The sequence below is a fragment of the Streptococcus sanguinis SK1 = NCTC 7863 genome (assembly GCF_000194945.1).
GTDB lineage: Bacteria > Bacillota > Bacilli > Lactobacillales > Streptococcaceae > Streptococcus > Streptococcus sanguinis.
Map to the genome: position 1 here is coordinate 415,037 of NZ_GL878507.1, position 84,894 is coordinate 499,930.

General features: G+C 42.1%; 89 protein-coding genes and 1 pseudogene. 79 read left to right on the forward strand and 11 right to left on the reverse strand.

Going from position 1 to position 84,894, the window contains the following annotated elements:
* Positions 1–139: 139 nt before the first annotated feature.
* The 5 genes from HMPREF9378_RS08775 to HMPREF9378_RS08755 all read left to right on the forward strand — a co-directional run bounded on the left by HMPREF9378_RS08775 (position 140) and on the right by HMPREF9378_RS08755 (position 6,989).
* The gene (locus tag HMPREF9378_RS08775) at positions 140–331 is read left to right on the forward strand and encodes a hypothetical protein (protein ID WP_002900156.1); all 192 of its coding nucleotides are present in this window, start codon (positions 140–142) and stop codon (positions 329–331) included.
* Between the two features lie 113 nt (positions 332–444).
* Complete coding sequence (locus tag HMPREF9378_RS08770) at positions 445–2,229, forward strand: serine hydrolase domain-containing protein (RefSeq protein ID WP_002913477.1); 1,785 nt, start codon at positions 445–447, stop codon at positions 2,227–2,229.
* A gap of 220 nt (positions 2,230–2,449) precedes the next feature.
* Positions 2,450–3,262, forward strand: a complete 813-nt coding sequence (locus HMPREF9378_RS08765) for a CPBP family intramembrane glutamic endopeptidase (RefSeq protein ID WP_002900158.1) — start codon at positions 2,450–2,452, stop codon at positions 3,260–3,262.
* 102 nt (positions 3,263–3,364) lie between these two features.
* The gene (locus HMPREF9378_RS08760; protein WP_002900161.1) at positions 3,365–5,146 is read left to right on the forward strand and encodes a serine hydrolase domain-containing protein; all 1,782 of its coding nucleotides are present in this window, start codon (positions 3,365–3,367) and stop codon (positions 5,144–5,146) included.
* A 64-nt stretch (positions 5,147–5,210) separates the two neighbouring features.
* Positions 5,211–6,989, forward strand: coding sequence for a serine hydrolase domain-containing protein (locus HMPREF9378_RS08755; protein WP_002900162.1), 1,779 nt, complete (start codon positions 5,211–5,213; stop codon positions 6,987–6,989).
* 58 nt (positions 6,990–7,047) lie between these two features.
* Here the strand turns inward: HMPREF9378_RS08755 and HMPREF9378_RS08750 are convergent, their stop codons facing one another.
* Positions 7,048–7,788 carry an amino acid ABC transporter ATP-binding protein gene (locus tag HMPREF9378_RS08750; protein ID WP_002895249.1) on the reverse strand — a complete coding sequence of 247 codons (741 nt, stop codon included), beginning with the start codon at positions 7,786–7,788 and terminating at the stop codon, positions 7,048–7,050.
* Positions 7,788–9,956, reverse strand: a complete 2,169-nt coding sequence (locus HMPREF9378_RS08745; RefSeq protein WP_023916347.1) for an ABC transporter substrate-binding protein/permease — start codon at positions 9,954–9,956, stop codon at positions 7,788–7,790. The genes HMPREF9378_RS08750 and HMPREF9378_RS08745 overlap by 1 nt, the downstream gene beginning before the upstream one ends.
* A gap of 195 nt (positions 9,957–10,151) precedes the next feature.
* Between HMPREF9378_RS08745 and HMPREF9378_RS08740 the strand changes: the two genes are divergently transcribed.
* From HMPREF9378_RS08740 to HMPREF9378_RS08700, 9 genes are all read left to right on the forward strand, one after another.
* On the forward strand, positions 10,152–11,087 hold the full coding sequence (locus tag HMPREF9378_RS08740; RefSeq protein ID WP_002900165.1) for a CPBP family intramembrane glutamic endopeptidase: 936 nt from the start codon (positions 10,152–10,154) through the stop codon (positions 11,085–11,087).
* Between the two features lie 76 nt (positions 11,088–11,163).
* On the forward strand, positions 11,164–12,111 hold the full coding sequence (locus HMPREF9378_RS08735; protein ID WP_002900166.1) for a CPBP family intramembrane glutamic endopeptidase: 948 nt from the start codon (positions 11,164–11,166) through the stop codon (positions 12,109–12,111).
* Positions 12,112–12,272: 161 nt separating this feature from the next.
* Positions 12,273–14,261 carry an excinuclease ABC subunit UvrB gene (gene uvrB, locus HMPREF9378_RS08730; protein WP_002900167.1) on the forward strand — a complete coding sequence of 663 codons (1,989 nt, stop codon included), beginning with the start codon at positions 12,273–12,275 and terminating at the stop codon, positions 14,259–14,261.
* A gap of 22 nt (positions 14,262–14,283) precedes the next feature.
* The gene (locus HMPREF9378_RS08725; protein WP_002900168.1) at positions 14,284–14,781 is read left to right on the forward strand and encodes a GNAT family N-acetyltransferase; all 498 of its coding nucleotides are present in this window, start codon (positions 14,284–14,286) and stop codon (positions 14,779–14,781) included.
* 35 nt (positions 14,782–14,816) lie between these two features.
* Positions 14,817–15,362, forward strand: a complete 546-nt coding sequence (locus tag HMPREF9378_RS08720) for a DUF1697 domain-containing protein (RefSeq protein ID WP_002900169.1) — start codon at positions 14,817–14,819, stop codon at positions 15,360–15,362.
* Entirely contained in the window at positions 15,352–15,888 is a 537-nt protein-coding gene (locus tag HMPREF9378_RS08715; protein WP_002913478.1) for a hypothetical protein, read from the forward strand. The genes HMPREF9378_RS08720 and HMPREF9378_RS08715 overlap by 11 nt, the downstream gene beginning before the upstream one ends.
* On the forward strand, positions 15,866–16,309 hold the full coding sequence (locus HMPREF9378_RS08710; RefSeq protein WP_002903046.1) for a hypothetical protein: 444 nt from the start codon (positions 15,866–15,868) through the stop codon (positions 16,307–16,309). Before HMPREF9378_RS08715 ends, HMPREF9378_RS08710 begins: the two co-directional genes overlap by 23 nt.
* A 23-nt stretch (positions 16,310–16,332) precedes the next feature.
* A complete protein-coding gene (locus HMPREF9378_RS08705; RefSeq protein WP_002913479.1) occupies positions 16,333–16,800 on the forward strand; it encodes an 8-oxo-dGTP diphosphatase in 468 nt (155 codons plus the stop codon).
* A 44-nt stretch (positions 16,801–16,844) separates the two neighbouring features.
* Positions 16,845–17,141: a hypothetical protein gene (locus HMPREF9378_RS08700; RefSeq protein ID WP_002900174.1), complete on the forward strand. Its 297-nt coding sequence runs from the start codon at positions 16,845–16,847 to the stop codon at positions 17,139–17,141.
* 122 nt (positions 17,142–17,263) lie between these two features.
* Here HMPREF9378_RS08700 and HMPREF9378_RS08695 read toward each other — a convergent pair whose 3' ends face one another.
* Both HMPREF9378_RS08695 and HMPREF9378_RS08690 read right to left on the reverse strand, forming a co-directional pair.
* Complete coding sequence (locus tag HMPREF9378_RS08695; protein WP_002900176.1) at positions 17,264–17,794, reverse strand: transcription repressor NadR; 531 nt, start codon at positions 17,792–17,794, stop codon at positions 17,264–17,266.
* A 20-nt stretch (positions 17,795–17,814) separates the two neighbouring features.
* On the reverse strand, positions 17,815–18,339 hold the full coding sequence (locus HMPREF9378_RS08690; RefSeq protein WP_002900177.1) for an ECF transporter S component: 525 nt from the start codon (positions 18,337–18,339) through the stop codon (positions 17,815–17,817).
* Between the two features lie 274 nt (positions 18,340–18,613).
* Between HMPREF9378_RS08690 and HMPREF9378_RS08685 the strand changes: the two genes are divergently transcribed.
* The 30 genes and pseudogenes from HMPREF9378_RS08685 (at position 18,614) to HMPREF9378_RS0110855 (ending at position 44,074) form a co-directional block, all read left to right on the forward strand.
* Complete coding sequence (locus HMPREF9378_RS08685; RefSeq protein ID WP_002900178.1) at positions 18,614–18,952, forward strand: zinc ribbon domain-containing protein YjdM; 339 nt, start codon at positions 18,614–18,616, stop codon at positions 18,950–18,952.
* A gap of 7 nt (positions 18,953–18,959) precedes the next feature.
* Positions 18,960–19,592, forward strand: a complete 633-nt coding sequence (locus HMPREF9378_RS08680; protein WP_002900179.1) for a Pr6Pr family membrane protein — start codon at positions 18,960–18,962, stop codon at positions 19,590–19,592.
* A gap of 269 nt (positions 19,593–19,861) precedes the next feature.
* Entirely contained in the window at positions 19,862–20,380 is a 519-nt protein-coding gene (gene pyrR, locus HMPREF9378_RS08675) for a bifunctional pyr operon transcriptional regulator/uracil phosphoribosyltransferase PyrR (RefSeq protein WP_002900180.1), read from the forward strand.
* 8 nt (positions 20,381–20,388) lie between these two features.
* Positions 20,389–21,672, forward strand: a complete 1,284-nt coding sequence (locus tag HMPREF9378_RS08670; protein WP_002900181.1) for a uracil-xanthine permease family protein — start codon at positions 20,389–20,391, stop codon at positions 21,670–21,672.
* Positions 21,673–21,779: 107 nt separating this feature from the next.
* Positions 21,780–22,697: an aspartate carbamoyltransferase catalytic subunit gene (locus tag HMPREF9378_RS08665; RefSeq protein WP_002900182.1), complete on the forward strand. Its 918-nt coding sequence runs from the start codon at positions 21,780–21,782 to the stop codon at positions 22,695–22,697.
* 114 nt (positions 22,698–22,811) lie between these two features.
* Positions 22,812–23,888, forward strand: coding sequence for a carbamoyl phosphate synthase small subunit (locus tag HMPREF9378_RS08660; protein WP_032911135.1), 1,077 nt, complete (start codon positions 22,812–22,814; stop codon positions 23,886–23,888).
* Positions 23,889–23,911: 23 nt separating this feature from the next.
* Positions 23,912–27,091, forward strand: coding sequence for a carbamoyl-phosphate synthase large subunit (carB, locus tag HMPREF9378_RS08655; protein WP_002913482.1), 3,180 nt, complete (start codon positions 23,912–23,914; stop codon positions 27,089–27,091).
* A 273-nt stretch (positions 27,092–27,364) separates the two neighbouring features.
* On the forward strand, positions 27,365–28,303 hold the full coding sequence (locus HMPREF9378_RS08650; protein WP_002913483.1) for a metal ABC transporter solute-binding protein, Zn/Mn family: 939 nt from the start codon (positions 27,365–27,367) through the stop codon (positions 28,301–28,303).
* Between the two features lie 9 nt (positions 28,304–28,312).
* A complete protein-coding gene (locus HMPREF9378_RS08645; RefSeq protein ID WP_002913484.1) occupies positions 28,313–31,840 on the forward strand; it encodes a pneumococcal-type histidine triad protein in 3,528 nt (1,175 codons plus the stop codon).
* A 216-nt stretch (positions 31,841–32,056) separates the two neighbouring features.
* On the forward strand, positions 32,057–32,536 hold the full coding sequence (locus tag HMPREF9378_RS08640; RefSeq protein WP_002913485.1) for a hypothetical protein: 480 nt from the start codon (positions 32,057–32,059) through the stop codon (positions 32,534–32,536).
* Between the two features lie 37 nt (positions 32,537–32,573).
* Positions 32,574–32,780 (forward strand): hypothetical protein, encoded by a 207-nt coding sequence (locus tag HMPREF9378_RS08635; RefSeq protein WP_002913486.1) that lies wholly within the window; start codon positions 32,574–32,576, stop codon positions 32,778–32,780.
* Between the two features lie 80 nt (positions 32,781–32,860).
* On the forward strand, positions 32,861–33,070 hold the full coding sequence (locus HMPREF9378_RS08630) for a hypothetical protein (RefSeq protein ID WP_002913487.1): 210 nt from the start codon (positions 32,861–32,863) through the stop codon (positions 33,068–33,070).
* A gap of 180 nt (positions 33,071–33,250) precedes the next feature.
* Positions 33,251–33,373 (forward strand): GH-E family nuclease, encoded by a 123-nt coding sequence (locus tag HMPREF9378_RS11095; RefSeq protein ID WP_111680930.1) that lies wholly within the window; start codon positions 33,251–33,253, stop codon positions 33,371–33,373.
* 8 nt (positions 33,374–33,381) lie between these two features.
* Positions 33,382–33,927: an ankyrin repeat domain-containing protein gene (locus HMPREF9378_RS08625; protein ID WP_002913488.1), complete on the forward strand. Its 546-nt coding sequence runs from the start codon at positions 33,382–33,384 to the stop codon at positions 33,925–33,927.
* Positions 33,896–34,453, forward strand: coding sequence for an ankyrin repeat domain-containing protein (locus tag HMPREF9378_RS08620; RefSeq protein WP_002913489.1), 558 nt, complete (start codon positions 33,896–33,898; stop codon positions 34,451–34,453). Before HMPREF9378_RS08625 ends, HMPREF9378_RS08620 begins: the two co-directional genes overlap by 32 nt.
* A gap of 96 nt (positions 34,454–34,549) precedes the next feature.
* Entirely contained in the window at positions 34,550–35,026 is a 477-nt protein-coding gene (locus HMPREF9378_RS08615) for a hypothetical protein (protein WP_002913490.1), read from the forward strand.
* A gap of 42 nt (positions 35,027–35,068) precedes the next feature.
* Positions 35,069–35,815, forward strand: a complete 747-nt coding sequence (locus HMPREF9378_RS08610) for a PoNe immunity protein domain-containing protein (protein ID WP_002913491.1) — start codon at positions 35,069–35,071, stop codon at positions 35,813–35,815.
* Positions 35,816–35,862: 47 nt separating this feature from the next.
* The gene (locus HMPREF9378_RS08605; RefSeq protein WP_002913492.1) at positions 35,863–36,291 is read left to right on the forward strand and encodes a hypothetical protein; all 429 of its coding nucleotides are present in this window, start codon (positions 35,863–35,865) and stop codon (positions 36,289–36,291) included.
* A 119-nt stretch (positions 36,292–36,410) separates the two neighbouring features.
* Positions 36,411–37,070: a DUF6572 domain-containing protein gene (locus HMPREF9378_RS08600; protein WP_002913494.1), complete on the forward strand. Its 660-nt coding sequence runs from the start codon at positions 36,411–36,413 to the stop codon at positions 37,068–37,070.
* 155 nt (positions 37,071–37,225) lie between these two features.
* The gene (locus tag HMPREF9378_RS08595; protein ID WP_032908785.1) at positions 37,226–37,438 is read left to right on the forward strand and encodes a hypothetical protein; all 213 of its coding nucleotides are present in this window, start codon (positions 37,226–37,228) and stop codon (positions 37,436–37,438) included.
* A gap of 176 nt (positions 37,439–37,614) precedes the next feature.
* On the forward strand, positions 37,615–38,862 hold the full coding sequence (locus HMPREF9378_RS08590) for a TNT domain-containing protein (protein WP_002913499.1): 1,248 nt from the start codon (positions 37,615–37,617) through the stop codon (positions 38,860–38,862).
* Positions 38,855–39,256 carry an Imm63 family immunity protein gene (locus HMPREF9378_RS08585; RefSeq protein ID WP_002913501.1) on the forward strand — a complete coding sequence of 134 codons (402 nt, stop codon included), beginning with the start codon at positions 38,855–38,857 and terminating at the stop codon, positions 39,254–39,256. The genes HMPREF9378_RS08590 and HMPREF9378_RS08585 overlap by 8 nt, the downstream gene beginning before the upstream one ends.
* A gap of 75 nt (positions 39,257–39,331) precedes the next feature.
* On the forward strand, positions 39,332–39,487 hold the full coding sequence (locus HMPREF9378_RS11100; RefSeq protein ID WP_002913503.1) for an Imm59 family immunity protein: 156 nt from the start codon (positions 39,332–39,334) through the stop codon (positions 39,485–39,487).
* 109 nt (positions 39,488–39,596) lie between these two features.
* Positions 39,597–39,788, forward strand: coding sequence for a hypothetical protein (locus tag HMPREF9378_RS08580; RefSeq protein ID WP_002913504.1), 192 nt, complete (start codon positions 39,597–39,599; stop codon positions 39,786–39,788).
* Positions 39,789–40,053: 265 nt separating this feature from the next.
* Complete coding sequence (locus HMPREF9378_RS08575) at positions 40,054–40,932, forward strand: DUF4299 family protein (RefSeq protein WP_002913507.1); 879 nt, start codon at positions 40,054–40,056, stop codon at positions 40,930–40,932.
* A gap of 129 nt (positions 40,933–41,061) precedes the next feature.
* On the forward strand, positions 41,062–41,616 hold the full coding sequence (locus HMPREF9378_RS08570) for an NAD glycohydrolase inhibitor (protein ID WP_002913508.1): 555 nt from the start codon (positions 41,062–41,064) through the stop codon (positions 41,614–41,616).
* 40 nt (positions 41,617–41,656) lie between these two features.
* Positions 41,657–42,232, forward strand: a complete 576-nt coding sequence (locus tag HMPREF9378_RS08565; protein WP_002913509.1) for a DUF6572 domain-containing protein — start codon at positions 41,657–41,659, stop codon at positions 42,230–42,232.
* A 250-nt stretch (positions 42,233–42,482) separates the two neighbouring features.
* Complete coding sequence (locus tag HMPREF9378_RS08560) at positions 42,483–43,037, forward strand: NAD glycohydrolase inhibitor (RefSeq protein ID WP_002913510.1); 555 nt, start codon at positions 42,483–42,485, stop codon at positions 43,035–43,037.
* A gap of 40 nt (positions 43,038–43,077) precedes the next feature.
* Positions 43,078–43,365, forward strand: a complete 288-nt coding sequence (locus HMPREF9378_RS08555) for a hypothetical protein (protein WP_002913511.1) — start codon at positions 43,078–43,080, stop codon at positions 43,363–43,365.
* Between the two features lie 64 nt (positions 43,366–43,429).
* Positions 43,430–44,074, forward strand: a pseudogene (locus HMPREF9378_RS0110855) (DUF6572 domain-containing protein).
* Between the two features lie 44 nt (positions 44,075–44,118).
* On the opposite strand, the gene pepT reads toward HMPREF9378_RS0110855, so the two are convergent.
* Entirely contained in the window at positions 44,119–45,342 is a 1,224-nt protein-coding gene (gene pepT, locus HMPREF9378_RS08550; RefSeq protein ID WP_002913513.1) for a peptidase T, read from the reverse strand.
* A 138-nt stretch (positions 45,343–45,480) separates the two neighbouring features.
* Here pepT and HMPREF9378_RS08545 point away from each other — a divergent pair, with 138 nt between their 5' ends.
* The 6 genes from HMPREF9378_RS08545 to HMPREF9378_RS08520 all read left to right on the forward strand — a co-directional run bounded on the left by HMPREF9378_RS08545 (position 45,481) and on the right by HMPREF9378_RS08520 (position 50,993).
* Positions 45,481–46,251: an SDR family NAD(P)-dependent oxidoreductase gene (locus HMPREF9378_RS08545; protein WP_002904648.1), complete on the forward strand. Its 771-nt coding sequence runs from the start codon at positions 45,481–45,483 to the stop codon at positions 46,249–46,251.
* A gap of 2 nt (positions 46,252–46,253) precedes the next feature.
* Positions 46,254–47,396 (forward strand): glycosyltransferase, encoded by a 1,143-nt coding sequence (locus tag HMPREF9378_RS08540; RefSeq protein ID WP_002904645.1) that lies wholly within the window; start codon positions 46,254–46,256, stop codon positions 47,394–47,396.
* The gene (locus HMPREF9378_RS08535) at positions 47,389–48,036 is read left to right on the forward strand and encodes a hypothetical protein (protein ID WP_002913514.1); all 648 of its coding nucleotides are present in this window, start codon (positions 47,389–47,391) and stop codon (positions 48,034–48,036) included. Before HMPREF9378_RS08540 ends, HMPREF9378_RS08535 begins: the two co-directional genes overlap by 8 nt.
* On the forward strand, positions 48,005–49,288 hold the full coding sequence (locus tag HMPREF9378_RS08530; protein ID WP_002913515.1) for a glycosyltransferase: 1,284 nt from the start codon (positions 48,005–48,007) through the stop codon (positions 49,286–49,288). Before HMPREF9378_RS08535 ends, HMPREF9378_RS08530 begins: the two co-directional genes overlap by 32 nt.
* A 194-nt stretch (positions 49,289–49,482) precedes the next feature.
* Entirely contained in the window at positions 49,483–50,577 is a 1,095-nt protein-coding gene (gene hemH / locus HMPREF9378_RS08525) for a ferrochelatase (protein WP_032908791.1), read from the forward strand.
* A gap of 50 nt (positions 50,578–50,627) precedes the next feature.
* Entirely contained in the window at positions 50,628–50,993 is a 366-nt protein-coding gene (locus tag HMPREF9378_RS08520) for a TIGR02328 family protein (protein ID WP_002903035.1), read from the forward strand.
* 78 nt (positions 50,994–51,071) lie between these two features.
* On the opposite strand, the gene HMPREF9378_RS08515 is transcribed toward HMPREF9378_RS08520, so the two are convergent.
* Complete coding sequence (locus HMPREF9378_RS08515; protein WP_002903033.1) at positions 51,072–51,887, reverse strand: Cof-type HAD-IIB family hydrolase; 816 nt, start codon at positions 51,885–51,887, stop codon at positions 51,072–51,074.
* Between the two features lie 122 nt (positions 51,888–52,009).
* On the opposite strand from HMPREF9378_RS08515, the gene lepA reads away from it, so the two are divergent.
* The 14 genes from lepA to HMPREF9378_RS08445 all read left to right on the forward strand — a co-directional run bounded on the left by lepA (position 52,010) and on the right by HMPREF9378_RS08445 (position 63,886).
* Positions 52,010–53,833 carry a translation elongation factor 4 gene (gene lepA, locus HMPREF9378_RS08510; protein WP_032909558.1) on the forward strand — a complete coding sequence of 608 codons (1,824 nt, stop codon included), beginning with the start codon at positions 52,010–52,012 and terminating at the stop codon, positions 53,831–53,833.
* Between the two features lie 42 nt (positions 53,834–53,875).
* Positions 53,876–54,508, forward strand: coding sequence for a hypothetical protein (locus tag HMPREF9378_RS08505; RefSeq protein ID WP_002903031.1), 633 nt, complete (start codon positions 53,876–53,878; stop codon positions 54,506–54,508).
* Positions 54,509–54,838: 330 nt separating this feature from the next.
* Positions 54,839–55,630 carry a nicotinamide riboside transporter PnuC gene (gene pnuC, locus HMPREF9378_RS08500; protein ID WP_002895303.1) on the forward strand — a complete coding sequence of 264 codons (792 nt, stop codon included), beginning with the start codon at positions 54,839–54,841 and terminating at the stop codon, positions 55,628–55,630.
* A gap of 104 nt (positions 55,631–55,734) precedes the next feature.
* Positions 55,735–56,379 (forward strand): hypothetical protein, encoded by a 645-nt coding sequence (locus HMPREF9378_RS08495; RefSeq protein WP_002913517.1) that lies wholly within the window; start codon positions 55,735–55,737, stop codon positions 56,377–56,379.
* A 167-nt stretch (positions 56,380–56,546) separates the two neighbouring features.
* Positions 56,547–57,041, forward strand: coding sequence for a YkgJ family cysteine cluster protein (locus HMPREF9378_RS08490; RefSeq protein ID WP_002903029.1), 495 nt, complete (start codon positions 56,547–56,549; stop codon positions 57,039–57,041).
* A gap of 88 nt (positions 57,042–57,129) precedes the next feature.
* On the forward strand, positions 57,130–57,963 hold the full coding sequence (locus tag HMPREF9378_RS08485) for an AraC family transcriptional regulator (RefSeq protein ID WP_002903028.1): 834 nt from the start codon (positions 57,130–57,132) through the stop codon (positions 57,961–57,963).
* A 60-nt stretch (positions 57,964–58,023) separates the two neighbouring features.
* A complete protein-coding gene (locus HMPREF9378_RS08480) occupies positions 58,024–58,950 on the forward strand; it encodes a hypothetical protein (protein ID WP_002903027.1) in 927 nt (308 codons plus the stop codon).
* Positions 58,951–59,154: 204 nt separating this feature from the next.
* A complete protein-coding gene (pynA, locus tag HMPREF9378_RS08475) occupies positions 59,155–59,844 on the forward strand; it encodes a pyrimidine 5'-nucleotidase PynA (protein ID WP_023916324.1) in 690 nt (229 codons plus the stop codon).
* 11 nt (positions 59,845–59,855) lie between these two features.
* Complete coding sequence (locus HMPREF9378_RS08470) at positions 59,856–60,683, forward strand: hypothetical protein (protein WP_002903024.1); 828 nt, start codon at positions 59,856–59,858, stop codon at positions 60,681–60,683.
* Between the two features lie 128 nt (positions 60,684–60,811).
* Complete coding sequence (gene rpsP, locus HMPREF9378_RS08465; RefSeq protein ID WP_002903023.1) at positions 60,812–61,084, forward strand: 30S ribosomal protein S16; 273 nt, start codon at positions 60,812–60,814, stop codon at positions 61,082–61,084.
* Between the two features lie 19 nt (positions 61,085–61,103).
* Positions 61,104–61,343, forward strand: a complete 240-nt coding sequence (gene kphA, locus HMPREF9378_RS08460; protein ID WP_002895313.1) for an RNA-binding protein KphA — start codon at positions 61,104–61,106, stop codon at positions 61,341–61,343.
* Positions 61,344–61,582: 239 nt separating this feature from the next.
* Positions 61,583–62,131 carry a putative immunity protein gene (locus HMPREF9378_RS08455; RefSeq protein WP_032908949.1) on the forward strand — a complete coding sequence of 183 codons (549 nt, stop codon included), beginning with the start codon at positions 61,583–61,585 and terminating at the stop codon, positions 62,129–62,131.
* A gap of 15 nt (positions 62,132–62,146) precedes the next feature.
* Complete coding sequence (locus tag HMPREF9378_RS08450) at positions 62,147–62,938, forward strand: alpha/beta fold hydrolase (protein ID WP_002903021.1); 792 nt, start codon at positions 62,147–62,149, stop codon at positions 62,936–62,938.
* 162 nt (positions 62,939–63,100) lie between these two features.
* Positions 63,101–63,886 (forward strand): alpha/beta fold hydrolase, encoded by a 786-nt coding sequence (locus HMPREF9378_RS08445; RefSeq protein WP_002903020.1) that lies wholly within the window; start codon positions 63,101–63,103, stop codon positions 63,884–63,886.
* 108 nt (positions 63,887–63,994) lie between these two features.
* Here the strand turns inward: HMPREF9378_RS08445 and HMPREF9378_RS08440 are convergent, their stop codons facing one another.
* On the reverse strand, positions 63,995–64,453 hold the full coding sequence (locus HMPREF9378_RS08440; RefSeq protein ID WP_002903019.1) for a hypothetical protein: 459 nt from the start codon (positions 64,451–64,453) through the stop codon (positions 63,995–63,997).
* A 197-nt stretch (positions 64,454–64,650) separates the two neighbouring features.
* Here HMPREF9378_RS08440 and rimM point away from each other — a divergent pair, with 197 nt between their 5' ends.
* The 3 genes from rimM to HMPREF9378_RS08425 all read left to right on the forward strand — a co-directional run bounded on the left by rimM (position 64,651) and on the right by HMPREF9378_RS08425 (position 68,633).
* Complete coding sequence (gene rimM, locus HMPREF9378_RS08435; protein ID WP_002903018.1) at positions 64,651–65,169, forward strand: ribosome maturation factor RimM; 519 nt, start codon at positions 64,651–64,653, stop codon at positions 65,167–65,169.
* Complete coding sequence (gene trmD, locus HMPREF9378_RS08430) at positions 65,159–65,881, forward strand: tRNA (guanosine(37)-N1)-methyltransferase TrmD (protein WP_002903017.1); 723 nt, start codon at positions 65,159–65,161, stop codon at positions 65,879–65,881. The genes rimM and trmD overlap by 11 nt, the downstream gene beginning before the upstream one ends.
* Before the next feature lie 190 nt (positions 65,882–66,071).
* Positions 66,072–68,633, forward strand: coding sequence for a CAP domain-containing protein (locus HMPREF9378_RS08425; RefSeq protein WP_002900228.1), 2,562 nt, complete (start codon positions 66,072–66,074; stop codon positions 68,631–68,633).
* A 162-nt stretch (positions 68,634–68,795) separates the two neighbouring features.
* Here HMPREF9378_RS08425 and HMPREF9378_RS08420 read toward each other — a convergent pair whose 3' ends face one another.
* From HMPREF9378_RS08420 to HMPREF9378_RS08410, 3 genes are all read right to left on the reverse strand, one after another.
* Entirely contained in the window at positions 68,796–69,632 is an 837-nt protein-coding gene (locus tag HMPREF9378_RS08420; RefSeq protein ID WP_002900229.1) for a sugar ABC transporter permease, read from the reverse strand.
* Positions 69,632–70,990, reverse strand: a complete 1,359-nt coding sequence (locus HMPREF9378_RS08415; protein WP_002913518.1) for a carbohydrate ABC transporter permease — start codon at positions 70,988–70,990, stop codon at positions 69,632–69,634. Before HMPREF9378_RS08415 ends, HMPREF9378_RS08420 begins: the two co-directional genes overlap by 1 nt.
* Before the next feature lie 81 nt (positions 70,991–71,071).
* On the reverse strand, positions 71,072–72,328 hold the full coding sequence (locus HMPREF9378_RS08410) for an extracellular solute-binding protein (protein WP_002903015.1): 1,257 nt from the start codon (positions 72,326–72,328) through the stop codon (positions 71,072–71,074).
* Between the two features lie 364 nt (positions 72,329–72,692).
* Here HMPREF9378_RS08410 and uvrC point away from each other — a divergent pair, with 364 nt between their 5' ends.
* Positions 72,693–74,528 (forward strand): excinuclease ABC subunit UvrC, encoded by a 1,836-nt coding sequence (gene uvrC / locus HMPREF9378_RS08405; protein WP_002903014.1) that lies wholly within the window; start codon positions 72,693–72,695, stop codon positions 74,526–74,528.
* An 87-nt stretch (positions 74,529–74,615) separates the two neighbouring features.
* Complete coding sequence (locus HMPREF9378_RS08400; RefSeq protein WP_002903011.1) at positions 74,616–75,089, forward strand: DUF4274 domain-containing protein; 474 nt, start codon at positions 74,616–74,618, stop codon at positions 75,087–75,089.
* Between the two features lie 87 nt (positions 75,090–75,176).
* On the opposite strand, the gene HMPREF9378_RS08395 is transcribed toward HMPREF9378_RS08400, so the two are convergent.
* Positions 75,177–75,977, reverse strand: a complete 801-nt coding sequence (locus tag HMPREF9378_RS08395) for an amino acid ABC transporter substrate-binding protein (RefSeq protein ID WP_002903010.1) — start codon at positions 75,975–75,977, stop codon at positions 75,177–75,179.
* A 171-nt stretch (positions 75,978–76,148) separates the two neighbouring features.
* Between HMPREF9378_RS08395 and HMPREF9378_RS08390 the strand changes: the two genes are divergently transcribed.
* From HMPREF9378_RS08390 to HMPREF9378_RS08345, 10 genes are all read left to right on the forward strand, one after another.
* Entirely contained in the window at positions 76,149–76,754 is a 606-nt protein-coding gene (locus HMPREF9378_RS08390) for a nitroreductase family protein (RefSeq protein WP_002903006.1), read from the forward strand.
* A 69-nt stretch (positions 76,755–76,823) separates the two neighbouring features.
* A complete protein-coding gene (pepV, locus tag HMPREF9378_RS08385; RefSeq protein ID WP_002913520.1) occupies positions 76,824–78,230 on the forward strand; it encodes a dipeptidase PepV in 1,407 nt (468 codons plus the stop codon).
* Between the two features lie 53 nt (positions 78,231–78,283).
* Complete coding sequence (locus HMPREF9378_RS08380) at positions 78,284–78,865, forward strand: uracil-DNA glycosylase family protein (protein WP_002903002.1); 582 nt, start codon at positions 78,284–78,286, stop codon at positions 78,863–78,865.
* A 15-nt stretch (positions 78,866–78,880) separates the two neighbouring features.
* On the forward strand, positions 78,881–79,369 hold the full coding sequence (locus HMPREF9378_RS08375; protein WP_002913521.1) for a prolyl-tRNA synthetase associated domain-containing protein: 489 nt from the start codon (positions 78,881–78,883) through the stop codon (positions 79,367–79,369).
* A 248-nt stretch (positions 79,370–79,617) separates the two neighbouring features.
* Positions 79,618–80,580, forward strand: coding sequence for a zinc-binding alcohol dehydrogenase family protein (locus HMPREF9378_RS08370; RefSeq protein ID WP_002912592.1), 963 nt, complete (start codon positions 79,618–79,620; stop codon positions 80,578–80,580).
* On the forward strand, positions 80,573–80,887 hold the full coding sequence (locus tag HMPREF9378_RS08365) for a rhodanese-like domain-containing protein (protein WP_002902997.1): 315 nt from the start codon (positions 80,573–80,575) through the stop codon (positions 80,885–80,887). The genes HMPREF9378_RS08370 and HMPREF9378_RS08365 overlap by 8 nt, the downstream gene beginning before the upstream one ends.
* Before the next feature lie 98 nt (positions 80,888–80,985).
* Complete coding sequence (locus HMPREF9378_RS08360; RefSeq protein WP_002902995.1) at positions 80,986–82,023, forward strand: DUF6574 domain-containing protein; 1,038 nt, start codon at positions 80,986–80,988, stop codon at positions 82,021–82,023.
* A gap of 15 nt (positions 82,024–82,038) precedes the next feature.
* On the forward strand, positions 82,039–83,769 hold the full coding sequence (locus HMPREF9378_RS08355) for a TcaA second domain-containing protein (protein WP_002912591.1): 1,731 nt from the start codon (positions 82,039–82,041) through the stop codon (positions 83,767–83,769).
* A gap of 4 nt (positions 83,770–83,773) precedes the next feature.
* Positions 83,774–84,568, forward strand: coding sequence for an LD-carboxypeptidase LdcB/DacB (ldcB, locus tag HMPREF9378_RS08350; protein WP_373276228.1), 795 nt, complete (start codon positions 83,774–83,776; stop codon positions 84,566–84,568).
* A 29-nt stretch (positions 84,569–84,597) separates the two neighbouring features.
* Entirely contained in the window at positions 84,598–84,888 is a 291-nt protein-coding gene (locus HMPREF9378_RS08345; RefSeq protein WP_002895366.1) for a cupin domain-containing protein, read from the forward strand.
* The last annotated feature ends 6 nt before the right edge of the window (positions 84,889–84,894 follow it).

Genomic DNA, 84,894 nt, shown 5'->3' on the forward strand with positions numbered 1-84,894 from the left:
TATATAATCGTTTTGTATATAAAAATTATATATATAAAATGATTATACAAATAGGCCTCAAATTTGTAAAAGATAAGAAGAGCTGGGATGGGATAGATTCCAGTCGTCATTTTAAATTGTATCTAAGGAGTAAGAAACCATGCCAAAAACGTTATTTCTCTGGCTTTTGACAGTCCTAAGCTTAGGGCTAGTAAAAACGCCTCAAGCTAAGATGATGGAGCAATCTTTGAAGTCTAACACGGCGGCCATTCAGATTAGCCAAAAAATTCAGGACCATGTCAAGAAAGATGGAGCGACAAGGGTGGCTGTAGAAGCAGTGACTTTTGATTAGATGATGCAAATCATTGCGTAAGAAAGGAGAAAGCTATGTTAAGAATTTTTATCCGAATGGTATACAGAAGTATCGCCTATGCGATTGTTGAAGCTAAATAGAAAGGAAATATCATGAAAAAATCATTTATTCTAACACTTTTAACGATTATAATTCTAGGATTTTTCCGACCGGTTACAGCCTTGGCTGAGGAGCAGAAGTTGCCGTCTGGCACGGACCGCGACAAAATCGGTCAGAAAATTCAAGACTTTGTCAAGGAACATGAAAAGACAACGGCAGGTATGGAGACGGCGGTCTTTGATAAGGATGGCACCATCTACAAAGGAAACTTTGGCTATATGAACAAGGATAAAGGCCTCAAGGCCGATGATAGCAGCGTCTTTGACTGGGGTTCTGTTGGGAAACTAACAGTCTGGGTCTCTGTCATGCAGCTATACGAAGAGGGCAAAATCGATCTGAAGGAAGATATTCGTACCTATCTGCCAGAGGGATTTTTCAAGACTCTCCGATATGATAAGCCTATCACTATGCTAGATCTGATGAACCATCAGGCGGGATTTGGCGAGTCGACTCATGCTTATAAGGAGGATATTGGACTGACAATCGGTGAAATCGTAGCTACTAACCAGCCAGAACAGACATATGAACCTGGAACCATAACGAGTTATTCAAACTTCACTGCGGGGCTAGCAGGCTACATCGTAGAGCGAGTTTCTGGTCAAGATTTATCTGCTTATATTCATGAGCATATCTTTCAGCCTCTTGGGATGAATGACACAGCCATGTCTTCAGATTTGAAAGATAATCTAAAAGTTTATAAGAAGCGGATGGAGGCCTTGTCTTATCAAGCAGACGGTCAGACCTCGATGGGCAATGTTTACTTTCAAGTTGGGCTATATCCAGCTGGAAATACAGTCAGTACAATGGGCGATTTCCAGAAGTTTGCCCAAGCGCTTTTGAAGAGAGATAAACTCTTCAAAAAAGCAGAAACTTGGGAGACGCTTTTCACTGCTAGCTCTACCTATCCGGGAACAGATATGCCACTCAATATGCACGGCTTCTGGACTCAGGAATATGGTACGACGGTTGTCGGTCATGGTGGAAATTCCATAGGTTATTCCTCTTATCTGCTTATGGATTTGAAAAATGGCATTGGCATGACCGTTATGACCAATCAAGAACACGAGTCTGTTTATAACTTTGAGATGCCAGCCTTGGTCTTTGGACCTAAGAAAAAGACGAGTCAAGAGACCTTTGATGCATTTCAATCTGGCTATTACAGGCCAGCACGTCATTTTGCGACAGGACCTCTCTCCGTTACCAGAAGTTTGCTTTATACAAATTTTGTCAAGAAATCTGCGGACAACCAGCTTTTGACTAAGAACTATGCGGTTGTCAGCAATCAAGCTGGAACGGAAAAAGTAACAGCAGCTTATGGTGACAGCGTTAAGGTAAAGGATTCGGATGTGATGAGAGATTGGATCATCCTGATTTTAGCAGCGATTGGAATTGTCTTTAGTTTTATTGTCTTCTTGGTGCGGGGTGGACTTGATCTCTTCCGCCTGGTCTTCAAAAAAGATCCGTCCAAAACACCGAAACATCTTCGCATCTGGACTTATGTGACTTCCATAGCAGGAGTGGCTGTGGCTGTCAACTTCGCTCTCTTCTTTAGTGCTCTGGCTGTCAGCGATCTAAGCTTTCTGGCTAGCTGGCGTTTCATGACATTTGCCGGTCTAGGGTTAATCTTGGCAATTTGTGCGGTTTATCCACTTCTGGCTAAGGTTGGAAAAGGCATCGGAAAAGGTCGCCTCTTCCTGACGGTCATGACTAGCCTATCTGCGCTGGCCATCGTTGCCAATATCCTCTATTGGTCACTTTATCAGTGGTGGGCATTGTGATCATTCTTCCAATTTCTTTTGGGGAATGGACAATCTTGTGAAGGGGTATCTCATGAGGAAATTGATTTGACTGATTCTTTTATCAATCTTAAGGTCAAGGATTTTTCAACAAGAGCTGAAGTGCAAATGCCGGCTTTTGTACAGAGTACGGCTAAATGAAGCAAAAAATCGATGACCTTATCAGAGTGCAAAAATCAAACCATTTAAAGGAGAAAATTCTATGACCAATGAAACAAGAATAGAACCACAACCAAAACTAGTCTGGCCGTTCCTAGCCTGGAACTTCGGCTGGACTTGGGGATTTATGTTGCTAGCTATCATTCTCAAAAATCTCTGGCCGGAAAATCCACCTGTACTCTATCTGACTCTGGAAGGCCTCCTAACGAGTCTCAGTATGTTCGGACCGGTGATAGCAAGCCTAATAGTGCTGAAAATAAAAGGTTTCAAAGCCATCTGTTCCTTTATCTTCTCAAGCAAAAAAGGGACTTGGCTCTATCTCCTACTCTTCAGTGGAAGTCTGGCAGTGACTTTTGCATTAGCTTCAGGAGGCAAGCTAGTAGACGGAGCTCTGCTTTCATTTATTGGATCCTTTATCTACCTTATGACCTTGGCTGGTGGCATGGAAGAGCCTGGCTGGCGAGGCTTTCTGCAGCCGGCTTTGGAAAAGAAGTTCTCTATGTTTATCGCCTCCTCGATAACCGGACTAGCTTGGGCTTGCTGGCATATTCCTCTCTGGTTTTATGACCGCTTTTATAATCGAAGTCAGGATCCCTTTCTAGTCTTTATCATTGGATGTATCATCCAATCCATCTGGTTTGCTGCACTGCATAAGAAGACGAAGTCTGTCCTTGCCTGTATGATTTTCCACGCCCTGCTAGACATTCTGATAGAAACTTTTGTCGGCATCAACCAAGCTGATAAGTTTGATTTCTCTCAGGTTAATTCTCTCTTTTACCTTGGCGGCATGATCATTCTGACCCTTTACAGTATTTATCTCTGGTATCGGGCGGATAAGGAGGTGAAAAACGCATGATTAAAAAACAAGAATAAGCTGATTCTAAAATTGAAAGGAGACTGTACAAATTATCTGACCTTAGCTCATATGAATCTTTGAGTCGAACAGAAAGGAAATGCTATGAAAAAATCATTTATTCTGACACTTTTAACGATTATAACTCTAGGAATCTTCCGACCGAGCGCTGTCTTAGCTGACTCGCAGAAGCTGCCGTCTGGTACGGACCGCGACAAAATAGGTCAGAAAATCGAAAATTTTGTCAAGGAACATGAAAAGACAACGGCCGGCATGGCAACAGCAGTCTTTGATAAAAACGGAACCATCTACAAGGGAAATTTTGGCTATGTGGATAAGGAAAACAAAGTCAAAGTTGACGATGACAGTGTTTTTGAATGGGCTTCAATCACTAAACTGACGGTCTGGGTATCGGTCATGCAGCTCTGGGAAGAGGGCAAAATCGACCTGGAAGCAGACATCAAAACTTATCTGCCAGAAGGCTTTCTCCGCAATCTTCGCTACGATAAGCCTATCACCATGCTGGATCTGATGAATCATCAGGCTGGCTTTGATGAAATGCCACTCTATAAAAAGGGAGACAAGAGCGACTTGGAAGAGCAGTTCCGTGATTACCAGCCTATTCAGTCCTTTGAGCCGGGTACGACGACATCATACTCTAACTTCAGCACGGCTTTGGCATCTTATATCGTGGAGCGGATATCTGGGCAGAAGTATGCAGACTATGTCCATGAGCATGTTTTTGAGCCGCTGGACATGGATCGGACTGCTATCTTGCCTGACTTATCGGACAACGCTTATGTACAGGAAAAGCGCAAGGAAGACAAGGGCTATGATGACCAAGGTAAGCTCTTGGGTGATACACCATTTAAGCTCTGGATGTACCCAGTCGGAGGGGCTGTGGGGACTCTAGGAGACCTACAGAAATTCGCCCAGGCCTTGCTGGAACGTAAGACGCTCTTTCATCGTCCAGAAACTTGGACCGAGCTTTACTCAACAACCTCTACCCACCCTGGTACGGATATTGTTCGTAATGCTCATGGCTTTTGGGCCAGTCACTACGGTGTTACCTTGCTGGGACACAGTGGTAATGCTGATGGCTTTTCTAGCTATCTCTACTTGGATCTAAAAAATGGCATCGGTCAAGTCATCTTAACCAATCAACTGTATGAACAAGTTTACAATGTTCAAATGCCGGAGCTGATATTTGGCAAGATGCAGACTGTCAGCGAAGCTACTAAAAAGCAATTCAAGTCTGGCTCTTACCACTATCTGAGAAGCTATAATAGTGGTCCGCTGTCCATCATGCTCATGATTCCCGGGGCTATCCAAAAGATCAACAAAGTCTCAGATCAGCCGGATCTGCTGAGCACTTTCTGGACTATTGACCGAAGCCAAGGTGCTGATCGCCTCGAATTCGGTGTCCTTAATGCAGAAAGGATTTCCGATTCAGTTCTCTTTAGGCATTATCTAGTCGTGTTTCTCGGAGGTCTGGCACTCGTGTTTACTCTGGGAAATATCTTGATTAGTTTTCTGATTGGCGGTTTCCGTCTCATCCTGCGTAAAGCAAAAAGTTCGGTACCTCGCTCTTGGAAGGTCTTGAATTACCTGACCTCTCTAGGAATGCTGCTGTTTGCCGGAAATCTCATTCTGCTTTTACTGGCTGCCATGAATCAGGATTACTCAATTGTTCAATCTTGGCGCTATATGGTCTTTGCAGGTCTGGGCCTATTCTTAGCAGGCTGTGCGGTTTATCCGCTCTTTAGCAAAGTGCGAAAAGGCCTCGGAAAAGGTCGCCTCTTCCTGACAGTTCTGACTAGTCTATCTGCACTCGCCATAGTAGCTAACATCCTTTACTGGTCTCTTTACCAGTGGTGGGTGATGTGATAAGTTGCCTGTCTTCCTTTGGGAAGGCGGGCTTTGCTTGCATAATTCTGCAAAGGAGTCTCTCATGAAAAAAATATTTATTTTCACACTGCTAACTATTTTGACATTGGGGCTTTTTCGCCCAGTCACTGCGCTAGCTGAAGAGCAGAAGTTGCCGTCTGGTACAGACCGAGACAAAATTGGCCAGAAGATTCAAGACTATGTCAAAGAGCACGAAAAGACAACAGCCGGCATGGCGACAGCTGTCTTTGACAAAGACGGCACTATCTATCAAGGAAACTTCGGCTATATGGATAAGGAAAAGGGAATCAAAGCCGATGATGACAGCGTTTTTGAATGGGGCTCCGTGACTAAGCTGACTGTCTGGGTCTCTGTTATGCAGCTCTGGGAGCAAGGTAAGATTGACTTAGAAGAAGATATTCGCACCTATCTGCCAGAAGGCTTTCTTAGAAATCTCCGCTATAACAAGCCCATTACTATGCTAGATTTGATGAACCATCAGTCAGGTTTTGATGAAGCCCCTCTCTATATGCAAGGGGGCAAGAGTTTAGAGGATTTGCTGCTCCAATATCAGCCCGCTCAGTCCTTTGAGCCGGGAACAACGACAGCTTATTCCAACTACAGTACGGGGTTAGCAGCCTATATTGTGGAGCGAATTTCTGGGCAATCCTTTGTTGATTATGTTCATGAGCATATCTTCCAGCCTCTGGACATGGAGAGAACGGCTATAGCTCAAGACTTGTCTGACAATGCTTATGTCCAAGCCAAGCGCAAGGAAGTAAAAGGATATGCGACAGATGGCAGCCTGTTAGGCGATGCACTTTATGAAGTCGGACTGTATCCTATTGGTCGGGCAACAGGAACATTGAGTGATTTTCAAAAATTTGCTCAGGCCCTGCTAAGTCGTAAAAGTCTCTTTACTCGGTCGGAGACTTGGACGACTCTTTATTCAACGACAGCAACCTATCCTAATACAGACATCGTTCGTAATGCTCATGGCTTCTGGGCCAGTAAATTTGGCGTTACAGTGCTAGGGCACGGAGGAAATACAAATGGTTTTTCCAGCTATCTCCTGCTGGATCTGAAGGATGGTATCGGCCAGGTGATCATGACCAATCAAGGCGTGGAAGAAATTTATAATGATGGCATGCCAGAATTGATTTTCGGAAAACGTCCGACAGCCAGTGCAGAGACTCAGAAAAAGTTCGAACCTGGCTACTATCAAATCCTTCGGAATTTTAACCAAGGTCCGCTTTCTTTGTATCAGCTCTTTCCAGGTAATTTGCTTCATATGAAGAAGCCGTCTTCGGAGCGAATGGATCGTTCGTTTTGGACTATTTATAAAAGTGGAAATGGTAAAACGCGAATCGCTACTCCGGTCAGTGATTTCGAGAAAGTCCCTGACTGGGAAATCTGGACTAAGTTTAGCTTAATTGCTTTGGCTGCTCTTAGTGTCGTTTACGCTTTGGGCAATCTACTTGTTCGGCTTGTGCTAGTCCTTTATCGACTGGTCTTTGGCAAAGAAAAAAGCAAGCAAAATCGAGCTTGGAAATGGTGGCACATCTTGACAGCTGCAGGAGTAGTGGCCTCAGCTGGCAATTTACTCTTGCTCCTACTTAGCTCAAGTGCAACGGATCTCAGTATCATCGCCCAGTGGCGTTACATAATCTTTGCCGGTCTGGGCTTGTTCTTAGCAGGCTGTGCGGTTTATCCGCTCTTTAGCAAGGCTCGAAAGGGGCTCGGAAAAGGTCGCCGCTTCCTGACAGTTCTGACTAGTCTATCTGCACTCGCTATCGTAGCCAATATCCTCTACTGGTCGCTTTACCAATGGTGGGTGATGTAGTTTAAAAATTTTTGAACCAAGAAAAGAGCCGGCATATAAGCTGGCTCTTTTCTTGGTTTTATACATTCAGTACCTTGTCCAAGAAGTCTTTGAGACGTGGATGTTGTGGATTGTCAAAGATTTGGTCAGGCTTGCCGTCTTCTAGGAATTCACCATCAGCAGTAAAGATAACGCGGTTGGCTACCTGACGAGCAAAGCCCATCTCATGGGTCACAATCAGCATGGTCATACCTTGCTGGGCCAGATCCTTCATAACATTGAGAACGTCGCCGACCATTTCAGGGTCAAGGGCAGAAGTAGGCTCATCAAAGAGCATGATGTCTGGGTTCATAGCCAGACCGCGAGCAATAGCGACCCGCTGCTTTTGACCGCCGGACAGACTGTCTGGACTGGCATCAGCCTTATCAGCCAAGCCCACCTTTTCCAAGAGCTCCATTCCCAGCTTATTTGCCTCGTCTTGAGTCAAGCGCTTGTGCTCAACAGGAGCAAAGGTGATATTTTCCAGAACAGTCATGTGCGGGAAGAGGTTGAAGTGCTGGAAGACCATACCGATATTTTCACGGACCAGATCCACATCAGTCTTCTTGTCTGTCAGATCAAAGCCATCAACCGTGATAGTCCCGCTGGTCACTTCCTCTAGCAGGTTGAGACTGCGCAGGAAGGTTGACTTACCAGATCCAGAAGGACCGATGATACAAACCACATCGCCCTCGTAGAATTTAGCAGTAATCCCCTTTAGGACTTCGTTTTCCCCGTAGTATTTATGAAGATCGTTCACATCGATTTTTAATTTTGCCATTACTTAATCCTCTTTTCTAAGCGTTTTGCCAAGCGGGTCAAGAGCGTGATAATGATGAGATAGAGCACAGCTAGGATAGCATACATCCGGAAACTCTGATAGTTGCGGGCGATGATGTCCTTACCCGTTTTGAAGAGTTCGGCCAGTCCAATAGCTGAGACAATCGTTGTATCCTTGAGTGCGATGACAAACTGATTGACAAAGTTTGGCAGCATAATCTTGGTTGCCTGTGGCAGGATAATCTTGCGCATGGTCTTGGAGTAGGAAATTCCCAAGCTGCGGCTGGCTTCCATCTGCCCAACTGGAACAGCCTGAATACCGCCGCGGACAATTTCAGCGATATATGCGCCGGCATTGAGAGAGAGGGCGATAGTTCCTGCAACGAAAGCATTTATTGGGCTTTGTTGACCAGTCATGGATTCGATTAGGTTAGGAATACCCCAGAAGATAAAGGCTGCCACAATCATCAGTGGAATACCACGAATGACATCGACAAAGATTTCTGCAATCCAGCGCAGCGGTTTATAAGGGCTGACGCTGAACATACCGAAGATAATCCCGATGACCATAGCAATCGCAAATGAAATCAGAGCCAAAGCAATCGTCACTCCAAGACCTTTAAGAAGTTCTTGGTAGTTGTTTTGCAGCAAGCCCCAAATAGTGGACTCATCTACAGTGGATTCTTTTACCTCGCTAGCCAGATACTTGTCTAAAATTTCTTGGTACTTGCCGCTTTCTTTCAGGTTGGCCAGTCCATTGTTAAACATCTCAATCAACTCAGGATTGCTGCCTTTTTTAACTGCGAAAGCGACTTGACCACTTGGTGTACCTTCAATAGGTGTTTTAAGCTTCTTGCCTTGTTTGATAGCGTATTTGACAACAGGCTCATCATCCATCACAGCTGCGACGGAGCCAGTATTAAGGCTGTCATACATGGAAGCTGCATCCGAGAATGTTTTGATAGAGTAGCCGTACTTGCTCTTGTTTTCCTCAAGGAAAGTCTGAGAAGCGGTACCGGTTTTGACACCGACGGTTTTGCCCTTGAGTTCCTCGTAGGACTTGATATTGCTGCTGTCTTTGACTGCCAAGATAGAGTTGGCTGTATAGTAAGGGTCAGAATAGTCAAAAGTTTTCTTACGAGCATCAGTGACAGACATGCCGGCGATAATTCCGTCAGCCTGACCGGTCTGAACGCTATTAATAGCTGCATCAAAGCCAGGGTTGGTTACTTCCACAGTAAAGCCTTGGTCTTTGGCAATAGCCTTAATCAGCTCCATGTCAATACCAGTATATTGGTTGCTGTCATCTTGGAAGACAAAAGGAGCAAAAGATGAGTCGCTGGCAATGATGTATTTGTCTTTTGTTGGAGTAGCTTTTTGACCGGCAGGAGTAGAAGTCTCTGGAACAGCTGAGTCAGAGCTGCCTTTAGAAGCCGTCCATTTATTAATGATTTCATCCAGACTGCCGTCTTCATTCATCTGGGCCAAAGCTTCGTTAAACTCAGTAACTAGGTGCTCGTGCTTGCTGCCTTTTTTGACACCGAAAGCAAAGCTACCAACAGCCTCACCCTTCATAGAAATTTTCAGGTTTTGACCTTGATTGATGGCGTACTCAATGACCGGCTGATCATCCATCACTGCATCAACATCACCAGCAGAAAGGCTATTGTACATCAAATCGCCAGTATCAAAGGTTTTGAGAGTGAAGTCGTATTTATCCTTGTTCTTCTCAAGGAATCGTTGGGCAGCCGTTCCAGTTTTGACACCGACTTTCTTCCCTTTCAGCTGTTCGTATTTGCTGATGGTGTTTGCCTTGGTCGTCGCGATAACGACCTTGGTGTCATAGTAGGTATCAGACATGGTAAAGACTTTTTCACGCTCGCTTGTCTTGGTCATACCAGCCATGATGGCATCCGCCTGGCCGGCTTGGACCGCATTGACAGCTGCATCGAAGCCCGGGAAGCTCATGTCAATGTCCCAGCCTTTGATTTCTGCGACCTTGTTGATGATATCAACGTCAATCCCCTTGTAAGTCTGATCAGAATCTTTAAATTCAAATGGTGCGTAAGCAGTATCGGATACGATTTTGACCGTATCTGCCTGGGCTGTCACCCCTAACGCAAAAAATGGAAATAATGTTAGCAAGACTGCTAAGAATTTTTTCTTCATTTTCTTCCTCCTTTTTAGCATTCTAGCATTATAGCAAAAAAACAATGATTAGGCAAATTTTCCCTGTTTTTATGTTAGGTTTTCTGACATAAAAACTCTGGATTTTTCGCAAAAATAGCTGCAACTTTTCTTTGTACTTAAAGCAAAGTCTGCTATACTGGAAATGAATAAAAGCAAGGATAGAATGAGGTTCTTATGAAAAAATCACGTATCTTGGAGGGGGTCAATCAAGCTCGCTTTGTCCCTCCTTATATTTTGTCTCTTTTACTGGCTGTTATTTTTGTGCAAGGTGGACAGCAGTTGGCCTATCAGGCTTTGGAGCCAATTTCGGCTGTACTTAGTCTTATGCTAGGTTTCTTAGGTCAAGGCGGATTCTTTGAAATTTTCTTCAATTTTGCCCTGCCTTTTCTCTTATTCGGCTTTGTATTTATGATACTGGCTCTCTTTCTTTGGGTGCGCTGGGGTGAAGGACGACCACTTGTGACTCTGGGTTTTGTTAAAAAAGGAAGCTTGGTGGAGCTAGTCAAAGGATTAGCAGTAGGTTTTCTCCTCTTTAGTCTAGTCGCTCTGCTTGTGCTGTTGAGCGGAGCTGGCTCTTTCGAATGGGGACAGCTAACGCTGGAACCTTTCCTCTATATCTTGATTTTGCTTCCGCTTTGGATGATTCAGGGTGGAGCAGAAGAGCTAGTGACAAGGGCTTGGCTGCTGCCAGTTGCTGTCAAAAAGACCAATCTGCCCATCGGTTTGCTGACTTCAAGCCTGCTCTTTGCCCTCTTGCACCTAGGCAATCCAGATATTGGTATTCTTCCCATTCTTAACATTGCCTTATTTGGCCTCTTTGCAAGTCTCTATCTGCTCCGGACGGACAATGTCTGGGGGATTATAGGACTTCATACTGCTTGGAACTTTAGCCAAGGTAATATTTACGGTTTCAGCGTTAGTGGTACTGGTGTGGACGCGGCAGTACTGAACTTTATACCTAAGACGGACTCGAGCTGGCTGACTGGTGGAGATTTCGGTGCTGAAGCCTCTATTTTCAGCTCGCTCATTCTCTTGTTAGCCGTGCTTTACTTGCTTTTCAGGATGAAAAAAGACGGCAGTTTGACAGAGTTAGTAGGGAAGACACAATAACTGTGCGAACGGTTCTCTTTTGCTCGCCCTAAAATAATATGCTATAATAAATTAAAATGCGGAAAGGAATAATTTTATGTTTAAATCTCGTATGTTGGATGCTATCAAGCAATCGCGTTATAATCCGCCGATTTGGTTGGCTATCTTGATTGCTATAGGCTTTGTTTATGGAGGAGGAATTTTAAGTTTTGTCGGAATGTTGCCAATTGGTATCATTGTCGGACTCTTATTTGGCTTTGCAGATCCGACGATTAATCGGACAGAAGCAATGGCAGCCATTAGTCACTATACGGTCTTTTTTCAGCTAGCTGGTTTCTTCTTTATCGCCCTAGCAGTTTTTCTCTGGGTTCGATATCGTGAGAAGCGTCCTTTTTCTAGTCTGGGATTCTATAAACAAGACTGGTTCAAAAATCTCCTTAAAGGCTTCCTTATCGGAGCCGTTCAGTTTTCACTGGTTGTTGTCTTGCTCTTGGTAACGGGGACAGGCAGTCTGAAATTAGGTCAGCTTAACTTGCAGTCTTTGATTTTTGTTGTAGCTATCATTCCTTTCTGGATTCTCCAAGGTGGGACAGAAGAGCTAGTGACGCGTGGTTGGCTCTTTCCAGCCGTTAGCGCTAAGTCAAATATCTTCATTGGTATCTTGATTTCTAGTGCTCTATTCGGGGCACTGCACCTCTTTAACCCTGGTGTGACCGTTCTTTCTATTGTCAATATCATACTAGACGGTATCTTTGCTTGTTTCCTTATGCTCAAGTATGACAATATGTGGGTACTGGCTGGTATGCACGGCGCTTGGAATTTTGTGCAAGGAAATATCTATGGCATTCAGGTCAGTGGCCAAGGAGCATCTACCTCTATCTTGAACTATAGCTCGCAATCTTCTGTCGATATACTGTCCGGTGGAGCCTTTGGAGCTGAAGGATCTATTTTTGCCAGTATCGTCCTGATTGGCTGCATTGCCTATCTTTACTGGTCATTAAAGAAAGAAAATCGCCTGCCTCAGGCGCTGATCTTTAAGAAATAACCATTTCGCCCAGTTTAGCTGGGCATTTTTTATGTCTTTTAACGAGATGCGTGACAAGGGATATAAGATGGTAGAAGTATGAGCCTCTTAGTTATACCCGAATCCAGAGAAAATAGGGCAAATATGGTAAAATGATAGAAGCACAATTTAAGGAATAAAAGATGATTAACAGAATAACAGATAATAAATTTGAATTGGTTTCTAAGTACGAGCCTTCAGGTGATCAGCCTCAAGCTATTGAGCAGTTGGTGGATAATATAGAGGGAGGAGAGAAGGCTCAGATTCTCATGGGGGCGACTGGTACTGGTAAGACCTATACCATGAGTCAGGTTATCGCTCAGGTCAACAAGCCAACTCTGGTTATTGCCCATAATAAAACGCTGGCCGGTCAGCTTTATGGTGAATTCAAGGAATTCTTCCCCAATAACGCGGTGGAATACTTCGTTTCCTACTACGATTACTACCAGCCTGAGGCTTATGTTCCTTCCAGCGATACATATATTGAAAAGGATAGCTCGGTCAATGACGAGATTGATAAACTCCGTCACTCAGCGACATCAGCCCTCTTGGAGCGCAATGACGTAATTGTCGTGGCTTCGGTCTCGTGTATCTATGGTCTGGGATCGCCTAAGGAATACTCCGACAGCGTGGTAAGTCTGCGTCCTGGACTAGAGATTTCCCGTGACAAGCTGCTCAATGATCTGGTAGATATCCAGTTTGAGCGCAATGACATTGACTTTCAGCGGGGGAAATTCCGGGTTCGTGGTGATGTGGTGGAGATTTTCCCAGCTTCTCGTGATGAGCATGCCTTTCGAGTAGAGTTTTTCGGAGATGAGATTGACCGGATTCGTGAGGTTGAAGCCTTGACAGGTCGAGTCTTGGGTGAGGTGGACCATTTGGCCATCTTCCCAGCCACTCACTTCGTGACTAATGAAGACCACATGGAAGTAGCCATTGCTAAAATTCAGGCCGAGCTGGAGGAGCAGCTAGCTATCTTTGAGAAGGAAGGCAAGCTTCTGGAAGCACAGCGCTTGAAACAGCGTACGGAGTATGATATCGAAATGCTGCGCGAAATGGGCTATACGAATGGTGTTGAGAACTATTCTCGCCACATGGATGGTCGGAGCGAAGGAGAGCCGCCTTATACCCTTCTGGACTTTTTCCCTGATGACTTCTTGATTATGATTGATGAGAGTCACATGACCATGGGACAGATTCGCGGTATGTACAATGGTGACCGCTCTCGTAAGGAGATGCTGGTTAATTATGGCTTCCGTCTGCCGTCTGCCTTGGATAACCGCCCGCTGCGCCGGGAGGAGTTTGAAAGCCATGTTCACCAGATTGTCTATGTATCGGCTACGCCGGGTGACTATGAAAATGAACAGACGGATACTGTTATTGAGCAGATTATCCGTCCGACAGGGCTTCTGGATCCAGAAGTGGAAGTCCGTCCAACCATGGGACAGATTGATGACCTCTTGGGTGAAATCAATGCCCGTGTTGAAAAGAACGAACGTACCTTTATCACAACCCTGACCAAGAAGATGGCTGAAGACTTGACCGACTACTTCAAGGAAATGGGTGTCAAGGTCAAGTACATGCATTCGGACATCAAGACCTTGGAGCGGACTGAGATTATCCGTGATTTGCGCTTGGGTGTCTTTGACGTTCTGGTTGGGATTAACCTGCTGCGCGAGGGAATTGACGTGCCTGAGGTTAGTCTGGTAGCAATTCTTGATGCGGACAAGGAAGGCTTCCTCCGCAACGAGCGTGGCCTGATTCAGACCATCGGGCGGGCAGCCCGCAACAGTGAGGGGCATGTTATCATGTATGCGGACACCATGACCCAGTCCATGCAACGGGCGATTGATGAAACTGCCCGACGTCGAGCCATCCAGATGGCATATAATGAAGAGCATGGCATTGTACCGCAGACTATCAAGAAAGAAATTCGCGACCTGATAAGCGTAACCAGGGCTGCACTGCCAGACAAGGAAGAAACCGTCGAAATCGAAAGCCTCAACAAGCAAGAGCGCAAGGACATGATTAAGAAACTGGAAGGTCAGATGCAAGAAGCTGTCGGACTCCTCGACTTCGAACTGGCAGCTCAGATACGTGATATGATTCTGGAAATAAAAGCGATGGATTGAGAGGTATCAAGGAGAAAAACAAATGGTCATCACTATCAAAGCAATGGAAACAGCTGAGGAGATAGAAGGGAAATCCAGAGTTCATTGGCAGACATGGCGTGAAGCTTATGATGAGATTTTGCCTGCGGAATTTCAAGAGCAGATGACTTTGGATAAGTGCCGATTTTATAGTCAAAAGTATCCTGAAAATACCTTGATCGCTTTGGATGATGCTAAAGTGGTCGGCTTTGTTAGCTACGGTGATTTTCGAGATTCAGCTAGGATAGCGGGTGAAATTTTCGCCTTGTATGTCTTAAAAGATTATTATGGCAAAGGTGTAGGACAGCAGTTAATTCAGGCTGCTTTTGCTGCCTTGGATGGTTATCAAGAGATTGTATTATGGGTTTTAGAAGACAACAAACGTGCCATCGCCTTTTATGAAAAAATGGGTTTTGTTTTTGACGGTCAGGAAAAGGTCATTGACCTAGGAAAAGCTGTGAAAGAAAAACGGATGATTTACGTTAGAAACTCGAACAGTTAGTCTGAAAACAATAGATATATTTTTAAGGAGCACACATGCGTTATGCACTTTTACTCCGCGGCATTAATGTCGGCGGGAAAAACAAGGTCGTTATGGCTGATTTGAAGAAGGATTTAGCAGAGTTGGGTTTTGAAAACCCAGTTTCCTACATCAATAGTGGCAATCTTTTCTTTGAGAGCGAGGAGCAGGAGGAGAGGATTCGGGAGATCTTGTCGGCTTATTTCAGTCAGTCTTACGATTTCCCTCTGCCTTTTGTCCTTGTCAGCTCTGCCATGCTTGAAAAAGAAACAGCCAATCTGCCTACTTGGTGGCAGGATGAAACAGCCTTTCGACGAGATGTTCTCTTTTATCTGCCGGAGACAGATAGGGAGAGTGTTCAAGAGCTGGCAGGCAGTTGGGCGAATGACAAGGAGCAACTGCACTTTGGGCAGACGGCTTTCTTTTATAGCAATGCTGACCAAGCGGACTATCTCAAGTCAAACTACCATAAGAAACTGCTTAAGTCTAGTTTTTACAAGCAGCTGACTATCCGAAACGGCAAGACTTTCCAGAAGATTGTGGAGTTGGTGAATGAGAAGTAAGACCAAAAAGAAAAATAAAAACAAAAGAAAAGTAAAAGTTCAGGGAAATAAGTTTAGTCTTTGGTTGGAAAAACATTGGCTAGTAGAAGCTTTTTTAAATTTTTTAGTCTTAATAGTTGTTGCGATTGGTGTGGGATTTTTAACTTTTGGTAATGAGAGCATTCCTGCTCCACTTCGTCATTTTAATTATATTAGTCCTTTATGTGTAAACTTGCTCCTCTTGGTGCTTATTCCTTATTATTCTCGATTTGGTGGCTTGAGAAAAGAAGGATTTACTTCTCTGAAGATTTTAGCGGAAGCATTTCTTTATCTGAACGGGCCGATTTTCTTAATCCATTATTTTATAGGAATTCGATCAAAAGATGGAAAACATTTTGCATCACCTCTAATCAGTTTGGATTCTCGCTATGTTTGGTTTCCGATTGCTACCTATCTAATCTTTTTATTCATTTCAGAGTTAACGATCTTGATTTTAAAATATAATGAAAAAAAGAGGAAAAAACATGACCAAAGAAAATTTAATTAAATTGTTTTCATTTAACACACTCTATCTGGCCTTGCTAACCTTTGTTATTTTTCATTTAATTTTGTTAGCTTTTGGTCTATCCTTTACTCCGGTTTTGTGGAATAGTTGGTTTTTCATTCTTTGTTTGACCCTTTTTATCCATCCTTGGATCGTCTTTTTTAGAACAAGAGATCTTCAATGGTACCACCTTATTTTTCAATTATTCAGTGCATTAGTGGCACTTTATCTTTGGTTTGCAGCGTTCTTTGTTTTGTCAATCATTCAAAATCCAGCAATTCCCATCAATATAGACTATCATATACAAGATAAAGAAATTATCATTGTTAGAGGTTTTGTGGTTCATAGTACTTATGAACATCATGAATTGATCAATCCCTTTATCATGAAGTCAGAAGTAAAATACAACGAAGATATGTTTTAATAACTTAGAAAGTGAGTGAATCCATGTCACGTGCCCAAGAAACAATCCTAACAAACATCTGCCTTGTCGAAGATAAGGCGCGAGGTAAAGTCCTAATGCAGTATCGCTCTCCTGAGCGCTATCGTTGGTCTGGATATGCTTTCCCAGGTGGGCATATTGAGAAGGGCGAGTCTTTACATGATGCGGTTGTGCGTGAGATTTTAGAGGAAACGGGTTTGACTATAACTCATCCGAAATTGGTTGGGGTTAAGAACTGGCATACGGATGAGGGGATTCGCTACATCGTCTTTTGTTACAAAGCGACTGAATTTTCTGGTCAGATTCATTCGACAGAAGAGGGCGAGATTTCTTGGGTAGACAAGGAGACCCATCCACAGCTGGACTTGGCCTACGATATGCTTGAACTCCTGCGTATGATGGAAGATGAGGAACTGTCAGAATATTACTATCACGAGCGGATCGAAGGTGGCTGGCGCAAGAGTATGTATTAAAAAATGTTTCCTTTTGTGTCTGAAGTGCAAAGATAGAAAGGTGGATGACTGTCATGATTTCATTATGGATTGCTATTGTTGCATTTTTTCTTTTGGGCTTAAACCATTTTTTTCCTTCTAGAAATGCTGGATTCGGTTTGAGATTTCCATTTGCTTTTCATACTTTAAAAGGATGGAAGCAGAGCCAATCTAGGTTTTATAGATCAGTGATTTTGCTTAATTTACTCATTTTTCTTTATTCTTTGTACACAGATTTAAACGAGATTAGGGTCTTGGTCTTGTCAATTATTAGTATTGTATTTTCTGGAATATTAATTTTTTTAATTTCTTTTAAAGAATAGTTTGATTGTTTTATCAGTGATTTTTATAGCGACTATCTATCATTTGAAAGCTGGTTGGCGCAAGAGTATGTACTAAAAAGACTGACTAGGTTGGAGCCTAATCAGTCTTTTTTTCTTGCTATTTATTCCTGTAAAAATCCTAGGTCTCTCAAGGCAGATTCTACATAGTCCAAATCCTGCTGGGAGTCGGCTTGTACTAGGTGATAGTGGACTCCATCTGTCAACTCAGATAAGGGGCGAAAGGCACAGGATGCGACCTGTTGGAGAAAATGCTGGACATCTCGGCGGCAGGTCAGCTTCAGGTAAGTCTGGATTTCACCGTAAACCGGATGCTCAATCAAAATAGTTTGTACGCGTCCGCCATTATCCACGATAGCCAGCAGCTCGGCCTCCATATCCTCAGCCCCATGCTGAACCTTGAAGAGCTGATGGACAGCAGTGCTTTCTTGGCGGTCTTTATAAAGATAGCCACGGTTGGTTGAGAGGATGGGGGCACCATCAGCCCGCAAGAGGGCAATATCTTGCACGATAATCTGCCTGGTCACATGGAAATGTTCAGCCAGTGACTGGCCATTGAGGGCAGCAGATGATGTTTTCAAGAGGTTTAATAGTTCTTCTCGTCTTTGCTTGGTCATAGCTTCATTGTAAACCAAAAGTCAGGAATCTTCAAGCTCTAGCGAATCTTTTTCAGTGCTTGATAGATGAACTTAGCAATGACAAAGTCGACCATGCTATGGATGACCGTACCAAGTCCAACCAGACCAAATAAGATATAGAAAGCATTAGCAGGATAGGCAGACGTTGTGTAAAAGAGGATGCAGACGGCCACTTCGCCAAAGGCATGAATCAAAGCCAGTAGGAAATTAAATATCCAAGTTTTCTTCTGGCTGTCCAGTGTTTCCGGGTGCTTCTGCAGATAAAGAGCACCGATGCTGCCGAAGAGCAAGTGGGACAGGGCTCTAAGCGTGATGATAAAAGGAAGCCCAGACATAAAAAATCCAATAGTGGAGCCAATCACAACAATCACCGTCATGAGAGGTGAAATAAACATAGCCAAAAAAATAGCGACATGGCTGGCTAAGGTGAAGGAAGCAGGCGGAATGACAATTTTAATCGGCATAACTAGTGGGATAACAATAGCTAGTGCAGTCAAAAAAGCGGTCAGTGTCATAAACTGATTTTTAGATCTTGGTTTCATAGTGACTCCTTTTTATCTGTATATACACTAGTATAGTACACTGTTTTTGTAGAAAGGTCAAGACCTGTAGGAAAGCCAAAAAGAGATTTGTCAAAATGCTCAAAATAGCTTATACTAGAAAGGTGTGGAAATAGGAGAAAACTAGATTTTTAGAATTGAGTTGACCTTCACATCGTTTAGTGTTCTGCTGGATTTGAAAAATGAAGTAAGAGCTTAATTATATATAGAAGGCTGGTATGGAAATTTAGCAGCCTTGACTAGAAATGGAGAAAAAATGAACAACTTACCAAACTGCCCCAAATGTAATTCAGAGTATGTCTACGAAGATGGAACGCTCTTGGTCTGCCCAGAATGCGCCTATGAGTGGAATCCAGCTGAGGTCCAAGAAGTAGAAGAAGGCCCCGTAGCGATTGATGCTAATGGCAATAAGTTGGCTGATGGTGATACAGTTACCTTGATTAAGGACCTGAAAGTCAAGGGCGCACCTAAGGATCTCAAGCAAGGAACGCGCGTGAAAAATATCCGCATCGTAGAAGGCGACCATAATATCGACTGTAAGATTGACGGCTTCGGTGCGATGAAGCTCAAGTCAGAGTTTGTTAAGAAAATTTGAGGTCTCTATGAATCGCAGTTTTATCTTAATTTATCGAATTATTCTGTTTATTCTAGCCTTTTTGGGTGTGTATTTGGAAATCACTAAGTATGGCGTGGGCATGCTCATGTACTATACAGTTCTGTCCAATCTCTTGGTCCTGCTCTTTACGGGCTATCTGGTCTATCTGATGATGAGATCTGGCGATGCTTGGAAGGCGCCGAAAATCTTGAGAATCAAGGGCGGGGTGACCATGTCCATCATGATTACTTGTGTCGTTTATCACCTCTTGCTGGCCCCGATTGCGACAGATTTTTACCGTCTAGAAAATTTTCTTTGCCATTATATAGTACCCTTGGCCTTTCTTCTAGATACAGTAATCTTTGACAAGTCGCGTCAGTACAGTTGGTTTGATCCGATTTCTTGGACAAGTGTGCCTTTGGTCTACATGGCCTTTGCTCTCTTTAATGGTTTCTTCCTGAAAATAGATATTCCAAGATCCAAGGACAATCCATTTCCTTACTTTTTCCTCAATGTCTTTAAGAAAGGCTGGCCCTATGTCATCCAGATGTGTCTGATTATCTTTGCAGCCTATCTGGTTTTTGGTTTTGTCTTTTACGGGATAAAATCCATCTCTTTCTTAAAGAAGAAGACTTCCTAGAGACAGGTACTTGTAGATGAAAAACAGATTTCACTAATCCTTACTTAGTCAAGTAGAAAAAATACAATTTTTTCTTGAAATAGTTTTGAATTTGTGATATAGTATAAAAAATTGAATAATCCTTTAATTCTATCCAGAGAGATAGACAAGGAGCAAGTAAAAAGATGGGTGGAGTGTAAGCAAGTGCGTCTTGTTTTAGCTTGCCTGACTAGATTTTTCTGAAGTCTCCTTGTATAAGGAGACTTTTTCTGTTATTTGAGGAGGAAAGAATGAAAACAAAAGAAGTTGTCGATGACATCACCATGAATCGCGCGATTACGCGGATTACCTATGAAATCATCGAGCGCAACAAGGACTTGAACCAAGTGGTCTTGGCTGGCATTAAGACCCGTGGGGTTCACTTGGCTCACCGGATTCAGAAGCGGTTGGTTCAGTTGGAGAATATCGATATTCCAGTCGCAGAAGTAGATACCAAGCCTTTTCGAGATGATATCAAGGTTGAGGAAGATACGACAGTGATTCCAGTAGATATTACCGACCGTCAAGTAATCCTGATTGACGATGTCCTCTACACAGGACGGACTATTCGAGCAGCTATTGACAATCTGGTCAGTCACGGACGTCCCTCTCGGGTTGGTCTGGCTGTCTTGGTAGACCGTGGTCACCGCGAGCTGCCTATACGGGCAGATTATGTCGGCAAGAACATTCCGACTAGCCAAACTGAGGAGATTATTGTTGAGATGACCGAGACAGACGGTCAAGATCGCGTTTTGATTATGGGGGAGTAATAAGCTAAATGAGTCAAGATGTTAAGTATGATGTGCATGATATGCCAAAGCCAGGTCTGCTTTTAGGACTATCCTTTCAGCACTTGTTCGCCATGTTTGGGGCGACGGTCTTGGTACCGATTCTGGTGGGAATTGACCCAGCGGTAGCCCTCTTTTCCAGCGGTCTGGGAACACTGGCCCATCTGACTGTTACCAAGTACAAGATTCCGGCTTACATGGGCTCTAGTTTTGCTTATATCGCAGCCATGCAGATGCTGATGAAGACAGATGGTATCGGAGCGGTTGCACAGGGAGCCATCACTGGTGGTCTGGTCTACTTTATCGTGGCACTGATTGTCAAGTTTGCTGGAAATGCTTGGATTGACAAGGTGCTGCCGCCAGTAGTGGTTGGGCCTATCATCATGGTCATTGGTCTGAGCTTGGCTGGAACAGCTGTTAGCGATGTGATGAATAAGACAGCAGCTAATGGTGAAAAGGTTTATGATTTGACCTACTTCATTATCGGTATGGTCACTCTCTTGGCAGTCATCCTCTTTAATATCTATGGTAAGAAGATTGTGGGAATCATCCCAGTCTTGCTAGGCCTGATAGTCGGCTACATCTTTAGCTTGATTCTAGGGGCTGTGACTGGGCAGGAAATCGTTTCTTTTGCCAAGGTTGGGGAAGCATCTTGGTTCCACCTTCCGCCTATGAGTCTGCCTTTCTTGGACTACGATGTGAAATTTTATCCTAGTGCGATTTTAACTATGGCGCCTATCGCCTTTGTAACCATGACAGAACACTTCGGGCATGTTATGGTGCTGAATAGCTTGACAGGCAAGGATTTCTTCAAGGATCCGGGTCTAGACAAGACTTTGACTGGTGATGGTCTGGCTCAGATTATTGCAGGGCTTTTCGGAGCACCGCCAGTGACTAGCTACGGAGAGAATATCGGAGTTATGGCGCTCAATAAAATCTACAGTGTCTATGTCATTGCTGGCGCAGCAGTGCTGGCTATTGTCATGAGCTTTGTTGGCAAGGTATCTGCATTGCTCCAATCCATTCCGAGTCCTGTACTGGGTGGTATTTCCATCGCCCTCTTTGGGGTAATTGCTTCGAGCGGTCTCAAAATTCTGATCGAAGCACAGACCAACTTTGACAATAAAAAGAACCTCTTGATTGCCAGTGTTATCTTGGTATCTGGTATCGGCGGTCTGACCTTGCAGCTGTCGGGTCTGCAAATCTCAGGAGTTGCCTTGTCAACTATTCTGGGAATTGTACTCTATCTTGTCCTGCCTGAGCCCAAGGATTGAGCTAGGTGCTAAATCATTAACTTTCGTTCAAAAATAGCTTGCTCTCAGAGCGACTTTACTTGCAGCACTCTGGAAGCCCTCATTCTTTCATAAAGGAGAATTACATCATGTCATCCAATCAAATCGCTCTTAAGAACCTTGTTTCTATGGAAACTCTGTCAAATGAAGAAGTTATGGCCTTGATTAAACGCGGAATCGAATTTAGAAATGGCGCTAAAGTCCATTATGATGAGCAGCATATCGTTTCTAACCTCTTCTTTGAGCCTTCGACGCGGACTCACAAGGCCTTTGAGGTAGCAGAGTTGAAGTTGGGTTGCGATCTTCTGGACTTTGATGTCAAGACCAGCTCGGTCAATAAAGGAGAAACCTTGTATGACACTATCCTGACCATGTCTGCCCTTGGCGTCGATGTTTGTGTCATTCGCCACCCAGAAGTGGATTATTACAAAGAGCTAGTGGAAAGTCCAACCATTACGACTTCTATCGTTAACGGTGGAGACGGTTCTGGTCAGCATCCTAGCCAAAGCTTGCTGGATTTGATGACTATTTATCAAGAGTTTGGTCGCTTTGAAGGACTAAAGGTTGCGATTGCTGGTGACTTGGACCATTCGCGCGTGGCTAAGTCAAACATGCAGATTCTCAAGCGCTTGGGGGCAGAGCTCTACTTTGCTGGTCCGGAAGAATGGCGGAGCCAAGAGTTTGCGGACTATGGTAAGTTTGTCACCATTGATGAGGTAATTGAAGAAGTGGATGTCATGATGTTCCTGCGCGTGCAGCATGAGCGCCATGACTACGAGTCCATCTTTTCTAAAGAAAATTACCACAGACTGCATGGGCTGACTCAAGAGCGGTATGACCGTATGAAAGATACAGCGATTCTCATGCATCCAGCTCCAGTTAACCGCGATGTAGAAATTGCGGATCATCTGGTCGAAGCACCAAAATCGCGTATCGTTGAACAAATGACCAACGGCGTCTTTGTCAGAATGGCTATTATCGAAGCGGTTCTGAAAGGTCGTCAATAATCTCGGACAGTAGGCCGGGAGTGGGTGAAGCTATGTGAAGCAATCCCACTCCCTATTATTATATATCTTATGTGGATGGTCATGGGCGGTCTGCATCTTGGACAGGAGGGAACAATGGCAAAGAGACTTTTAATATTGGAAAACGGCATGATTTTCGAAGGGGAAGCTTTTGGAGCGGATCTTTTTGTGACAGGTGAAATCGTCTTTAACACAGGCATGACAGGCTATCAGGAATCGATTACGGACCAGTCTTATAACGGCCAGATTTTGACCTTTACCTATCCCTTGGTTGGAAATTATGGTGTCAATCGAGACGACTATGAATCCATTCTGCCAACCTGCAAGGGAGTGGTGGTCTATGAGTATGCACGTCGTGCCAGTAACTGGCGCCAGCAATTGTCTTTGGATGAGTTCCTCAAAATCAAGAAGATACCAGGCATTTCGGGAATTGATACAAGGGCACTAACCAAGATTATCCGCCAGCATGGAACTATGCGGGCAACTATTGCCAATGCGGATGATAGTATTGAGCATTTGCAAGACCAGCTGCAGGCGTCTGTTCTGCCAACTGATAACATCAAGCAGGTGTCTACCAAGCAGTCCTATCCAGCTCCGGGAACGGGTCGCAGTGTGGTATTGGTTGACTTTGGTCTCAAACATTCTATCCTGCGGGAGTTAGCTAAGCGCAACTGCAGCGTGACAGTGGTGCCTTATGATACCAGAGCTGAGGAAATTCTCCAGCTCAATCCTGACGGCGTCATGCTGTCCAATGGACCGGGAAATCCGGAAGATGTGCCGGAGGCTCTGGACATGATTCGTGGTGTTCAGGGCAAGATTCCAATTTTTGGGATCTGTATGGGACATCAGCTCTTCTCCATGGCTAACGGTGCCAAGACGCATAAGATGAAGTTCGGCCACCGTGGCTTCAACCATGCGGTACGCGAGATTGCAACAGGCCGAGTTGACTTTACCAGTCAAAATCACGGCTATGCAGTCAGTCGTGAGGATTTGCCAGAATGCCTGATTGTGACTCATGAAGAAATCAATGATAAGTCTGTCGAAGGTGTGCGCCATCGGGATTATCCTGCCTTTTCTGTGCAGTTCCACCCAGATGCTGCGCCGGGACCGCATGATGCAGACTATCTCTTTGACGAGTTTATGGAAATGATGGATGCCCATCAGGCTTACTAGGAAGCAAGATTGAGAGGTGCACTATGCCAAAACGTAAAGATATTCAGAAAATTATGGTCATCGGTTCTGGTCCTATTGTTATCGGTCAGGCTGCGGAGTTTGACTATGCTGGGACCCAGGCTTGCCTGTCCTTGAAAGAAGAGGGCTACAGTGTTGTCTTGGTTAATTCTAACCCAGCAACCATCATGACGGACAAGGAAATTGCGGACCGAGTTTATATCGAGCCTATCACGCTGGAGTTTGTTGCGCGGATATTGCGTAAGGAGCGGCCAGATGCTCTGCTGCCTACTCTGGGTGGCCAGACCGGACTCAATATGGCCATGGAACTATCCAAGTCAGGGCTTTTAGAAGAGCTGGGAGTGGAACTCTTGGGGACTAAGTTATCAGCTATTGACCAAGCGGAAGACCGAGACCTCTTCAAGCAGCTGATGGAAGAGCTAGGCCAGCCCATCCCTGAGTCAGAAATTGTCAATACAGTTGATGAAGCACTGGAATTTGCGGCTGGCATCGGCTATCCAGTCATTGTCCGTCCGGCATTTACACTGGGAGGAACTGGTGGCGGTATCTGTAGCAATGAAGAAGAGCTGCAGGAAATTGCAGAAAACGGCCTCAAACTCTCTCCGGTTACTCAGTGTCTGATTGAGCGCTCTATAGCGGGCTTTAAGGAAATCGAATACGAAGTCATGCGGGATGGTGCAGACAATGCGCTGGTCGTATGTAATATGGAAAACTTTGATCCAGTCGGAATCCACACAGGTGATTCTATCGTTTTTGCACCTAGTCAGACCATCTCAGACTATGAATACCAGATGCTGCGGGACGCCAGCCTCAAGATTATCCGTGCGTTGAAGATTGAGGGGGGCTGTAATGTGCAGCTGGCTCTGGACCCGCATAGTTTCAAATACTATGTTATCGAGGTCAATCCACGGGTTTCCCGCTCATCAGCCCTTGCCTCTAAGGCGACCGGCTATCCGATTGCCAAGCTGGCGGCGAAAATCGCAGTCGGACTTACATTGGATGAAATCATTAATCCGGTGACAGGCTCTACCTATGCTATGTTTGAGCCGGCTCTGGACTATGTGGTCGCTAAGATTCCACGCTTTCCATTTGATAAGTTTGAGCAGGGTGAGCGCCGTCTGGGAACCCAGATGAAGGCGACGGGGGAAGTCATGGCTATCGGCCGCAATATTGAGGAGAGTCTGCTCAAGGCCTGCCGTTCTTTGGAAGTTGGTGTGGACCACAACGAGCTGCCTGCTCTCAGTCAAGTAAGCGATGATGAGCTGATGAGGAAGATTGTCAAAGCGCAAGATGACCGACTTTTCTATATCTCAGAGGCTATTCGTCGTGGTTACAGTCCAGATGAAATTGCTGAGCTGACCAAGATTGATGTCTTTTTCCTAGATAAGCTGCTCCATATTTACGAAATCGAGCAGGAACTGGCCAGTCATATCGGAGATAGCTATGTCCTTAAGAAAGCCAAACAAAATGGCTTTGCGGATACTAAGATTGCTGCCTTATGGGACACAACAGCTGAGCAGGTACGTCGCATCCGGCAGGAGCAGAAGATTGTGCCGGTTTACAAGATGGTAGATACTTGTGCTGCTGAGTTCGAGTCTGCGACGCCTTATTTCTACTCTACCTATGGTTTTGAAAATGAATCTATCAAATCCAGCAAGGAATCAGTTCTGGTGCTGGGTTCTGGTCCTATCCGAATCGGGCAGGGAGTCGAGTTTGACTATGCGACCGTTCATTCTGTAAAGGCTATTCAGGCAGCTGGCTACGAAGCGATTATCATGAATAGCAATCCGGAGACTGTATCGACTGACTTTTCTGTCTCTGACAAGCTCTACTTTGAGCCGCTGACCTTTGAAGATGTCATGAATGTCATTGAGCTGGAGCAGCCTAAAGGGGTTATCGTTCAGTTTGGTGGGCAGACAGCCATTAATCTTGCAGAGCCACTGTCCAAGGCTGGTGTTAAGATTTTAGGTACCCAAGTAGCGGACTTGGATCGGGCTGAGGATCGGGATCTCTTTGAGCAAGCTCTGAAGGAGCTGGATATTCCGCAGCCGCCAGGTCAGACGGCCACTAATGAAGAGGAAGCGGTAGAGGCTGCTCGTAAGATCGGCTTCCCCGTTCTGGTGCGGCCTTCCTATGTTTTGGGTGGTCGTGCTATGGAAATCGTAGAAAACGAAGCGGATCTACGCTCTTATATGCGGACAGCGGTTAAGGCTAGTCCAGACCATCCGGTTTTGGTGGATTCTTACATTGTCGGTGATGAGTGCGAAGTGGATGCTATTTCTGATGGCCGTCAGGTCTTGATTCCAGGAATTATGGAGCATATCGAGCGGGCGGGGGTTCACTCAGGGGATTCCATGGCGGCCTATCCGCCGCAAACCCTATCGCAGAAAGTCAAGGATATTATTGCAGACTATACCAAGCGTTTGGCTCTGGGACTCAACTGTATCGGCATGATGAATATTCAGTTTGTCATCAAGGATGAGCAGGTCTACGTCATTGAGGTCAATCCACGGGCCAGTCGGACTGTTCCTTTCTTGTCCAAGGTGACTGATATTCCAATGGCACAAGTAGCGACTCGTTTGATTCTTGGGGAAAGCTTAGCAGAGCTGGGTTATGAAGACGGCCTCCATCCGGAGAGTTCCATGGTTCATATCAAGGCGCCAGTCTTCTCCTTTACCAAGCTAGCAAAGGTTGACAGTCTTTTAGGACCTGAGATGAAGTCTACCGGCGAAGTCATGGGCAGCGACCGCACTTTGGAAAAAGCGCTCTACAAGGCTTTTGAGGCTTCCTATCTCCATCTGCCAAACTTTGGAAATGTCGTCTTTACTATTGCAGACGATAGCAAGGAAGAAGCCCTGCAGCTGGCTCAGCGTTTTGCCAATATTGGCTATGGTATCTGGGCAACCAAGGGAACAGCCTCTTATTTTGAAAATCATGGTCTACACGTCCGACTTGTAGAAAAAATCGGCAGTGATGATAACAAGGATATCCCAGCCTATATCCGCAAGGGCAAGGTTCAGGCTATTATCAACACGGTCGGAACCAAGCGAACAGCTGATAAGCATGGTCAAATTATCCGCAGCTCAGCTATTGAGCACGGAGTTCCACTTTTCACAGCCTTGGACACGGCCGTTGCCATGCTGAAGGTACTGGAAAGCCGCAGTTTCACTACAGAGGCGATATAGAGCGATTTCCAATTTCCAGATCGTCATTTGACAGTCTGAAAAGTAATCTCATACAGCAAACATTGAAAAAAGCATCAGTCTAATCCTATTCTGTCCTTGAATAGTCATAATAAATAACATTTCAAATATATTAAATTAAAAGCAAAGAGGAAGTGGGAAGGAATTCTACTTCCTTTTTGCTTTATTTTCTTAAAACAACTTGACAAAGAAGTTGACAAAGTGTATTATATTAACCAGTTAATAAACTGGTTAATAATGAGTTAAGGAGATATTGTGAAACGCGCTTTAAAAATCTTAGCTGGCCTTAGCCTGCTGGCCCTGGCCTTGTGTCTCTGGGCTTGTCAGTCTCAAAAGGAATCTAGTCAATCCAGTCCCTCGCAAGGATTGAAAATTGTAACTAGCTTTTATCCTATTTACTCCATGGTTAAGGCTATATCAGGCGATCTGAATGACGTGCGCATGATTCAGTCTAGCAGTGGTATTCATGATTTTGAGCCTTCAGCCAATGATGTGGCAGCCATCTATGATGCAGATGTCTTTGTCTATCATTCACGGACCTTGGAGTCCTGGGCGGGAGAGCTGAATCCTAGTCTCAAGAATTCCAAGGTTCAAGTCCTTGAGGCTTCCCAGGGTATGAAGCTGGATCGAGTCGCTGGCTTGGAAGATGTCCAAGCGGGAGAGGGAGTGGATGAGAAGACGCTCTATGACCCCCATACCTGGTTGGATCCTCAGAAGGCTGCGGAGGAAGCCCAAATTATCGCTGACAGACTGTCGGATCTGGATAGCGACCATCGGGAAATTTATCAAGCCAATGCTCGAAAATTTCAAGAAGAGGCCAAGGAGCTGAACGAGCGTTACCAGAAGATTTTCGACAAAGTGCCCAACAAGACCTTTGTCACTCAGCATACAGCCTTTTCTTATCTAGCTAAGCGCTTCGGGCTGACCCAGCTGGGTATTGCTGGTATTTCACCGGAGCAGGAGCCTAGTCCGCGTCAACTGACAGAGATAGAAGACTTTGTCAAGGAGCATCAGGTGCAGACCATTTTTGTGGAAAGCAATGCTTCTTCCAAAGTGGCTCAAACCTTGGTCAAGGCGACTGGTGTACAAATCAAAGAACTGAATCCTCTGGAAGCAGATCCAGCTAACCAACTATCTTATTTAGAAAATTTAGAAAAAAATCTAGCAGTTTTAGCTAAAGATTTGAAAGGATAAAAGACAATCATGAAAAAGAAATATTTCCTTGTTTCAGCAGCTGTATTAGCTCTTGGCGTCGGAACTTATGGGCTTATCCAATGGCAAGCTCAGCCCCGACCCCAGACCAAAAATAACAAAGTAGCCTATATTGAGGACAAGACTTCGGGTGACAAGACGGATAAAAATTTGACATCTGACCAAATCAATGATGAGGAAGGTATTGAAGCAGAGCAGATTGTCGTGAAAATCACAGATCAGGGCTATGTCACTTCTCATGGAGACCATTATCATTACTTTGATGGAAAGGTGCCTTTTGATGCTATTATCAGCGAAGAGCTGATTATCCGAGATTCTAACTACACGCTGCAGGAAGCAGATATTGTCAATGAGGTCAAGGATGGTTACATCATCAAGGTGGAGGGGAAGTATTATCTCTACCTCAAGGATGCCAAACATACCAGCAATGTCCGCTCGGTGGATGAGATTGCGCGGCAGAAGAAGCTGCATAAGACCAAAGAAGAAGGCGATAGTGGCAAATCTTCCACTGCAAAATCAAGCAGGACTCGCGATTTCAGCCAGCCTAGTAAGTCCCTAGCTGCGGGAAAGACAGCCGCAGACCTTGCAGGAGTTTCATACCAAGGCCAAGGGGGATATAGGACGGATGATGGTTATACGTTTAGTCCGTCTGACGTCATCGAGGATACTGGCGATGCTTTTATCGTACCGCATGGCGGGCATTTTCACTATATTCCTAAGAGCGACCTGTCACCAGCAGAATTGGCTGCGGCTCAGAGCTACTGGAATAGCAGGCGGACCGGCGGAAGTGTGAATCCGCCTAACTACGGTAGGACAATAGCTTCTTCCAACACATGGAATCAGAATAGTGCTATCAATCAGGGTGGACTCGTCTCAAATCCGTCTCCACAGCTGCCAAATCATTCAAAGATTGAGCAGCCAAGTCCTGGCTTAGCGGTTACTCAGCCGAATTCATCTAATCCGCTTCTGCCGTCTCAGCCATCCTTGCCAAGTTTGCTGCAGCAACTCTATGCCCTGCCTCAGTCTCAGCGCTATCATGAAGGGGACGGCGTGGTGTTTGACCCGCTGAAAATCAGCCGCCGGACAGACAAGGGAGTTGTTATACCTCATGGAGACCACCATCATTTCATTCCTTATGACAAGCTGTCAGACTTGGAAGCGAAGATTGCCCGCTTGATTCCTATTGGCTATACTTACGAGCCGCTAGGAGATCCTCTGCAAGCTTTGAAGCCTCAGCTACCGTCACAGCCTGATCACGACCATGGTTTTCATGCGGAGGCTGTAATTGGCAAGGATGACCAAGGCTACATGGTATCGCATGGAGACCATGCTCATTACTTTTACAAGAAAGACTTGACTGCTGAACAGATTCAAGCAGCGGAGCAGGTCTTGGCCAAGCAGCAGCCAGTAAAACCGTCTGCAGCAGTCAATGATGCTGAACGCTATTCACGCGATGCCAGTGATGAGGAAAAGATTGCTTATATCTGCCAAACCTATGGTGTTCCCAAGGAAGCGGTTCGCATCTCAAATGGCTTCTTTGTCTTTAATAACCCTGACCAAGCCTATGATCCGACACATATCCACCCCTATGCTGTCCGCAAGGAGCATGTTCGCATTCCTCTGGTAACGGGAAATGCAGAGCTGGACTTCATGAATGAGCTCTATACAACAGCCCTGCGCTCAGGTCTTTCGCCTTACAGTCTGCAGGTGGAAGATGGTCAGTTTGTCATTCCTCATGGCGACCATAACCACTATATCAAAATCCAGTCCAAGGGCGCAGCAGAAGCCTTGAAAAATCGTCTGCCTCAGATTCAATCTAAGTATGAGCAGGGCGATTATGATGAGGCCGCTATTTTGCAAAAAGTAGAAAGCCTAAAAGCGGACAGTCAGCGTCTCTATGCCGATGATCCTCTTATGCAGCGGCGGATTGAGCTTGCTTTGGGGCAGTTTGTAGAAACCATGAAGAAGCTGCCTAGCAACTCAACAGCTGGTTATCTGAGCAGTCTGGATAACTTTGATAAACAGTTTATCCATGTGGATCAGACGGTCAAGCCAATCCAAGAGACCGAGCTAGACAAGAGCTATCAAGGACTTTTGGAGAGAATGAACCGACTTGACACGGATAGCTATGGACTGAAGAAAGCTGACTTGCTGCAGCGTATGCAAAATGCTTATGCTGGCCAGAATCAAGCTGACATGGCAGAGCTAGGACAAGTATTATCCGCTTTAGAAGATTATCATGATCGGACAGGCGTCACAGCGGTTGATTATATTCGCTATTTCTACCAAGCATTAGAGGATGGACGTTTGAGCCCTGAGCTGCGCAGAAAAGCAGCTGGGCTGACCTTGACTCTCTATAAGTCTCAAGCCTTTATAGAAGCGACCAATCTCCAGCAGCTTTTCCCTGCCCTCTATCAGACTAAGAAAGAGATTACAGCAGCCCTTGCTAGCGGCCAACCTTCTCCGTCCTATGAAAAAACCGAGCTGGATCAGGGAGAGCCCAATCAGCCAACCTATAAGGCCATGATTTATGACTTTTTGAAAGGGATTTATGATGATTTTGGCACCTCGGATGAGAGCGCTCAAGCGCTTGTCTTTCTTGGAAAAGCGCAGGAACTGCTTGGAGAAGTAAAGGACCAAAACAGCCGAGCAGACTATGCAGCTAGAATCTTAGAACTAGGCAAGGAATTAAAGAGCAGCAGCTCAGACAAGCAAGCTTTACTGACAGCAAGTCAGAAGCTTTTGGATCAGATGAGCCGAACCATTGCTGGACAAAAGGAAGAGCCAGCTAATACGGAAAATCAGGAAGTTTATCAACAGCTTTATAATTTACTCATGTCTATCCATCAGTATTTGGAAAAGAATCAAGGAAGTGAGCAGCAATACCAGCAGCTAGACCAGCTTTTTGATAAGCTTGGACAGAGAGCTACTGACAAGAAAGATCTACTCAAGGAAATCCTGGCCTTCCAGCAGTCACTTGCCCATTCTGAGGGGGCAAACGAGTCTGATTCTCAGCATAGGGAAGATGATGATTATCACTTTAATCTGCAGGATATGGTCGGAGCGGATGAGCAAGGCTATCGGGTAGCCCATTTGGATCACGAGCACTATATTTACAAGAAAGACTTGTCAGAAGCCGAGCGTCAAGCAGCAGATGCCTATGCGGTGCAAAAAGGCTTCCTGAAAGCACCGGCTGAACAACCTGCTTCTGCTCAGGTATCAAGCAGCAGTGCTCCAGAAACAGCGCAAAATGGCAATCTACCTTCCGAATCTGCAACTGGAGAAGCAGCTCAAAACCAATCTGATAAACCGGCAGAAGCTTCAACAGCTGCAAACCCAACTGGTCAATCAAGCTTAGCAGCGAGTTTTGGCATGACAGAGGAAGCATTCAACCAGAAATTGCAGGAGCTTTCTCAGCTCTACGGTGTCGGCCCAGAGACTTTCAGCTATAATCCAGCAAGCAGAAGCATCAGCTTTACAGGAGCTGACGGCCAACTGAAAACTGTTCAGATTAGCTAAGCTTACATTTTGATGTAAAACAACAATAAAACGAATGATGAAGACAAAGCCAAGTTTAAGACCATCATTCGTTTTTGATTTTGACAACCCTATACTTATTTGCATGATATTGTGTTAAAATAAACAGAGACTGATAGATGTTGAACTTCCATATTCAATAAACTAATGGTTTATTGAATATGGACAAAATGCCAGAATAATTAAATAGGTGAAAAAATGATTAGAGCAAAATATGGTGAAAATATTGTTGTCGCTTTTAAATACCAAAATCAGTATTCTTGGTATATTTCTGACTTGGAGCTATGGTATATTAATTACGAAGAAGCGGGATATAATTTAGATCAGATTGATAAAGAGAGATTACGCTCTCCGATTTTACTGCCTGAGAATATTCTCTATTTTTTAGAAGATATGCAAAAATATAGTTGCGATCTGTCAGAGTTAAGGAAAGTCTTTGCTAATGAGTATAAAATGGATAAATTGAATGCTATTTATGATTTCGCTCCATCTTTATTAGTTGATATGGATAATTTGTTACTGTATTCTAATTATGCAGAATATATTTCTTTTGAGGAATATATCTCAGCTCCATGGATAGGGAAATATCAACATTTCCTAGATTTAATTCCGAAAGAATATAAGTTTTGGGCAGACATAGGCGATAATGTGTTTGACAAAAACATAAAACGTGGATAGAACAAAGAAAATAAAGAGAATAGAGGGAATAAAATAAATGAATGACGACAAAATGACTGTAATTCAAGAGATGTTTAAAAAAGGTGAAACAGATGAATTAGTTCCTGCAGTTACTGTGATACTGGACGGAAAAATTAAAGGTGTGATTGATATCTTGATGGAACAAAAAGGTTATGACGGATATCCAGAAGCTATATCTGATATTATCTTTAAAGGCATTTCAACAATAATTGATCACGAATAAATTAGGCTAATCTTACCGTCAAAATTTTGAAAAGTTGATTCCTAAAAACGAACGATATTAGATAGTAAAGGAAGGTAAATATGATGTCAGATAATAAATTAATTATTTTAAACGAGACATTTGGCAAGGAAGGCTCAGATCAGAAAGTCGAAGGTTTAACTTTAATTGTAGATGGACAAATTAAGACTGCATTTGATGCGATTAAAACGAAAAAAGACTATAGTAATTATAACGAAGTCTTGAGAGATATTGTTTTTGTCGGTTTAGAAAGTATATTGAGAGAAAAATAGTAAAAAATTATGAGTATGAGAGAATCAAATCGGTTCTCTCTTTTGGATATTAAGAGAGATGAGAGCATGCTTATCAGAGTGATTTAAGGGGAGCGAATTTTTGCTTTCTTTTTATGCTCTTTGGGCCTTCATCTCTTGTATGGTATAATGAGATTTGACAATACTAGGACTGAGATTTAAATGAGATTTGTTAGATACAAAAATCGTGAAATTACTTTGCAGGGATTAAAGGACTTCCAATGTAATCCAAATCATTTTAGATTAGAAACACTTTCTGCTAATAGAAGTCATAAGTTTGAATAGGAGATAAGATGGATATTTTCGATATTGTTCAAGATGGGACATATAATGAGTTTATAGAAAGTTACAATGGAGACATAACACAAATTGATAAATATACAAAACTTAATTTGTTATGTACGGCTATGCTTAACGATAATTTACCGGAAGAGAAATTGAAAATTATTAAATATCTGCTGTCTGAGAAGGTAGAGGTAAATTTTTTGTCAAAAAAAGAAAACAGAAATGCTCTTCATTATTTCTTCCAAGCTAATTGGCGGCCTAAAATAGCGTATGCATACGAAGTAGTGAAATTACTCATTGAGGCGGGAATTGATGTAAATGCAGTTGACAAATTTGGTTCTATTCCGATGACTTACTCAGTAACGTTATTAAAATTAGCAACGGAAGAGTTAGAAGCTCTATATAAGCTTTTACTAGAGTCCGGTTCGGATTATAAGTTAAAAAATAAATCTGGTAAATCGTGCCTAGACTATGCGGAAGAATATTCTTGGAGAAGTGGTCTGCTTGATATTATCAAAGACTATGAAGAAGGTAGAAGTAATGAGAGTTTATGATTTAGAGTCGTCTATTAGAAATGCAGATTTAAAATCGTTTCAGAAATACCATAATGGAGAAATACATCAAGAATTTACGAATGATAATCTTTCCATGCTAGAGTTACTATTTACGGAATCTAGTAATTGTGGCAATAGAATGCAAATCGCAGAATATCTGATTCATCAAGGAATTGATGTAAATCATCAATCAAAAACTAAGAGTACTGCCCTTCATTTACTATTAGGATCTGCAAAGGCAAATTGGTCTGCTGATCCCCAATATCTCTTACAGGAAGCAGAATTACTTATAAAGAATGGAGCAGATGTGAATTTGAAGGATTCTCACGGTGGAACGCCTCTATCATATGCAATTGCGACATTAAAAGCCTCCACTGAAGATTTACTTCCTATGTACAAAGCTCTTTTAAACGCTGGAGCATATGTCGATGAGCGCTCTTGTGTACCTTCTTGTTTAGAGTTGACAAAAATTTTTCCTTGGAGAGCAGAATTACTTCCCTTGCTGGAAGATTTTCAGAGGAAATAAGAATGATTGGAGCGATTTTTCTACTTCAAATAACATTCTTTTTGATAAATTTATTCGCTATCTCACAATTAAACGAAAGTAAAAAAGGTAGGCCACATGGTATTAAACAAAGAAAAAATACAGGAAAATTTTGAGGAATTTATGTTTTATATTGATGATACCTTGGATGCAATAAAGCAAAAAGCTAGTAAGCAAGGTTATCATCTAGATATGAGTTTAGAAAGCTTGAAGGATTTGGCTCAATTCGTTCGAGAGAATGATGTCAAAAATGATCCTGAAAATATTGACGATTTCTTTAATAGCTGGGTCTATCTTGGTGAGGTTTTTCGCTTACAAGCCAAAGGAGCCTACTGGACAGTTGGTACTGAAAATCCGAAAAACTTAAATTATGGGTTAGAGTATTTGACGGGTTATAATACAATTGGTTCAGAATTTATTCCCTTATTAATTATGAATAACTTTACTTTAAGTTCACCTGATAGGTTAAATAATAATTTTTTCTATGAATTAGTATTGAAACGTTTAAATCCTAAACCAATAAATCTAGATCATCTTCCAACTGAAGAGGGGTAAAGTGAAATAAAGGTTGTTTGGCCTTATTAAAGGAGATATAAAATGGCAATACGAGATACTTTAAGTACAGAAAAGAATTATAAAGATGGCCTAATGTCAAATAAAGAGGCATTGCAGTATTTCCAAGAGAAATTAATAAAACTTCAAATTGATTTAGATAATGGAATTGAAAACTATAAGAAACCAACAATAGAAGTGTATCATTCAACTTTAGCGACTATCTTGTCTTATCAGAGAGATATTTTATTTGCAACTTATTCTAGTGGGGCTTCTTTGTCAGATTTTAAAGAGGAATACATTTCATTTGTGGCTTGTTTAGTTCCAGTATGGCATAAGGAATGGGGATATGAACAAATGGTATGGGCGCTTTCTATTGGTATTCTGTTAGAGATTGATGAGGAGATTTTTGAACAGCTGGTAGACTTGGTCAAAAAAGATGATCCAGAGGATTATTTGATTGACTACCTGATTCAATATCGTCATCCAGCTTGGAAGATTCGGATTAATTATAATTTTCCAAGACCCTATGGCTTTACTAGGAAAATTATTGAAAAAGAGAATTCTGAACAGGCACTTAAACTGTTGCAAAAATATTTGACTAAGAAATGGTATCAAGGGAGCAGAGATGCAGGATGGTATGATTTGCATAAGCAGAATGTCAAAAATCATGTAGGTTATTGGTCTTTTGAATCGGGTGCTATTTGCAAAATTAGAGGTTTGAATTACAAGGAATTGGAAGGCATTCCGTATTTCCCTTACGATTTGATTGCGGAAAGGGCTGAAGTTTAGAGTATTTTAATTTAACTAATAATAAAGGTATTTGAATAGGTGTTTATATGACAACAGAAATTCAACAATACAAAAATTGTACGATATTAAAAAACAATAATGATTATCAGATTTTGTGGAGTAGAGGGAAAGAAGTGCTTAACTTTCCCATTAGTCAAGAATTAGCAGAATGTGTTTCAAAATCAGAAAAAGATTCTTTAGAAGTAATGTTTTATTGTGAACATCATCGTTGGCCTAAAGCAGATGAGTTAGAAGACTATAATCAATCGGATACGATTGTACATAGAGGTAACGGATTTATTGTATATGAGACAGAGGGCTATTACGAAATTAGCTTTTTTAAAGAAATTGGCGGGGCTATGGGTCCAGAAGTTCGCTATCCTATTACTAAAGAACTGATGGATAAAGCATTTGAATCCTCTAGGGGAGCATATGAAGTTATGATTTATGCTGAAACAGGGCACTGGCCTTTATAGTAAAGTGGATTACATTATAAGGACAGCCAAAAAAATTGGGTGAAGTATCAACAGTTAGTTCTTTTGCATTAGGGAATAAATAATCAGTAGATATTTGGTAAAAGACAAAGGAGATAAGAATGGAATCAATTTATGTAAGTCAAAAAGATATGTTGGAAATTTGTCAAGATGGTGATAAGTATTTCTTGCGTTATCCAACTTTTAATATTACCTGCCCAGAAGTGATTAGAGAAATCTCCAAAGAAGCTGCAGATAGTTATATGTCGGGAGAACATACTGGCAAAGAGTTGATGAATTATGCGCAGTATGGTTTTTGGAAATCTAAAAAACAATATACACAAGATGAATCCGATAAGCTCTTCATCGAAGATCATCCTTCCTTTATTTTGAAAAACCCTAAAAATAGTCGCTGTCTTTTTACAGCAGAGGAATTTACACAAATTGTCACCCAAGCCATTGTTTCAGAACTGGAACCTAGCGAGCTTGACGCTATTGGTATAGTTGATAGTCATTTAGAGCTTCTTCTGGTGGATTCAGTTGGCTGGGAGGAAGAAATAGAAGCAGTCCATCTGGAAATTCTGCAGGAAAAAATTAACAATTATATCTACTTCCTCGAAAGCAAGCAGTATGTAGAACGATATGGTGATAACTTTGAAAAAAAAGTCATCCGTATCACATTCCAGTATTCTCCATCAGACAATGGTTTAGCCTTCCTAGCAGCTGTACAGAAGACATTACAGAATACAGATATGAGTTTGAAGATAGAACTGCCTAATTGATCTAAAGAGAGTGAATTTTCACCCTCTTTTTAGATGTTTCTGAACAAAACTTCCTGTTTTCGCTCGTTTTTATCCTGTTATTTTTAAGAAAACAAAATGTTTCACCCCATCCATCCCTTCACTTATGCTATAATAGTCTATAGAAAGTCGAGGGAATAATGAAGAAAATACTATTAGTGGTTGTGGTGCAGGGCTTGGCTATCTTTGTGATTACAGGTTTGCTTTGTTTATTTATGCGGGGGGATTTTTTCTTCCGTGCTTTGGCGCCGATTTTGGGTCTGGCAGCGGGAGGTTTTCGCTTCGTGACGGCCATGGTGACAAAAGCGTTTGCGCCTAGTCTTTATGAGGACAGCAAGAAAAAGGAATAATCTATAGAGTAGACAGTAGGTCTGAGGTCGTTTGCCTCAGGCCTTTCTTTTTCTCCTCCCTTTCCCACCCTATCTCTTATATGGTATAATGGAACAAGGACATTTTCCTTTTAGTACTTTGAAAACTCTATATTTTTTGAATCCTTTATCTGCTCTGCTATTTCCAAAAAAATAAAATGACTGACCTAGGCTGCTCACTAATTTTCGTACAGGATGTGATGAGCTCGCTGTCTGAGAATATCAAGACGGTTGTCAATATCAAGGACCGCAACACTGGTCAGTTAGTCATGGAAGAGGGAATCCTTAGAGAGATTGACTTCCGCTTGGATCATTTCCCATTTAGCTATGCTGGAAGACAGGTGTTTGGCTTTGGTATTGGTAAATATGCGGATCATCTAAAAATGAAGCGGACAAATGCGGAACTGGATATTGATATTCCTTCAGGTAGCAAAAATAGCTCTGTCAATCTAGAACTATCGAATGGCTTTAACAAGGGACTCAAGGTTGATACAGATGGTCTTAACCTTAATAGCAAGGTTAAGACGAAGGTTAATGCTGGAAGTGGCGTGGCAGATGTGGATCTTACACTTGCGAAGAAATCTGCAGACTTAGAACTTCCTGTTAAGACTAACTTGACAGAGGCTGGTACTTTAAATGGAATTGCTGGAGCCAAAGCTGCGGACATGGACGTTCCGAAGGTGAAGCAGATATCAGGAGACAGTGCAACCACGGCTGTTAGCGGAGTCAAGCCAGGTGATGTTGAAGCACCGAAGGTTAACAAAGAACAAATTCTAAGAAATATAGAAGAAAGCAGGCTTGCGAGGAAATCCAGTAACTTTGACCAATATCTGGCGAAGGAGAAATTCCAGAAAACCTTGATGGGTATGGAACCGATGGACCGTCAGAGATATCTTCAATGGCATAAGTATGCGGAGGCAGGTATCGAACCATCCAATAGAGTCAAATTAAGAAATTGGTCATATCCACCTGAGCCAGAATTTTACCTTAAAAATAAAAATGTATATGATAATCCAGATTATTTTAATCAGTTAACAGGGGATACAATTTATCCAGGAAGTCCCGAGAGTTCCATGGGTAGAGTTGATGGAAGTATACATAAAAATGGATTTTTGAATGGCGAATATGTAGAGGATATAATAGAACCAGGAACTGTTTTAGATCGCTATGGTGATAATGATTCTGGCCGTTATTTTTCTCCTTCAGGCGCTAGTTTTGGAGAAAGAGCGCTACCACCTTTCATGAAAAACAAGCCTAAGATAACTTATATTGCAACTAAACCAATCCCTAATAAAAAAGGATTAATTGCTCCATGGTTTGATGAGCCTGGAATGGGCATTCAACACTTTACAGATATGGAAGTGGGGTATTTGATGAATAATGGTTATCTAAAAATAATTGAATGAGGTAAAAATAATGCAGTTAAAGCAAGAATTAATGGAGTTGCTATTAAAAATAGGGGAGACAAATCTTAATCAGTCGGATTTATTTACAGAAGAAAAACCATCTCTATTCTTACCGGAAGGACGTACTATTTATTTAGAGGGCGATCATTACTACATTGTTGGTGTCGAACGTGGCAAAATAAATTCTGAGAAAAAATTTGATAATAAGGAAGATATTCTTTATTATCTTTTGCAATCATATGTTACTAGAATAGCATCAAAGAATGCATGGACTAATGCTAATGGAGATTTTGAACGTTATAATAGCCTTCTTCAAGAAGAACAAATTCGTTTATTTAGTATAATTAATCCTAAGTATGGAGAGAGAAGAAGGAAGGAAATAGACATAAATTAAATTGAAGGGAAAAATAAAGAATTTTAGAGTATATAAAAGTAGGAGATATTCTATGTGGGGATAAAATACGGAACAATGGATAGAGGAAGCTTTAATGGAAAGCATGTTTATAATACATTCCAAGAAGCAAAAACAAAATTTTTAGATTTTTTAGCAGACATAGTTATTATTAATCGATACTATGCCAAGGAAGGAATGCCCGTTAACTATCTATCCCCCCCTCTGGGATGATACCACAGAATAACAAATAGTTCCTTCTTATGATAGAATAAATGAAGCAAGAGTTTATGTATCCCCACTTAAGTAGAAAATGCCTGTCATGTGTTGAATACGTGGAGGGATGATGGATAAATTATACATAGTGGTTGATGGAATTGAACATCAATACTTTGATTGTGATAGTACAGGATATTATTTGATTTCCTATGATCCTTTATCAGAGAATAATGGTTATAAATTATTTGATTCAGAGTTGAAACAATATAGAAAATACTTGACAGAAAAACAGGTTGAAAAAAATATAAAATTATAGATCATATTTGGTTTAATGAACAAAAATGGGATATTTTTCAACGAAGTGATGATAATTTAGATAAACCCAATTCATGGGTAACGATTGTTTCTGACGATATAGAATTTTTAAATAGAAATGGACTATGGAAGGAGGAGAATTTAGTTGAAAGTAGGTATGGACATCTGTATTACTGTTCTTTACCAATCGAGGCAGAAAAGTTTTCTCTAATTCGAACTCGAAAAAATCTCCCTATATAGTCAAGATAGTAAGAAAGTAGTTTATTATGAAATCAGTTAGTTTTACAATAAAAAGCAATCAGTCACTAAGGATTGGCGAGGTTCTTCAAGCAGATCTTTTTGAATGTTACAGCGTTTCCGCTAAGGATGCAAGATTAAAACCATCTGCAGACTCTCTTATTTCAGATTTCCATTCGGTCCAGTTTGGAGTCAAAGAGAAGTCTAGTTTAGGTTTCCGTCTATCCTTTGATGGTCAAGTTTATCAGGTAGCTGTTCCAGATTTAGCGACCGTTTCTGATTGGACTGGCGCCTTGCTATTCTTGAAAACCTTACTCGTTATCTTAGATGTAAATGTGTGCGAACACGATGGCGTGGAGTATGATAAAGAATCCATTCTTGATTTCCATTTCACGGATACTTTCTTATCAGCTCTTTCAGAATTGACCAAGGAAGTAAAAGTCCATCCTATAGTAGAAGTTATGGGAGTGAAACGTCCCATTTACATCAATGAACTCTACCTAGGGCAGATTATCCATGTTCCAGAAGAGCAACTTTTGAATAGCTATGACCAGCGTTTGCGCTTTACCCAACAGCTGAATGCTTATTACTCTGAGCAACAAGTTTTTAAAGTAGAGCAGGATGGTGAGGATATCATCATTCCTGTCAACTATCTAAATAGTGAAGGACGAACAATCTTACCATCTCATCCAGAGCTAGAACCTCAATATTTGCAACAGTATCGAGGAAGTAAGGTTGCAGTTGCACGACTATTTATCATGACAGCCGATGGAGAAAAACTAGCCGAAGTTCCTTATCGACAATTCTTAGAGTCGTTGACCGAGGGTATCTATATGTTGGATGCCAAATATGTTCTTGTTGACCCGATTTCTCCTGAAACTTTAAAGCAGATACTAGCCAGAATTTAAAAAGTCGTATAAAAATATCTTTTGAGAAATCTTCTTTGATATGATTTTACATTCCGACAAATATGTTCTATCAGCCTGAAAAATCAGACAAGTTTAGAGATTTTTAGAATTAACCAATGGAGTAAATAAATGAAGAAATTTGAAATACCAGAGCCTAAAGATTATCAAAATTTTGTCAAACATTACTTAGAAGTGATGAGGGAAGGAAAAGAAGCTCAGGCTTTTCTAGGAACAGAAGTTAAGTATCGTTTTCGACAACGAGATTCTTATGAACTTGATAGTACAGATATTGGGGTATTAATGGAATATTGCTTATATCCTTTGTATGTGGAAGGTGATAGGGATATAGCGCGCAGAACCTTTGCTATCTTGAAAGATTTTAGCTTATCGGTTGACTTAGTCAAATTAGATAAGGTAACTGATTATATTTTTATTCAAAATAGGCGTTTAAGAAGATATACTAGTCTTCCCTTTATCATTGAAACAGATGAATTAGTTAAAAATATTATAGAAAGCATTTCAAAATTATCAGATGGACAGAAGAAAGATTGGTTATACCAAGGGCTGTGTAATGCATTGGAGTGTGATCCAGTATACAGGAAGTGTGATGAAGAAAAGGTGGAGAAGATTCTCAAGGAATTTAAGGAAAAATACTACAATCCACCAAAGGTAGTAGAATTGTAGGAAATTAAATTAAGGATGTAGGGAGGATGGAGGAATTTTGATGGCAAAACAGGAATTATTAGACTTTTTAAAATTTAATAGAAATAAGCCTAGATATTATACCGCATACTTAAATAAAAAAGTTTTGGAGCAGTTTGCGATAGGGTATTATCAGGATTTAAGTGCAAATAGATTTATAGTGTATGAGGTGACTGAACGTCAACAGTTACATGAAAAAGCTAGTTTTGAAAGAGAAAAGGATGCTATTAAAGAGATTTATGAGATTGTAAAATATAGATGTAGGATTAAAAGTATACCTATTCAGTTAGATGTTTCAGAAATTGATGCAATCGGAACAAGTGATAAAGACTTGGAACTTTTATTAATAGATGGCAATCTTTGGCTTCCAGATACCGAAGAAGAACATCTTTTGAAACTTCAAGAAAAACTCAATAACTATATCTACTTCCTCGAAAGCAAGCAGTATGTAGAACGATACGGCGATAACTTTGATAAAAAAGTCATTCATATCACATTCCAGTATTCTCCATCTGACAACGGTCTAGCCTTTTTAGCAGTTGTACAGAAGACATTACAGAATACAGATATGAGTTTAAAGGTAGAATTGCCGGAGTAATAAAGAGAGCGAATTCGCTCTCTTTTTTGTGGTATAATTGGACTAGGTTATTAAGACTTTTTTAAACAGGTAAAAATAGCGAACTGCATGTGCCGTCATTGACACAACAGGACATTCATACGACAAATTTTTATCTGCGATTGAACGTCAAGGCTATTATGAAATCAAAAATCCACGTGTCTATAAGCCTGGCACTAATGAAATTGTTCAAGTTGAGGGGATTTTCAGAATAAATCAATGGGGTAAATAAATGCAGACTTATAAATTGAAAAATAAAGAAAATTATAAACACTTTGCCAAACATTATCTAGAAGTGATGAGGGAAGGAAAAGAAGCCGAAGCTTTTCTTGGAAAGGATATTAGGTATCGTTTTCAACAACGAAACTCAATGATAACAGAATACACTGATATTCAGGTGTTGCTGGAATATTGTTTATTCCCTCTATATGTAGGAGGTGATAAGGATATCGAGAGAAGGACCTTTGAGATATTAAAAGAGCTTTCTTTAAGTATTGATGAAAAGAAAATATGGCAAGTTACAGAATATTTATTGCTTCAAGATTTCATTCTGGCGGAATATAAACCCCTTCCTTTTGAAATTGATACAAGAAAATTAGTTCCTCTTATACTCGATACAATAGAAAAACTTCCTAACGAGTTAAAAACTAGTGGATATTATAGTCGATTAATTGGAAATATTAAATCAATTCCTTCTTTCAAGTCTTATGATATGAAAAAGGTAAAGAAGATTCTTAAGGAATTCAAGGAAAAATACTACAATCCACCTAAAGTGGTAGAACAATAGCAAGCGTCATGGTGGATGTGAGAGTTGTAGAGAATTTTAAATGACTAAACAAGAACTAATAAATTTTATTAATAAACATAAAGATAAAATAGGGGCATTTCATATTGCGCTTGATGAACGATTTGAAGGTCAATTTACTTTGGGATACTATTATGATGATAAGTCTAGGAAGTATAAAGTTTATGAAGTTAATGAACGTCAATGTATCTGGATTAGAGATGAATTTAAAAATGAAAATGATGCAATAGAGCGACTTTTTCGTTTGATAAAAACAACTTTTTGGATAAAAGAAACTCCAATTCTGTCAGACGTTTCAGAAAATGATTGATTAGAAACAGTGATATATTTTTCATTGGGCTTACTTATATGAAGGGGAAAAGGTGTATTACTAAATGAATCAAATAAAAGCAAATGGATTTATCATAACTGAAGAAGGCGGAAATTATACTATGTCCTGGATGTCAGGAGGTTTTCAAGATAAAGAAGTAAGTTATCCAGTAAGCAAGTAATTAGTAGACAAAGCTTTAAAGTCTGAACAGGATGCTTATGAAGTTGAACTGTTCTTAGAAACCGGAGAATGGGTGACTAAGGAAAGCAACGAAGCGGCTAGACAGAATTATTTTAGGGATTCACCTATTCGTATTTTAGTAAATCCGTCGTCTATTAAACGGCTGTTTTCTGAACGAGAATTTATTGAGTTGCTACAAGAAGCCATTTCTTCTGAATTAAAGCCAACAGAGCTTGATTCTATTGGAATAATTGATAATCATTTGGAGCTTCTCCTAGTGTATCCAGTTGACTGGCAGGAAGAAATAGAGGCAGTCCATCTAGAAATTCTTCAAGAAAAACTCAATAATTATATCTACTTCCTCGAAAGCAAGCAGTATGTGGCACGATACGGCGATAGCTTTGATAAAAAAGTCATTCATATCACATTCCAGTATTCCCCATCTGACAACGGTTTGGCCTTTCTCGCAGCTGTTCAGAAAGTGTTACAACCTACAGATATGAGCTTGAAGGTAGAATTGCCAGAGTGAGAAAAAACCACAGAAATCCCTCGTGATCTTCTGTGGTTTCGTTTTTAATCTTGATAGGAAACAATGCCGATGATGGTATCGACAGCGCGTTCCATGGTTTCTAGGCTGACATACTCAAAGCGTCCGTGCATGTTCTCGCCGCCGGCAAAGAGGTTGGGAGTCGGGATGCCCATAAAGGAAATTTTAGAGCCGTCAGTTCCGCCACGGATAGGCTCGATGATAGGCTCAATGTCCAGACTTTCCATGACTGCTTTGGCGATATGGATAGGTGTCATGTCCTTTTCAATGACCTGCTTCATGTTGTAATACTGGTCTTTGAGGGTTAGGATAACTCGCTCGCTGCCCAACTCTTGGTTCATCTTGTCAGCAATAGCCTGCATAGCAGCTTTGCGATTTTCAAAAGCCTCTGTCTCAAAGTCGCGGATAATGTAGCTAGCTTGAGCTTCTTCGACAGTACCGGTCAGGTTCATCAGGTGGTAGAAGCCTTGGTAGCCTTCAGTCTTCTCTGGTCGGTCGGCTTCTGGCAGCTGGTTGTGGAAGTCAATAGCCAGCTGGAGAGCATTGACCATCTGGTCTTTAGCAGTTCCTGGATGGACATTGCGGCCTTGGAAGGTCAGTTCTGCTCCAGCAGCGCTAAAGGTTTCGTACTGGAGTTCTCCTAGAGGGCCGCCGTCTACTGTGTAGGCAAAGTCCACATCGAAGTCTTCAGCGTCAAACTTATCAGCCCCGATACCGATTTCCTCGTCTGGTCCAAAGCCAACTCGGATTTCTCCGTGCTTGATTTCTGGATGGGCAGACAGGTATTCGATAGCAGTCATGATTTCAGCAATACCTGACTTGTCGTCTGCTCCCAAAAGAGTGGTTCCGTCAGTCGTAATTAAGGTTTGGCCCTTGTATTTATGGAGACTGGCAAAGTCCGCAGGATCTAAGTTAAAGCCAGATTGCCCCAGCGGAATCACACCGCCGTCATAATTCTCGATGACCTGTGGCTGGATGTTTTCTGCGTTGAAGTCCGCCGTATCCATGTGGGAAATAAAGCCAATCTTGCGGGTAAAGCTTGGGTCATTGGCTGGCAGAGTTCCAATCGCAAAGCCGTTGGGCAGGTAGTAGACATTTTCCAAGCCAACCCGCTTCATTTCAGGAATGAGGACATTGTTGGCAAAGTCCACCTGACTCTGGGTGCTGGGTGTAGTTGTAGATGTCTCGTCTGAGCGCGTGTTGACCTTGACATACGTCAGGAAACGATCTAAAAGATTAGGATATTTCATAAATGCTCCTTTTTCATTTCATTTAAATCTATTTTAGCATATTCAGGGGAGAGTGAGAAATGTTTTTCGTTTCTTGAGGGCAAAGGTAAAATCTAGCAATTAGTTTTATATCTTGTCAAAATCTGGTAAACTATATCTATGCAAATTGAAAAAACAATCAACAAAGCTGTGATTTTGGGGGCTTCGGGAGGTATAGGTCGTCAGCTGGCTAGAGAACTGGCTACAAGGACAAACCAGCTTGTTTTGGTTGGCAGAGATAAAGCAAAACTCACTCAACTGCAAGAGGACTTGTCTGGAGTCAAGGCCAAGCTTTCCTACAGAGTATTGGATTTGCTGGATACGGCTGCGGTAGACGATTTTGCTCAGCAGCTAGAGGCAGATTTACTGATTAATTGCTGCGGTCTGGCTAATTTTGGTCCAGCGCTATCTCTTTCAGAAGCTGCTGAAAATGCCCTCTGGCAGGTCAATTACCAAGCGCCGATTCGACTGATCAAGCAAGTTGCGGAGCGCAATCGCAAGATAAGACTTGTCCAACTTTCCTCTCTGGCAGCGCTTTGTCCCCATCCTTATTTGGCAGCTTACAGCTCCAGTAAGGCCGCTTTGCAGACCTACTGTCTAGCCTTGCAAGAAGAGCTGCGCCTCAAAGGCTCTCAAATGACAGTTTGTCTTTATATACTGGGACCGGTTCGGACTGCCATCTTTCCTCCAGAGCTGCAGTATGCTTTAGGTGGTCGTCAGTTGCAGATGAGCCCGGAGATAGCAGCACGACGCATCATCAGACTCCTTCAGCAAGACCGTTCCTATGCTATAGTGGGCAAGAGATATCGACTATTGGCTTGGCTCATGAGACTACTTCCGCAAAGATGGATTATCCGTTTGATTGGCGCATATCTACGAAAGGGGCTTTGAACATGAAATTTATTTTTTCCCTGCTGACATCTGCTTACCTGCTTCTCTTTATCTTGCGTTGGCTCTTGTCTTTGGCTTATTTGAAAAAAGGGCAGAGCTCTTCATCAGACTTTCAAGAGGAGCTTTATACGGTGGTTCAGCCCATCCTATCTGGTGATCCTCGTTTGGAAAATGATTTATTAGCCAATCTCCAACAGACTGAAGCAGTTGAGTTTTACTGGCTGATTGATCAGTCTGACCCAGAGGCGCAGCGAGTGGCTGACAAGATTTGTCAAAATCCTTCTTATGCCCAGCGCATTCGCATTTTTCTCATGGAGGATGTCCCCCAGGGGATTAATCCTAAGAGTTATAAGATTGAGCAGATTATAGATGAGCTGACTCGACCTTATCTGATTGTTCTCGATGACGATAGTGTCATTGATTTTTCAAAAATGGGAGAATTGACAGATTATCTAGGTGAGAATGTTATTTTGACAGGCATTCCCTACAATCAAGAGCGAAGTAATTTCTGGTCTAAGCTAGTAGCGGCTTTTGTCAATGGCAATTCTTTCATTACCTATTTTACCATGGCAGAAGTCAAAGCTAACCACTCGATTAATGGAATGTTCTACATCCTGCCACTTGAACTAGCTAGGGAGCAGAAGCTCTTCAGTGCTATTAAAGACTATCTATGTGATGATTTAGCTGTAGCGGATTTTCTGCGCAGCAAGGGAGTGGAGATTATCCAGACGCGGGTGACTTGTAATGTCCGGACTACCATCAAGGATGCCAAGCAATATCTGCTGCAAATGAAGCGTTGGCTGCTTTTTAGCTCTATCTATCTGAAGGAGCACTTGGACTGGAAAGTTATTTTTTTAATTGCTCTGCCTAGTTTCCTGCCCCTTCCTGCCTTGCTCATTAGTTTCTTTCTTGGCTGGCCTTTTGTGCTGCTGGCTTTGCTTTTGCTATTGGTCAAGGCGGTTTGGATGCTGGCTTATCGTCGCCTTATCCTAACTGCTCGGCCGCATCCTGATGAGGTGTTTTACGAGGTGCTGAATGACTTACTCTTGCCTTGGCTTTTCCTCTATGTCTTGCTCAGTCCGCGGGTGATTAACTGGCGGGGAAGGAAGATTCGAGTGACGGATGGGAAAATCCGCTATGAGTAAGATGAAGCAGTACTTGGATAAGTTGGATGCTCTGTCGCCAGACCAAACCATGTTGAAATCTAGTAAAGTCTTGCTTTTTCTCAGTGGCAGCAGTCATTTGGAGAGTACTAGTCTGACTGCAGGACAACTTAAGTTTCTTGAACAGATTTGTCCATCGGATTTCTCAGTAGTGCCTAGTAATTTTCCGTTTAACCAGAGATTTGAACATGAGCGACAAACCCAAGTTTCTTTGTTGACAGCTTCCATTTCCAATATCCGTTACTATTGGCATACTCTCTACAATTCTCGCTTTCAGGAGGCTTTGCAGCGACATTTGTCTCCTTTACTAGATGCTGAGGAGGCTGTCATTATCTGCAAGAGCTCAGGGCTCAATATGCTGACCCAGTGGCTGGAGGATTTGGGTGAGGAAAAGCTGCCCTTCAGACTGAGAGTGATTGCGCTAGGGTCTGTTTCACGGAGACTCCTAAATCGCAAGGATATTGACTTGCTGGTCATTAAGGGAAAGAAGGATATTTACAGTAGATTTCTAGATGGCCATCCAGCTGATGTGGTGGTGGATAGCAACCATTTTGATTATGAATACAGGGAAGATGTGAAAGGATTAGTTCATGACTGGATTAGAAAAAGTGATAAAGATTGATGTGATTAGTGTGCCATTTAGTGGGCATTTGCTGCCTACTTTGACCTTAGTCAAGCCTCTGCTGACGGATCCGCGTTTTCGGATTCGGGTCATCACTGGCTGCCAAAAGAAAGAGTTAGTAGAGGAAATCGATTTTGACTGTCTAGCCCTCTTTCCAGAAAGACCGACAGTGATGGAAGACATCGCCAATACTCCGCAGCAAAGCAATCTTCTGATTGCCTATCAGCAGTTTCGGGCCAATTCCAGACTCATTCCCGAAGTTATAGATGAATTAAATCGAATTTGGCAAGAGGGCGGTGAACCGGATTTGGTCATAGCGGATTTTGTTGCTTCGCCAGCAGGCCTGATTTCTGATCGCTTTGGCATCCCCTGGATAACCACGATTCCGAGTCCGGTTGCTATTGAGTGCCGGACGACAACTCCGACCTATTTAGGGGGCTGGAAACCTCATCAGGGTGTCTTGTACAAATTCAGAGATGCTTTAGGCAGGCAAGTTATTCGCTGTGGAAAGAAAATGGCCTTTGCTTTAGTTCGGAAGAGTTTGGGAGACTATCAAGATTTTAAACTCTATCGGGAAGACGGCACAGAAGCCATTTATTCGCCGTACTCTATCTTGGCTTTGGGCATGAAAGAGCTGGAGTTTCGAGATGATTTTCCTAAGCAGCTTCGCTGGGTTGGCTACAAATGCCTGTCCTTTGATCGCCTGCCTGCAGATCATGAGTCTTATTTTGAGACTGATAAGAAGCGGGTTTTAGTGACTTGCGGAACGCATTTAAAATGGGAGAAGGAGCGCATGGTGGAGCGAGCGAAAAAGCTAAGCAAACTCTACCCAGACTATCTTTTTTACGTCACCTTGGGAGAAGCTAGTGGCTTGGGTAATGCTCCGAAGAGACTGGCGGAAAACCTGTTGCTCTTTGACTATCTGCCTTATACAGATATTCTGGATAAGATAGATTTTGCCATTCATCACGCAGGGACGGGTATCATGATGGCCTGTATTGAGCACGAGATTCCCAGTCTCATTTTGCCACAGGATTATGACCAGTTTGACAATGCCGTTCGTGCTGAGTTGGCTCAGGTGGGGCTGGTTGCTCGCAGAAAGACTGATGCAGAAGTGCTGGGCCTTTTTAAGGAATTGACGGATCGCACGGACTGGTCTCAGTTGAAAACTCTTGCCCAGCAAAGCAAAGAATATCAGCCTACAGAGATTCTCTATCAAGAGCTGGAGCGCCTGCTCAAAATTGATTTATAACTGGAAAACTCAACAAACCATTAAAGCTTACTTACAACATTAAAATATCTGAATTATTAAATTTCCCTATTCTTTTCAAGGAATAGGTTTTTGGTCTATTCAAGTCTTTTTTAAGATGTTAAAATGAAAGTGATTACAAGAAAGTCGTTGGAAAGCCAACTTGGCTTTCTCGAAGTGACTGAAGAGGAAAGATGATGAAGAAAGCAATTCTAATGATGACTTTTGGCTCGCCAGAGGAGATTAGCTTTGAGGGAGTGGCTGAATTTTTCACCAATATTCGCCGCGGTGTCAGGCCGCAAGACCATGAGATTCAGACCCTCTATGATAACTATGTCCTCATCGGCGGAACGCCTCTGCAGCGTATCAGTCTAGAAGAGGTGGAAAAGGTCCGTCAGCGTTTATCTGGTGAGTATGCGGTTTATTTTGCCAATAAATTTTCACGTCCTTTTATTCCAGATGTGATTGAGCAGATGGAAGAGGATGGTATTGAGGATTGTATCTGTTTGATTCTAGAGCCGCATTTTTCTTACTATTCTGTCATGGGCTATGAGAAGTTTATCCAGAGTGATTCCATCCGCTTTAATATCATTAAGGAATGGTATCAGGAAGAAGCTATTCTTGATTATTGGGCAGAGGAGCTGAGAAAGATTCTTACAGAAGAGGTTAGAGAAGAGACCTTCAAGATTTTCTTCTCAGCCCACAGTGTGCCTATTCTGGCCTTGGATTTTGGAGATCCTTACATTGATCAGATCTATGACAATGCCCGTTTGATTGCTGAAAGGTTAGGTCTGACAGAAGAGGATTATCTCAATGTTTGGCAAAGTGAGAGTGACATCGGACTCCCTTGGATCAAACCTGACGTGCTGGACTACATGCGCCAGCAAGAAACACATCCGCAGCATTATATTTTTGTGCCGATTAGCTTTATCAGTGAGCATATAGAGGTCCTTTTTGACAATGACGTGGAGTGCAAGGAACTTTGCGAAGATTTGGGTGTTGCCTATCATAGACCGCCTATGCCCAATGCAGACGACCGTCTAATTGAGGCCCTGATTCAAACTATCCGCCGCCATGAGAATGAACCCTTCAAAGAATGTTTTCCAGAAGAAGAAACCTTCGATGAATTGCAGCCGTCGGAGGAGAGCAGCCAGATTCTTGCAGAGGATGAAGAGCTGAAAATGCCAGATTTCGTCAAAAAACTGATTGAGAAAAAAGGGCGCGAGAATGTTAAGATGCCGTATTTTGTCAAGAAAATGCTGGAGAAAGCAGGAAAGCTGCCCAAGAGTTGATTGTTCATATTCGTTGATGACTTTATAAGATTATTCTAGAAGGAGAAAATGTGAGACTTTGGCACCAAGATTTGATTGAAAAACTTCCGCGCCAGCAGCTTTTAGGTCAGCACCGAGAGTGTGCAGCCTTACGAGGACGAGGGTGGGGCAAGCCGCATGCGACGGTCAACTATGTTTTTGAGCACAGTCCTTATTGCCTCTATGCTTATCATCTCTTGATTATGGAGGAGATGCAAAAGCGGGGCTATCAGCCAGACAGCCTTTGGCTGGATAAGGACTACCGTGGCAAGACGTGCCTACCTTACCAGCAGTTGCCGGCTGAGGAGATCGAACATCCCATTTATCCTGAGCATGACGCTGCCTATCTGAAAGAATGCTTGGAAAATCTCAAGGAGAAAGGAATAGAAATCTTCTGATTTCCAAGTACCAAGACGGCATAGTATTAAGGTTATAGAACAAAAAAAGGAAGAGACGTTGCTCTTCTTTTTTGACTTTTACGGATTCAAAATAAACTTCTCAATAGCTGTAGCGACACCATTTTCCTCGCAGCTGTCTGTGACGGCATCGGCTAGGCTTTTGACATAGTCTGAAGCATTGCACATAGCTACACCGAGACCTGCATATTCCAGCATCTCGATGTCATTGTTGGCATCACCGATTGCCATGATTTCCTGAGGCTTAACGTCTAATTGTTTAGCCAATCGCTCTAGGGCGAAGGCTTTGGTCACACCAGACGGCATAGCCTCGTAAATGACCGGCTGAGAGCGAACACCACTGAAACGCTGGCAGATTTCTTGGCCAAAGTCGGCTTCAAAAGCATCTACTTGCTCTTGGCTGCCTAAAAACATAGCTTGAAACATTCTGTGTTGACCGCTGCAAGCCTCTTCCAGGCTAATCTCGGTTGGACTAGTAAAGACCAAGCTAGCATCATTCACGACATAGGAACTGGCTTTTTCTCCGACAACGAAATAATGCTCTTCATCAAATAGAGTCAACTGGACAGGACTATTTTCAGACAGGCTGTAGAGATAGCGAATATCCTGACCGCTAAGCTCTTGCCAGTCCACCAGACTCCAGTCGCTGGTCTGGTGTGTAGCGCAGCCATTGTCCACGATGACATATTCGTTTTCTTGTGCAAGGCCCAGCTTGTCATAATAGGGCTTGACGCCAACCAAGGGACGACCTGTGCAAAGAACCAATTTGACCCCCTTCTCAATCGCTCGGTGCAGTGCCTCAATGTGAGCTTGGGGAATTTCTTTTTTGCTGTTGAGCAAGGTGCCATCCATATCAAGTGCAAGAATTTTAATCATAAAGTGTCTCCAAAATTATTCTGTGATAAGTATAGCATAATTTACAGAGAAAGTCCGAGTCTATAGGAAAAATCACTGGTCTTGTGTTATAATAAATAGAACACCCTAAAAGGATGAGAAAAATGAATTTAGAAGATTTGAAAAAACGTCAGGAGAAGATTCGCAATTTCTCCATCATTGCCCACATTGACCACGGGAAATCAACCTTGGCTGACCGGATTTTGGAGGCGACTGAGACGGTTTCCAGCCGGGAAATGCAGGCCCAACTCTTGGACAGTATGGACTTGGAGCGGGAGCGCGGTATCACCATTAAGCTCAATGCTATCGAGCTCAATTATACTGCCAAGGACGGCGAAACCTATATCTTCCACTTGATTGACACGCCGGGACACGTGGACTTTACCTATGAGGTATCGCGGTCGCTAGCGGCCTGTGAAGGGGCTATTTTAGTCGTGGATGCGGCTCAGGGAATTGAAGCTCAGACCTTGGCGAATGTCTATCTAGCGCTGGATAATGACTTGGAAATCCTGCCAGTCATCAATAAAATTGACCTGCCAGCTGCGGACCCAGAGCGGGTGCGGGCTGAAATTGAAGATGTGATTGGTTTGGACGCTAGCGAAGCTGTTTTAGCTTCTGCCAAGGCTGGTATCGGAATTGAGGAAATTTTAGAGCAGATTGTGGAGAAAGTTCCAGCACCGACTGGAAATGTTGAAGCACCACTAAAAGCCTTGATTTTTGACTCAGTCTACGATGCCTATCGTGGGGTAATCCTGCAAGTACGGGTTATGGACGGTGTGGTCAAGCCGGGGGATACCATTCAGCTCATGAGCAATGGCAAGACCTTTGACGTGACTGAGGTCGGTATCTTTACGCCCAAGGCTATTGGCCGCGATTTCCTAGCAACAGGGGATGTTGGCTATATCGCAGCCTCTATCAAGACGGTACAGGATACCCGGGTCGGAGATACAGTGACCTTGGCGGACAATCCAGCCGCAGAACCTCTGCACGGCTACAAGCAGATGAACCCGATGGTTTTTGCTGGTCTCTATCCCATCGAGTCCAATAAATACAATGACCTGCGTGAGGCGCTTGAAAAGCTCCAGTTAAACGATGCCAGTCTGCAGTTTGAGCCAGAAACATCGCAGGCGCTAGGATTTGGTTTCCGTTGTGGTTTCCTGGGCTTGCTGCACATGGACGTCATTCAGGAGCGTTTGGAGCGTGAGTTTAATATTGATCTGATCATGACGGCGCCGTCCGTTATCTATAAGGTCAATATGACGGATGGTGCTTCCCTTGGTGTGTCCAATCCGAGCGAGTTTCCAGACCCAACCAAGATTGATTCCATTGAAGAGCCTTATGTCAAGGCGCAGATTATGGTGCCCCAGGAATTTGTCGGAGCGGTGATGGAGTTGGCTCAGCGCAAGCGCGGTGACTTTGTGACCATGGACTATATCGATGATAATCGGGTCAATGTCATCTATCAAATCCCGCTTGCTGAAATTGTCTTTGACTTCTTTGACAAACTCAAGTCCTCTACTCGTGGATATGCGAGCTTTGACTACGAAATCTCCGAGTATCGCTCGTCCAAGCTAGTGAAGATGGATATTCTCCTCAATGGCGATAAGGTTGATGCTCTCAGCTTCATCGTTCACAAGGAATTTGCCTATGAGCGTGGTAAGCTGATTGTAGACAAGCTCAAGAAAATCATCCCTCGTCAACAGTTTGAAGTGCCCATTCAGGCCGCTATCGGACAGAAAATCGTGGCTCGTACAGACATCAAGGCCTTGCGTAAAAATGTTTTGGCCAAGTGTTATGGTGGTGACGTTTCTCGTAAGCGCAAACTCTTAGAAAAACAAAAAGCCGGTAAAAAACGGATGAAAGCTATCGGTTCTGTCGAAGTCCCACAAGAAGCCTTCCTCAGTGTCCTGAGTATGGATGAGGAATAAAGTCTTATATCTCTAGGTAATATATCCCAAAAGGAGAAAATCATGAAACGATCGTATCTGCTTGGAGCAGTTCTGGTATTAACTTCACTTACTCTTGCATCGTGTGCCAATTCTGGACAAAAGCCTGATCAATCTAGTTCTTCGACTAGTTTCAGTGCACAAGTGAAAAAGAATTCTTCAAATTCTTCTTCTAAAAGAAGCAAGAACAAAACCAATCAAGAAACAAAACGTGTTGGTTCTCCAGAGTTTGGTTATATCGATATCCCAAGTAAATGGATTAAATTTTTTGATGCAGAAGTTGAAGGACTTATCCAATATACCGACGGTTCTGCTTATAATATCGTTACCATGAATGCTGTTTCTAAGGCAGAAGCTGAAGTAGCAGATGGTGAGACTTTCAATGCAGAAACAATTGCTCAACATGTAGCCTATAATTGGAGTCAAAAAGATAATATTGAGAAGATGTGGGGCTCTAAAAGTACTGTCTCAGGAATAGAAGCCTTTCAAATAAACATCATTCTGAAATCGGGACAACTTGCTAATACATTAGTTTTCCAAAAAGATGACAAAGTCTATATACTATCCTTTGAAGGCGACGAAGAAACTCTTGATGATTTCATTACAAACATGAAAGATACTTGGAGCCTTGATGGCAAGGGAGCAGTCAGCGAATAATAGTTTAAAAAACAAGAGGCCTATTTATTAAGTCTCTTGTTTTTTTCAGTGTAGAAGCTAATTATGTTTCACAAAAAGATAGTGATAAATCAGAAAAAACGTTCGACTACTATCAAATCCAAGCAAAAAGGCTTACAAAAATTTGTAGGCCTTTTCTTGAAATCCGAACGTTAGGAAATCTTTTTTAGATTTTACTTGACATTTTCTGAAATAGGAATATGATAAAATGTGAACACTGTATAAGACAGACCTTATGCGTGTTCGAAAATAATAGAGCGTTGCATCCGTAAGTCAATTTGACACGGCTCTTAAAAAACAAAAGGAGAAAGAATGAATACTTATATCCAAAAGAAAATCGCAAACATGAAGCTGACGCTTTCTGAAATGTCTGGTGGCTATAAACGCATGGTGACTAGTATGAAGAAGCTCGGCTTTTCTGGTACCTTGAAGCTTATTTGGGACGATTTGTTTGCTCATCGCAGTCTAGGTCAATGGGTTTATCTCTTGATTCTAGGGAGTTTTCCGCTCTGGCTGGAGCTGATATATGAACATCGCATCGTGGATTGGACAGGGATGATTTGCAGTCTGACTGGGATTATCTGTGTGATCTTCGTTTCTGAAGGACGTGCTAGCAATTACCTCTTTGGTTTGATCAATTCTGTGATTTACTTGATTTTGGCTTTGCAGAAAGGCTTCTATGGCGAGGTCCTGACGACTCTTTACTTTACCATCATGCAGCCAATTGGACTCTTGGTGTGGATTTACCAAGGCCAGTTCAAAAAAGAAAAGCAAGAGTTTGTTGCTCGTAAGCTAGATGCCAAAGGATGGACAAAATATCTATCGCTCAGTGTGCTTTGGTGGTTGGTCTTTGGCTTGATTTACCAATCTGTGGGGGCTAATCGTCCTTATCGTGATTCAATCACAGATGCGACAAATGGTGTAGGGCAAATCCTGATGACGGCTGTTTATCGTGAACAGTGGATTTTCTGGGCAGCGACCAATATTTTTTCTATTTACCTCTGGTGGGGTGAGAGTCTTCAGATTCAAGGGAAATATTTGATTTATTTAATCAACAGTTTGGTAGGATGGTACCAGTGGAATAAGGCTGCTAAAAAAGCATAGTCCTATAAACGGAAAAGAAATCGGATGTGACAATGTCTCTCTTTCCTTTCGTCCTAAAAATATGGTAAACTAGTATTAGTAAAATTTATTAGATTTAGGAAGGAATGACCATGAAAAAGAAGTACTTACTGCTCTCCCTGATAATCTTAGCCGGTCTGTCTCTGTCTTCCTGTAGCCTCATCAAGAGTTATAGCAGTCGGAAACCATCTGATTCTTCCAGTCGGGTTTCCCTGAGAGATGACAGTGATACAAGCAGTAGCAGCAGTAGAGACAAAAAATCGTCAAAGACTACTGGTACACAGCGGGTTGACTCTGATGATTATGGCTATATTAGTATTCCTGATAATTGGATTAAGTTTACAGACGTAGATGGTGGCGATAGTGTCCAGTATACGGATGGAAGTGGCTATAACATTGTCACGATGAATGCCTATACAAAAGAAAAAGCCAATATTGGAGAAGGTGAAGAATTCAACGCTGAAACCATTGCCCAGCGGATCGCTTACCACTGGAAGGATAATAAGGAAGTCGATGACTTTTGGGGAGCAAAGAGTACCGTAGCCGGAAATGAAGCCTTTCAGATTAATGTTATTTTAAAATCCACTCAAAATCTAACGGTTTGGGTCTTCAAACAAGGCGATAAGGTCTATATGATGTCCTTTGAAGGCGATGAAGACACTCTGTATGAATTTATCCCCTATATAGAAGATACGTGGAGCGTCAGCAAGGACGGTGGAAAAAGCATTTAGTGACGGTATTTGATGATTGCTCTCTAAGTTCATAAAAAGCAAATCTGGGACTCGTTCTCAGATTTTTTTGTGAGATGGAATATATCATATTCTTTGAGTTTGATAAGATTTAAGAAGGCTCATTTTATGATATAATAAAAAGAATTTGAATACAGAAAGAAAAATATATGACTCAAGAAATCGACCTTGAAAAATACCACCAGCTAGCCCTGCAAAAGCAGAAAGAGCACCGAAAATTTTTAGCCAGTCTCAAGAAAAAGCCCCCAAAAAACCTTGATAAGATTGCCCAGCAAATTCATGATGAGGTCTTTGAGGAGATTGACTGTACAGCCTGCGCCAATTGCTGTAAGACGCTGGGTCCAGACTTTAAGGAAGCCGATATTGTCCGTATTGCCAAGTATTTCAAGATGAAGCTGCCGGCTTTTGAAGAGGAATTTCTACAGGTGGACGAAGACGGTGACAAGGTTTTCAAGACTATGCCTTGCCCTTTTTTAGGTGGAGACAATCTCTGCTCGATCTACGATGTCCGTCCCAAGGCCTGCCGAGAGTTCCCTCACACAGACCGCAAGAAGATTCATCAAATTAATCATCTAACAATCAAAAATACCCTGACTTGCCCAGCGGCTTATCTTTTTGTGGAGAAGCTGCGGGATAGGTTGTAGAATCCCCCTCTAAATCTTGTACAAAAATTCTAGGGCGGAAGTATCTTATATCTGTTAGACTATAGATAGGAGGTAAGAAGAAAAGAATATGATGCATCAATTCAATCGAACCATGGAATATCTGGAAAGTAAGTTGGACGCAGAAGTGGATTTGCAGAAATTTCAGCAGCTATCGGGCTATTCTTATGCTCTCTTTAGCAGGCTCTTTTCTATTCTAGCAGATATGACTTTAGCAGAATACTTGCGCAATCGTAGGCTGTCAGAAGCTGTAACGGACTTGCGGGAAAGCTCTGAGAAAGTCATTGACATAGCACTCAAATACGGCTATGAGTCTTCGGATGCCTTCAGCGCAGCCTTCAAAAAATTCCATGGTGCGACTCCCTCAGAAGTTCGAAATGGAAAACCTTATCGCGTCTTTCCTAGACTTCAATTATCCTTAAAGATTACAGGAGGAAAGAACATGGATATCAAGATTCAAAAGAAACCTGCTTTTACTGTGGCTGGCGTCCTATTAGAAGCTATTGACAATAGCCAGTGCCCGTCTGCATGGGAGCAGCTCTATGCCAATCACAGCTTTGAAAGCCTGGAAAGTCTGGGCAGTGGCCAATCTTTTGGCGTCTGCTCGGATGTCAAAGAAGGCGAAATCATCAACTATATGGTCGCTTATGATGTGGCGGATAAAGCGAAAGCAGAAGAACTAGGTCTGTCAATCAAGGAAATCCCGGAAGCTGAATATGCCATCGTACCAGTCAAAGGAGCAATTCCCGCAAGTATCCACCATGCTTGGAAATATGTCTTGGAAGCCTTTTTCCCAGAAACAGGTTATCGCCACTCAGGAGCACCAGATTTTGAAGTTTACACCGAGGGTGATATGTTCTCCCCAGACTATCAAATGGAACTCTGGATACCAGTGGTGAAATAGAATGGTGATTGCAAGTTATTTTTTAGGTGTCGATTACAGATTACAGAGGAGGATGATGCTATGCAGATGTATTTTGGGGATGTTTCTCTTTGTTATACATATTCACTTGCGATGGTGCTGAATTCGTATGGTTATGATGTTCGCCCTGAGTTTTTGGAAGCCATTATGGTAATGGGAAATGGCGCTAGTATTGTAAAGGAAGATGAAAAACACCCTTTAGTCTTCTTTGATAATGGGATGCCAGATAGTTCTATCAGTCATTCTTTAAACATTCTGGGTTTTACATATGACGAATACTATATAAAGGATTCTAATACAGTGAATCTTCTCTCTATCAGAGAAATGTTAAGTAAGTTCTTGCTCAGCGGGTCTCTTGCTCTTGGTCCTTTGGATATGGGTTATCTGACTTATAATCCCAATCATATCCATTTGTATGGGGTGGACCATTTTGTTTCAGTTTATGATCTAGATGATGAGTTTATCTATTTCCATGATCCAGCAGGCTTTGCTTGTATGAAAATGAGTTTGTCAGAATTTGCGAATGCTTGGGAAGCTAAAAACATTGACTATAAAAGAGGTTCTTTCTCCATGTGGGGAAACTTCAAAAAAATCAAATCTCCAACTTCCAAAGAGATTTATCAGAAAACATCTATGTTGATGAAGCAACGATATGAGCACGGCGAGGAGAATGTGATAGCAAGATATGCTAAGTCGGTAGCGAACAATGGCTTGAATGAAGAACAAAAACATCTTCATCAATACTTTAGTTTCAAATTAGCTTCTATCAGAAATTTATACATGAGCAACTTCTTAAAAGACCACGATACGGTCAGATCTGAACTAAAAGAAAATTTAGCAAAGTTGTTCGGCCAAGCTCATCTATTTTGTATCGAGGAAGATTACCAAAAACTGTCAGAAGTCTTGTATGATATTGCAGCACTAGATAATAGATTTAGAGATTTGTGCATTCGCCATAAAGTAGAGTAGAAGAAGTTAGAAAAACGAAGATGCTGTTTGGAAAATAAAAGAATGTAATGCAGCAGGATCGAAAGAAGGGAAACCAAACTATCAAATGACTCTCTGGATTCCAGTAGTGAAATAGATTAGAAACCAGCCGTTCGTTTTTGAGCGGCTGGTTTTTGTGGCTTGTGGTATAATGAAGCTACTACAGTTACAGAAAGGATTTCTACCTTGTCATACAAATTTCTACTTTTCGACCTTGACCATACCTTGCTGGATTTTGATACGGCAGAAGACATCGCCCTGACTCATTTTTTGGAGGAGCAGGGCGTGACGGAGATTCAGACCTACAAAGACTATTATATTCCCATGAACAAGGGGCTTTGGCGGGAACTAGAGCAGGGGAAAATCACCAAGCCTGAGCTAGTCAATACTCGCTTTTCTCGTCTTTTCGCTCATTTTGGCATTGAGAAGGATGGCGCCGAGTTAGCCCTTCTCTATCAGCAGCATATTACTCAGCAAGGCCAGACTTACGCTGGAGCTAGCGAGCTTTTGGACAACTTGACAGCAGCTGATTATGAGATTTACGGAGCGACCAATGGCATCACGGCTATTCAGACTGGTCGCATGGCTCATTCCGACATTGCGCCCTATTTTAACCATATTTTCATCTCGGAGCAGATGGGGACTCAGAAGCCCGAAGCCTTGTTTTATGAAAAAATAGCAGAGCAGATACCAGATTTTGACCTGTCTCAGACTTTGATGATTGGAGACTCCTTGACGGCAGATATTGCAGGCGCTAATAATGCTGGACTGGACTCTATCTGGTACAATCCCAAGCAGCTAGAGAATAAAAGTCTTGTTCGCCCGACCTATACCGCCTATTCTTATGTCGACATTATCAGACTCTTGGTTCCATAAGGAGACTGCAAATGAAAAAAACAGTTGCTTTATTTTCACTTCTTGCCAGTTTGTTGCTACTGACAGCCTGTTATGCTAAGAAAGAAGAAGTTGATGAAAGCATTCGAACAACGAAGGCTCTTTTTAAAAAGCTCCCTTTTCAGCCCGTCAAGGTTAGTTCTGATGGCAGTTATCATTACGAGGGAGGCGGTGCGACAATCGATTTGTATTTCACCGAGGAAGATATCCAAAAGTACGCTATTCTAAAATACCACCCAGATCGAAAGGGCAGTAAAATCGAATTTTATGAGATATTTTACGGAGAGCGAACAGCAGATCAGTTACTGGATTGTTTGGTAGACCAAGAAATAACTAGCTTAATTGATGAGATTAAGGGTGAGACGGAACATGACATGACAGCTGAATACCAGCAAAAATCAGAATTTGACAGAGCTCAATTTCAGACTATAAGCGTGTCGTCCTCTAAAAAAGTTGATGATTCAGAAAGTCTAAATAAATATCTCATGCTATATAGTAAGTTTTTAGTCGAATTCAGGAAGAATCCAGAAAATCATGATAAGCTAAAAGAGATTGTCCAAAAAATGGATAAAGCTGATCTATTAAAATGGTCTTTCGAATTTCATTCAGACCAAGTGCTGGATGAGAAAAGTATATCTGAAGATGAAGTAAAAACTAGGTCCTATAATAGTCGTAGTGGAGACACAGAGTATTATGCACTGGAGACCATTAATAAGTATATGGATTTAGATGCTTTTCCTAAAGACGCTTCAGTCAAATTGTTTTTTAAAAAATATGAAAACCTTTCTGAACAGATAGTTTTAAACAACCAAAAAGACTAATCTAAAAAATTTTTAACTCTGTCAAGAAAAAAACTTGACAGCTGTCTTTAATCTGCTATAATAGAACATGTGCTTAATAGCTCTGCTATTTCACCAAAAGAAAAAAATAAAGAAAAGAGACCTTAATAATGGCAGTAAAAATCCGTTTGACTCGTATGGGTTCTAAGAAAAAACCTTTCTACCGTATCAATGTTGCAGACTCACGTTCACCTCGTGACGGACGTTTCATCGAAACAGTTGGTACTTACAACCCACTTGTAGTTGAAAACCAAGTGACTTTGAAAGAAGACCGTATCCTTGAGTGGTTGGGTAATGGTGCACAACCTTCTGATACTGTACGCAACATCCTTTCAAAAGAAGGCGTATTGAAGAAATTCCACGATTCAAAATACTCTAAATAATAGAAGCGTAGGTTGACATATGGACACGATTGAAAATCTAATTATTGCGATAGTGAAACCTTTGATTTCACAGCCAGATGCCTTAACTATCAAGATTGAGGATACACCTGAATTTTTAGAATATCACCTGGATCTTGATCAGAGTGATGTTGGACGTGTAATAGGTCGTAAAGGTCGTACTATTTCCGCTATAAGGACGATTGTTTACTCTGTCCCAACTGAATACAAAAAAGTTCGCATCGTTATTGATGAGAAGTAAGAAGAACGGGACCGGTGTGTCCCGTTTTTTTCTATTTCTCTTAGCGAGCTGAGTACGTGGCTCTCAAGTGAGCTTAGAGAAATTGATGCCCAGCTAAGCGTTGGTACAAGGCCCTTAATGAAACAAGCCGTTAGGCGCAGTTGAATTTAGTAGTATTGATGCAGTTCGAGCGTATGCGAGAACTATCTAGCTTAGCATCTTCAACGAGGAAAGCGAGAAGCGTGGAAAACGGAGGAAATATGAAGTCAGAAGATTATGCTTGGAACGCCCATGAACGAGAGTGTTATGAGAATGGACAAGTGAGTCTACCCAGTCCTTACAAGCTAAAGATTCTTGATAACGGTCAGAAAAGGTTGGAACTGGAACAAATCTTGGTCCAGCTTCCTCAGAAGCAGCTTGCCCAATGGGCAATGCAGCATGCCACTCGCTATATAGCTCTGATAGATATTGGTGATGATATTGAAAAACAGCAAATCTTGACTCAGGTTCAGGAAGTGTTTGAAGCGCGACTTGCGGGAAATGTTTCTGCCTATGAGCTGAGGAAGGCTGGTTTCTTGGCTCAGCAGCTGTCGCAGCAAGCCAAATCACCAGTTAGCAAGTATGCTGCTCGTGTCTTTTCCCAAGCAGTCGCAACAGCCCACATGCGAGGTCATGCCATTGTCTCGGCTGATTATGCAGTGAAAGTAATAAATATGCAGAGTCCAGATGATATGAAAGCAGTTATCAGCGAAAGAAAACAACAGATTCGATTGGCCAAAGAATGGCAGAAATGTATAAATGAGCTGTAGAATGGAGGCAATAGGATGGACCATATCGAAAGAACCGATGCTAAGATATTCTATCGGATAGAAGGGCGAGGTCATAAAGAAACAATCGTGCTCCTGCATGGTCTGAGTGCTGACTCGGGCATGTTTCAGCCTCAGATAGATTTTTTTAAGGATCGCTATCAGGTTATTGCGCCTGACCTACGTGGAAATGGGCAATCAAGCCAGCTGACTTGTCAGGTGGATCAGGTTCTAGATATACAAGCTGCAGATGTGCTGGCGATTTTGGAAAAAGAAAGCATCAGCCAAGCCATTATCGGAGGGACTTCCTATGGCGGTATTTTAACCATGCACCTCATGACTCAAAATCCGCAAATCTTTAAGGGAGCTTTCTTGTGCGATACTTTTTGTGCGACGGATTTGTCACCAATGATGAATACTCTGGCTCAACTTACAGCTCCTTTAGTGAAATACTCATGGTTTATGAAGCTATCAACCTTGCCAATCTATAAACGCTGGCCTTTAGCTCGCTCTTATTTTGTTGATTTATTCGACCGGATGCGACCTGAGGAGTCTGTTTTGCAGCGCAGGGCAATTGAAGCCATTGATTATCGTGCTGCCTTGGGTAAGTGCAAGATTCCTACACTTTTGCTGGCGGGAGATTTTTCAGGAAAATTAGTCCAAATGATGAAAACAACCAAGGAACATCTGAGGCTTGCTCAGGATCTTGTCATTGCTGATTCTTTTGATCCGTCGAATCTATGCCAACCAGGCAAGTTTAATGCTTTGCTGGAGAACTTTGCTAAACAGGTTTTCGAAGAGAGGTCTTAATGCTTTTAAGGCAATACTAGCAACTGCCTCTTGTAACACAGTCCTTGGTTGAATATGAACAAAATCTGGTATAGAGGTGTCCTTATTCCACTAGTAAAATAGCTATCTCTCAGATAGTAGTGTGTGCCCAGATAATTTTTTTTAGAATTGATTAGAAACATTATGAAAGAAAAAATAATCAAAACAAAAGTAGGACAGCTATTTATATCTTATCAACCTGCGGAAAAGATTGCTGTATTTTTAAGCGGTGCAGGGAGTCTGCCAACCTATGAAAATTTTTTGCCAGTTATTCGGAAGTTACCTAAAAGTTGGGGCTATTTAACAATAGATTACCCTAATGCTGGGCAAAGCCCACTGGAAAATCAAGAAAATTTTGTTTTGGACGATTTGGTCCAATCTATTATAGAGGTTTTATCGCATTTTAAAGTTATTCAGTATGCTATTTGCGCGCACAGTATTAGTGGCCTTGTAGCAGTTAAAGTTGCTGAGTCAAAGACGTTTTGTCAGGGACTAATCTTGATTGAGCCGACCACTTATTCTGTTCTATATGGAGAATTAGCTCAGAATCCTTATCACGAATTTTTATCCTTACAGGAGAAAGTTCAGATGCTCGGTGGTGGATATGAATATCTGAAAAAAATAGGACAAGAGAGTTTTCCAGTAGCTGATTTTAAAATCTTATGGGCTAAGGCAGAAAAGAGTTCAGATAGATTAAAATCTGTACAAGAAGGATTTCAACATTACTGCAGTATCTCAGAAAATGATTTTCAGAACTTAGATATCTCTTTTCAATTCTCGGTTTTTATCCTTAGTCTGGCCTATCGAGAACAAGAATATAAAGATTCCGAATTTGCTTCACAAAATACCCAGATTATTTTAGGAGGCAACCATCATTATTTACATTGGAGTGAGTCAGAAAAGATAGCTGAGCTTCTTTTAGAAATGTGATGAAAAGTTGTATGCAAACTTTAATTAGTATATCGAAAGCGGGAGTAAATATACATGCAAAATAGCTGAGATTTTAATCTCAGCTATTTAGTACGTATTTATGAGAGTCTATCCTAGAATCTCAGCAATAGCATCTCGAATTTCCTGAACGGTTGCGGATTTGCTATGGTCACTGGTATCAAACTCAATGTATTTGCCATAAGCATCAACAGTTCCACCTACAGGCCCTTCGGATCCGTCCACAGATGTTCCGATGGCTGGTGGCAAACTTTTATCCGCATCATCAGTATCAATAACTATGATGCGAGTATTGGACTCGAGATCATCTATCATTGGAAGAGACGATGCGGAGGTCATGTTCTGACTAGCATAGTATTCTAGAAAAGCCTTGATGGTTGGATTGTCAATTTGAGCAATTTTTTCGTCAAGGGCTGAGAGATTTCTAGTTTCTCTCGTTTCATTTTCCATTGCTTGGCCCTTTTTGACCTGGGTCAAAGCAGTCAGACTGGGAGCTGTTGTGGCTAGAAGAGCAGTAGAGAGTAGGAGTTTGTTTAACTTTTTTCCCATAGGTATCACACCTTCTTTCTAGTTTTGCGTAAACACACTCGGGTGTTTATAGTGTTAAAGCTCTATATGTATAATTATACGTTAAACAGCAATTTTAATCAAATAAATATAGGCAAGGGAATTCCCTCTTATCTCCCTTGTACATTCCCCTATATCATGATAAAATACTAGGCAGAGTATAATATGTTGGAGTCGAGATGAATTATTTTAATGTTGGAAAAATCGTCAATACGCAAGGTCTACAAGGTGAGATGCGGGTTTTGTCAGTGACGGATTTTGCAGAAGAGCGTTTTAAAAAAGGCAACACCCTTGCCCTGTTTGACAAGAAAGATCAGTTTGTCATGGATGTAGAGATTGCCAGTCATCGCAAGGTCAAAAACTTTGATATTATTAAGTTCAAGGGGATGTACCACATCAATGACATTGAAAAATTTCGTGATTTCACTCTGAAGGTCCGAGAGGAAGATTTGACGGACTTGGAAGATGGTGAATTTTACTACCATGAAATCATCGGTCTTGAAGTCTATGAAAATGACCTTCTTCTTGGTAGGATTAAGGAAATTCTGCAGCCAGGAGCTAATGATGTCTGGGTGGTCAAACGTAAAGGCAAGCGCGACTTACTTCTTCCATATATTCCTCCAGTGGTGCTGGGGATTGACATTGAGCAAGGTCGGGTTGATGTAGAGATACCGGAAGGACTGGACGATGAAAATTGATATTTTGACCCTCTTTCCGGAGATGTTTGCGCCCTTGGAGCACTCGATTGTAGGTAAAGCAAGGGAAAAAGGTCTCTTGGAAATCAACTATCATAATTTCCGAGAAAATGCAGAAAAATCCCGGCATGTAGACGACGAGCCTTACGGTGGAGGTCAGGGGATGTTGCTACGGGCACAGCCTATTTTTGATGCTTATGATGCCATTGAAAAGAAGCAGCCGCGCGTGATTTTGCTAGATCCTGCTGGTCGGACTTTTAACCAAGCATATGCGGAGGAACTAGCTAAGGAAGAAGAACTCATTTTCATCTGTGGCCATTACGAAGGCTATGATGAGCGGATCAAGACTTTAGTGACAGATGAGATCTCTCTAGGGGACTATGTCCTTACAGGAGGAGAATTAGCGGCTATGACCATGATTGATGCGACCGTTCGCCTGATTCCAGAGGTTATTGGCAAGGAAGCCAGTCATACAGATGACAGTTTTTCGTCCGGGCTCTTGGAGTATCCTCAGTACACTCGGCCCTATGACTATCGGGGGATGGTTGTGCCGGAAGTGTTGATGAGTGGCCATCATGAAAATATTCGCAAGTGGCGTCTCTATGAAAGTCTGAAAAAGACTTATCTAAGACGGCCTGACTTACTAGAAGGCTATAAGATGACGGCCGAAGAAGAAGCGATGTTAGAAGAAATTCGACAAGCTCAATCGGACTGACAAGCAAGGTTAACTCTTAGAAAGGATCTAGGAGTTTTTGCTTTATTTGATAAAGAAATGCTCATTTTTGTTGGAATAACCAGCTTATTTTTCTAATAAAACATTTTTGTAACTAAAATGTAATAAAAAAACTATTAAAACTATACGTTTGCTACTAGTTAATACTAGCGTTTTGTGATAGTATATTACTATGCGGGCTGCTATACCCAGGTTAATTATAGTATGTGAGATTATAAAAAGGAGATTGATTATGGAAAAGAAAATAGGCAAGTCTGTTGTAGCGACTGGTATCGCGGCTACAACTATTATTTCTGGTGGACTGACCCATCAAGTGCACGCGGATGAGTTGGTTGAATCAACTGTAACAGCTCCAAAAGCGGCTGAAGTAACTGAGAAACCAGTGACAGCAGCAGATGTAGCTGTTGCCCAAGAAAATGCTGAAGCGGCCAAAGCTAAACTTGATGAGCAAAGATCGATAGTAGATACTGCTAAAACAGAAGCTGAAGATGCAAAAACTAGCGTGAAAGTGGCTGAAGCCGCTGTTGAGACTGCTAAAGAAGTGCAGGCAGAAGCAACAGAAGAAAATGTTGCTAAAGCGGAGACGGAAGCAAAAACAGCAGAGCAAGAGGTTGGCGCAAAAGACACTGCTGTTCGAGAAGCAGAGGCTAAGGCTGCCAAGGCAGACCAAGCTGTTAAAGATCAAGCGAATACTATTAAGGCGAGCCAATCTCTGGTAGACATTGCCGAGACTGAATTGAAACAAGCTAAAACACCGCTTAACTCAGAAGAGCAAGCTGTAGCAACTGCTAAGAGCCAGCAAAGTCAAGCACAGACCGCTTTAGACAATGCAAAGACTGAGTTGACAAAGGCGGAACAAGCAGCGTCTTCTGCTCCACAAGTGCAGGCTGAAATCCAGAATAAAATCAATCAGACAAAGGCATCTTTGAGCCAAACCAATCAAGCTATCAGCTCTCTTGAAGCGCAAATTCCTGCTGCTGAGAAAGCAGCAGCAACAGCTCCTGTTGACCTTCGCAATACGACTTATTCTCAATTTTTAGAAAATGTTCGTAACAATGCGGCTAATCAAGAAATTCGTGATGCTGCTAACAATGCACTTGCTGTTTACCAACGCGGACAAAATGAATTTGGTATCTCAGTTAATTCTGACCCAACCAGTCCAGCTAGTCTAGAAAATAACCTGCAAGCTTTAGAGTTGGTTAAAGCGATTAATGCTTACCGTCGTAATGCCGGCTTACAAGAGCTGTTGGTTGATCCATATGCGAATGTGGCTAGCCAGATTCAGACTATCTACTTTGAGCGCAATAACTGGCACATGGGCAAGCTGATTGGTAACGAAAATGTAGCGATTAGCTTTGACCCACAAGGAGCTGTCAATTTCTGGCACAAAGAAAAAGAAAAGTATCAAGAGATTGCGGCGCAATATGGACTGCCTACTGATGAAACTCAGATTGATGCTAATGCTATCTATATGAGAGTTGGGGCTAGTGTATTTGCTCAGATTGGTCACTATGTTCAGATGATGGACAATAAAGCAAATGCTATCTCAGCGGCTTATGATAAACATCCAAACCAATGGGGCACTCCTCATGGTACATCTGAGGTTGGTTTCCATCATATTAGCAACTTTAACCAACGTGTTAATAACGGTACGTTGCTGACTGTTGCGGCTATGGAGCAGTTGTTGCGTGCTGGTGGCGGTCGTTCTGCAGGTTCTAACGCAAATGTTACAGCACTTAAGAATCAATTAGCTGAACTCAAGGCTCAAAAAGTAGGTCAGGAATCAGCTATCAATATCCTCAATGCTCAATTAGCTGATGCTCAAAAGGCAGCGGCAGCTCAAATTGCAGCAGTTGAAGCAGCTCGTCAGAAGGTAGCAACTGCTGAAAATAATCTAGCTTTGACCAAGCAGAATGTTGCTCTCAAGCAAGAAGCTCTTGACAGAGCAACAGCTAAGATTGCAGCAAGCTTGGCTCCTTACCAAACTAACTTGAGCAATGCTCAGGCAGTTCTAGCGGCAGCTAAGGATAAGTTGGCAGAACTTCAGTCAGCTCAAGAAGCTGCGAAAGCTAATTTGACAACTGCTCAAGAGGACTTCATGGCTGCTCAAAAGACATTAGCAGCAGCTAAAAAGAAAGTTATTGACCTTCAGAATGCTCCTCAGTTACTTGCAGAAGCAGAGCGGGAGTTGGCAGAAGCGCAGCTTGATTATGAAGCTAAACAAGCAATCTTAAATCAAGAGACTGCAACTTTAGCTGTTCTTGAGGAATCCTACAACAGTCTTCAAGCGAATTATGAAACTCTCTTGAATATCTTGAATCAAGCAGCTCTCCTGTATGGAAATGCTCTGAATAGTAACTATCGCTCAGGTGAAGATAAACAGACTCTAACTGCTGTAAAAGGCGGAGCTGCTGGTCCAGGTGCAGAGGATGAATCTAAGAAAGATTCAGATGCTAAGACTGCAGAAGTTCATGCGAACACTCGTGAAGTCAAAGGAGCAACTACAGGTGCTGTTCAAGCGGCAGGTGAAGGATTAATTGCTGATTTTGTTGTAAATCCTGCTGCTCAGCTTGCTAGCGTGGCTACGACTGCTGATAAAGCTCCAACAGTTCCTGCTATTCTGCCAAATACTGGTTCAGAAGCAGAACGCCTTGCAATTTTTGGTATGGCACTTGGTGCAGCTGCCTTTTTGGGAACCAATAAGCGCCGTCGCAGAGACGAAGATTATAATTAAAGAAATACAAAATGAGGCTGGAATAATTTCCAGACTCATTTTTTGTCCAAGCTAATATGCAATCTCATATAAAAGGGATGAGGAGTTAAGTTCCATATTTTCTAAGAAAGATAAAAACTTCCGATTTAAATTGTCGGAAGTTTTTGATATACATATTAGATTCTATTTGACCGCTCCACCTGTTACACCTTCTACGTAGTATTTCTGCATGAAGATGAAGAGAAGAGTAATAGGGATAGCGATGATAATCGCTCCAGATGTGAATGGTAAGAACCATTTATTGATGGCATCTTTATTAAGCATTTGGAAAAGTCCCAAAGCCACTGTGTATTTTTCCTTGACATCGCCTAGAATGACAGAGGCGAAGATAAAGTCAACCCAAGGTCCCATGAAAGCCATAAGCGCTGTATAAACGATAATTGGTTTTGACAGCGGTAATGTAATAGTCCGAAAGATTTGGAAGCGAGTCGCTCCGTCGATCATAGCGGATTCGTCCAAAGAATATGGGATAGTATCAAAGAAACCTTTGGCTATATAGAAGCCTAATGCAGCCCCAGCTGAATAAACCAGAATCAGTGAAGTCAGGGTTTGTGTCAAATTGAGTGCTTTCAAGATGTAGTAGACCGCAATCATTGACATGAAGCCTGGGAACATGTTAAGAACCAGAGCTAGCTTGAGGAAACGGTTTTTATGCTTGAATTTGATACGGCTGAGTGAGTAAGCCATACCCACGGTAATCAAAGTAGACAGGATACAGGTCGCTGTGGCAACAATCAGGGTATTCATAAACCACTGAACAAAAGGATATGTGTTGTTATTAAACAGTCTGATATAGTTGTCAAGAGTATAGGTCTTAGGGAAGAAGTAAGGGACCGCATTAGAACCTTCACCACGGAAGCTGGTCAGAAAAATCCAGATAATCGGCGTTAGCCAGATGAGTGCTAAAACAGACAGTAAGACATAAATCCCTAATAAACTGAGTTTTTTTCTATTTTTCATTATTTAGCAGTTCCTTCCTTGAATGATGCGGATCTAGTATAGGCTAAGAGGCTGAAGGTTGCAGAGATTGCAAAGATCAGGATACCAATAACAGATGCTAGATTGTAGTCCTTGGCTGAAACGGTCAGTTTATAGAGCCAGGTAACCAAGAGGTCAGTTGAGCCTGCCTGATAGTAGGAAGAGTTAGTAGGTCCACCGCCTGTCAGGAAGTAGATAACGTTGAAGTTGTTGATGTTTCCGATAAACTGCTGAATGAGTGATGGCGCCATAATCAAGAGAATTTGAGGGAAAGTAATGCTCTTGAAGATTTGAAGCTTGCTAGCTCCATCAATCTCAGCAGCTTCGATTTGCTCGCTAGGTAGGTTCATGATAATCCCAGTCGCTACCAGCATGGTAAATGGAATACCAATCCACATATTGACAAGGATGATTGAGAACTTAGCCCAAACAGGGTCACTCAAGAATGGAATTGGATGCTGAATGAGATGGAGGCTTTGCAATAGTCCGTTCAAAGGTCCATTGTCATTCAGGAAATTACGCATCAAGAGCAGGGATACGAATTGTGGAACTGCGATAGTAATAACGAAGAGTGTCCGCCAAACTTTCTTGTACTTGAGGCCTTTGGTATTGAGCAAGAGAGCCAAAACGATACCGAAGAAGAAAGTAGTAGCTGTCGCAGCAACCGCCCAAATCAAGGTCCAGCCTAAAAGTGGGAAGAAGGTGCTAGCCATGCGACCTGAGAAAACATCACCGAAGCTAGAGAAGCCAACCCAGTCAAAGAGTGATTTAGGAGCTGGATGGTTATGGTCAAAGTTAGTAAAGGCCAAACAGATCATATAGATCAGAGGCAGGATGGTAAAGAGCAGTACTCCGATAAGAGGGATGCTCATTAGGCCCATGTGGAAGCGGCCGTCAGCCAGCGTCTTGAAGTCTTCAACGAAGTTAGGAATTTTCTGACCGGACTGCTTGAGAGCCATTAAGTGACGAGCACTTTTCAGGTTACACCAGTAGATGTAGGCGAAGACTGCACAGAAGATGAGAGAAGCAAGTCCAAAAATCAGCATCAGCATAGAGTTGTCACCCGCTACTTGAACGGTGATTTCCAAGCCGTTAACTTTTTTGATAGCCTCTCCTTGTTCTTGAGTCCCCAATGTAATCATGCCGCCAATAGCTGGTATGATTTGGACTGCAAAAGCAATCAGGAAAGCAATTTCTGAGAAGAGGAAGAGCAGCCCCTTGATGAACTGTTTATGTACGAGGTTGCTCAGTCCCATTACCAGAAAAGAGAGTTTGACATCCCAGGTTCCCTCTTTAAAGACCTGAACCATGGATGCATTGTCATAAGATGACTGAGTCATAGTATTCTCCTTATATTTACAAAGAAAGAAGTGAGGAGGCTGCCCCCCTCACTTCAATGCTTATTTAAATTTGCTTGAGTATTATTTAGCTGCTGCTAAATCTTTATCAAACTGTTGTAATTTTGCGAGGTATTGATCTTCACCAAATTTACCGTTGTAAGCATCGCTGAGGATTGCAGCACTTTCAGTCCAGAAGACAGACATTTGGCTAAGTTTAGGCATAACTGTTGTGTAGGTATCAGAAGAACCCATTGTGATAACAGCTTGTGCCAAGGCATCTTTCTTCACATCTTCAGACTCTTGTACTTCTTTGTTAGCTGGGATGATGTGACGTCCTTCAAACTTGAATTGGTTTTCTTGGCTTTCTTTGCTAGTAAGTGCTTGAGCCAGTTTGTAGCTTGCTGCGATACGTTCTCCGTCACCGTTTGAAGGTGTTTGGTTAACTGCGTAAAGTTTTACACCAAGGAAGGCTTTTTGTTGAACATCTTGTCCACCGATGTTAACAGTTGGGTAAACAGAGATACCAAGGTTGTCTTTGCCGACAGCTTTTTCAGCAGCTGCGTAGTCCCATGGACCTGATTGGAAAGCGTCAACTGAACCATCTTCAAATTTAGCAAGAAGGTTAGAAGCATCTACGTTTACAAAACCGCTGTTATTCTTTTGAGCTGCGATGAACTTCAGAACGTTCACACCGGCTTCGTTACCCCAGTTTGTTCCGTCTACTTGCTCACCATCTTTACCAAAGAGAGTGTCGCCAACAGAAAGGAAGAGTGGAGCAGTGATGTATCCATTAGCCTCTTTCAAGTTTCCACCAAATTTAGCTTTAGAAGTGATGGTTTCATAAGACTTAACATCATCAGCGGAAAGCTTTGATTTGTTATAGTAGGTTACTTGTGATTCGATACCGTATGGGAAAGCATAAGTTTTGCCTTTGTATTGAGCACCAATAGCTGCTTGTTCTGTATCGTTCTTCTTGATTTCTTCTGCCATATTAGAAGGAACTTCTTGGATAGCTCCGGCTTCAACTAATTTACCAAGTTGGTCATGTGGCAGAGAGAAAACATCGGCAGCAGTACTAGCATCTTTTGTCAGATTTTCCTGAGCGTTTGGATCTTCCATTTCGACTACGTCAACCTTGTAGCCTGATTCTTTCTCGAACTTGCTAACTGTATCAGAGTAAGAATCTTTAGCACCGGTTGGTACCCAAAGTTTCAAGGTCTTGCTATCGGCTTTAGAAGAAGAGCTCTCCTTGCTGCTATTCGAGCTACAAGCTGCTAACAGCGTTCCTGCAGCCAGCAAGCTGACACTGCCTAATACCACTTTTTTCCATGTTTTCATTCCTATTTCCTCCCGGAATTTTTATTTACAATTCTATTATGCAACCGTTTGCAATTTTTGTCAAGTCTTTTTTTGAAATTTTTTTAAAAATATATTAATTTTTCTAAAATTTTTCTATTTTATTTCTGTTTATATAATAAAAGCCTATTAAAATGGCTGTGCAATCGCTTGCTTGATTTTTACCTAGAAAACGCTTTATTATGAAGAAAATCATGTTTCTTTTGAGATAGATTTTTGGTACATGCAAGAAGATATAAAGACAAGTTATAGTTCAGCATTACCAAAGAAAGGAATCAAACTTATGATTTTCTAATAATCTAGTGTCTACCTGTTGAATGCTTCTCTTTTCTGCTATAATAGACCTATGAATAAGCTAATCCAATCAAAGCTGGAACTGTTGCCGACTAGTCCCGGCTGTTACATTCACAAAGACAAAAACGGTACCATTATCTATGTCGGCAAAGCCAAGAACCTTCGTAATCGGGTTCGTTCTTATTTCCGTGGCAGTCATGACACCAAGACTGAGGCCCTGGTTTCCGAGATTGAGGATTTTGAGTTTATTGTCACCGAGTCTAACATTGAGGCTTTGCTTCTGGAGATTAATCTAATCAAGGAAAACAAGCCTAAGTATAATATCATGCTCAAGGACGATAAGTCCTATCCATTTATCAAGATTACCAACGAAACCTATCCGCGTCTGATTATCACGCGCCAAGTCAAAAAGGACGGTGGGCTTTATTTTGGTCCCTATCCTGATGTTGGTGCGGCCAATGAAATTAAACGTCTCTTAGATCGCCTCTTTCCTTTTCGTAAGTGTACCAATCCACCTGAAAAGGTCTGCTTTTACTACCATCTAGGGCAGTGCAAGGCCCACACTATTTGCCAGGTAGACAGCCAGTATTTCAAGGACTTGGCTCAAGAGGTAGCAGCCTTTCTCAAGGGCCTGGATGACCGGATTATTGAGGATTTACGGGGGAAAATGGCTGGCGCTGCGCAAGCTATGGAGTTTGAAAAGGCAGCTGAGTACCGCGACTTGATTCAGTCCATTGGCACCTTACGAACCAAGCAGCGGGTCATGGCCAAGGATTTGCAGAATCGCGATGTCTTTGGCTACTATGTGGACAAGGGTTGGATGTGCGTGCAGGTCTTCTTTGTCCGCCAGGGCAAGTTAATCGAGCGTGACGTCAATCTTTTTCCCTATTACAATGATCCGGACGAAGATTTTCTGACCTATATCGGCCAGTTCTACCAGGAAAAATCCCACCTCAAGCCCAATGAAATTTTGATTCCAGCAGATATTGACGAAGAAGCTGTCCGAGCCATGGTGGATACCAAGGTGCTTAAGCCCCAGCGAGGCGAAAAGAAACAGCTGGTCAATCTCGCTATCAAAAACGCCCGAGTTAGTCTCCAGCAGAAATTTGACCTCTTGGAGAAATCTATTGAAAAGACCCAAGGTGCTATTGAGAATCTAGGGCAGCTCCTTAACATTCCAACGCCTGTTCGTATTGAGTCTTTTGATAACTCCAATATCATGGGTACCAGTCCTGTATCAGCTATGGTAGTCTTTGTCAATGGTAAACCTAGCAAGAAGGATTATCGCAAATATAAGATCAAGACTGTCGTAGGACCTGATGACTACGCAAGTATGCGTGAGGTCATCAAGCGGCGCTATAGTCGGGTGATTCGAGATGGACTGACTCCGCCTGATCTGATTGTCATTGACGGTGGACAGGGCCAGGTCAATGTCGCTAAAGAAGTTATCCAGGATCAGCTGGGACTAGATATTCCCATCGCTGGACTGCAAAAAAATGACAAGCACCAGACTCATGAATTGCTCTTTGGTGACCCTTTGCAGGTTGTAGAATTATCCCGAAATTCGCAGGAATTTTTCCTACTCCAACGTATCCAAGATGAGGTCCATCGTTTTGCTATTACCTTCCACCGCCAGCTCCGGTCTAAGAATTCCTTCTCATCGCAGCTAGATGGCATTGAAGGCTTGGGACCAAAACGCAAGCAAAATCTTATGAAACACTTCAAATCTCTAACCAAGATTAAAGAAGCCAGTGTCGACCAAATTGTCGAAGTCGGTGTACCGCGAGCAGTGGCAGAAGCAGTGCGGGAGAAGTTGAATCCGAAAACTCAGGAGCGGGAACAAACACAGTTGCAAGAGGTGGCGGAGCCAGTTGTAGACATAGATTGAAAGATTAGTTTATCGGATTTTAGAGAGTCTTATAAAATAAACTTAAATGAAAGCTTTTCAAAAATTGGGAAAATTATAACTGTTATAATGGAGTTGTCTTTGGGAATGGATAGTCATCAGTTGCAAAAAATATCTGATATCTTGTATGCTGAAAGCAATGCTAAAGCTGTATCGTATATTAAGAGTCTTCAAACCGAAGATGAACTGTTTGTTTTACTTGATAATTTTAACTGGGATAATGGTTTTGAAGTACCCCAAGCAGTTATTGAACATTCTAAGTGTACTCTTTCAATTGTTTTATTATCCTCTTATCGAGCAGCTGGCATCAGGTATTTATTAGAAGCAGAAGCAGCCTTTGTAAATTCTTCATCTAAGGAGTGGGAAGAATTTGTAAAAGATGTCTATGATAGAATTATCAGAAGGAAATTTCCGGATGGTAATATCTCTTTTCGACCCGAAATAACGAGAATTCAAAAGTTCAAACTTAAAAAATTAAAATCGGCATTAAATCCACTTTTCATTGATGGAGTTTCTGGAAAAGATTTGAATATAGTAATTTAATTAAAATAACCATCCAGACATTGTGGATGGTTTTTGTGTTATGTCCTAAAGCCATAATAAAAGGATTGGCGAGCGCCAATCCTTTTATTATTTCAACTCAGAGGAATCTGGTAGGTAGGAACCACCAAGGTAGGTATTGCTGAGTTTTTCAAGGCTTCCGTCTTGATAGAGTTCTCTTAATGCATTATCAAATTGTTCCTTGAATGCTTTTTCTTCGCTAGAAAATATAATATAGTTGTTAGGACTGTCAGTGGAAGGAAGATCAACAACAGATAGATCCAAGCCACGTTCTTTAATAATTTTTTGAACGGAAACTTTGTCAAAGATTAGGAAATCAAAGTCACCATTAGAAAGGTCAAAGATACGTTTTCCTATATCTTCTCCTGAGTAATGGATAGTGGCTGGATTTTCAGTGTGTTTTTGATTCCAATTGTTGATGAATTGGGCGTTCGATGTTCCGATATCCTCTTGAGTTGTTTTACCAGCAATTTGCTCAAGAGAAGTTAAAGGATTCTTCTTATTACTAACGAGTACTAAAGGATTTTTTGAGATAGGGAGTGAGTAGAGGTATTTATCTGCTCTCTCTTTTGTGTAACTCAAGTTATTGGCTGCAGCTTGATAGTGACCGGAATCAAGTCCTGGGAAGATACTTTCCCAAGCGGTTCTTTGAAAGTGAATTTCGTAATCACTGAGCTTCTCATCAATTGCTTTAAGTACTTCAATATCGTAGCCAGTCAGGTTGCCGTTTTCCTCATAGGCGAATGGTGGGACATCGCCAGCTGTTGCAACAGTAATTGTTTTTGGGGACGAATTTTTTTGAGGTGTGCTCTGGTGACTGCAAGCGGCTAACAGTGGAAGGATGATTAGTAACAGGACGATTTTTCTCATGTTTTACTCCTTTCAAATTGGTATTATTTTATAGCTTATCAGAAACTATCTTGATTATCCAATATATATTTTTTATAGCTGCGATAAGAAACCTTAATAATGAAAAACTTCTGCAAACTCTTACAAAATATGATAAAATGAAGTTAGTATATTTAGAAAAGGATGCGACTTATGAAATTTCTAGAACTCAATAAAAAGCGTCATGCAACCAAGCATTTCAACGACAAACCTGTGGATCCAAAGGATGTTCGCACAGCGATTGAGATTGCAACGTTGGCACCCAGTGCTCACAATAGTCAGCCGTGGAAGTTTGTAGTAGTACGAGAGCGCAATCAGGATCTAGCAGAGACAGCTTTCGGTGGAAATGTGGACCAGATTAAGGAAGCTCCAGTGACTATTGCCCTCTTTACAGATACAGATTTGACCAAGCGGGCTCGCAAGATTGCGCGTGTAGCTGGAGTTAAGAATTTCTCTGATGAGCAGCTCCAATTTTACATGCAAAATCTGCCAGCTGAGTTTGCTCGCTATAGCGAACAGCAAAAGAGCGATTATTTATCTCTCAATGCTGGTCTGGTGGCCATGAATCTTGTTTTGGCTCTGACTGACCAAGGTATCGGCTCTAATATCATCTTAGGTTTCGATAAATCTAAGGTTAATAAGGTTTTGGAAATTGATGAACGTTTCCGTCCGGAACTCTTGATTACGGTTGGTTATACTGATGAAAAACTAGAACCAAGTTATCGTTTGCCGGTTGATGAAATTATTGAGAAACGTTGATATAAAAGTGTTTACGATTTAATTCATAGTTGAAATGATTTAAATCGAATTGGAAGTTGGGGTGAAATAATGACAATTGATTTTAAAGCAGAAGTTGAAAAACGAAGAGAAGATCTCTTAGCTGACCTGTTCAGTCTTTTGGAAATCAACTCAGAGCGGGACGATTCCAAGGCAGACAAGGAGCATCCTTTTGGACCTGGACCTGTTCAAGCTCTGCATAAGTTTTTAGAAATTGCTGAACGCGATGGTTATGAAACGAAGAATGTGGACAATTATGCTGGTCACTTTACTTTTGGTGAGGGTACGGAAGAACTTGGGATTTTTGCCCACATGGATGTAGTCCCTGCCGGGAGTGGCTGGAATACAGATCCTTACAAACCTGAAATTATTGATGGTAAGCTTTATGCGCGTGGTTCATCTGACGATAAAGGTCCAACTATGGCTTGTTATTATGGTTTGAAAATCATCAAAGACTTGGGATTGCCAGTGTCTAAGCGTGTGCGTTTTGTAGTGGGAACAGATGAAGAATCGGGCTGGCAAGATATGGACTATTATTTCAAACATGTTGGTCTGCCTGAGCCAGACTTTGGTTTCTCGCCAGATGCGGAATTTCCAATTATTAACGGTGAAAAAGGGAATATCACAGAATACCTCCACTTTGGTAACAGTAATGATGGCAGCTTTAAACTCAAGAGCTTTACTGGCGGACTTCGTGAGAATATGGTGCCAGAATCAGCGACAGCTATTTTTACAGCAGCAGTTGATGCAGCGGAATTGGATAAGAAATTACAAGACTTTGCTTCTGCCCACAAGGTTTCAGCTAGTCTGAGAGCAAATGGCGACGCTCTTGAAGTGACAGTCATTGGGAAGTCAGCTCATGGTTCTACACCAGAGGACGGTATCAACGGAGCAACTTATCTGGCTCTCTTCCTCAACCAATTTGACTTTGCTGGTGATGCCAAAGCTTATCTGGAAGTGGGAGCTCAAGTTCTGCACGAGGACTTTACTGGTGAGAAGTTAGGAATTGCTTATACAGATGCTAAAATGGGTGCTCTTAGCATGAATGCTGGTGTTTTCCATTTTGACAGTGCCAAGGCTGACAATACTATTGCTCTGAACATCCGTTACCCGCAAGGAGCTGATCCGAAAACAATTCAGGCCGGTCTTGAAAAAGTTACTGGTGTTGTGTCTGTGAGCTTGTCTGAACACGGACACACTCCACACTATGTTCCAGCAGATGATGAATTGGTAGCAACTCTTTTGAGTGTTTATGAAAAACAAACAGGTCTCAAAGGACATGAGCAAGTCATTGGAGGTGGAACCTTTGGCCGTCTTTTGAAGCGCGGTGTGGCTTTTGGCGCCATGTTCCCAGACTATGTCAACACTATGCACCAAGCCAATGAATTTACAGATGTAGAAGACCTTTTCCGTGCTGCGGCCATTTACGCAGAAGCTATCTACGAATTAATCAAATAAAAAATAAGAACTCGTTTGGTCTTGCCAAATGAGTTTCTTTGCAAGGAGCTATCATGCAAACAATAGAGGATATTGCTAAGGCCATCATGGCCGACCCAGAAAATAAAGAATTTACGGAGCAGGGAATCAAGCCACTCTTTGCGGCACCAAAGAATGCTCGGATTAACATTGTTGGTCAAGCGCCGGGACTGAAAACTCAGCAGGCAGGGCTTTACTGGAAGGACAAGAGTGGTGATCGGCTGAGAGAATGGCTAGGTGTCGATGAGGAGACTTTTTATCATTCTGGTTACTTTGCTGTTTTGCCCATGGATTTTTATTTTCCAGGACATGGGAAATCTGGTGATTTACCGCCTCGTAAGGACTTTGCGGACAAATGGCATCAGCCGATTTTAGAGCTTTTGCCAGATATTGAGCTGACTATTTTGATTGGTCAGTATGCACAGAAATACTATCTGCATCAAAAAGGAAATATCAAGCTGACCGAGACAGTTCAGCATTATCAAGACTACCTGCCTGATTTTTTCCCTTTGGTACACCCATCGCCCCGCAACCAAATCTGGATGGCTAAAAATCCTTGGTTTGCAGAGCAGGTTGTGCCAGACTTGCAAGCATTGGTACAAAAGATTATTCATTAATAAAGGAGAAAAACCATGGATGCTTATCAACAAGTGGCTAATAAATTGCAAGAGTTGGGGATCGCATTTGATGTGGTGGAGCACCCACCTGCATTTACGACAGAGCAGGCAGATGGTTATATTGAAGGTATGGAAGGCGTTCGAACCAAGTCCATGTTCTTGACCAATAAGAAGAAAACTCAGTATTATCTTCTAATTATGGATGACAAGAAGAGTCTGGACATGGATTTGTTTAAAGAGCTGGTTTCAGCCAATCGTATTCGTATGGCTTCAGCAGATTCTCTCTTTGAAAAAATGCAGCTGCCTCCAGGAACTGTATCACCTTTTGGTCTGCTTAACAATGAGGAGAAGGACATCCATGTTTATTTCGATAAAGAGATCATCGACGAAGAACGCATGACTTTTCATCCTAATACCAATGAAAAGACCATCTTTGTCTCTACAACAGATTTGTTTAAATTCTTGCAAGATTTGGGTTATTCTTATCAAGTTCTGGAGCTTTAACTAGCTGTTTTGCTAAGTTAGAGGAGCGTTATCCAGCTTCTCTCTCAGGTGGTCGAACCGAGTGTCTTGTCCCTCTATCTTGAACTTGGATGAAGGACGTATCCAGCAATTTGTTTTCTTTCAGGAGATTCTCCAACAGTCAGCCAATGATTTTGTCAAAGTTCAGTTTGATTTTCAGAAGTATCTGACTGTCTTTTTGATAAGTCTAAGCTTAGAATGCTAAACTTTGTAGAAAGCGAGGTGATTCTATGGAAACGATGAAAGCTATAGTCATTTACGAAGCGGGTGGCCCAGAAAAGCTTCTGCTGGAAGAAAGACCGATTCCAGAACTTCAAGAAGGCTGGACCTTGGTCAAGGTCAGAGGGTTTGGGATTAACCGATCGGAGATTTTTACTCGTGAGGGTTTATCGCCTAGTGTCGCCTTTCCTCGGATTTTAGGTATTGAGTGTGTTGGCCAAGTGGCCAAGACGACTCGAGAAGATTTAAAGGTCGATCAAAAAGTGGTTTCCATCATGGGAGAAATGGGGCGAGCTTTTGATGGTTCTTATGCTGAGTATGTTCTCCTGCCGAACGATCAAATTTATACAGTCGAGACCAACCTGACCTGGACAGAGCTGGCAGCAGTGCCAGAGACCTATTATACTGCTCTAGGTTCTATGAAAAATCTGCGCATTGAGCCCAATGACAAGATTTTGGTTCGGGCTGCCACTAGCGGTGTCGGTTTGGCCTTTGCTCGTCTGGTCAAGGCACAGTTTCCAGACACACATATCGTTGGTTCGGTCAATAGCGGTTCTAAACAATTTCTGCTCAAACACCAAGCTTACGACGATATCATTATAGATCAGGATGGCCGACTGGAAACAGAGGAGAAGTTTGATAAAATTCTGGAGTTGGTCGGTCCGGCAACTGTCAAGGATTCTTTTGACCATATCGCAGAGGGCGGGATTATCTGTGTGACTGGACTCTTGGGTGGCCAGTGGGAGCTGAATGGTTTCAACCCAATTGAGGAAATTAAAAATAACAGTTTTCTGACAAGTTTTCACTCTGCTCATGTGAGCCAAGACCTGATGGATGAATTATTTGATTACATTGACCGCTACCAGGTCAATGTTACACCAAGGCGTGTCTTTTCCCTAGAGCAAGTGCCCAAAGCTCATGCATTTATCGAAGGGACGGCAGGTTTTGGAAAAATCGTGATTATGAATGAATAGGAGAAAAATGATGCAAAAAATTAGTGCGAAAGATTTATATGACAAATTACAGGCAGAAGAACTACAGTTGATTGACGTTCGCGAGGTGGATGAATTTACTGCTGGACATATCTCTGGGGCTCAGAATCTGCCTCTCAGCAGCCTAGCTGAGAATTATGGGCAATTGGATAAACAAATTCCCTACCATATCATCTGCCAAAAAGGCGGACGCTCAGCGCGTGCCTGCGAATTTTTGGAAGCTAAGGGTTACCAAGTGATCAATGTCGAAGGAGGAGTGGAAGCTTTTCCTGATAAATTGACGATATGACAAGCGATTAAGAAGAGCAAATGCCGGAATAGATTGAATTTCCGGCCCTTTTTTTGTATACTATAGTAGTATAATAATTTATAGATAGGAGATATTTTATGTCAAAACAAGATTGGCTTGAATATTTTGAGGCCGTTAATGGACGCTCGGCTACAGAGGAAGAAATTGCCCAAGCATTGGCTGCCGGGGAATTTGTTAAAGCTGAACAGGTAAGTGCGGATCAAGCCTCTAGTGAAGCTAGTCCGGCTTCATCAAGCTTTGAACAGCCGCAAAACTTCCAACAGCCTTTTGCTCAGCAGGCTTCTCAACAATATCAAGAAGTTCCTCAGCAACAAGCAAATCCAAATCAATTTGCAAATCAGGGACAAGCTTATCAGCAACAAGGATTTCAGCAAGCAAGTCCCTTTGCTGGACAGCCTCAGTCTTCTGGTCCGCAAGCTTATCAGAACAACCAGCAGCAAGGACAGTTCAATTCACAAATACCTCAACAAGGACCACAGGCTTATTACAGTCAGCAACCTCCTCAACCCAGCGAGTTTTCTAAAACAATGAAAGGTTTCTGGGCTTGGCTCGTTTCAGCTTGGAAATCACCGACATCTGAAGTTGAGAGCAGTAAGGTGAATGGTTACCTTTCTCTAGGTTTGACAGCGTTCTTTTTTGCTATTGTTGCAAACTACAATATTTTCAGTACCATTGGTATCATGAGTTTTGGTATGTATAATGGACCGACTTTTAATTTCAAAGTCTTCTTTGTTTCACTGATAGCAGCAGCTCTCTTCCTTTTTTCTATTATTTTAGGTGGTTTTGTTGTGAAGCGTTTGGTCTACCAAGATAGAAGTTTTACCTTTAATAAGGCTTTTGATTGGTATGGTCGACTGTATGCTATTGTTCTTCCATTTATTGTTGCTTCAGCTCTGTTTGCTCTGTTGGGTGTTATTCATTTATCCCTGTTCTTCACATGGATTGGGCTTTTGTTGATTGGAGTTGGAGCTACCTTTGCTTTGATTTATTCCAAGACAAACAACTCTATGGATCCTTTTTATAAATATCTATTGGCCATTATTATCAATGGTGTGATTACAATTATCTTCTCTTTCATCGCTTTTTCTCTACTAGCTAGTATCGCAATGATGTAATATTGGAGGAGATTTATGGCAACAAAAGAAAAATGGGTTGATCTCTTTGAAAAAGTAATTGGTCGAAAACCAACTGCAAGTGAGTTCCAAGCCGGCAAACAATCTAACTTTGATCCAAAAATGATTAAGGAGATTGCAGGCGAAGCAGAGGAAGCGACCACAGATACTTCATCAGTAGAAAATACTACTGATGAAGCTTCTGATAATCAAGATATTGTTCAGGAGACACCTTCTGAAGATTCTGTCACAGAAGAATTGATTCAACCAACCTCCCAACATGAGAAGCAAGGCGCGTTTGAATCTAGCCAATATGAAGAACTTCGTAAGAATTGGCTGCAAGCTTTTGAAAATAATATTGGTCGAAAACCTACCAAAGAAGAATTTGCAGAAGCTAAGAGTCAAGGATTCTCTAACTTGCCTATTCGGTCTGAACTGCTCGACTCGCAATTACCACAGAAACCGGTAAAAAAGGCTAAAAAGAGAATATCAAAGAAGCAAGCAATCATGATTGGGGCTCCAACCGTTTTAGTTGCCGCTTTGATTGGAGTTTTCTTCTATTTAAACTCTATAACTGGAGTTAAAGTGGTCACAGACCATTTTGCAAAAGCCGTCTCTAGTAAAGACTTCGATGAAGTGGCAAGTCTTCTTTCTACTCAATCCGATAAGTGGACACGCGCGGAAGCAAGAGCTTTAGTTGAGCACCTAGAGAGCCAGGAGATTAATCTCGAAACTGAGCTCGATAACATTGTTGAGTCAAATGGCAAATCTGCTTATATTGATGACAACAATAATAAAATTTTAGGTGTTACTGAAAAGAGTAAGAAATTTGGTATTTTCCAGGAATATCAGATGGTTTCCTATCCAGTCAAAGTTAAAGTCAATACAAATTTGGATAATGCTACCATTAAACCTGGTGAGAAGAAAACTATTACTCTTAAGAAAAATACAGACACTGAATTGGGCGAATATCACTTTATCAAACAAGACTTTACACTCAAAGGTAAGACGGATGTTGGAGATGTAGAGAGTAAGGTTCAGCTTGATTTAGCTACAGCTAAGGACAATGAAATCAAACTGGATCTCAAGTCTGAAAAGAAACAGCTAAAAATTACTATGCCTTCTGAAACTTCAAAAGCAACAGATATTAAAATCGTTGTTAATGGTAAAGAAAGTGGTAGCAGTTTGACCCCTGAGTTGCAGCTTGTTCCTTATCAAGAACTTGAAATTTATGCTAAGTTTACTATCTCTGATACTACCTTTACTACCAATAAAGAGACAGTGATTGTGGAAGATGATACCACGAATGTGAAATTATCTCTTCCTAAGGAAGTGCTTTCTAAGATTAGAGAAAAGAACGAAGAAGCGAAAAAGGTTGAGGCTCAAAAAGCAAAAGTCTCTACTTTCCTTAATGACTACCGCAGTGCTGTTTTTAGCTCTGTTTCTAACAGGAGTAACAACTATTCTCAATACTACGATACCTCTAGTGCAGTATATCGAGAAATGGTTGAGTGGACCACTGGTGGTGGTGTTAAGAAAGCGAAAATTAACTATTATGAGCCAGGAGCTTTGGATATCCGTGAAATCAAGGAAGAAAATGGTTCCTATATCGTGACAACATATGAGGACTATACAGTCCACTATGTTGATAACACTCCAAATAGTGTAAATCGTAAAAATAAGACATATTACTTGAAACCTAGTGGGGATTCTTTTGTAATCTATAATCTTGAAGTTTCAGAAGGTTGATATTATGACAATGAAATACAGTAAACTGATTTTTCTTGCGGCATCTGTTCTTGTTCTAGGCGCGTGTTCGTCTGGTAAAGACACTACTGGAGATAGCTCTGATAAACAAGCGGCTAGCTCAACTAGTACAGTTAAGAAACAAGATGCGGAAAAAGATAAAAACTCTAGCCAAGATACGACAACATCTTCAGATAGCACTGATACTAAAAAGGAGCAAAATCACGAGGCCAAAACTCTTGATCAAAATGTTTCTTATAACGGTAGCTACTACAGTGTCAAAGGGAAATATGATGAGATTCTCGTTGTCAACAAACACTACCCTTTGTCTGCTTCCTATAACCCAGGTGAGAATGCGACTGCTAAAGCAGAATTGCTCAAACTGATTGCAGACATGCAGGCACAAGGCTATGCTATCAGCGACCAATACAGTGGTTTTCGCAGCTATGATACTCAGACCGAGCTCTATCAAAACTATGTCAATCAAGATGGCAAAGCCGCTGCGGATCGCTACTCTGCTCGACCAGGCTACAGCGAGCACCAGACTGGTTTGGCATTTGACTTGATTGACAAGAATGGCAATCTTGTACAGGAATCTGGAGCAAGTCAGTGGCTTCTAGATAACGCCTATAAGTACGGTTTTATCGTTCGCTATCTAGAGGGTAAGGAAGGTTCAACTGGCTATATGCCTGAAAGTTGGCATCTGCGCTATATTGGTCAAGAAGCTAAGGAAATTGCTCAATCAGGCAAATCTTTAGAAGAATATTTTGGCATTACTGGTGGAGGCTATGAAGATCAGTAGTCACATCATCCATTAGAAGGAGGAAGAAAATGAAATTTTTTGTTACCAATCCCAATAATGATTTTGCAGAAACACCTGTGCAAGAAGAAGGCAGAATTATCCATCATCTTCATCTTGCCAAAGGAAAAGAAGTACCAGAGCACAGTGCTGATGCACTGGTAACAGTTGTTTGTTTGTCGGGAGATGTAAGCTTTTCCGCTGGAGAACAAACCGTGCGGCTAGTGGCAGGTTCCTTTTTGACGATGGAGCCCAATGAGCCACACAGCTTGGTCGGGGAGGAAGATAGCCACCTCTTAGTTATCAAACAACTAAAATATTAATAAATT

Excerpts from the sequence above, each read along its gene's own strand:
- HMPREF9378_RS08740 (WP_002900165.1), top strand. The coding sequence starts at position 10,152 with ATGAAAAAATCACGTATCTTGGAGGGGGTCAATCAAGCTCGCTTTGTC.
- carB (WP_002913482.1), top strand. The coding sequence starts at position 23,912 with ATGCCAAAACGTAAAGATATTCAGAAAATTATGGTCATCGGTTCTGGT.
- HMPREF9378_RS08720 (WP_002900169.1), top strand. The coding sequence starts at position 14,817 with ATGCGTTATGCACTTTTACTCCGCGGCATTAATGTCGGCGGGAAAAAC.
- ldcB (WP_373276228.1), top strand. The coding sequence starts at position 83,774 with ATGACAATGAAATACAGTAAACTGATTTTTCTTGCGGCATCTGTTCTT.
- HMPREF9378_RS08395 (WP_002903010.1), bottom strand. The coding sequence starts at position 75,977 with ATGAGAAAAATCGTCCTGTTACTAATCATCCTTCCACTGTTAGCCGCT.
- HMPREF9378_RS08515 (WP_002903033.1), bottom strand. The coding sequence starts at position 51,887 with ATGATTAAAATTCTTGCACTTGATATGGATGGCACCTTGCTCAACAGC.
- HMPREF9378_RS08580 (WP_002913504.1), top strand. The coding sequence starts at position 39,597 with ATGATGGATAAATTATACATAGTGGTTGATGGAATTGAACATCAATAC.
- HMPREF9378_RS08750 (WP_002895249.1), bottom strand. The coding sequence starts at position 7,788 with ATGGCAAAATTAAAAATCGATGTGAACGATCTTCATAAATACTACGGG.
- HMPREF9378_RS08355 (WP_002912591.1), top strand. The coding sequence starts at position 82,039 with ATGGCAACAAAAGAAAAATGGGTTGATCTCTTTGAAAAAGTAATTGGT.
- HMPREF9378_RS08485 (WP_002903028.1), top strand. The coding sequence starts at position 57,130 with ATGATGCATCAATTCAATCGAACCATGGAATATCTGGAAAGTAAGTTG.
- HMPREF9378_RS08770 (WP_002913477.1), top strand. The coding sequence starts at position 445 with ATGAAAAAATCATTTATTCTAACACTTTTAACGATTATAATTCTAGGA.
- HMPREF9378_RS08495 (WP_002913517.1), top strand. The coding sequence starts at position 55,735 with ATGACCATGAAAAAGAAGTACTTACTGCTCTCCCTGATAATCTTAGCC.
- HMPREF9378_RS08765 (WP_002900158.1), top strand. The coding sequence starts at position 2,450 with ATGACCAATGAAACAAGAATAGAACCACAACCAAAACTAGTCTGGCCG.
- HMPREF9378_RS08645 (WP_002913484.1), top strand. The coding sequence starts at position 28,313 with ATGAAAAAGAAATATTTCCTTGTTTCAGCAGCTGTATTAGCTCTTGGC.
- HMPREF9378_RS08665 (WP_002900182.1), top strand. The coding sequence starts at position 21,780 with ATGTCATCCAATCAAATCGCTCTTAAGAACCTTGTTTCTATGGAAACT.
- HMPREF9378_RS08775 (WP_002900156.1), top strand. The coding sequence starts at position 140 with ATGCCAAAAACGTTATTTCTCTGGCTTTTGACAGTCCTAAGCTTAGGG.
- HMPREF9378_RS11100 (WP_002913503.1), top strand. The coding sequence starts at position 39,332 with ATGGATAGAGGAAGCTTTAATGGAAAGCATGTTTATAATACATTCCAA.
- HMPREF9378_RS08605 (WP_002913492.1), top strand. The coding sequence starts at position 35,863 with ATGACAACAGAAATTCAACAATACAAAAATTGTACGATATTAAAAAAC.
- HMPREF9378_RS08440 (WP_002903019.1), bottom strand. The coding sequence starts at position 64,453 with ATGGGAAAAAAGTTAAACAAACTCCTACTCTCTACTGCTCTTCTAGCC.
- HMPREF9378_RS08535 (WP_002913514.1), top strand. The coding sequence starts at position 47,389 with ATGAGTAAGATGAAGCAGTACTTGGATAAGTTGGATGCTCTGTCGCCA.
- HMPREF9378_RS08630 (WP_002913487.1), top strand. The coding sequence starts at position 32,861 with ATGATGTCAGATAATAAATTAATTATTTTAAACGAGACATTTGGCAAG.
- rimM (WP_002903018.1), top strand. The coding sequence starts at position 64,651 with ATGAATTATTTTAATGTTGGAAAAATCGTCAATACGCAAGGTCTACAA.
- HMPREF9378_RS08735 (WP_002900166.1), top strand. The coding sequence starts at position 11,164 with ATGTTTAAATCTCGTATGTTGGATGCTATCAAGCAATCGCGTTATAAT.
- HMPREF9378_RS08345 (WP_002895366.1), top strand. The coding sequence starts at position 84,598 with ATGAAATTTTTTGTTACCAATCCCAATAATGATTTTGCAGAAACACCT.
- HMPREF9378_RS08555 (WP_002913511.1), top strand. The coding sequence starts at position 43,078 with ATGACTAAACAAGAACTAATAAATTTTATTAATAAACATAAAGATAAA.
- HMPREF9378_RS08745 (WP_023916347.1), bottom strand. The coding sequence starts at position 9,956 with ATGAAGAAAAAATTCTTAGCAGTCTTGCTAACATTATTTCCATTTTTT.
- HMPREF9378_RS08545 (WP_002904648.1), top strand. The coding sequence starts at position 45,481 with ATGCAAATTGAAAAAACAATCAACAAAGCTGTGATTTTGGGGGCTTCG.
- kphA (WP_002895313.1), top strand. The coding sequence starts at position 61,104 with ATGGACACGATTGAAAATCTAATTATTGCGATAGTGAAACCTTTGATT.
- pyrR (WP_002900180.1), top strand. The coding sequence starts at position 19,862 with ATGAAAACAAAAGAAGTTGTCGATGACATCACCATGAATCGCGCGATT.
- HMPREF9378_RS08640 (WP_002913485.1), top strand. The coding sequence starts at position 32,057 with ATGATTAGAGCAAAATATGGTGAAAATATTGTTGTCGCTTTTAAATAC.
- HMPREF9378_RS08570 (WP_002913508.1), top strand. The coding sequence starts at position 41,062 with ATGAAGAAATTTGAAATACCAGAGCCTAAAGATTATCAAAATTTTGTC.
- HMPREF9378_RS08725 (WP_002900168.1), top strand. The coding sequence starts at position 14,284 with ATGGTCATCACTATCAAAGCAATGGAAACAGCTGAGGAGATAGAAGGG.
- HMPREF9378_RS08445 (WP_002903020.1), top strand. The coding sequence starts at position 63,101 with ATGAAAGAAAAAATAATCAAAACAAAAGTAGGACAGCTATTTATATCT.
- HMPREF9378_RS08600 (WP_002913494.1), top strand. The coding sequence starts at position 36,411 with ATGGAATCAATTTATGTAAGTCAAAAAGATATGTTGGAAATTTGTCAA.
- HMPREF9378_RS08705 (WP_002913479.1), top strand. The coding sequence starts at position 16,333 with ATGTCACGTGCCCAAGAAACAATCCTAACAAACATCTGCCTTGTCGAA.
- HMPREF9378_RS08670 (WP_002900181.1), top strand. The coding sequence starts at position 20,389 with ATGAGTCAAGATGTTAAGTATGATGTGCATGATATGCCAAAGCCAGGT.
- HMPREF9378_RS08370 (WP_002912592.1), top strand. The coding sequence starts at position 79,618 with ATGGAAACGATGAAAGCTATAGTCATTTACGAAGCGGGTGGCCCAGAA.
- HMPREF9378_RS08690 (WP_002900177.1), bottom strand. The coding sequence starts at position 18,339 with ATGAAACCAAGATCTAAAAATCAGTTTATGACACTGACCGCTTTTTTG.
- HMPREF9378_RS08700 (WP_002900174.1), top strand. The coding sequence starts at position 16,845 with ATGACTGTCATGATTTCATTATGGATTGCTATTGTTGCATTTTTTCTT.
- HMPREF9378_RS08710 (WP_002903046.1), top strand. The coding sequence starts at position 15,866 with ATGACCAAAGAAAATTTAATTAAATTGTTTTCATTTAACACACTCTAT.
- hemH (WP_032908791.1), top strand. The coding sequence starts at position 49,483 with ATGAAGAAAGCAATTCTAATGATGACTTTTGGCTCGCCAGAGGAGATT.
- HMPREF9378_RS08490 (WP_002903029.1), top strand. The coding sequence starts at position 56,547 with ATGACTCAAGAAATCGACCTTGAAAAATACCACCAGCTAGCCCTGCAA.
- HMPREF9378_RS08380 (WP_002903002.1), top strand. The coding sequence starts at position 78,284 with ATGCAAACAATAGAGGATATTGCTAAGGCCATCATGGCCGACCCAGAA.
- HMPREF9378_RS08565 (WP_002913509.1), top strand. The coding sequence starts at position 41,657 with ATGGCAAAACAGGAATTATTAGACTTTTTAAAATTTAATAGAAATAAG.
- HMPREF9378_RS08620 (WP_002913489.1), top strand. The coding sequence starts at position 33,896 with ATGAAGAAGGTAGAAGTAATGAGAGTTTATGATTTAGAGTCGTCTATT.
- pepV (WP_002913520.1), top strand. The coding sequence starts at position 76,824 with ATGACAATTGATTTTAAAGCAGAAGTTGAAAAACGAAGAGAAGATCTC.
- lepA (WP_032909558.1), top strand. The coding sequence starts at position 52,010 with ATGAATTTAGAAGATTTGAAAAAACGTCAGGAGAAGATTCGCAATTTC.
- HMPREF9378_RS08425 (WP_002900228.1), top strand. The coding sequence starts at position 66,072 with ATGCGGGCTGCTATACCCAGGTTAATTATAGTATGTGAGATTATAAAA.
- uvrC (WP_002903014.1), top strand. The coding sequence starts at position 72,693 with ATGAATAAGCTAATCCAATCAAAGCTGGAACTGTTGCCGACTAGTCCC.
- HMPREF9378_RS08505 (WP_002903031.1), top strand. The coding sequence starts at position 53,876 with ATGAAACGATCGTATCTGCTTGGAGCAGTTCTGGTATTAACTTCACTT.
- HMPREF9378_RS08560 (WP_002913510.1), top strand. The coding sequence starts at position 42,483 with ATGCAGACTTATAAATTGAAAAATAAAGAAAATTATAAACACTTTGCC.
- trmD (WP_002903017.1), top strand. The coding sequence starts at position 65,159 with ATGAAAATTGATATTTTGACCCTCTTTCCGGAGATGTTTGCGCCCTTG.
- HMPREF9378_RS08660 (WP_032911135.1), top strand. The coding sequence starts at position 22,812 with ATGGCAAAGAGACTTTTAATATTGGAAAACGGCATGATTTTCGAAGGG.
- HMPREF9378_RS08540 (WP_002904645.1), top strand. The coding sequence starts at position 46,254 with ATGAAATTTATTTTTTCCCTGCTGACATCTGCTTACCTGCTTCTCTTT.
- uvrB (WP_002900167.1), top strand. The coding sequence starts at position 12,273 with ATGATTAACAGAATAACAGATAATAAATTTGAATTGGTTTCTAAGTAC.
- HMPREF9378_RS08455 (WP_032908949.1), top strand. The coding sequence starts at position 61,583 with ATGAAGTCAGAAGATTATGCTTGGAACGCCCATGAACGAGAGTGTTAT.
- HMPREF9378_RS08365 (WP_002902997.1), top strand. The coding sequence starts at position 80,573 with ATGAATAGGAGAAAAATGATGCAAAAAATTAGTGCGAAAGATTTATAT.
- HMPREF9378_RS08755 (WP_002900162.1), top strand. The coding sequence starts at position 5,211 with ATGAAAAAAATATTTATTTTCACACTGCTAACTATTTTGACATTGGGG.
- rpsP (WP_002903023.1), top strand. The coding sequence starts at position 60,812 with ATGGCAGTAAAAATCCGTTTGACTCGTATGGGTTCTAAGAAAAAACCT.
- HMPREF9378_RS08390 (WP_002903006.1), top strand. The coding sequence starts at position 76,149 with ATGAAATTTCTAGAACTCAATAAAAAGCGTCATGCAACCAAGCATTTC.
- HMPREF9378_RS08530 (WP_002913515.1), top strand. The coding sequence starts at position 48,005 with ATGACTGGATTAGAAAAAGTGATAAAGATTGATGTGATTAGTGTGCCA.
- HMPREF9378_RS08715 (WP_002913478.1), top strand. The coding sequence starts at position 15,352 with ATGAGAAGTAAGACCAAAAAGAAAAATAAAAACAAAAGAAAAGTAAAA.
- HMPREF9378_RS08400 (WP_002903011.1), top strand. The coding sequence starts at position 74,616 with ATGGAGTTGTCTTTGGGAATGGATAGTCATCAGTTGCAAAAAATATCT.
- HMPREF9378_RS08450 (WP_002903021.1), top strand. The coding sequence starts at position 62,147 with ATGGACCATATCGAAAGAACCGATGCTAAGATATTCTATCGGATAGAA.
- HMPREF9378_RS08410 (WP_002903015.1), bottom strand. The coding sequence starts at position 72,328 with ATGAAAACATGGAAAAAAGTGGTATTAGGCAGTGTCAGCTTGCTGGCT.
- HMPREF9378_RS08375 (WP_002913521.1), top strand. The coding sequence starts at position 78,881 with ATGGATGCTTATCAACAAGTGGCTAATAAATTGCAAGAGTTGGGGATC.
- pepT (WP_002913513.1), bottom strand. The coding sequence starts at position 45,342 with ATGAAATATCCTAATCTTTTAGATCGTTTCCTGACGTATGTCAAGGTC.
- HMPREF9378_RS08590 (WP_002913499.1), top strand. The coding sequence starts at position 37,615 with ATGACTGACCTAGGCTGCTCACTAATTTTCGTACAGGATGTGATGAGC.
- HMPREF9378_RS08610 (WP_002913491.1), top strand. The coding sequence starts at position 35,069 with ATGGCAATACGAGATACTTTAAGTACAGAAAAGAATTATAAAGATGGC.
- HMPREF9378_RS08470 (WP_002903024.1), top strand. The coding sequence starts at position 59,856 with ATGAAAAAAACAGTTGCTTTATTTTCACTTCTTGCCAGTTTGTTGCTA.
- HMPREF9378_RS11095 (WP_111680930.1), top strand. The coding sequence starts at position 33,251 with ATGAGATTTGTTAGATACAAAAATCGTGAAATTACTTTGCAGGGATTA.
- HMPREF9378_RS08420 (WP_002900229.1), bottom strand. The coding sequence starts at position 69,632 with ATGAAAAATAGAAAAAAACTCAGTTTATTAGGGATTTATGTCTTACTG.
- HMPREF9378_RS08635 (WP_002913486.1), top strand. The coding sequence starts at position 32,574 with ATGAATGACGACAAAATGACTGTAATTCAAGAGATGTTTAAAAAAGGT.
- HMPREF9378_RS08360 (WP_002902995.1), top strand. The coding sequence starts at position 80,986 with ATGTCAAAACAAGATTGGCTTGAATATTTTGAGGCCGTTAATGGACGC.
- HMPREF9378_RS08680 (WP_002900179.1), top strand. The coding sequence starts at position 18,960 with ATGAATCGCAGTTTTATCTTAATTTATCGAATTATTCTGTTTATTCTA.
- HMPREF9378_RS08625 (WP_002913488.1), top strand. The coding sequence starts at position 33,382 with ATGGATATTTTCGATATTGTTCAAGATGGGACATATAATGAGTTTATA.
- pnuC (WP_002895303.1), top strand. The coding sequence starts at position 54,839 with ATGAATACTTATATCCAAAAGAAAATCGCAAACATGAAGCTGACGCTT.
- HMPREF9378_RS08685 (WP_002900178.1), top strand. The coding sequence starts at position 18,614 with ATGAACAACTTACCAAACTGCCCCAAATGTAATTCAGAGTATGTCTAC.
- HMPREF9378_RS08480 (WP_002903027.1), top strand. The coding sequence starts at position 58,024 with ATGCAGATGTATTTTGGGGATGTTTCTCTTTGTTATACATATTCACTT.
- HMPREF9378_RS08760 (WP_002900161.1), top strand. The coding sequence starts at position 3,365 with ATGAAAAAATCATTTATTCTGACACTTTTAACGATTATAACTCTAGGA.
- HMPREF9378_RS08575 (WP_002913507.1), top strand. The coding sequence starts at position 40,054 with ATGAAATCAGTTAGTTTTACAATAAAAAGCAATCAGTCACTAAGGATT.
- HMPREF9378_RS08415 (WP_002913518.1), bottom strand. The coding sequence starts at position 70,990 with ATGACTCAGTCATCTTATGACAATGCATCCATGGTTCAGGTCTTTAAA.
- HMPREF9378_RS08615 (WP_002913490.1), top strand. The coding sequence starts at position 34,550 with ATGGTATTAAACAAAGAAAAAATACAGGAAAATTTTGAGGAATTTATG.